This is a genomic window from Hyphococcus lacteus (assembly GCF_041058985.1).
GTDB lineage: Bacteria > Pseudomonadota > Alphaproteobacteria > Caulobacterales > Parvularculaceae > Hyphococcus > Hyphococcus lacteus.
In genome coordinates, this window is the sequence record NZ_JBEHZE010000001.1 from 1,880,110 (window position 1) to 1,995,452 (window position 115,343).

Consider the following 115,343-nt stretch of genomic DNA (forward strand, 5'->3'; position numbering starts at 1 on the left):
TTATGGCGGATCGTTCGACGCGCATGAGTTTTGCTGACAATCAAGTGTCTAAAGGGCGTTCAGGGGATGCCTTGGCAGATACAGGCGATGAAGGACGTGCCATGCAACGAAATGCCTCGGGGAGCTGCAAGGAAGCTTTGATCCGGGGGTGTCCGAATGGGGAAACCCACCTCTAAGCCTGAATTAACAAGTTCGCAGTCAAATGCGAATTTGGATTTCAGGCTTTATTACGAGGTATTTTAAGGCTGAATATATAGGCTTTAAAAAGCGAACCCGGGGAACTGAAACATCTCAGTACCCGGAGGAAAGGAAATCAATCGAGACTCCCAAAGTAGTGGCGAGCGAAATGGGACCAGGCGATCAGTGTGTACGAACGGGAACATTCTGGAAAGGATGGCCATAGCGGGTGACAGCCCCGTACCGGCAGGAAGCACTGACATATTAAGTAGGGCGGAACACGTGAAATTCTGTCTGAAGATGGGGGGAACACCCTCCAAGCCTAAGTACTCGTATCTGACCGATAGTGAACTAGTACCGTGAGGGAAAGGTGAAAAGCACCCCGACAAGGGGAGTGAAACAGACCTGAAACTGAACGCTTACAAGCAGTCGGAGGGCCTTTATGGCCTGACGGCGTACCTTTTGTATAATGGGTCAGCGACTTAGTCTCTCTAGCAAGCTTAAGCCGATAGGTGTATGCGCAGCGAAAGCGAGTCTGAATAGGGCGATTTAGTTAGAGGGATTAGACCCGAAACCCGGTGATCTAGATATGAGCAGGATGAAGGTAAGGTAACACTTACTGGAGGTCCGAACCCGTACTTGTTGAAAAAAGTTGGGATGACTTGTGTCTAGGGGTGAAAGGCCAATCAAACCGGGAGATAGCTGGTTCTCCGCGAAATCTATTTAGGTAGAGCGTCGAGTGAATACCTTCGGGGGTAGAGCACTGGATGGGCTATGGGGGCTTACCGCCTTACTGATCCTAACCAAACTCCGAATACCGAAGAGTACTACTCGGCAGACACACCACGGGTGCTAAGGTCCGTGGTGGAAAGGGAAACAGCCCTGACCGACAGCTAAGGTCCCAAAGTCATAGTTAAGTGGGAAAGGATGTAGGAATCCCAAAACAACCAGGATGTTGGCTTAGAAGCAGCCATCATTTAAAGAAAGCGTAACAGCTCACTGGTCTAAATAAGGGTTCCCGCGCCGAAAATGTAACGGGGCTTAAACTATGCACCGAAGCTTCGGGCTTGCGTAAGCAAGCGGTAGCGGAGCGTTCTCTATGCGGATGAAGCCGTACTCGTGAGAGGCGGTGGACGTATGAGAAGTGAGAATGCTGACACGAGTAGCGATAAAGAGTGTGAGAGACACTCTCGCCGAAAGTCCAAGGGTTCCTGCGCAATGCTAATCAGCGCAGGGTTAGCCGGCCCCTAAGGCAAGGCCGAAAGGCGTAGTCGATGGGAAACAGGTGAATATTCCTGTGCCAGAAGATGTGTGACGGATTGAGTAAGTTGTTCAACCTTATTGGATTGGTTGGGCCGCGAATCAGTCCCTGGAAATAGCCTCTTCAATAGACCGTACCCTAAACCGACACAGGTGGACTGGTAGAGCATACCAAGGCGCTTGAGAGAACTGCATTGAAGGAACTCTGCAAATTACTCCCGTAAGTTCGCGAGAAGGGAGCCCATCTTGGAGGCAACTCTGGGGTGGGGGCACAAACCAGGTGGTATCGACTGTTTACTAAAAACACAGGGCTCTGCGAAGTCGTAAGACGACGTATAGGGTCTGACGCCTGCCCGGTGCCGGAAGGTTAAGAGGAGGGGTGAGAGCTCCGAATTGAAGCCCCGGTAAACGGCGGCCGTAACTATAACGGTCCTAAGGTAGCGAAATTCCTTGTCGGGTAAGTTCCGACCTGCACGAATGGCGTAACGAATTCCACACTGTCTCCAATGCAGACTCAGCGAAACTGAATTCTCCGTGAAGATGCGGAGTTCCCGCGGTTAGACGGAAAGACCCCGTGCACCTTTACTACAACTTTGCAGTGGTATTAGCGTCAACATGTGTAGAATAGGCGGGAGGCTTTGAAGTGATTGCGCCAGCAGTCATGGAGCCACAATGTGAAATACCGCCCTTGTTGTCGCTGATATCTAACCGCGGTCCATGAACCTGGATCCGGGACCCTGCATGGTGGGTAGTTTGACTGGGGCGGTCGCCTCCTAAATGGTAACGGAGGCGCGCGATAGGTGGGCTCAGACCGGTCGGAAATCGGTCGTCGAGTGCAATGGCATAAGCCCGCTAGACTGCGAGACTGACAAGTCGAGCAGAGACGAAAGTCGGCCATAGTGATCCGGTGGTTCCTCGTGTGAGGGCCATCGCTCAACGGATAAAAGGTACGCCGGGGATAACAGGCTGATGATGCCCAAGAGTCCATATCGACGGCATTGTTTGGCACCTCGATGTCGGCTCATCGCATCCTGGGGCTGGAGCAGGTCCCAAGGGTTTGGCTGTTCGCCAATTAAAGCGGTACGTGAGCTGGGTTTAGAACGTCGTGAGACAGTTCGGTCCCTATCTGCCGTGGGTGTAGGAATATTGAGAGGAGCTGTCCTTAGTACGAGAGGACCGGGATGGACATACCTCTGGTGGACCAGTCGTCATGCCAATGGCGCAGCTGGGTAGCTATGTATTGAACAGATAACCGCTGAAGGCATCTAAGCGGGAAGCTGGCCTCAAAACAAATATTCCCTTGAGAACCGTGGAAGACCACCACGTTGATAGGCCGGGTGTGGAAGCACAGTAATGTGTGGAGCTTACCGGTACTAATTGTTCGATTGTCTTGATTGTCCTCATGCTATTATTTTCGAATGATAGGCATGAAGCTTTAACTCATGCGTGGCGAACGATCCGTATAAGGATTGTTCTCGCAAATAGTCGTTTTGAATTGATTGGGTATAATAATCCCAATCTGCACTCTCGCATTTAAATCATTTTTGCCGGCCCGGTGGTTATAGCGGGGAGCCTCCACCCGATCCCATCTCGAACTCGGTCGTTAAAGTCCCCAGCGCTGATGGTACTACGTCTCAAGGCGTGGGAGAGTAAGTCGTCGCCGGGCCTGCTGAAATGATTTGCCCTTTATATCACATACAGAATCAAAACCGCGTATAGGCTTGTCCTTGCGCGGTTTTTTTGTGTCTGAATGTTGAGTTGCTCATAGTATGCGAATGGCGTATCGGACGGTACGCATTGAGTTGCGTGCCGTTTGAATTTTTTCTTTATCAAAGTCCAATTGAGAGAAGTTATGGGGAACAGTTTGGTCTTGGCAAAAGTTATCATTGCGATTGGAAGCGCGTTGATGTTTGTCAGTGGGTGTAATCAATCAGCTATCAACCCTGAAGATCAGGACTCTGCTATTCTCGATGAGTCCAACGCAGACGGAAATGTGGATGTTTGGTTAGAGCAGCTTGAAGTTGGAAGCCGTGAATTGTTTAGTGCGCGCGAAGCGGTTGTCGCTGCCCTTAACCTAAAGACGGGGGATGTCGTTGCGGATATTGGAAGCGGAACCGGTCTCTATTCTTTGATGTTTGCCGAAGAAGTGGGGCCGTCGGGCCGGGTTTATGCCGAGGATATTGAGCCGCTCTTCCTTGATCTCGTTAATCAGAGGGCTGATGATGCCGGGGTTGATAATATAACTGCGGTGCTTGGGCGGGAAAATAATATCTCGTTACCGATGGGCGTTGCGGATGTCGTGTTTATTGCTGATACCTATCATTATTTTCGTGATCGCCAAGCCGTAATGAAATCGGTCTATAATTCGCTTCGGCCCGGCGGGGCGCTCGTCATTGTGGATTATGACTTGGAGGAAGGTGAATCGCGTGCGGCCGATAAGGCGCATGTTCGGTTTGGAAAAGCCGGTGTGGTGTCGGAAATTGAATATATTGGTTTTGAGTTTGTCAAAGACGTCAAAGTCCGTGGACTTGATGAAAACTATTTTGTCTTGTTCCAAAAGCCGGAATAGTAAGCGCATTGATCGACAACATGCTAATTGCCGGTTTGTAATCCGACATAATTGCGAATCATTGTGACGGAAAAAACAATCCAGAAAAACTAAAGGTGCTGGTGTCCCCGACAGGATTCGAACCTGTGGCCCCCAGATTAGGAATCTGGTGCTCTATCCTACTGAGCTACGGGGACACCGCGCAGGGACTTTAACGGTTTTCGCGGCGCACCAACACTCTGAATGCTTGTTCGTCATCATTTTTCTCGAAAACGTCGCAGAATTGTTTTCCTTCGGCTGGTTAAACGCCATAATTGCCCGGTATGCTTTTTTTGCATCACGATAATAGGGTGGAGAGAATTCGATATGGCGCGAAAAAACGGAGCTTTAATAGCGGCAGGTATTTTAGCGGCATTTGCTGTGGGTTTATTGTTAGGTCGCTTCGTTTCGCCGAATAGGCCGGGGGAGGACCCAAATAGCCAACAAGTCGTAACGACTGATCCTAGGAGCCAGGCACAACGCCGGCCATTTCAAGAGCGCCGGTCGGATGATGCCGAACGGCCAGAAACAGAATTGGTAGAGGGTTTCGCATATCGGCGATTGCGCCTCGATACAGCGACCGAAACACCCCAAGCCTGCTTACAATTCACCCAACAGCTAAACGACACCGGCGATGTCAACTATGCTGATTTCGTCCGTGTAAAGCCGGATGCAGGAACGGCAATCACGGTAGATGGACAGTCACTCTGCATCACTGGCTTGGAATTTGATAAAGATTACCGCGTAACGCTGCGTAAGGGCTTGCCAAACAACAAAGGTGACAGATTAGAACGTGCCGATGAGGTGGTCGTGGCCTTTGGAGACAAGCCGGCATATGTCGGTTTTGCTGGCGACGGGGTCATTCTTCCGCGCCTCGAAGCCGATGGCGTTGGTATTGAAACGGTCAATGTAGAGAAAGTCGAAATTGCGGTTTACCGCGTCTCGGACCGGTCGTTAGCGCGCAAAAACATTGTTGCTGGCGAGGCAACTGGCGCAGACCGTTACTCTTACGTATGGGATCGCGAAGACGGTAAAGATGTAGGCGTCGAGGTTTGGAAGGGTGAAATAGAAACGCCCGGTGATACCAACGAATCTACAACAACGGTTTTTGCGCTTGGTGCTGCGTTGGGGGATTTGCGTCCCGGGGCGTATTTTCTGAATATCAAAGATGTTTCTCCTGGTGCCGATGAACATAGAACCGCCGACGCTTGGCGATGGATCGTCTTCACCGATATGGCGCTTACGACTTATTCTAGCGCGGACGGCATGGATGTTTTTGTACGTTCGATTTCATCTGCACGTGCGATGGACGGGGTCGAGCTTTCATTGATTGCATCCAACAATGAAATTTTGGCCAAAGCTGTCACCAATTCCGATGGCCGTGCTCGATTTGGTGGTGCCGCCGTCAATGGAGATCATCCGCTAACACCGCGAATGCTTATGGCCTATGGACCGCAAGATGATTTTGCGGCACTTGACCTTCAACGGGCACCCCTTGATCTTTCTGATCGTGATGTTGGAGGGCGCTCAGCGCCGCCGAAAATCGATGCCTTTGTTTATCTCGACCGCGGTATATACCGTCCCGGTGAAACTGTTCATATTACAGGCTTATTGCGAAATGACGCTGGCCGAGCGATCGACGATCGTCCGTTAACCGTGACGATAAATCGGCCAAACGGGACCGAGGCTGAGAAACAACGGATTGAAGCACTTGCAGTCGGCGGGTTTAGTTTTGATTTTGATGTTCCATCTTCTGCGCCAAGAGGTGTTTGGCGCATCAGTGTCACTGCCGACGGTCTGAAAAATTCGGTTGGTTCAGAGAGTTTTTCCGTTGAGGATTTTGTACCCCAACGACTTGAAGTCAAAATTGAAGGCGATGAGAAATCGCCAATCCGCCCCGGTGATGTTCGTGAATTAAATGTCTCAAGCCGTTACCTATATGGCGCGCCCGCGAGTGCCCTCGCGGTTGAGGCAGAAGCGCGTTTGCGTCTCGATCCAAATCCGTTTCCCGATTTCTCGAAATATCGGTTCGGGCCGGTTAATGGACGTTTTGACGAGCGTTTTTTGACGTTACCAAACACAACAACCGACGCTGACGGTAAGGCAACGGTGGCGATTAATGTTGATACGGCACCGAAAAATTACGGCGCGCCGCTTCGGGCTGATCTTGTGGTCGGGGTCGTCGAACCGGGTGGCCGCGTTGTGCGCGAAAGTGCGCGAATTCCTGTGCGACCGGATGACAATTACATTGGGCTGAAGCTTGCCAATGATGAGCAAAGCTTTGGGCAAGGTGAGGAAGTTGCGGTCAATGCGGTTCTTTTAGATTGGAACGGGCAACCGGTTGAAGGCGATTTAGAATGGCGCCTTGTCGAAGAAGATTATTGGTTCGACTGGTATCGTGAAAATGGTAAATGGCGCTGGCGTCGTTCATTCCGTGATGTCCTTATTGCGGAAGGGCGCGGAAAATCGACACCAGAACAAATCGCAAAACTGATTAATCAACGGATCGATCCTGGTACGTATCGTCTAACCGTTTCTCAGGCGGGTGCGAAAACCAAAAGCGACATTCGATTTTATGTTGGGTGGCGGTCATATGCGTCAGGTGCGGAAACACCGGATCAAGCATCAATGACCTTGCAAACTGATAAAGTGGTACCAGGCGCACGTGCGCGGCTTTACCTCAACCCGCCTTATGCAGGCGAAGCGATCATCGCCATTGCTACAGACAAGGTCCACCTTGTTCAGCGTATGAAGGTCGAAGAAAGTGGCCGCGAGATCATCATTGATACCGACCCGAGTTGGGGTGCTGGTTTCTATGTGATGGCAACGGTGGTTACGCCGCGTGATCCGGGCACATTGCCGGTGCCACGCCGTGCGATGGCCGTAAGTTATGTTCCGTTTGATATGTCTGCGCGGAAGCTAGCCGTAACTCTCGATGAGCCCGAGGTATTTCGCCCACGCCAACAGCTCGACCTGCCTGTGTCGATTGATGGGGCCGCACCGGGATCGAATGTGATGCTCACGCTTTCTGCTGTGGATGAGGGCATATTACGTCTCACGAAATTCTCGTCACCTGACCCGGTTGATTATTTCTATGGGAAAAAACGCCTTGGGGTTGATATTCGCGACGATTACGGACGAATTCTGGATGCCAATTTAGGTGCTGCGGCACGCTTTGGGGGTGACCAATTAGGTGGTGAGGGGCTGACTGTTGTACCAACGAAATCCGTTGCGCTGTTCTCTGGCGTTGTGACCGTTGACCAAGGCGGAAAAGTAACGGTGCCGATTGAAGTACCGGACTTTAACGGAGAGCTGCGACTAATGGCCGTTGCTTGGTCGAAGAACAAGTTGGGATCGGCATCGGAGCCATTGACGGTGCGAGATGCGGTACCGGCAGAGTTGGCGTTACCGCGATTTCTAGCGCCGGGGGACAATGCCTCGGCAACGCTATTGATCGATAATGTTGATGGAGATGCTGGTGACTATAACGTATCGCTCACGGGCGAAGGACCAGTTGAACTTTCGACAAATGAAAAATTCACCTTAGCAAAAGGCGAAAAACAGACGAAGGTATTCTCGTTTACCACAGGTGAGGTCGGGATCGGTGCCGTGAATCTGGATGTCGAGGGTCCGGGCGGTTTCAAAGTTTCGCGGTCCTATGCTATTCAGTCGAGAACACCCTATTTCCCAGTGACCGATGTACGTACTGCGGCGCTTGAGCCGGGAGAGCGTTTTGAGATCGACAAATCCATTATTGATCAGTTCGTACCCGGATCGGCTGAGGTTGCAGTTTCATTCTCTCGTCTACGTGGAGTGGAGCCGGGACCATTGCTCGATGCCTTATATCGATACCCATATGGTTGTACGGAACAACTAACCAGTTCCGCCATGCCGCTATTGTTTGTTGATGTCCTTGGCGGTGAAGTCGGGCGCGGGCCGGAACGGGCCGTTAGGCCGCGCGTTCAAGACGCAATCAATAAGCTATTAAATCGGCAAAGCCCGGATGGCGCATTTGGGTTATGGCGTGTGAATGATCGTTGGGCTTCACCTTGGCTCGGGGCTTATGTCACTGATTTCCTCTATCGCGCAAAAAACGAAGGGTATGCCGTCCCCGCGGAAGCGTTGGACAGAGCCTATGATTCATTGGCGAGTATCGCTCGGGTCGATCGTTGGTATTTAGCTAGTTACCAAACAGAAATCGCGAAGTTTTCTAATAATAACGACACGCGTGATTTTCTACGGCGCCGGTCTGCCGCCTATTCACTTTATGTTTTAGCGCGTGCGGGAAGGGCCGATTTGTCCGACCTTCGTTATTTTCACGATACACTATTAGCCGAGACGCCAAGCCCATTGGCCCGTGCCCATATCGGAGCCGCACTCGCAATGATGGGTGACCGTGCTAGAGCGAATAGCGCCTTTACCAAAGCGGTTGAGGCAGTCGGTTGGCAGAATCGCGGCGATTATTATCAGACTAATCTGCGTGATGTTGCGGGCTTGCTCGCGCTCGCGGTTGAGGCAGGTCAGACAGACAAAACCGAAGCCATTGCTGAACAGTTTGTTGGTTTGATGAAAGAACCGAATGCAATGCATACGCAAGAAAAAGCGTTCACGTTGTTAGCGGCACAAGCCTTGTTGCGGGAAGGGGGGCCGGTTCTGTTGTCTTTAGACGGTGAGAGCTTGACTGATTTACCGCCAGCACCGTCATTTACACCGACTGTTGCGTCACTGGACGAGGGTGTGACCTATAGAAACGATGGCGACGGACAGATATTCCGTTCCCTAACGGTTTCAGGTTCGCCAATCACAGCACCGGCGGCGGCCTATCAAGGCTTTACGATCACAAAGCGTGTTGCAACGCGCGATGGCCGCCCGGCCGATTTGAATTCGGTCCAACAAAATGATCGTCTTGTGGTTGTCCTAAGTGGCACAGCTAATGACCAACGCCTGCATCCCGCGGTGATTGCGGATCTATTGCCGGCCGGGTTTGAAATAGAAACGATATTGAACCCAAGTGATGCAGGCGGTCGCGAGAACAATGGCCCATATAAGTGGATTGGAGAGCTGACTTATCCTCGTATCGCCGAAGCGCGTGATGACCGTTTTGTCGCCGCCGTCGATGTTCGCGGGAAACAAAAGTTCACTGTTGCTTACGTTGTTCGCGCCATTACGCCGGGTAAATTTGTTATGCCCGGTGTCGTGATTGAAGATATGTACCGGCCTGGCGTGTATGCCCGCACACCGGTGGCACAGGTGGCTATAGCTGGAGCGGAATGAAACTAAAGCCAGAGATTGTGAGAACGCGCTGGTTCCGAATTGTTTATTCGGTACTGGCGCTTTTTTGCGTTATCGCTGCATTGGATATTTTGTTTCCACCACCATTGAAACGCGCAGAGAACTTGTCGCCACTCGTTCTCGACGAAAATGGTGAATGGTTGCATGCGTTTGCTGCGGATGATGGACGATGGCGTTTTAAAGCTGACTTGAGTCAGATTGATCCGGTATTCATTGAACGACTTTTGTTGATTGAAGATAAGAGGTTTTACACTCATATCGGCGTCGACTTCCAAGCCGTTCTACGGGCGGCCACATCATCAGCCAAAGCTGGGCGGGTTGTTTCCGGCGCGTCTACTATCACGATGCAAACCGCGCGTTTGCTCGAACCGCGTTCACGAAACATTGGGTCAAAAGCAATTGAAATGATCCGGGCACTGCAAATTGAACGGCGTTTATCAAAGGACGAAATTCTTGAATTATACCTTACGCATGCGCCGTATGGCGGAAACATAGAGGGTGTGAGGGCCGCAAGCCGATTCTATTTTGACAAAGATCCGACACGACTGACCAATGCAGAGCAGGCGCTTTTAATTGCGTTGCCGCAAGCCCCGGAGGCGCGTCGGCCGGACCGACGGGCGGAAGCGGCGAAGAATGCAAGAGCGGTAATTCTTGATAAGCTCGTTGTCGCGGGCGGCCTTAGTCAAGCGCTTAGCGACGAGGGAAAGGACGCTACCTTACCCACCAAGCGTCATGCGCTACCGCGATACGCTTATCATGCAGCATATCGACTTTCATCGGCTCAAAAACCGGGCGTTGTTCAATCAACGCTCAATGCCCGCTTACAAAAGCGCGCCGAAAAAATGCTAGCGACCTATGTCGAGCAATTTGATGATGATGCGACGGCTTCGTTGATCCTTGTGGACAATAAAAACAGAACTGTTCGTGCGTTGGTTGGCTCGTCGGGCTTGGATGCGAAAGGCGGATGGATTGACCTGACAGCCGCCACTCGGTCGCCCGGCTCTGCGCTAAAGCCATTTATCTATGGGTTGGCATTTGAAAACGGGTTAGCGTCGGCTGACACCGTGATCGAAGATATGCCGCGCGCGTTTGGTGACTATTCACCGGAAAATTTTGACCATAGTTTTCGAGGCGAGGTGCATGTCCGCGAAGCGTTACAACACTCGTTGAATGTCCCTGCGGTTCGCACATTAGACCGAATTGGGGCGGGGCGGTTTGCGGCATTATTACGAGCATCGGGTATTTCACTGAGAACACCGGAAAGCGCGGATAAATCAACGGGATTGGCATTGGCCCTCGGTGGAGCGGGGCTGACGGCGCAAGACCTGGCGATGCTTTATGCTGGGTTGGGGACAGACGGGACCGTCTTGCCGTTACGTTGGATCAAGGGTACTGGCGATACCAAGGGACATAAGCCGTATCGCCTGTTTTCTGAGCAGACGGCCGAAAAAATCAGTACTATTCTCGCCGACGCTCCTGCATTAGAGGGGCGTGCACCTGCGGCTTTGTCGCGGAAAGCGCTGCGGGTCGCTTTTAAGACGGGTACGTCATATGGCTATCGTGACGCGTGGGCTGCGGGGCATGGCGGTGGTTATACAGTGGTTGTGTGGGTCGGGCGAGCCGATGGTGCTCCACGTCCCGGTGCAACCGGGCGGAATACTGCCGCACCGTTGCTGTTCGATGTATTTGACATGATCGAGGCGGAGGGCGTTCGAAAAGGAATTGAAGAAACTGAAAACAGGCCATTAGTCATGTCTCAGTTTGACCGGCCTGCTAGCATCTCTCCGCCACAAATTATTTTTCCGCGCAGTGGTGTAGAGGTCTTTTTAGGAAGTGCTGATAGAGGCTTTGCATTGGCTGCCCGCGGTGGCGGTGGTGATTATCGCTGGTACGTGAACGGTGATCTCGTTGAGATCGATGGGTCGAATGGGCGGCATGTATGGCACCCAAGCGTACCAGGGTTTTATGATGTTACTGTCGTCGATAAGGTTGGAAACAAAGCGCAATCTAAGGTTCGTGTGATTTCGGGATGAAACGGCGTAGGTTTATAGCTGGTGCTGTTGCTCTTTCAGTGACCAGAACCCATGCGAATGAAAAAGCAGCCCTGTCTGGTAGCCGTTTTACTATTGGGGGCGATGAGTTTCTCCTCGCTGATGTTGCCGCGCCGCCGTTATATCATTTAAGAAATCAACAACCTGCATATTTTGAAAATGCTCGAAAGGACCTTTCTCGATTGCTGCGTGAACGGATTGAGATTTCGGAAATGTTGCCGCGCAATCGATGGGGTGTTCAGCAGGTAAAAGTGACCACGGGCGCAACAACTTTCCAAGAAAAACTTGTCTCACGCGGTTCTTGCCGCGTTTTGCCGCAAAGTGATGACCATGAATTTATCCGCGTGCTCTTGGCGCTAGAAGCACAGGCTCGGACGGCAAAACGGGGGCTTTGGGCATTTCCCGAATACAAACTGATTAGTGCTGATAACGCCTACCCGGCGATTGGCGATTATGCTCTTGTTGAAGGTACGCCGCAACGTGCGGCTAAATATGGTAGCCGGTTCTTTTTGAATTTTGATGAGGATTTTAGAAGCGACTTTACGGCGACAGCCACCAGCGCACGGCAAAGAAAATGGGCAAAAGCTGGTATCGACCTCACAGAATATGAAGGTCGAAAAATTAGAGTTCGAGGCTGGGTAGAGGCAATTAACGGCCCGTCAATCGATCTGCAGCATCCGCTGCAGATCGAAGTACTTGATGGATAGGATTGTTATGCAGCGGTAGCCGCCGCGGCGGCAGCGGCGGCAGTTTTCTTCTTGAGAACGCCTTCGATTTCTTCAATTGCTTTTCCCAAATCAACTTTACGTACCGCAGCGACTTCGCGTGCCATGCGATCTAGGGCTGCTTCAAATAACTGACGCTCCGAATAGCTTTGTTCTGGCTGGTCGTCGCCGCGATAGAGATCCCGAACGACCTCAGCAACAAGCTTCATATCACCAGAGTTGATTTTGGCGTCATATTCCTGTGCACGGCGGCTCCACATTGTACGTTTAATGCGTGCACGGCCTTTGAGGAGTACGATTGAATCTTTGACAGTTTTTTCTTCGGAAAGCGGACGCATCCCCGCGGCTTTCGCTTTGCCGGTTGGGACGCGTAGTTTCATTTTTTCTTGGTCAAAATCGATGACAAAAAGCTCAATAGCGATGCCCGCTACCTGTTGTTTTTCGAGGCTCATGATCCGTCCAACCCCGTGAGCAGGGTAGACGATCTTATCGTTGACCTTGAAGTCTTGTTTGGCGGTCTGCGATGCAGAAGCATTTTCAGATGCACCGGCATCCGCCTGCGGTGCATCTTTGGGCGGGATTGCTGTCGGCACGGGAATAGATGCGGCCAACTGAGTTTTCCGTGGAGCCTGACCAACATTGACCGGACGTGGACGCGCCGGTGCGGCTTTCTTGGCTTTAGTTTTTGTAGTTTTGGTCGTCGCGGTTTTTTTAGCGGTGGTCTTTTTCACGGTTGCTTTTTTTGCTGCTGTCTTCTTGGCGACGGGTTTTGCCGCTGCTTTTTTTGTTGCGGGTTTGGCGGCGGTCTTTTTGGTCGCCGTTTTTTTGGCGGGGGCTGCTGCTTTTGTTGCCGTCTTCTTGGCCGTAACTTTTTTTGCGGCAGTTTTTTTCGTCGCCGTTGATTTTACGGCCGCTTTTACTGTGGCTTTCGGTGCGGCTTTGCTAACAGCCTTCTTCTTAGCTGGTTTCGCCGGCGCTGTTTTTGCGGCTGATTTTTTCACTGTCGTTTTCTTTGTGGCGGCTTTCTTTGCCGTCGTTTTTTTCTTAACAGCTTTTTTCGCTGTGCTCTTTGTTTTTGTCGCCATGACTAACCTTGTGCTCGATTGGCCGGCTTGGGCCGGCGTCTGTGATTTCAGGGTCGCATTGCAGCTGTTGCCGAAAATACATCTCGGCGATCCGTCAGCTTGTCATACCGTAGTGCAACAGATGTCCGTTCGGGCAACAACGAATGGCCGAATAGACGTGCAATTACAATACGATGACAAGCTTTCCGAATGTTTCAGCTTAGCGGTAAAAGCCGCAATGCTACCCATAATTCAGCTAGGATATTAGCACAAAATTTCAACAGATGCTATGGGGACATTAGAAACGGATACGAAACCGCTAGTTATGATCCCTGGCCGGGTTTTTCACTGAAATATTTTTCTAGTTTCCCTTCTTCCTCGGCCTTTGCATCGGCCTCCGGAAGGGCATCTATTTTCTCGGTGATATTTGGCCATGCGTTCGCATACTTCGTGTTCATCTCCACCCATTTATCAGCGCCCGGCTCCGTGTCGGGAATGATCGCTTCGGCTGGGCATTCAGGCTCGCACACGCCGCAATCGATGCACTCATCAGGGTGGATGACGAGCATATTCTCGCCCTCATAGAAGCAGTCCACAGGACAGACTTCGACACAATCGGTATATTTGCACATGATGCAGGCTTCAGTGACCACATAAGTCATAGTGCGGGCGCTCCTTAATTCGCACGATTTTGCCTTTCTTACCTGCTATAGCGTCAGACGCAAGCGGTCGGAATGGCGCGGTGGCTCATTTTTGCGCGAGACGCGCGGCGACGCGGGCCCGAGCTGAGCCACTATCTTGATCATCAACGTAAATAAGACCGCAGATCTTGCGGATCAGCGTGTCTTCATACGAATCACGCACCCCATCAGAAAGAACGATTTCCCATAGTTCTTCAACGAAGGTGATTTTATCTTCTTGCGGCATGGATTTTGTTATTTTCGTGAAGCGTTGAATGTCCGTGGCGTTATCTTGTGCGGCTTCAGCTTTTGCACGTATTGCTGCGGCTTCCGCATCGCTCAGACTGAATTTTGTCTTCAGTGCCTGATCGATAATGTTCGCTTCATCGCTTCCATAGTTTTGATCTATGCGCGCAGCCTCGACCAAAAGTGCGGCGAATGCCACGCTTAAGCCATCCTCTGCGTTGATCTCAGGCATTTCTGTCGCGGTCATTTTTTTGAAGAGTTTATCGAACATCAGGCATCCTTTAATTTATTCGCCGGTCTTCAATGCGGAGATTGCACGGCGTTCTTTCTTTGTTGGTCGTCCCGCGCCCTTTTCGCGCTCAAAGGGGCGAGGAGAAGTTCCAGTCTTTATGACTGGCGGAGAATTATCTTCATATAATTGCCGCGCCTCACTGGCAGGTCCTCGGCGGCTTCCGCAATTCAGTACAGTAATGATGCGTGGGTGATCATTACGTGTAAAGACGATCACATCTCCTGAGCGAACCGGTGTAGCGGGTTTGTCGGCTCTTTGGACTGCGTCACCACGAGTTAGGCGAACATTTCCATCGCTTACGAATTTCGCGGCCAATGTGCGCGTTTTAAAGAAACGCGCAAACCATAACCAGCGATCCAAACGCTGAGTTGCGGTATCGGTTTCGGTCGAGCTCGCGCTCATTAGGCTTTCTCGGACTCTTTCGATTTTGTTTTCTTGTCCGAATCCGAGAGTTCAGCTTTTAACCCGGCAAGGACTGCAAATGGCGAATTCGGATCAGCCTTTTTCTCGCGCGGTGGGCGGTTGTTGCCACCTTTGCCCTGTTGCGGACGACCACCTGTGTTGCGATTGCCGCTTTTGGGCCCACGCCCCTTATTCCTATTTTGGTTCGGGCCACGCCCCCGAGTGTCGTTCTGATCGCCTTTAGCATTGCTGTCAGCTTTCCGCCGCCCAGCAGATTTCGGCGTTGGTTTTGGCCGTCTCATTGCGGGACGCCAAAGGGTCAGCTCGACTTCTTCCTCAATATTGGCCGCATCTGTAATGGCTGTATCGATTTTAGCAGGCATTTCCCGTTCAACGGATGCCGCCATAGCCGGATCTGCGGCGACTTCTTGCTCCGCTGCCGGGCTCGGGGTTTCGGTTGTTTCAATTTTAGCTGTGGGCGTTTCGGCCGCCGCTTCAGGTGTCGTGGGTGTATTCGTATCGGTTTGAGGTTCCGCAGGGGCCGGTGATATGGGGTCCGCCACAATTTTGCGTTTTACCACATTTTTTCGGAAACCGAGTGATCGTAAAATAGCTTCGAAATCTTCACCTGAACATCCCACCAATGACATCATCTGCGCAGTGGTTTCAAAACCTTCACGGGTTGTGCTTTCATTTCGCGCTGTGCGGATCAATCCTGCTAAGCGCTCGAGCATGTCTATACGAACAGCGCGTGTGCCTGATGGACGGTATCCCCCAGCATAATAATATGCATGCGGAAGACTCTCGTTTAACTCAATCGAAACGCGGCCCGCTGCGGGTGGAGGCACGTCGCCTGGACGACGGTCTGACCACAATGCCCATAGCATCGTTAACAACGCTGCCGGTGCTGGTTTTAGCAATGCCGGCATATAAAGCGTAAACTCACCGAAGCGCATGCCGAGCTTGCGAAGTTTTGCGCGTTCTTCTTGGTCAATTTGCTTGAGATCGTCACCAATTTGGGTCCGAGAGGTCGCGCCAAAATTTTCAACGAGCCGGTAGGCAACACCCTTAGTAAGACCTTTAAGCCCGTTATTACCTTCGTTATTCGCGGCGACCTGGAGCGATACTAACGGTCCAAGCAGCCCTTCAATTTTGTTGGACACAAATGCTTTCAGTCGGTCTTCGACACGACCTCGCAAATTTGGAGTGATGTCGGCAATGCCAGTAACAACAATTTCAGGGCGGAGTGGCGCGGGGCCTTTTTGAATCCGCGCAACCGGACCTGATCGCCAAGAGATCGTGCCGTCATCGTCGAGGCGTAGCTCTTTGCTATCGGCATTGGCGATCGCTGCTGCGCGCGCAGCCAATACTGGTGTGAGTGCTTTTTCACCTGCAGCACGCAGTGATTTTGCCTCCGCGCCACTGGCGCGCGGGTCTACAATAAATTCGAACCCTAAAAGGCGGCCGATGAATTGGCCTTCCACAATAACTTCTCCGTCTTCGGTAACACCCGCTAATAGGGGCGCATTATCTTTCAGGCGCTTTAACAATGTCGAAGTGCGCCGGTCGACAAATCGTTGCGTCAGTTTTTCATGCAGCGCATCCGAGAGATTGTCTTCTATCGTGCGCGCACGCTCTTGCCAATAAGGCGCGCGATCAATCCATCCCCCGCGATGGGAGAGGTATGTCCATGTTCGCACATGCGCTAATCGGGCTGATAGCGCATCTATATCTCCGTCGGTTCGGTCGAGCCGCATGATGCGTGGTTCAAGCCAATCACTAGAGATGCGGCCGTCATTCATTAAAATCGTGTATATTTCCGCCAGCATACGCGCATGTTGGTCACCGCCCACCTTGCGAAAATCCGGGATCTGACAAATGTCCCAAAGGGTTGCGAGCGCAGCACCACCTTTGGCCATATCGCGAATTTCAGCGCGTGCGCATAATCGATGTAAAGCATCTTCGTCGTCTTCGCGCCGCGAGCGAATAAAAAAGTCACGCGGTGGCGGCTGATCGAGTGAGCGGATAAGAGCTGGCAGGGACCCAAAATCTATCTTTTCCGCCCGCCACATCAACTTGGCGACTGGTTCAAATTCGTGAGCTTCGATTGAGTGCACTAATTCATCTTCAAGCGGTGGGCAGTCACCGGTGACACCAAAGGTGCCGTCGCGGATGTGTCGGCCAGCGCGCCCTGCGATCTGAGCAATTTCTGTGGGAAATAAGTTTCGCGGTTTATGACCGTCGAATTTGCGCGTTGCCGAAAACGCTACATGGTCGATGTCCATGTTTAGGCCCATGCCGATAGCGTCGGTCGCAATAAGGAAATCTACTTCGCCTGATTGATATAGCTCCGCCTGAGCATTGCGGGTTCGCGGCGAAAGTGCGCCAAGGACAACTGCTGCGCCGCCACGTTGGCGGCGGATAAGCTCTGCGAGCGAATAAACTGTATCCGATGAGAAACCGATAATGGCAGAGCGTCTAGGGAGACGCGTGGCTTTTTTTGGCCCTGTGTAAGCCAGATTGGAGAAGCGTTCGCGCGAGATAAATTGAATGTTGCCAAACATCCGCTGAAGAAGCGGACGCATGGTATGTGAGCCAAGCAATAGCGTTTCCGATAGTCCGCGCGCGTGTAAAAGCCGAGATGTAAATATTCGGCCACGCTCTGGGTCAGCGGCAAGTTGGATTTCATCAATCGCCATGAATTCGACTGATCGCTCCAAGGGCATAGCCTCGACGGTGGCAACCCAATAGCGCGGGTTTGGCGGAATGATTTTTTCCTCGCCGGTGACTAGGGCGACTTCGCGCGGATTTTTGATCTTGAGGATTCGATCATAAATTTCGCGCGCTAATAGCCGTAGTGGCAGGCCGATCATGCCTGACTTATGGGCCAGCATTCGCTCTAGGGCATAATGGGTCTTGCCCGTGTTTGTGGGCCCCAAAACGGCGCAAATGCGACCGCCACCGGTGGGCGTGAACTGTTCAAAAGGAGTGGGGGAAGACACTGCGTTACAAATCTTTGGGTGCTAGGGGCGTGTACTTTTGTGATTTATATAATGGGCGTTGATGACAAGTCTCGATCTTGGGGCTTTATCTGGGGCAAAAGTTGGCCAAAATGCTTGACGGGCCTTCTTCGCTCGGTTACAAGGACGCGGCTTGTTTTAAAGGTTTCACTAGAGGGCTGTTCCCGCCAGATTAAGGCGTTAGGCCCCAAAAATACAAGGCTAGATCCATGGCGCGGCGGTGTGAATTGACAGGTATTGGTCCCCGGAGTGGTAACAATGTCTCCCACGCGAAAAACCGGACGAAACGTCGTTTCTTACCGAATCTATGCAGAGTAACGCTGCGTTCTGACAAGCTCGACGAAGGCTTTAAGTTCCGCATTGCGGCTTCTGCACTACGGACCGTTGACCACATGGGCGGGCTCGACGTTTTCCTTACCAAGGCAAAAGACGAGCAATTGTCAGCAACGGCCTTGAAAGTTAAGCGCAAACTGGCGAAAGCTTCCTAACGAGGTCGCGCAACCAGCTTTTGCGTCCGGCCAAAACGGTAGGGCATAATGGAAGCGGTTGTCGAAAAGCATCAATCCCGTGAAACTGCGATGCAACGCATGGCGCGCCACTCCGGCGCGCTTTTTGCTGCTTTGGTGCAGCTTGCTGCGCTAGCCGCCATTATGCTTCCCGTTTTGCTGGCTTCGATGCTGACCGTTGATATTCCCGTTTACGTTTTTGACCGTTTTGTTGGTGATGCAATTGCTTCGCGACCATCAAATTGGTTGTCACAGGGCAGCTTTATCATGGCATTTGTGCCGCTGATCGTGATTCTCTTTGCGCGGCGGTATGGTGGTGATGAAGCCTCACGCGCGGTCACTGCCGCTTGGGGATTGGCTGCGGTGGCCGTATTTGCCGAACTTTCCTATTTGGCACCGGTCCTTGAATCGAGTGATTTCCCGAGTGTCCGTTATACGGTTTCGTTCACCGCGAGTGCTATGGCGGCGCAATATGTTGCGGCTAGCGTTTATGATATTGCGCGGGGCGGTGGTTTTTGGTGGCGTGCGCCGCTTTACGGTGCGCTTGCTGGCTATGCAATCTATGGGGTGATCTATTTCCCGGCGGTTTACTGGGGAACGGGCGCACCGTGGTTTAATTGGATGGTTGGTGGATTTGCCATCAACACGGTCTTGGCATTTGCATTTCTAGGTGTTTACCGCGTGTTGCGAACGCCATTGCGTCCACGCGGCGGATTCGGTGGACGCTGAGGTTTTGCGAAACGTTATTTATGAATGGCTCGCGCTGCATCCGCAGCGAAATAGGTGATAATGCCGTCCGCGCCGGCGCGTTTGAACGCTAAAAGTGATTCGAGCATCGCGCGCTCACCATCAATCCAGCCATTTTGGGCAGCTGCCTTTATCATCGCGTATTCTCCGGATACCTGAAAGGCGAAAGTCGGTGCGCCGAACTCGTCTTTGACCCGCCGAACGATATCAAGATATGGCAAACCCGGTTTTACCATTACGCTATCGGCCCCCTCGGCAAGGTCAAGCGCCACTTCGCGCATGGCTTCGTCGGAATTCGCCGGATTCATCTGATAGGTACGTTTGTCGCCCTGAAGTACGCCAGCAGAGCCAATGGCTTCGCGATAGGGCCCGTAGAATGCTGATGCGTATTTCGCCGCATAGGCCATGATCTGAACGTGTGAGAAGCCAGCGGTATCAAGCCCGCTGCGAATGGCGGCGACGCGGCCATCCATCATGTCTGATGGGGCAATAACATCGAACCCAGCTTGGGCTTGAACGACAGATTGTTTGATGAGGATTTCAACAGTTTCGTCATTGAGAATTTCACCGTCGCGCATTAGTCCGTCATGGCCGTGATCGGTGTAGGGGTCGAGCGCGACATCGGCCATAAGCCCGACCTCGGGTACTTCTTTCTTTATGATGCGCGCAGCACGGCACATAAGGTTATCTGGGTTTGTTGCTTCTTCGCCATGTTCGGTACGGCCATCAGCATCTGTGTACGGAAATAGTGCCAAAGCGGGAATTCCAAGCTCACGCGCTTGAATTGCGGCCTTTACTGCCTCATCAGGGGACAGGCGGTGAACACCCGGCATCGCGGCAATAGGCTCGCGAACATTTTTTCCGTCTTTTAATATTACCGCCCAAATTAAATCATTGGCCGACAAATTGTTCTCTTCATAAAGCCGTCGGGACCAATCGGTCTGGCGGGGACGCCGTAAACGTAGGGCTGGGAAGCGGGCGAGGGGTTTCTTGTTCATGTTCTGTTATGAATTTCCGGTTTGCTAACCACAGCTATTACTGCCCTCATTAGAATTTGATTTCAAATTGAACAGTCGAGCTTAACGGCGCTTTTAGACCTCGTATGTATAAGATGCCTTCAAGTTTGGTTGAGTGAGATAAAAAGATGGCAGTAAATGGGGCTATAAGAGAAGTAATCGGTGAAAGTGTTAACGCGGTCAGTCAAGACCCGGAAGCGCTTGAAACTGGATATCTTCAACTTTTGCATTTGGTGGAGCGGCTTCATCGTCAGCTTCTTGATGTTATTAAAGATGAATTGGAACGCCTAGGGCAAACGGATATCAATTCCGTTCAGGCCTTGTTGTTATACAACATTGGCGACGCCGAGCTAACACCGGGTGAGCTACGTTCTCGTGGGCACTATCTTGGCTCAAACGTATCCTACAACCTCAAGCAACTGGTTGAAAAAGGGTACATTCGGGACGAGCGCTCTAATACTGATCGCCGGTCAAAACGCGTTTCCCTAACTGAAATCGGCCTTGAAGTACGCGACGCAATTACTGGCCTGTTTCAGCGCCAGTTATCGTCTGTTGAACATGTTGGCGGTGTGAACAATCAACTGATCGAAGACACAAACAAAACCCTTCAACGCTTAGAGCGTTTCTGGGCTGATCAGGTTCGCTACCGCTTATAATTTTCGTTTCTGATAATCATTCTCAACGAAGATCAATCTTATTGCCAACGCGCCTCTTCCGGGGGGCGCGTTTCCTTTTGTTCCGTGCGTCGTTCGGTCCGTCTATTTGATAGCGCTTTGCACTAGTCATTGGTGCCCTGAGTTGATTATGTGTAACCTGATTTGAGGAAAAGCGTGGGCGCAAGGCCCCGGCGAGTGTGATGGTCGATTACAACGAAGCATTTCGAGCAGCCGTAGAAGCTGTGCGAGCAGAGGGGCGCTATCGGGTTTTCGCTGATATTGAGCGGATCCGTGGCAAGTTTCCAACCGCATTATATCATGGCGGCGCGACACCTCGTGAGATTACGGTTTGGTGCTCGAATGATTATCTCGGTATGGGGCAGCATCCGGCTGTAGTCGGCGCGATGCAAGAGGCGGCTGATCGGGTTGGCGCTGGTGCAGGCGGAACGCGCAACATTGCCGGGACAACGCATTACCATGTTCGCCTAGAGCGTGCGCTGGCTGATCTTCACGGTAAAGAAGCTGCGCTTCTATTTACATCCGGCTACGTATCAAACGAAGCTACGCTTTCTACAATTTCACGAATTTTGCCCGACTGCGTGATCCTTTCTGATGAATTGAATCATGCCTCTATGATCGAGGGTATTCGTGCTGGTCGTTCTATTAAACGAATTTGGCGTCATAATGATATGGCGCATCTCGAAGAGATGCTCGCGGAATTGCCAATCGAACGGCCGAAAGTGATCGCGTTTGAATCGGTCTATTCGATGGATGGTGATATTGCGCCACTTAAAGAAATTTGTGACCTCGCGGAACGTTACAACGCATTTACCTATCTCGACGAAGTCCATGCGGTGGGCCTTTATGGCAAGCGCGGTGGTGGTGTTGCGGAGCGGGAAAACCTTTCGCATAGGATTGACATCATCGAAGGTACGCTTGGTAAAGCCTTTGGTGTGATGGGCGGTTACATTACCGCAAACGCATCTATAATTGATGCGGTTCGTTCGTATGCGTCCGGATTTATTTTCACAACGGCGCTGTCACCAGTTTTGGTGGCAGGTGCATTGGCGAGTGTTGAGACTTTGAAAGAGTCCAATCACTTGCGTGAACAGCATCAGGAGCGTGCGGCGCATCTTAAAGCGTTGTTAGCCGAGGCTGGTTTGCCAGTTATGGAATCGGTTAGCCATATTGTGCCAATAAAAGTAGGCGATCCCGTTCAATGTAAGCGGGTGACGGACTACCTATTGGACGAACACGGCATTTATGTGCAGCCGATCAATTATCCGACCGTGCCGAAAGGGACTGAACGCCTGCGTTTGACCCCGACTCCGCTTCATGGCGACGACCTTATGGGCCGGCTAATCGAAGCGCTTGATGACGCTTGGAATGTCTTGAAATTACGGCGCGCTGCGTAATGTGACTGGCCTTAGGGCCCCGTTAGCGCATTGGCAGGTGATAAGGGACTGGTGCTTGGCCTTTCCAATCCCTATGTTCCGGAAAATGACCACGATTACTGACATATCCACTATCGACGCACCGCGCATAGATCTCGGGGTGCCCGCTGGCTCGCGCGTGATCGTCGCGATGTCGGGCGGTGTGGATTCGTCAGTGACCGCCGCTCTTTGCAAGCTTTCTGGTTATGATGTGGTGGGCGTGACGTTGCAGCTCTATGATCATGGGGTCGCGATCCAGAAAAAAGGTGCTTGCTGCGCGGGGCAGGATATCCATGATGCGCGGCGTGTGGCCGAAGCAATGGGATTTCCGCATTATGTGCTGGATTACGAAAATCGCTTTGGCGAAGCCGTCATGGAAGACTTCGCTGATACCTATTTAGCAGGCGCTACACCAATCCCTTGTGTACGGTGTAATGAGCGTGTGAAGTTCAAAGACCTTTTGGAAACAGCACGTGACCTCGGCGGTGTAGCGATGGCGACCGGGCATTACATTCGCCGCGTCGAAGGCCCGAATGGCGCGGAGATGCGTCGCGCTGTCGATGCGTCCAAAGATCAAAGCTATTTCCTGTTTTCGACCACCAAAGAGCAGCTTGATTTTCTCAGATTTCCTTTGGGCGAGATGCCGAAGGCAGAGGTCCGTAGAATTGCCTCTGAATTAGGCCTGGTCGTCGCTGATAAGCCGGATAGCCAAGACATTTGTTTCGTCCCCGAAGGCAAATATGCCTCGGTTGTTGAACGTATTCGTCCGGGCGCGGTTGAACCCGGCGAGATTATCCATGTGGACGGAACGGTAATGGCGCGTCATCAGGGTGTAATTCACTACACGGTTGGTCAGCGCCGCGGGCTTGGTGTCGCGACTGGTGACCCGCTTTATGTGGTTCGGTTGGACGCGGCGAAGCGCCAAGTCATTGTTGGGCCGCGAGAGGCGCTGATGATTTCACGTGTGCACCTCAAGGAAGTCACTTGGCTCGGCGACGGCGAGGGTGAGGCAACAGCGCGTGCTGGTGCTAATGTGGCGGTGAAAGTGCGATCAACGCGACCGCCGGCACCAGCAAAGCTTATCTGGGATGCGGAAAGCCCCACAGGGTGGGCCGTGGATCTAGTGGCCGCAGAAGAAGGTGTCGCACCGGGGCAGGCATGTGTCTTTTATTCGCCGGATGCCGCTAATGACCGTGTGCTCGGCGGGGGGTGGATCGCAGGAACGACAGCCGCAGCGCACTGATCAAGGTTGTTAATTGGACCATAAACCGAAACTCTGTTGTGTTTATTGGAAAGGTTGGCAACCAATTAGCGACGGTGAATTGACTATGATGATCTTGCAACGCACACCGGTTTCGTTCACTACCGAGGCGAGCTTTAGTTGATGCGCGGGAATATCCATGGCCAAGAACCTGTATGATTGTTTGAAATGTTCAGCCTATTGCTGTTCCTATACCCATATTCCGACCACAAAGACGGATATCAAGCGGTTGGCAAAACACTTCGAAGTAACGCCTGAGCAGGCGGAAAAGAAGTTCACGAAAAAGGGTGATAAAACTAACCCGCGTGTTATTCGCCATACCGAAGACGAGCATTTTGTGACGTCGTGCATGTTCCTCGACAAAGACACGCGCAACTGCACAATCTATGATGCGCGGCCTAAAATTTGCCGAGAATTTCCTACGCAAAAACGCTGCGGCTATTATGAATTCTTGAAATGGGAGCGCGAGGTTCAGGACGATCCATCATGGGTAGCGACGACCGACTAAATTCCGATGTCTGAGCAAGTCGATGTCATCGTCATCGGTGCCGGAGTAATTGGACTGGCTACCGCACGGGCGCTAGCGCGTGCAGGTCGCGATGTCATTGTCGTTGAGAAAAACGAGGCATTTGGCGAAGAGACATCTTCACGAAATTCGGAAGTTATCCATGCAGGTATTCAATACAAACCTGACGGAGTCCGTGCGCAGTTGGCGGTAAAAGGGCGAGATGCACTCTACGCGTTCTGTAAAAGCCACCACGTAAATCACCGACGCTGCGGAAAGTTGCTCGTTGCGATCGGTGACACAGAAGTGGCTGGGCTTGAGCCTTTGAAGAAAAAAGCTGAAAGCAATGGCGTTGATGATCTTGAGATCATTGATGGCGCTACTGCGCGCCGATTAGAGCCGGGATTGTATTGTGATGCCGCCATTCGGTCGCCATCATCAGGTATAATCGACAGTCACGGACTAATGCTCGCGCTTCTCGGTGAAATAGAAGACGCAGGCGGGGTCTTGGCGTTGTCGTCGCCGGTGGTGTCTGGTCGTGTGCTGAGTAATGGAATTGAGCTGACGGTAGGGCGCGATGACCGAATGACGTTAAAGGCCAGCTTGGTTGTTAATTGTGGTGGCCTTTGGTCCGATCAGGTGGCGCGGTCAATCATCGGTATTCCAGATGAATCAATACCCACGTTGAAATACGGCAAGGGACAGTATTTTACCTATTCCGGCGCGGCACCATTCTCGCGGTTGATTTACCCGTTGCCTTCGCCCGATAGCCAGGGGGTACATTATACCTGCGATCTCGGTGGGCAGGGAAAACTAGGCCCTGACATTACTTTTGTAGACTCTAATACGAATTACGATGTCGATGCGAGCCGCCGCGCGGCATTCGCGGCGTCAGCACGCCGATTCTGGCCAGACATAGACGAGAACAAATTGGTGCCGGGTTATGCCGGTATCAGACCCAAGCTAAAGGGACCGGGCGAGGAGGGGGATTTCATGTTCTCTGATCCGTCCCATCACGGCGTTCCGAATTATCTTGGGCTATACGGCATCGAATCACCGGGCCTTACCACCTGTCTGGCAGTGGCTGAGCGTGCGTTGTCGATCATCAAGAAAATGTAAACACCAGCAAACGTTGCTGCCCCAGTTGTGGCGTTGCGATTAAGTCAAAAATTCCTTCAGATTAAGCGCCTTCGCGGCCATTTCGGCCCTTGCGGGCGCGCACAGGTGACGCTATAGACCACGGCTCCCGGCGCGATGCGAAGGTTCGTGCTGGCCCTAATTGGGGCGGGGTAGCTCAGTTGGTGAGAGCGCAGGATTCATAACCCTGAGGTCGGTAGTTCAAATCTACCTCCCGCTACCATTTATTTAATTCACGCAGGATTGTTTCCGGAATTAGGGAAGGTTTCCCTAGTTTGGCCTAGGCGTGACGCCATTGCGGGCGATTAGATGATGTCTCTCTGATTAGACGCAGGTTGTATTCATATTGGTCTGGTCGATATAGGCTTATATGATACATGAACGGGACATTGTCTTTGTCATACACGGTGCGCCGTAGTTGAATTAAGGCAGAGCCAATCGGTACATTTAATGCTTCGGCAGTTGCGCCTTGGGCCAACACAGCACTTAACAACTGATCAGCCGCCACAGCGATAAAACCAGTACGTTCGATCTGAAAAAGTAAAGGCTCATCACTAATGTTGTTTTCATCAAGATTGCGCGCCGCGTAAGGGGCAACAAAGAGCCGCGTTAATGAAAAAGGTTCTTCCGTGCTAAATCGAAGGCGGCTGAGGTGAAAACACTCGATCTTTGCATTCAGCCGTAGAGCTTCGGTTACGTCGGAGGGTGGTACCTGCCAACCAATGGATAGATTTTTGACAATAGAGGCAATTCCACGAGTGAGCAGGTTTTCGACCGGGCCTTCAAAAAGAGGTGGATTTTTAGAGGTGTTGTGACCAATCACGACAGTGCGTGCCCCGCGACGACGGCGTACCATTCCCTCTTGCTCAAGTTGGTGTAGCGCGTTCCGAACGGTGATGCGTGAAACACTAAATTGCGCCGTCATTTCATTTTCAGACGGTAGCACTTCCCCAGCTCGAAAATTCCCATCGCGAATCTGCTGCGCTAAAAGAACATATAGTTGATAGTAGGCCGGCACACCGCCACGCTTACTGGGCGCGTTCGTTTTTGTGTTGTTGTCGTGTTTCGCTAATTGCGCGTTTGCCTTTTTCACTATTGTCTCTGGTGTTTCACGCTTTTTCTTTTGAGGGGATCCCAAGAGAATGTTGTAAGTATTGGTTTTGTCGAAACAGTTAAGCAGATATCAGTATCGAATATGATACTAATACTTAATATTGATGCTTATGTAAAACACCAAGTTAGTTTGGTTATGCTTATGTTAAACTGCTTGATTTGTTGATCCGGGAGCCAGAACAGTAATTAGAATTCGGAATTATGCACTTAACAAAGGCTCATAAGAGCCTGTAAGCATTAGCGCGATTTGCTATTTTAAGCACCCGGATCACACTTTTTGCGTCTGGCGCCGTATAGATGATGCGATAGTCACCAAACCGGAGCCGCCAAAGGCCGTCATGGCCCTTGAGTTTTTTCGCCCCGACAGGGCTGGCGTCAGTCTCCAAAATATCGATCTTGGCTGCCACGCGCTTAGCGTCCCTGCCATTTAACGCATCAAGCTGCTTAATGGCGGATGGCTTCAAGATCACCTGATAAGCCAAGGATCAAAGCCTGCGGGCTGCTTTTATATCGACCCACGTAGCGCCGTCGGGCTCGGCTAAGGCAGCCTTAGCGTCGGCAATGTCTTCGGCGTCATCCTCACCGTCCGCCGCTTCACGCGCCGCTATTGCCTCCGGAGAAACCTGCATGAATGCCCGGATGGCCTCCACCGGATCGACGCCTTCCATGGAGAGCGGGTCGCTATCGCGTCCCTTTTTTACTTCCTTTGGACTCTTGGCAGTTTCAACCGGCAAGTACGGCCGCAAACTGGCAGATATGACCTGCTTGGTAATAGTCACCTTATTGGCAACCCATGCAATCAACGCTTTTGATTTTGGCAGTTTGAAATCGGCGATGCGTTGAGGGGTGAGTTTCCGGCCATAGCTGAAACGCCACTTCTCTGCATGGAGGGTCGCCGCAGCCAGCACGAGGGTTGTTTCGTCAACGCCGTCTCTCGGCAAAAGGACAAGGCAATCATCATTTACGGCGCAAGGCTCCAACTGGACAAACGCCTCTCCGATACTTCCTGTCTGCGCGACGGTCACAAAGGGCGGCTCAATTAACTGCGAAAAATCAAGCCAGCCATAGCAGCCATTGTATCCTTCAGTCGGCGAAATAATGAGCGCGGAGCCAGGGACCATGCCGTCTCGGCTATGCAGCTCTTTCATGCCGTAGAAAATCTCAAATGCGCCGCCGACGGTCCCCTTTTTCCTTGGGAGGTCAGCCGCATTTTTAAGCCTCTGACCCTTTAACAAATCACGATAGGGATCAATGCGAAGCTCTCCACTAGCGATCGCCTCGCGTTGTTGAATGACTTCGCGGGCATAGCGCGTATAGAAAGACGCAAGGCGGCGAAGCAATACGTCAACGCCCTCGCGGACTTCATTCTCATCGGGCGCAGCAGACTCAATATATGCACCAGCCGCCCATTCATCATCACCGGACACACTGGCTAGCCCGGAAAACCCCGGCTTTTCAGTCCGATTTAGAACGGCGTCGATGGCATCTGCGCGTTGGTCCGGTTCACTATCTCTTGGAACACGGGCGCTCTTGCGAAGTACGAGTCCGTCGTGATTCAAGCGAACAAACATTGTTTTCTTCTTCGGATCGTGCGCGCGCCCTTTTTCGAGAAGCACAACGGATGTTGTTGCCGATGCAAACGGCTGAAATAACTCATCTGGTAACTGGCAGACTGCCGTTAGCTGGTTCTTCTTCAAGATGCTCTTACGCCACGCGCCCGTAGCCCTCTTAACCAGAATACTCGTCGGCAAAATTACTGCGAGCCGCCCCTTTAGCGCTAGGCCATCAAGGGCTCGATTGACGAAATCTTCGGCGGGCGTATCAGTCTTCTTGTGCGGGAACGGCGGATTCATCAAGACGACGGTCGCTTCGTCTTTTGGAAATTGCGTAGAGGTAAATGCGTCAGCCTGATGTATGCCGGTCGATCCATCACCGCGCAAAATCATGTTGGCAACACTCAGCGCCGCCGTCACCGGCTCGCTCTCAAATCCGATAAGGTGTTCGGCGACAACCCCGACAACTTCGTCGCGTTTCATTTTGTGCTGGCGAAGCATCTTATCCATTGCGGCAATCAAAAACCCGCCCGACCCACATGCAGGATCAAGTACAACGTCATCGATTCCAATATCAGTTACATCAGCCATGAATTGCGCAACGTGGCGCGGCGTAAAATACTGGCCGATGGTGTTCCCGCCGGTGTAGCGAAAAAACGTTTCGTAAAGCTGGCCAAGATAATCATGCTCGGCGGTAAGAACCGACACGTTGAGCCGCTCCAATATGGAGGCGATCCGTCTGGCGTTTTCAGCGAGCTTCACATTCGACTGATCAACGCGAATGCTATTGGCTAATGACGCCTTTCCGGCGCGAACAAACGCCTCTTTACACGCAGAATTTATGTCTTTGAGTATGCTAGCCTTGTCGCGCCGAATTTCAGTGCCTGCAATACCGGCTTGCCATAGCGCAAGCATGATTGCCGCGACAGCGGCAGGCCGTAATTCATCCTTGATGCTCGATTCGCGTAGCAGACGATTGATTTCATCCGCCCGCATAGCCAGCACTTCGGGCGCAGGTACTGAAGGTCTGATTTCCGCCGACTGACTCGGCGCTGAAATTCGGTGAATGTCTTCGCGGTTTGGAATCCAGCCAATAGGCTCTTTATCGTAAGTGACGGGAACCCAGCGCTCACCTTTACGCTTTGCGACACGCAACTCAAATTCATCATTGTCACCCGCCAGCCCAATCGCAAGAGGGTGGTGACCGTCTTTCAAAAAAACGCTAGCGTAATGGATTGCTTCTTTGAGGGCTAACTCAATATCGGCAACGTCGGCTTTGGCCTCAATGATCGCCAAAGGCGCGCGCGAAGATCGATCAACAATCAACGCCTCGGGAATCCCGTAGCCTTTGCCTGTCTTGCTTCCGCCGCGTAGCGATAGCTCAAGCTGCGGATGGCTTCTAAATTCGCTTTGAAACAAAACGTCGCCAATCGGCGGGCGGCGCCGATCCCAACCTTGCGTATCAAGGAGATCGTTTAGGAGATGCTCCGCGCGGCGTTCCGATGACCGTTTTGCGCCCGACCTGGCCACGCATTCCCTCCCTAAACCGAATCGTGATTGAAACTGCCAGACGGACTCTTATAGAGCAACCGTTTTCCTTCGGCCCCCTTAATCGCGAGCCTAGCAGCCTCAAAATCGTTAATTTTTCGCACGTTCCACCGAAAGCTGAACTCATCACAATAACGATGAAGGTGCTGCTTTGAGACGTGGTGAAAGCTGCCTACTACGCCGCGCTTCAAAAGTGCAAAGTATGACTCTGCGGTGTTCGTATGGGCGCCGCCGCGAGCATATTCGCCTTGGCCGTGATTTACGGTGAAGTGTCCCCAACGGAAGTCTTTTCCGATGCCAGAGTATGCTTTCCATTCATCCGTAAGGATCATGGAATCGTGATCAACGTTTTCTCTGATTGCTGTCTTTAAAGTCTTCGCATCAACGCGATCAATCGGTTTGGAGCGCGCGCGACCGTCACGCTCGACCAATACCATTACGGGCGCCTTTTTTGTGCCGCGTCCCTTCTTGGATTTGACGGCGCCAGAACCGCCTTTGGGTCCGCCTTTGCGAGGCTTGCCGCCGACGTAGGTTTCATCAACTTCGACGTGCCCGCTGAGAAGTCCGGCCATCGGCTCTTCTTTCATTGCCAAACGAATCCGGTGCGCCATGTGCCAAGCGGTGCGGTAGGAGCCAAGGCCGAGATCGCGCTGCAACTGACGTGCGGAAATTCCCTTCTTGCTGGAGCAAATCAGATAGAAGGCCATGATCCACTTTGAGAGAGGAATTTTCGACTTGTGCATTACCGTTCCAACGGTGACGGTGAATTGATCTCCACAGCCGCCGCATTCATAAACGCCTGCGCGGGCCTTGCCTTCCTTAATGGGGTAGATGCGGTCAACTGACCCGCAATGCGGACAAATCGGCCCCTCCGGCCAGCGGATGCTTTCCAGCATGGCACGGGCATCATCTTCGCTGAGGCGGGCTACATCTTGTAGGTTCATGGCAGACCCCTATTCCTTTGTTAAAGGATATAGGCATCAAATCTACCTTTGACAAGTGCATAATTCCGTTAGAATTTAACTGAAATGCTTACCGCACCAAATTCTTGTGCATTTTCTTGTTGGGTGAATTCTTTGGTTCGCACAACATAAGTATATGCAATCTGCGCGCGCCGAACTTGCATTGCTATTCCAACCTGAAAATCGCCAAAAAATGTATTGCTGTCTACTGATGGATCACCGTCGCGGAATAGACTGCCGTCAAGAAATATGTTTTGCGCAACTGCAGTGCCGTTTGCACCCGCGAATAAATACCAACTGAATTTCTTTTTGGGTGCGAAGAAACCACTGCCCGCTAATGACGGGCGAACGCGCGGAGGCCCGTAGTCATTCGTAAGATCGGTTCCTAATCGAAACGTAACCCCGACTCGGGCGTTTGTGTGAATGTTACCCACTGACCAGCCAAAACTAGGTGTGGCGTCTGCGCCAAAAGAAGAATCGCCGATAGAAAGTAGCGCTCTCATTTTTCGGTCATAAGAAAGAACCATCCCGAATTCGTTTTTAATCTGATTATCCCAGCCATTTGCAGGATCACCATTGATCAGTTTGTGCCAGTTGTTCTGGACGAATTCGCCTTGAGCACTGGGGCCGACCATTCCGGTTTGGAGCGTAAATTGATCGACGACATTTCGCTGTTCGACGACCACAGTGTATTCGCCATATAGCCAACCTGCATATGGGTGTTGATCAGGTAAAGGTGTTGCGGTGGTGATATCTTGGGGCGTAAAAATAGAATGCCCGATTGCAAAACCGCGCCGAATGCCAGCTTCATCATCTGCGCCAAGAATATTCTCAGCTACAAATTTTGATACGCCGTTGGGTTTCTTAAATCCTGAAATATAAGACATGCGAACGCCATTCGTATAATTGCGATCGGTGTTGGCGAAATAATCATTCTCCCAAACGAATGTCCACGTGCCGCTATTATCATAGGGCGACAGAAACTCTCTCTTAGACTCGTTGTTTTCAGCAAAAACGGAGGTCGTAACGGCGAGGTTTAAAACACACAAAAGCGAAACAAAAAGGCGGGTACGCATCATTTTTCCTAAATATACAAAGCGAATGTTTTGCGGTGATAGCTTGCACGCAGGTAAGCGCAACAGTAATCGCTGCACTATTACCAGTTTGTGAGGAAATTACGGCACAACCGCGGTATCAGCCGTAGAGAATGCTTGGCAACCATGTAGCGAGCTGTGGATATAAAGCGAGAACAGCGAGCGCCAATAGCTGTATAAATATATACGGGATTGCCCCGCGATATATTTGCGAGGTTCTGATCTCGGGTGGTGCAACCCCCCTAAGGTAAAATAACGCAAAGCCAAATGGTGGGGTTAAGAAAGACGTTTGTAGATTGATAGCCATCATGACACCTAGCCAGATCGGGTCGAGGCCAAGCGCTAAAAGAGGTGGACCAACGAGCGGAACGACCACCAGTGTGATTTCAATAAAGTCGAGGAAAAAGCCAAGTAAAAACATCACCAGCATGACAGCGATAACCGCGCCAATGACACCGCCGGGCGTAGCGGCTAGGGCCTCGCGCACTGTGTCATCACCACCCAACCCGCGGAAGACGAGCGAGAAAAGCGCCGCTCCGATTAAGATCGTGAATACCATCGTGGTTACGCGGGCGGTTTGGTCCAGGATCGGGGTTAGTGCCTGTGCTCTAAAGAGTTGAAATAAACTCGCGAAAATCCCCCATGGGGTAAGACCAAACAGAAACAGCGCTACAATGATGCCTGCCGTTTCAATGACGGGCAGATTCTCGCGACCCAATCGTAGATCAAGAAACACCGTTAGCGCTATGAGTCCAAAGATGGCGAGCGTGCACGTTAGGACGGCTGGCTTACCAGCGAGCAAAGCACCACTGGGGGCCAGGCGAGCGCCAGCAATTAAGAGTGCGCCGATTGCGCCGACGCTGGCTGCTTCGGTAGGTGTAGCAACGCCGCCAAGGATGGAACCAAGAACCGCAACAATTAATATGAGTGGCGGCGGGAGGACCTTGAGAGCATCAATGAAGACTTCGCGGCGTGTCCCCATTTCATGAGCCGGAATCGGAGGTGCTTTTTTCGGATGGGTGATTGCGACAAAGACTTGCCACAGTAGATACATTCCCACCAGCAACAGACCGGGTATGAGCGCACCAGCAAAAAGGTCGCCGACGGAAACAGTTTCCGGGGCATAAATTCCCATATCAAGTTGCGCTTTTTGGTAAGCATTGGAAATTACGTCGCCCAATAAGATTAGCACGATTGATGGTGGAATAATTTGACCAAGGGTACCAGCCGCAGCAATTGAGCCAGAGGCGAAGGCGGGGTCATATCCGCGACGCAACATTGTGGGTAGGCTGAGCAACCCCATCGTTACGACAGTCGCGCCAACTATTCCGGTCGAAGCAGCAAGAAGCGCGCCCACAATAGTCACAGATAACCCTAAACCACCGCGAAGGCTGCCAAATAGCTTGGCCATAGCCTCTAATAGCTCTTCGGCAATTTTCGCCTTTTCAAGTATGACGCCCATTAAAACGAACATCGGCACGGCGATTAGCGTAGTATTGGTGACGGAGCCAAATATGCGTGGTGGGAGCGGGCGTAAATAGCTGAGATCAAAGACGCCGAACGTTAAGCCAATCACGGCAAAAATCAGCGCTGTTCCGGCGAGGCTGAACGCGACGGGATAGCCTGCCATCAGCAATCCGCAAAGTAACACCACCATGGCGATATCCAGCCAACCGGCCGCCGCGCAGAAACAGAAACTCACATCACCGAGGACAAAATCCATTATTCTCGCCCCCGCAAAACATTCGCTGCGCGGGTTGCTATCGTAAAGCCGGCCATGATCATTAGAAGAGCAAACATGGGGATTAGGCTTTTAAGAAGGTAAATACCCTGAATGCCAGAACTCTGTGGTGAGCCTTCATTTACCGCCCAAGAATTCCCAACATATGGAGATGCAGTCCACAATAACAGAAGGCATACAGGGAATAGAAGGAAATATGTGCCGAGAAAGTCAATCAGCGCTTTTCGCTTTTCGGAGGCTTCTCCATAGAAGATGTCTACTCGCACATGGTCGTTCGTCAAAAGTGCGTACCCGCCTGCCAACAAGAAAACAGTACCATGCATGTATGTAATGGATTCTTGCATGTATATTTTGTTGATACCAAAAACATAGCGCAGCACCACAATGCCAAATTGAATTAAGGCCATGATGATCAGTAACCACATCACAGTGTGGCCGGTTTTTCGAACGAATTTTTCAATTAGAGGCGTTAATCTGCCTACGAAATCAATGACGCCGCCCATCAAGATCATCACAATCGCTAACAGGGCGAGGCAACCGAAAAAAATAAGGAGCTGTCTCACGTTTGCGGTTAGCGATAAAATAGGAACAAGATAGGCGAACAGCAATCCTGACGCCACAACCCCAAAAACGACAACTACCCATAACGCAGTTGCATGTTTTTCGGACTGTTTGAGAAGTGCCAAGGGCGCCAACAGAATAGGAAACATGATCCCTGCGACTGCCCAATTTAAAATGTCACCGATAAAATTGAGCATCTTAAAGCGAAAACACGTTGCGGCGGATATTCATATACGCTTCGTCAGAGATGCGGCTCCATGCTTGTGATTTTTCTAACGACGTTTTGTAACTCTCAAAAATGCGTTTTGCGATGTCGCTAATTTCTGCGGTTTCTTCAAGGACAATTTTGCTCTCGCGCGCCAATGCAGCCATCACATCATCGGGCATTTGTCGTAATTGCACCCCATGATCATTGACCAACTGATCAAGGGCGGTGGCGTTGTGGTGAATATATTCAGCAATCGATAGATGATTTGCGCGATGGCACGCGCCCTCAATGATCGATTTTTCTTGCAGGTTAAGCTCGTCCCAAACACCTAAATTTACACCAACTGAAAGCTGCGCACCGGGTTCGTGAAATCCAGGCCAGTAATAATACTTAGCTTCGCGGTAGAAACCGAAAGCAAGATCATTCCAAGGGCCTACCCATTCAGTCCCGTCGATGGCACCCGATTGGAGCGCTTGGTAAATCTCTCCACCAGAAAGTGAGACCGCGGCCGCGCCAACCCGTTGAAGTACATCACCGCCAAGGCCGGGCATTCTGATTTTCATGCCTCTAAGGTCCTCGATCGAATTGATTTCGCGCTTATACCAACCGGCCATTTGGTGACCGGTGTTCCCGGCGGCAAATGGCTTAATATTGAATGGCGCGGCCAACTCGTCCCAAAGTTCTTGGCCGCCGCCAAATTCCGTCCAGGCCATAATTTCGTTCGCAGTCATGCCGAATGGAACTGCAGTAAAGAATGCAAAGGCCGGGGATTTGCCGACCCAGTAATATTCGGCTCCATGGTATAGATCGGCGGCACCATTGGATACTGCGTCGAAGCTCTCGAACGCACCGACCAGTTCACCGGCGGAAAATATTCGCACGGTCAAAGCGCCGCCGGACATTTCTGTAATGAATTGGGCTGTGCGCTCTGCCATTGTGCCTAAACCGGGGAAGTCTTTTGGCCAGGTCGTCACCATTTTTAACTCGCGCGACCGGATTGAGCCGGGAATAGCGGCACCACTTGACGGCACGCCGCATTCACACCCGGCAACCAATCCAGCGCTTCCTAATGCGCCAGCCGTGAGTAGCTGTCTTCGTTTTATCATCAGTCGCGGCATCCCCTCCGGCGTGGCGTTATTTTCGCCACTAGTCTTTTTTAGTTTGATGTTTCTTCAGCGCGTTCGCGCATTTTTTCTGTGCGCCAGCGCTCGTAATCGGCTTCTTTTTCCGCGCGGCTTTTGCTTGCACCAATCGCGTCGTCAATCGCCATAGACGAGCCGTTTCCGTTATAGCCCGTAGTTGAGCAAGTGTTTTCAGTGTTGTAGCAGCGCTGAATACATGCTGATCGCGCGGGGCCATCGTTCAAGCCTGTGCAGTCGGCTTGGCATTGGTTTTGTTGGCCTGTGCAGCGATTTTCTGCATATCCAAATGGCGCACTCGTGCATGCACTTAGGAATATGGCGAAAATGCCGAAAGGAATGCTGTTTTTTGGGTCCATCGAGCGGCCTCTCAATCAAGCGAAGCTGCGCAGTTGCAGCGGAGCGTAACCGTACTAGACGCCGCACCCGCCGCAAAGGCCCCAGCAAGTTCCAAATCCAAGAAATAGAGAGATTACCGCGCGCTCGTGCGGTCCATGCGCGTCCAGCCCGTCGCGGTCAGCATTTCAAGTGGCTGGAAGTCCTTTTTGTAGTCCATTTTTGGTGAGCCGTTGACCCAATATCCAAGATAAACATAGGGCAACGCTAGTTCACGCGCTAAGGCAACATGGTCCATAACCATGAACTTGCCCAATCCACGTGCACTCTCGTCAGGCTCGTAAAAGCTATAGACCATGGACAAGCCGTCGGTCAGACGATCGCTAAGGGCAGCCCCAACCAAGCGTTCTTCACCGGTTTCTTTATCGAGCAACCGATACTCTATGATCATTGTATCGACTGTTGTCTCTTCGACCATCGACGCATAGTCGAGCACAGTCATTTCTGCCATGCCGCCGTCGCTGTGACGCGTATCAAGATATCCGCGTAGCATGGAAAATTGTTCGCTCGTCGCGCGAGGGGCGCGGATACTGCGGATGAGGTCCGCATTTTTTGAAAGAGTTCTACGGCGAGATTTTGAAAGCTCGAAATCATCCGCGACAACCCGAACGGGCACGCAAGCGTTACAGCTTTCGCACGCGGGCAAATAAATCAGGTTCTGTGACCGTCTAAATCCGCGCCGTGTCAGCAATGCATTTGTGGATGGAGCGCCTTCTCCTGATAGGTAGGAGAAAATTTTCCGTTCTTTGTGGCCCTTTAGATAAGGGCAGGGTGCCGGCGCGGTGATATAAAACTCACCACCGTCAATTCCGAACCGTCGCGCGAAATCTTCATTACTCATGACATCCAACTTAAGGGATAAACCTTAGCGGTCGATTAGCGTATTCGCAATGAATCGGTTCTTTCTAGGTGTCAATTCAACCCATAATAGAATGGCGCAACCGCTGTGTAGACAATCCAGAGTAAAATAATGAGGGGTCCACCAACGACGAGGAAGTCCTTGAATTTGTAATGGCCCGGCGTCATGACCAACAAATTTGTTTGATACGCAATCGGCGTCGCGAACGAGCAGTTTGAACCAAATATTACGGTTAACACCAAAATATGCTCGTTCATCCCTAATTGTTGGGCGGCCGCAACAGCAACCGGAGTAAAGAGGACCGCAGTCGCATTGTTTGATAAAACATTTGTGAGCGCTGCGCACATGATGAAAAACGCGGAAATCAGCACCGTTGGCCCAAATGACCCGGCGCTCATCGCAAGCGCTTCACCGATAAATGCCGCGCCGCCAGTTCGTTCAAGCGCAACACCCATTGCGAGCGAAGCACCAATCAACAAATAAATACGCCGATCGATGGCGCGTGCGGCCTGTCGGACGTTCAAACAGCCAGCTGCGACCATGGCTGTCGCCCCGGCAATCGCAGAAACCGCAATGGGGGCTAGGCCACTCGCGGTAAAGGCAATGACAGCCGCAAAAATGAGCGCGGCGACACGAGCGTTTCTTTGATCGGGCAAACCTTGCATCGACCATTCCAGCAGTAGAATGTCGCGATCTGCGCGCAGCGCACGAATGTCTTTGATGTCGCCAAGAATGAGGAGAACGTCCCCGGCCTCCAATCGAATGGTGTTCATTTGCGTTCGGATCATACGGCTGCGCCGCTCAATTCCGAGTATCACGCAATTGGTTTGTGCATGAAAACTGATTTGGGCCACTGAACGGCCGATTAGTCGCGAGCCGGGGGCAACAATGGCCTCAACCATCGTGAGTTGCGTAGAGCGCTGAACGGAACCGTCTTCTTCATCGGCGATTGATGTTTCGGCCATCAGCCCTTCAAGCATTTCCGGGTTTGATTTTAACAAAGCAGTGAGGGCAGACCGTGTGGCGGCAACAATCACAACATCACCAGACCGGAACGTGAAGTCTTCGAACGGCGGTAAGATCGCGCGTTCGCGCCGTTGGATCATACGCACAGTAATGTCTGGCAGGTCCACAAAAAGCCCGGCAACGGGGCCAATACCGATCAGCGGGTGGCCGCGATTGATTTCAATTTGAGCGATGAAATGCTTGCCTTCGCGTTCGCTTGCTCCCGTTTGATTGGGGTTCTCGCGCGCAGGCAACAGCCAACGTCCGGCCGTCAACATATATAAAATGCCTGCGCCAGCCAGAATAAGCCCCATCGGGGTTAGCTCGAAAAAGCCAATTTCTCCGCCGGTTGTTGCGCGATAGGATTGCGCTGCCAGCAAGTTTGTGGATGAACCGATCAGCGTCGTCATGCCGCCAAGAATGGAGAGGTATGACAACGGCATCATGAAACGAGAGACGCGAATTTTACTCTGTTGCGCGATCGCTGCCATGATCGGAATGAACATCACCACCACAGGTGTATTATTCAAGAAGGCGCTAACCACCATGATGAAGAGGAAAACGAGACCGGTTACAAGAACAGGGCGCTTGTCAAAGGCACGCAACAAATATTCCGTGGGGTGTTCAAGCGCTCCCGCCTGAAACATCCCTTGACCGATGATCAGCAAACCTAAAATGGCGAATAGAGCAGGGCTTGCAAAACCGGCCAGCAATGTCTCGGTCGAGAGGATGTTCGCCCCTCGGGATTCCATCGGCGCAATTAGGAATAGAATTAATAGTCCAACGATCGCGCCAGCAGAAATCAATTCAAGCGGAAAGCGATCGAGTGTGTATAACACAATCGTAACGGCGATAATCGCCATAGTGGCCCACATCTGCCATGGGGCTGAAAGGAAAATTTCCATCATATTAGAGTGTCGTGCCCCGGCACGTTTGTGAAGAGTGCTGCCCCAGAGAGTATCGTCATGTGTTTGTATTTTCGCGTTTTGATGCTAACGCCACAAGTCCTAATTGCTTGGTTTTGGCGTGACGGTGCCAAAGCGGGCGGAAAGACTAGTATATGACCGACAAATACAGGCCGCTGAAAGACGCATTCGGACGTTTCGCAACCGGAATTGCTGTGGCTACATGTCAAAATGACGATGGCCGGATGACGGCGATTACTGTAAATTCCTTTACGTCCGTTTCGCTCGAACCCCCATTAGTTTTGTGGTGTCTCGATAATCGAGCATCGACCTATAGCGCGTTTATGTCTTCTGACAGCTATGGTGTGAGTATTTTGAGAGCCGACCAGCGTACCGAATCTGATCGCTTTGCCCATTTTGCAGGACCGGATATAACTGAAGAAGAGATTGAGCGTTGGGATACTGGCGCACCGATATTAAAAGAACGTCTCGCCGGATTTGATTGCAAACTCGTGGCTCGGCATGATGCTGGTGATCACGTGATTTTAATCGGCGAAGTTGTTAAATTTGATAGTGTGGTGGGTGAACCACTCGTTTATTTTTCAAGCAATTATATTCCGGATTCTGAATGATGACACAAAAAGTTGCATTTTTAGGCTTGGGCGTAATGGGGTATCCGATGGCGGGGCATTTAGCCCGGTGCGGATATGATGTGACGGTATACAACCGCACTAACACCAAAAGCGAAGCATGGGCGAAAGAACACATAGGTAGGGCCGTTGCCTCTCCCGCTGACGCGGTGGTTGGCGCGGATTTAGTGTTTGCATGTTTGGGCGATGACAATGACGTAAGAGAAGTCATTGGTCAGGCACAGGACCAGCTAAAACCCGGCGCTATCATGGTTGACCATACAACTGCGTCCCCAACGTTAGCGCGTGAGCTTCACGAACAATTGCGCGCTCAAGATATAGGGTTTGTTGACGCGCCGGTATCTGGCGGTCAAGCGGGTGCCGAAAACGGCAAGCTTTCCGTCATGTGCGGTGGCGCGGAAGAGCATGTTGAAGCCGCGCGTCTAGCGATTGAGTCTTTTGCTGCACGTATTGTGCACATTGGACCAGCGGGCCACGGTCAGCTTTGTAAAGCGGTCAATCAGATTTGTATCGCAGGTTTGGTGCAAGGGCTTTCTGAAGGCGTCCATTTTGCTGAGCAAACAGGCATTGATATCAACAAAGTGCTGGAAGCAATCTCTGGTGGCGCAGCACAAAGTTGGCAAATGGAAAACCGTGCAAAAACTATGGCCGCTGATGAATTTGAGTTCGGCTTTGCGGTTGATTGGATGCGTAAGGATTTACGAATTGCCCTTAATGAAGGTCGCAAAAGCGACGCGCGATTGCCCGTGACTGCTCTGGTTGATCAGTTCTATGCTGACGTTCAGGCAATGGGCGGTGGGCGTTGGGATACGTCCAGCCTTGTTCGCCGTTTAAAAGCACGCGACTAAAATCGAGCTGATTCGCTAATTTAATCGTTAATAATTTCTTGCAAGCCTTTGTTACAGCGGCTCATTTTTCTTGACCCGTATTCATGCTATTTAAATGTAGTTGCGTGAGTTTGCCGACAAAATTCGGCAGGCCGATTGAGGGTCTGTCGCTTGAGCACACACGGTAAAAAGGCTTTTCAATATGTATAAGAATGTCGCGACGGGCGTGATGTCTTTTGGCGCAGCACTGTTGTTAACATCAACTTCCGCTATGGCATCTGCATTCGCGTTGAATACGCAAAGCGCAGAAGCGCTTGGTGCTGCCACGGCGGGCGCGAGCGCAACACAAGCGACGCCGGGGAACGCTTATTTCAATCCCGCAGCAATCGTTGGTGTTGACGGGGCAGAAAGCTCGTTCAGCGTAATCGGTGTGTTCAATGATACTTCGTATGAGAATGCTGAGGGCCTTCTATTCGGCACCGTTCCTGTCGCAGGCGATACGAGTGGCGAGGCGGTTATTGGTGACGGCGTTTTTCCGACTGGTGCGTTTTCGACAAAGTTGAGTGATCGTGTATTCGCGGGCGTCGCTATCTATGCGCCATTTGGTTTTAATACGTCGTATGATGATACGTCCGTCATGCGTTATCATGGGACCTTTTCGCAAGTTGTTTCTGGCTCGATCTCGCCAATCCTCGGTATTCAAATTGCTGAAGGGTGGTCATTGGCTGGTGGCCCGCGTCTCCAATATCTTAACATGGACATTGAGGGCGCAACCGACGCGGCAGGGGCTGCGGCTGCACTTTTGATGGATGGATCAGTTCCGGGAACGGATGATTCATTCTTTGATATTTCTGCGGACGATTGGGGTTTTGGCTATAGCTTTGGCCTTCAGGGAACATTGTTTAACGGCATTCAATTCGGGGTGAGTTTTACATCTAAAATCGAGCACGATTTAAATGGTGATGTTGATTTCGATATTAGTCAGTCTACGGCGGCACAAAACTTGGCGCTAGCCGCCGGGCTATTTCAAGATGGGCCGATTTCCATCGGACTTACGACGCCAGCGAATATTCAAATCGGTGCGGTGGTGCCGGTGTCAAATCGGGCTCGTGTACTTGCGTCCGCCGTTCAAACGCGCTGGTCGAGCTTCGATCAGTTGATGACTGATTTTGAAAGCCCACTTCAACCGGATGAAATCATCACCCAAAACTGGAAAAATTCCTGGTCTGGTGCGTTGGGATTAGAATCCGATTTGACGGGTCGAGATACAGTGCGTTTCGGTGCGATGTATGAGGATGATCCGGCGAACCCCGCATTCTCCTCGCCCCGGGTGCCGGGCGCAAAGCGCGTATGGCTAGCGGCAGGGTATTCCCGCGACCTGTCCGAACGCGCTAAGTTGAATTTGGCATTGTCCTACGTGTTGAGTGACGAATTGCCGATTGATCAATCTGGTGCCTATCCGGAAAACCTTTTTCGCGGCTCCACACAAGCAGATGTAAATATCAACGCGCTCCTTATTGGTGTTGGTATTGATTGGCGCTTTTAAACTCTGAACAATCCTAACCGCTAGCTGCGCGAAACCGTTGCCGCTAGCGGCGCGCTGTGCGAATTTCCAGCAAAGTCACAATGCTGGAGTGAAGCCATGGCCGTATTACAAACCGAAACACCCTCTTGGAAAACTGATGATCTTGTCCTGTTTGAGGACGAAATCGCCAAATTCTTTACGCGTGAACTCGCGCCCCATGTAGAGGATTGGCGCGACAAAGGCTGCGTGGATCGTTGGGCATGGAACAAGGCCGGCGAAGCTGGATTGCTGTGTATGTCCATGCCCGAGGAGTATGGTGGCGCAGGTGGTCATTTTGGCCACGAACAGGTTTTTATTGAACAGCAATGTATGGCCGGTGTCGAAGGGTTTGGTGCGGCGCTTCATAATTGTATCGTCGCTCCGTACATCCTGCATTATGGAACAGAGGAACAAAAAAAGCGTTGGTTGCCGCGTATGGCATCGGGCGAGTTGGTCGGTGCGATCGCCATGAGCGAGCCCGGCACAGGCTCGGACCTTCAAGCGGTACGAACAACGGCGCTGAAAGAAGGCAATCAATATGTTTTGAATGGTCAAAAAACGTTCATTACAAATGGTCAGACTGCGAACATTATTATTGTGGTTTGCAAAACAGACCCCAAAGAAGGCGCAAAAGGCGTCTCGTTGATGATTGTCGAGACAGATGAGGTTGACGGATTTGAACGCGGTCGCAATTTGAAAAAACTCGGCAACAAAGCCCAAGACACATCCGAGCTATTCTTTACCGATGTAAAAGTTCCAACCGAGAACCTTCTTGGCACAGAAGAGGGGCAGGGCTTTATTCAGCTCATGCAACAGCTTCCCCAAGAGCGCCACCAAATCGCAGTGCAGGGAATGGCCGGAATTGAACGTGCGCTTCAGTTGACAATCGAATATACAAAAGAACGTCAAGCCTTTGGTCGACCGGTAATGTCTTTCCAGAATACCCAATTCAAACTGGCGGAGTGTAAAGCACGGGCGACGATGGCGCGGGTGTTTGTTGATTATTGCACGGGCCAGTTGATCGAAGGCAAGCTCGATGCGGTTACTGCGTCGATGTCAAAAATGCTGATCTCTGACCTTGAGAACGAAATCATCGACGAATGTCTCCAGCTGTTCGGTGGCTATGGTTATATGGATGAATACCCGATCAGCCGTATGTATGCCGATGCACGGGTTCAGCGGATTTATGGCGGCACCAACGAAATCATGAAGTTGCTGATCGCGCGGTCGCTCTAGGGCGCTTGTCGGAACCTATTGAATCGGCGCAAGGCTGAACCATGGACACGGTTCAGCTTTTCAGTGCGCTTACAACAATCGGCCTGTTTGTGTTCGCCATTTCTGGCGCACTTACGGCCCTGCGCAACGACATGGATATTTTCGGCGTGGCGATGATTGCGTTCGTCACGGGCGTCGGTGGCGGCACGATCCGCGATGTCATGCTCGGGTCGTTCCCGGTGTGGTGGATCGCCAGCCCCTCTGCCGTGTTCATTTGTCTAGCGGGTGCGGCGGTCGCCATTTTGGCGCAACCCCTGATCGATTCGCGGTTAAAGGCACTGATCTGGGCCGATGCCGCTGGTTTGGCTGTGTTCTCTGTCCTTGGGGCACAGGCGGCTTTGGCTGTCGATGCGCCGGCGGTGATTGCGATTTTCATGGGCGCTGTGACGGCCACGTTTGGCGGTGTCGTTCGTGATGTGTTGTTGAATGAACCACCCCTGATCCTGAAGCAGGATATTTATGCGACAGCCGCGCTTATTGGGGCGGCGGTCTATGTCGGGCTGTTGGCGCTGGGCGTGGGGACAAATTTTGCGGTGGTCACGGCGTCAATCGCGACCTTTGCCATTCGGGGTGCGGCCATAATCTTTGATATTCCGTCGCCAAAATACGCACGACCGCGAAAATCAGAACAATAGGCAGTCATTCTGGCCTTGCACGACCCGGGATTTTTGCTATCTAAGGCGGCTCTTGGATAACGCGGGTATAGCACAATGGTAGTGCAGCAGCCTTCCAAGCTGAATATGCGGGTTCGATTCCCGCTACCCGCTCCAGAACACTATTCTATAGCGTTCGACAATGACCGGTAAAGACCGGAATAATCTAATAATATCAACGCATTTGCCGTTCGATTCAGTTCGGGAGAGAGCGATAGAGACCGGTGGCAACCCGACCCTCAACGGCGCACGATACACAAATGGCAAATGTCGTTCACAACCAACTGTCGATTGCAAAAATTCGAGCGCTCAATCGCATTCAGTTAACAACGGATGGTCATGCGGCCTATTTATAAGCTGTCGAAGGGGCGTTCGACGGCGATGTTGATTATGCGACGCTGGTTAAGCTGTACGGCGAGCCAAAAGATGCAAGTCAGGAACGCCGTTACAGCCTCGGCGAATGCTGCGGTATCTGTATGGACGTTTTTGAAGGCGAGCCTGATAAGAAGACCTTAACTTCATAAGATTGAGTAGTATCTCAGTTTGAATTTTGGCGAGCTGGCTTCTGTCAAAACTTACCCTCGGCCGCCAAACGTCGATAGGCAAATACTCGCCAAAGACGGACATTCGTCATTTTCTTAAAAATTGACGCAACTTTTGGATAATTAGGCATGACCCAAAGGAACCAACTCACTAAAGGCCTCAAGCAAAGAGTGATGTGCGTTGAAAATAAAAACGGCGACATCGACGGCATGGCCGCGCGAATTGGATGGGTGACATTCTCAAAAACGGGCAAGTCTGTGTACTACAGGGGGCGGACGCTCGCCAAAGCCAATGGTGTTGCCGGTAATTTCATGGATGTTGATAGCCGTGAAGAGTACTGGATTTCGGGCGTCAAGAAACGCGGTTCCAATGTCCATTGGGCGGAGAGCGTCGAGGTTTTGATAGATGACGATGCCCATGAAGAATACAAAAGGCTTAAGTCCGCTTAGGGCCAATAGGTGACGTTTCTTTCGGCGGCGCAGTTGGCTAGCTTCAGCCCAAACGCAGACATACCAAATTCAAACTGAGACACTGCCGCAGATTGGCCGCCCTTGACTCTTTAAATTGATTTGGAACAAAATAAGAACATTATGTCACCGCATGTCTGCATAAATGGCGCTAAGTTAAGTGCGTTTGAGAGTATTACGCCCAAAAAACATGGGGTTGTGAGTATTGGCTCCAATCTCTCGTTGGCTTGCGGGCGCGTCCATGAGGCGATGGGCGATGCGGCGGACATGTTCGCAGTGGCTCTCGCGGCCCATGCCAAGGGCCCTGTAGTCTGGATCGGCCGGTCTGTCGATGTGGGTTCCTTGGCACCCACTGGCTTTCAGGAGTTTTTCGACCCAACGCGCGTTGTTACGGTGACTTGCGTCTCGCGCCAGGAAACGCTTTGGGCGACGGAACAAGCCCTCCGCTTGCCGGGTACCGCCTGCGTCGTCGCCGAGCTTGGGGACGGGCCTGACCTTCAAACAAGCAGGCGGTTGCAAATCGCAGCGGAAGAAGGCGGTGCCCTTGGCGTCATTTTGATTTCAGGGCGCGCCCAGACCTCCGCCGCGCAAACGCGATGGCAATGTGATCCGATTACGGATGAAGACGCCTTCTGGGGTTGGCGTCTTGTCAAAAACAAAAACGGGAAGGTGGGTTTCTGGCGCGTCGGGTGGGCGCCGGATGACGGGAGAAACGATCATGCGCAGGGTTTTGTCCTTGTGGCTGCCGCAGCTGCCGCTTGACCGGCGCGTGCGCATCGGTGACCTGCGCACAGAAGGGCCGTTCGCGATTATCGCAGAGATGAAGAACGCCTGGCGGCTAACGCACGTCAACAGACCTGCTCGCCGCGCCGGCATAGCGGAGGGGCTTTCGCTGCCGGACGCTCGCGCCATCTGTCCTGACTTGTTTGTCGAACCCGCTGACGAAATCCGTGATGCTGCACTCCTTCGGGCGCTTTGGCGGTGGGCGGATTGTTTATCTCCACGCGTTTCGATTGATCCGCCGGACGGATTGCTGCTCGACATCTCCGGCTGCGCCCATCTCTTTGGCGGCGAAGGGGCTATGGGGCGGCATACGCGCCAGCGACTTGGCGATATGCAGATTCACACACGGATCGGCATTGCAGACACCAAAGGCGCGGCCCGGGCGCTCTCGCGATTTGGCAAAACGGGGGTGGCCATCGCGGCACCTGGTAAAACCAATGAAGCCCTCAAAGACCTGCCTATCGCAGCACTTGATGCTGAAGGCGATATTGCAAGTGAACTCGCGCGCACCGGTCTGAAAACCATCGGGCAACTCTATTCTGTGAAATCGAGCGAACTGGCGCGGCGATTTGGGCTCGATTTGACCCGCGCGCTCGGTTGCACGCTTGGACAGGAACCCGACCCGTTAACGCCGGCGGCGGCTGATCCTATTTACGCTGCGCGCATGACGCTACCGGAACCGATTGGATTAAAATCCCAAATTGAAGACGTGTTAAAGCGTCTCGCCGCTTCAGTTTGCGGCCGGTTGGAAGCAGAACAAAAAGGCGCCCGGCGCTATCTCTTGACGGTGCGGTGCGTTGACACCGGCGATCATGTCTTGTCCGTCGGCTTCGCCCGGCCTTGCGCTGAGCCCGCATCGGTCTTGCAACAGTTTTCCCATTCGCTTGATCAGTTGAAGATCGAATTTGGTGCCGACTGGTTTCGCCTTGTCGCCGAGCATGTGGAACCGATTCATCCGAAACAGTCGACGCTTGGAAAAGAAGCGCAAGAGGAAGATAACACTGCAAGGATTATTTCAATGCTCGGCAACCGCCTTGGCTTCGATCATGTACGCAAATTCCAGCCATGCGATGCGCATTTGCCGGAACGCGAATTTGAAAGCATGGAGGCGGTCGACAAGGAGTTCGATCCCGTTTGGAAGCAGGCACCGCGCAAGCGTCCGCTCAGACTCTATAAAACGCCGGAGCGATTACGCGCATTGGAGCCCGGCCGCCCACCCAAACAGTTTGAGTGGCGGCGAAAGTCCTACGCGACGAAATCGGCAAAGGGTCCCGAACGCCTGACGGCGGAATGGTGGCGCGAGGGGGATATGAAGACGCGGGACTATTGGGCGGTGCAAACTGCGAATGGTGCGCGCCTCTGGCTTCTTACCTATCCCGGTGAGGCCGAACCCAACTGGTATGTGGCGGGGAAGTTCCCATGAGCTATGCGGAGCTTTTCGTCACCAGCAATTTTACGTTTTTAACCGGTGCTTCCCATGCTGAAGAACTGGTTGCGCGCGCAGCAGAACTGGACTTAAGCGCCATCGCTATCACCGACAAAAACACCTTGAGCGGTATCGTTCGTGGGCATGGCGCGGCGAAGGAACTTGGCGTTCGTTATATTGTGGGCGTGCGCCTTGTCTTGACGGATGGCGCGGAGATTCTTGCCTACCCGAAAAACCGAAATGCATTCGGCCGCTTGTCGCGTCTTTTAACTCTCGGGAAATGCCGAACCGTAAAGGGTGAATGTGAACTTGAACTCGCCGATCTTTTGGAGTGGGGCGAGGGATCGATCCTGATTGCGCTTAAAGCACCGGATTTTAGCAGCATTGTGACAGCACTCACCGCGGCCTTTTCAGAAAACGTGTTTGTCGGTCTCGTCCCCCGATATGACGGCGAAGACGAAGCCCGATTCGCAGCGCGCGCTATGCAGGCCGAACAGTTCGGCGTCTGTATCGTCGCGCTGGGTGATGTCCTGATGCATGAGAGCGCCCGCATTCGCCTCGCCGACATTCTTTCCTGCATTCGCGAAAAAACCACCATCGATAAATTGGGACGTCTTGCGCAGCCCAACGCCGAGCGTCGTCTCAAATCCGAATTTGAAATGCGGCGTCTGTTTAACCCGTATCCAAACGCCATCGCGAATACCGCCGCCATTGCGGAACAATGCAAATTTTCACTTGATGAACTGCAATATGAGTATCCGGACGAAGTGACTGATGGCGTTGAGCCGAACGCCCGGCTGCGCAATCTCACAGAAGAAGGTCTCGAACGGCGCTATCCTGATGGAACGCCGCTCAAAGTCCGGGCGATGGTGGAAAAAGAACTGAAACTCATCGCCGAGCTTGACTATGCGCGCTATTTTTTAACAGTCCACGACGTTGTCGCCTTCGCCCGCTCAAAAAATATTTTCTGTCAGGGGCGGGGGTCGGCGGCGAACTCCGTCGTTTGTTACGCCCTTGGCGTCACGGAAGCCTCGCCCGAAACCATCACCATGGTATTCGAACGGTTTATTTCCGAAGCGCGCAATGAACCGCCGGATATTGATGTCGATTTCGAGCATGAACGGCGTGAAGAAGTCATCCAACACATCTATGAAAAATATGGTCGTGAACGCGCTGGCATCTGTTCAACTGTCAGTCACTTCCGGTCGCGGCGCGCCATCCGCGAAGTCGGAAAAGCGATGGGATTATCGGTTGACGCCGTCGCCGCCCTTTCAAGTCAGGTTTGGGGTATTTCAAATGTGGGAATTGGTGATGAACGCGCCAAGGCGGCGGGCCTCGATATAAAAGACCGCCGGTTACGCCAGACCCTCGAGCTCACCAAGGAGATCATCGGCTTCCCCCGGCATTTGTCGCAACATGTCGGCGGCTTCGTCATCACCTGCGGACGCCTGGACGAACTTTGTCCAATTGAAAATGCGGCCATGGAGGACCGCACGGTTATTGAATGGGACAAGGACGATATTGATGCTCTCGGCATACTGAAAGTCGATCTCCTCGGCCTCGGCATGCTGACTTGCATCCGCAAGAGCTTTGATCTTTTGAAAACCTGGAAAGGAGAGCGTTATACGCTGGCGACATTGCCTCAGGAAGACGCGCGCGTTTACGATATGCTCTGCGAGGCTGACACCATCGGCGTCTTTCAGGTTGAGTCCCGCGCCCAGATGAATTTTTTGCCGCGCATGCGGCCACGCACCTTTCAAGATTTAATCGCAGAAGTGGCGATCATCCGGCCGGGGCCTATTCAGGGCGACATGGTGCATCCCTATATTCGCCGCCGCCGCGGAGAAGAGCCTGTAGTGTTTCCATCGGAGGAGCTGAGAGAAGTTTTAGAACGCACTTACGGTGTACCGCTTTTTCAAGAGCAGGCGATGCAGATCGCCATTGTTGCTGCCGGTTTCACGCCGACCGAAGCAGATGCATTGCGACGTGCGCTTAATGGGTTTCGGCGGCAGGGTGCTGTTGAAGATTTCAAAACCCGATTTATCGAGGGTTGTCTAGCGCGCGGGTACGAACAGACCTTTGCGGAAAACTGCTTCAAACAGCTTGAAGGTTTTTCAAGTTACGGGTTTCCAGAAAGTCATGCGGCGAGTTTTGCGCTTCTTGTTTACGCATCCGCCTGGATCAAGTGCCATCATCCTGAAGTTTTTTGTTGTGCACTTTTGAATTCGCAACCCATGGGGTTTTACGCGCCGGCGCAAATCGTTCGCGATGCGCGGCAGCATGGCGTCAAGGTCTATCCAGTCTGCATTGAGCGCAGCTATTGGGATAGCGTCCTTGAGATCGACGGTGATGGATCGCTCGCAGTTCGGCTTGGGTTCAGGCAGATCAAAGGGTTCAATGAAGAAGACGGGCATTGGCTTGCGGCCGCACGCGGTAATGGCTATCGCTCCATTGATGCTGTATGGCGGCGCGCGGGATTGGGACGCCGCGCCCTGGCAAAGCTCGCCGGTGCCGACGCTTTTGCCGAATATGGCGTTTCCCGCCGGGAAGGACTGTGGACAGTCAAAGGTCTCGGCGGCGACAAGCCTCTGCCGCTGTTCGAACAGGACGGCGAGGGGCTGCCGGCGGTTGAAACCAAACTGCCTGTTATGAGCCGCAAGGAAGAAGTTTTTGAAGATTATGTCGCGACGCGATTGACGCTCCGCGAGCATCCAGTAGCGCTTTTGCGGCAGGATATGCGCGCATTCAAAAGCGCTGATAAATTGCGTGAAACGCCCGACGGCGAATGGGTCAATGTCGCCGGGCTCGTCATTACGCGTCAACGGCCAGGGACGGCGAGTGGCGTTATCTTCATTACGCTCGAAGACGAAACGGCAGTTTCCAATATTGTTGTTTGGCCAAAAGTCTTTGAAAAATTCCGCAAGGAAGTAATGGCGGGCAGGTTGTTGCGCATTAGCGGCAGGCTGCAACGAGAAGGCATTGTCACTCATGTGATCGCAACGAGGATTGATGATTACTCATATTTGCTCGACACGCTGGGTGATCACATCGATCCGACCTACGACAATGCCGACGAAGCAAAACGTCCAAACCCGGAACATCGTACAGGGCCGCAGAGCCGCCCCCGAACGCCGCTGTCGGAAACGATTACGGTTGAGTTGCAACGCGCCAGTCACGCCCGCTACGGTGCCGGCGCGCGCCATCCGCGCGAGCAGGCCAAGAAGCTGTTTTATAGCCGCGATTTTCATTGACATTTTGTCCCTGAAATTGTGATCCTTCGGCTCTCGCTACCCGCTCCAATTCTCCCTTTCATTCAGGCGATAACATGAAACGCGGATTCTGGTTTTCGATTGGGCTATTGGCACTCGCGGCTGCTGTCGTTGGTGTGGTGTTGCCGCTATTGCCGACGACGCCGTTTTTGCTCGTCGCGGCGTTTGCATTTGCGCGGTCATCGCCGCGTATGCACAAATGGTTGGTTGAACACGCAGTATTTGGGCCGTTCATCAATGACTGGCGCGATCACGGGGCAATTAGCGTGGGTGCGAAAATATGGGCCGTTGTTTCGATGGTGGCGGTATTTGGTATTTCGATTTTGCTAGGTGCACCGATAATTGCCTTATCGGTGCAAGTAATTGTTCTTTCGGTTGTTGCGCTGTTTATCTTGTCGCGGCCATCTGGCCCAGCGGGTTAGTCTTTGGTTGCGCTTACAATCCATGCGGCACCACCAAGATCGACCGTACCCTGATCATTGATTTTGGATGCTAGAACCTCTCTGACAATGCCATCCACGATTGCCGGGTCCGCCTCTAGCAATTCGGCGAGCTTGCGCGCCGGGCCGTTTCGAGAAACGAATTCAGCCGCTTTTTCGACATTATCACCGGGGATCGCCAGCTGGTCGCGCCATGGTGTGATTTCTATGTTGTGCCAGCCAGCCTCGGTCAGAATGTTTTTAACGCGGTCTTTGTCAGCAAAGGCGAACGGGCCGGGGGCGTTGGGGTCCGTCGGGGGTGGCATTTTTTGAAGTTTCGCAATAATCGCAGCGACCGGCCCGGCAAGCCATTCATTTTCACTAAGTGATTGCCAGCAAGCGAAGCTCAATCGGCCTTTTGGTTTGGTCGCCGCGCTGATGTTTCGAAATGCGCTGGTCGGATCGTCAAAGAACATAACGCCAAAACGCGATGCGATTGCGTCAGCGGGGTTTTCTGGTAGCCAGCTTGAAGCATCTGTGGTCACGAAGTGTGTTTGCTGTTGGCTTTCCGCCCTTGATTTTGCAAGGTCGATGAGGGGGTGCGAGATGTCAACACCGATGACAGAACCTGTGGCACCAACACGCTCCGCCAGATCAAGGCTGAGGTCACCCGCACCACAACCAATATCAATGACGGTTTCCCCGCTGCTTAATTCTAGTCGATCAATGACCAGTTTTTTGAACGGTGCAAGTAACGTGTCGAGTTCTTGATTATCGGCAACCCAACGATTGCCGCCGTCATTGTTCCAATAGTCACTTTGTTCTGTGTTCGACATTTAACTCTCTTTTGGTTGGGGGATCTATCAATCAACGATATTGTGTCGTCATCAGCGCAAATCAAAGGCGTGAATGTAAATTATATCCGGGCCGATAACGTAGCGTCATCGTAGTAATATAGACATTATCTAACCAGGTAGTTCGATCGATTGTGAACAGTGCTGACCCAATTTTTGTTTCAAATGCTTCGGCCTCGCGCGCGGCGGCGGCGCTCGCAGAAAAAATTACATCGCCGCTAGAATACGGAACCTTGCGGATCAACCATTCGTTTGCACTAATCTCATTTAATGGTGCGTTGACGATGTCGGGCGCAGCCGCAAGGTTTACCCAGCGATCTTCGACCGCATGAACGCGCCCATCGCCTAGATGTGCGGTGACAAGATGAAAAAGCTTTGCGCCCTTCTTTAAATGGAGACGTGCCGCGATATGATTTGGTGCCTTGATCGTTTTGCGTTCAAGAATGTGTGGCCGATAACGCGCGCCTGATGCTTCTATTTCGTGTCGAACAATCGGGATTTTGAACGTCGTTTGTCGTGTCGGGATTTCTTTGACCCGCGTACCCGCACGCCGTTTGCGTTCGATCAACCCGTCATCGGCAAGGTTTTGCATCGCCCGGTTCACGGTTGTTCTGGAGCATCCATATTCAGCAGCAAGGTCAACCTCGCCGGGAATGATCGCACCGGGAAGCCATTCGCCGGATTCGATGCGCTCGCGGATGGCTTTGCGAATTGTCTGATGGTTTAGGGTGCTCATAGGGATGATCTTAAGTTTTTCATAACAGAGAGAAATCGCGGTGTAATTTTATCGCGGTGAATATGCGTGCCACCCTTTACAACATGTCGGCCTGCGGACCAGACATCGTCGATATAGCGGTCGTCGCCAGCAAATATCCAGCTATCAAGCAACTGGTCGCCATTTAAACCGTCTAATGCTGTGTCCCGAACATTTAGTGCAACCATATCGGCCAGCGCACCTTCGCGCATTTCACCAGCGTCACGGCCTATCGCTATTGCGCCCACGCGCGCTGTTTCTCCAAGCAGGAACCGACCGCAAGAGCCGATTTCGCCGGTGAGTATATTTCTTCGCCGAGTATTCAGGCGTTGGCTATATTCCAACATGCGCAATTCTTCGGTCAAAGAAATACGAATGTTGGAATCTGATCCAACGCACATTCTTCCGCCTGCATCAACGAACTCAGGGGCGTTGAATATACCGTCGCCTAAATTGGCTTCTGTTACGGGGCAGAGTCCCACCGACGCACCGTTGGCCGCGACGGCACTCGCCTCGCTATTATTCATATGCGTTGCGTGGATGAGGCACCAGTTTTCATTCACGGGTGCGTTATTAATCAACCATTCAACGGGCCTTGCCCCCAATACTGCCTTAGCGGCATCAACTTCTGCGGTTTGTTCGGCAATGTGAATATGGATAGGGCTATCGGGGGAAAGCGTTGTGGCAAGAGCTAGGCTTTCTTTGTCCACAGCTCTAAGTGAGTGAGGCGCGACGCCAAGACGAAAATCGGGCGGGGAGTGCTCAATAATCTTTCTTGCTTTTCCAAACAACTCGGTAAACTGATTAATGTCGCATCTAAAACGGCGCTGACTATCGGATAGCGGACTATTATCAAAGCCACCGCGCATATAGAGTACCGGTAGATGTGTGTACCCAATCCCAGTTTCCTGTGCGGCTTCTACTAAACGTGATGACAGCTCAGCGATTTGGACGTATGGAGCGCCTTTCGGCTGGTGGTGTATGTAATGAAACTCACCAATCGACGTGAACCCAGCTTCAAGCGATTCGAGTTGGACCTGCGCGGCGATGGTATGAATGTCATCAGGGGTTAGGCGATCCAGAAATTTGTACATTAACGCGCGCCAACTCCAAAAGTCGTCGTTATCTTTTTTGCTTCGACATTCCGCGAGGCCCGCCATAGCGCGTTGAAAAGAATGGTTATGAACATTCGCGACGCCGGGCAGCAATATGTCGACGGAATGGGCGTGTTCGTTGGGTGTGTTTGCCTTTAATGTGGCGATGGTTCCGTCCTTACCGATTTCGATCGATGCGTTTTTCATCCATCCAGTTGCGGTGAGGGCCTGTCGAGCGTGAATTGTCTGTTTCACTTGTACCTGCATTTAATATGTGCATACATAATAGATAATAGACCGGACATATCAAGCGCGTATTCTTATTCGGAGGGTAAATGACGACCGAACTCAAACCCGGCAAAGCGACGTTATTGCTTCTTGAGATGCTTTATCGTGATTGTTCTTCGTTTCGATTAGACCGGGCCGCGAAACCGCAGATTGTGAGCGCGTCGGACCGCGTTGCCGTTGCCGCGCAAGGGGATGCACCAATTTATGGCGTTAATACTGGGTTCGGTAAGCTGGCGTCCGTTCGTATCGCGACAAACGACATCGAAACGCTACAGAGAAACTTGATTTTATCCCATAGCGCGGGAACGGGCGCGCCGATTTCGCGGCGTGTTACGCGTTTGATCATGGCGCTGAAATTGTTGTCGCTCGGGCGAGGGGCTTCTGGAATACGGTGGGACGTAATAGAGCAAATCGAAGCCTTCATCGAGGCCGATATTACGCCGGTCATTCCGGCGCAGGGATCAGTAGGGGCGTCGGGCGATCTCGCGCCGCTTGCGCATCTGACGGCGGCTCTGATCGGTGAGGGGGATGTTTTCTTTCGTGACGAACGAATGAACGCAAGCAAAGCCATCAAAGCGGCTGGGCTGCGGCCTGTTGTGCTGACTGCCAAAGAAGGTCTCGCGATGATAAATGGCACCCAAGTATCAACCGCATTGGCACTTGCTGGCTTGTTCGATGCTTGGCGCATTGTAACCGGATCGATTACCTCCAGTGCATTGTCTATTGAAGCCGCAATGGGCACTGCCGCTCCGTTTCATGATGAAATTCATCAACTGCGCGGACATCGTGGCCAAATAGAAGTGGCCGCCATGTTGCGATCACTATTGGATGGGTCTGAAATTATCACTAGCCATTCCGAAGGTGATGAACGGGTTCAAGACCCATATTGTTTACGATGTCAGCCACAGGTCGTCGGTGCGTGCATCGATATCCTGCGCCAGGCCGGAAAGACCCTAGAGATAGAAGCCAATGCCGTCACTGATAATCCGCTAGTTCTTGCCGACGGCGCAATTGTGTCGGGCGGTAACTTTCATGCTGAACCCGTGGCATTTGCTGCGGATCAAATTGCGATTGCCGTTTCCGAAGCCGGTTCGATATCGCAACGTCGAATTGCACTTTTGGTTGACCCAAGCGTGAGTTATGGCCTGCCGGCATTCTTGACGCCGACGCCAGGATTAAACTCCGGTTTGATGATTGCAGAAGTCACCTCCGCGGCATTAATGAGTGAGAATAAAGCACTTTCGAATCCGCGTTCTGTGGATTCGACCCCGACGTCGGCAAATCAAGAAGATCATGTCTCAATGGCGTGCCATGCGGCACGCAGGTTGGGCGAGATGACACAGAATCTCGCGGGTATTGTTGCGATAGAAGCAATGGCCGGCGCTCAGGGAATTGAACTTCGTTCACCGCTAAAAACGAGCCCAAAATTAAATCATGTGGTCACGCAAATACGTGAGCGATGCCCACGCTTGGACCAAGACCGTATGTTGACGAATGATATAGAAGCGTTGCGGTCACTTGCGCTGGAAAGCAAAATTCTGAGCTGTCCAGAAGATGCATACGCGATACAATTATGAACCCCGTAATTATTCAAAAAGGTGATGGTCCAGTTATTTTGGGGCAACCTCATTGCGGTACGTATATTCCTGACGAAATTGCAGACCGATTAAATGATCGCGGACGTCAGTTAATGGATACAGATTGGCACGTGGATTTTCTTTATGATGGTATTTTAGAGGGCGCGAGCATCGTTTGTGCAAATTTTCATCGATATGTGATTGATGCTAATCGCGACCCATCAGGAAAAAGCCTTTATCCCGGTAAAAACACTACCGGTCTTGTACCGCTAGTTGATTTTGAAAATAGACCGATTTGGAAAACAGATCCTGACACCGACGAAGTTGAGCGCCGACGAAAAATGTTTCACGCTGCTTACCATAAGGCTCTCTCCGACGAGATTGATCGCGTTAAGTCAACTCATGGCATTGCCATCATTTTTGATTGTCATTCTATAAGGTCTGAACTGCCCTTTTTGTTCGATGGTAAGTTACCGGATTTGAACATTGGGACAAATGACGGTGCGACGTGCTCGGCGGAGATCGAAGACATGGTTTCAAAAACCTGCGCTGACGCAGCGAAATATTCTTATGTTGTGAATGGTCGATTTAAAGGTGGATGGACAACAAGGAACTATGGCCAACCGGACGCCGGCGTTCATGCCATCCAAATGGAAATCGCACAGAGATGCTATCTCGCTAGCGAGACACCACCATTTTTATTTGATGAAAAAAAGGCTGAACATTTACGTGGCTTATTGGGGCAAATTCTTCGCCTCCTTGACGGCGTTGCGCGAAGCGGAAATTTGAATGGAGTAAGGCATGTCTGATCGATTAGCGAACAAGCGAGAGGTGAAAAGTCCGACGGGGCCAGAGTTGACATGCCGAAGCTGGACAACAGAAGCGCCATTTCGAATGCTGCATAATAATCTGGATCGGGAAGTCGCAGAAAACCCGGATGCGCTTGTTGTATATGGTGGTATTGGGCGGGCGGCTCGTACCTGGAAAGATTTCGATGCAATCGCTGAGACCCTAAAGGCGCTAGGCGAAGAAGAAACATTGTTGGTTCAGTCCGGAAAGCCGGTTGGCGTCTTTCAAACTCATAAAGATGCGCCGCGGGTTCTGATCGCCAATTCAAACCTTGTTCCGCATTGGGCTAATTGGAATAAATTCAACGAGCTCGATAAAAAAGGTCTGATGATGTACGGCCAGATGACGGCAGGGTCTTGGATATATATCGGTACCCAGGGAATTGTTCAGGGTACTTATGAAACATTTGTTGAGGCCGGACGTCAGCATTATAGTGGGAACCTCACTGATCGTTGGGTGCTTACGGGCGGGCTTGGTGGCATGGGTGGTGCCCAGCCATTGGCGGCGGTTATGGCGGGTGCCAGTTGTCTCGCGGTTGAATGTAACCCAGACAGTATCGAGTTTCGATTGCGCACGCGCTATCTTGATGAGCGTGCTGACACACTGGACGAAGCGCTAGCGCTGATTGAAAAATGGAAAAAAGCGGGTGAGGCAAAATCAGTTGGCCTATGCGCAAATGCGGCGGATGTCTTTCCTGAGCTTGTTCGGCGAGGCGTGCGACCTGATATGGTGACGGATCAAACATCTGCGCATGATCCAATCAATGGTTATCTACCACTTGGATGGACCATGAGTGAGTGGCGTGAAAAACGCGAGAATGATCCAACGGTTGTAGAGAAGGCGGCGCGGCGTTCAATGCGCCAACAGGTCGAGGCGATGTTGGCATTCCACAAAATGGGTGTACCGACATTTGACTACGGAAATAACATTCGTCAAATGGCACTAGAGGAAGGACTAGAAGATGCGTTCGATTTTCCGGGGTTTGTTCCGGCCTATATTCGCCCGCAATTTTGTAAAGGTGTAGGCCCATTTCGTTGGGCGGCGCTTTCAGGTGATCCCGAAGATATTTACCGTACGGACGAAAAAGTAAAAGAACTACTGCCAGATAATAAACACCTTCATAAATGGCTTGATATGGCTAAGGAGCGTATAGCATTTCAGGGCCTACCTGCGCGCATCTGTTGGGTGGGGCTTGGCGATCGTGACCGTCTTGGTTTGGCGTTTAATGAAATGGTTGCCAACGGTGAGCTAAGGGCACCGGTTGTTATTGGGCGTGACCATTTGGATAGCGGATCGGTTGCGAGCCCCAATCGCGAGACAGAAGTAATGAAAGACGGTTCCGACGCTGTTTCTGATTGGCCGCTTTTAAATGCGTTGCTGAACACTGCCTCGGGCGCTACGTGGGTTTCACTACACCATGGGGGCGGTGTCGGAATGGGCTTTTCGCAACATGCCGGCATGGTAATTGTCGCTGACGGCACGGAAGACGCTGCCCGGCGAATAAAGCGTGTTTTGTGGAATGATCCCGCGACGGGTGTTATGCGCCATGCGGATGCGGGCTATGACGATGCCATAGCGTGCGCGCGTGAAAAGGCCCTGAATTTACCCGGAATTTTATAGAGACTTTGCCAAAAATACCCGATTGATTGTTGAGGCGAGCCAAAATTGTTCTTGGCGCTTGCCGACGCAAAGGTGTTTATCTATGCCATTGGCATACATCATCTCTTTGTTTGCGAACTATACGGGTAAAATAAATGTCTGATATGCTTGAGCCTTCTTCGCGCGTTATGATTATCGGTGCGGGACATGCCGGCGGATCTGTCGCTGCATTCTTGCGACAGTTTGGTTTTGCGGGTCCTATTACTTTGATCGGTGAAGAAAGCGCAGCCCCTTATCAGCGGCCACCATTATCGAAGGCTTGGTTGTCCGGCGACACCGACCTTGAGACACTGTTTCTGCGTCCAAATGATTGGTATGCCGATAATGATGTTAATCTACGTTTAGACACCGTTGTGCGGTCGATTGATCGCGAAAAAAACACGATCGAAATTGATGATGGCGATGGTTTGGCTTATGATGTTCTTATCATTGCAACGGGCGCTTCGCCGCGATGGACGGGCGTTGAGGGTGAGCAACTTGATAATATATTCAGTTTACGAACGGTAAAAGATGCTGAGCTACTCAAGAGCGCGATTAATCCCGGTAGTCAGGCAGTTTTGATTGGTGCAGGCTATATCGGATTGGAAGTTGCCGCCTCTTTGCGTAAGGCAGGGGTCGATGCTTTGGTGATAGAACGGGAAGCGCGTTCGCTCGCTCGGGTCGCCAGCGCGCCAATAGCAACGTTCCTTGAGCAATATCATAAAGACCATGGTGTTGAATTTCTGCTCGAGCATGAAATCGCGAAATTTCAAGGAAACGGCAAAGTCGAAAAACTGCACTTAAAGAATGGCTCGGTCATCGATTGCGATATTGCTGTGGTCGGTATCGGCGTTCTTCCAAATGACGGACTGGCGCGAGAATCAGGCTTGGCATGTGAAAATGGTATAATTGTCGATGAGAACGCACGCACTTCTGACCCATCTATTTACGCGATTGGCGATGTTTCATTCCGACCATTGCCACATTATGATTGTGCATTCCGTCTTGAGAGCGTGCCAAACGCCCTTGAGCAAGCGCGCGGCGTCGCCGCTATACTTTGTGGTCGTCCGGCACCTGCGATTGAAATTCCGTGGTTCTGGTCCGACCAGTATGACCTCAAAATTCAAATTGCTGGGCTTACCCTTGAATGTGATGAAACAGTTCTGAGAGGGGACCCCGCGAGCCACAAATTTGCGGTATTCCACCTTCGTAAAGGCGTGATTCGTGCCGTGGAGGCGATCAATGCTGCCCCAGAATTCATGATGGGGAAAAAGCTAATTGGTAAAGAGGCTTCGATCGACCCAGAAAAACTTGCGGATGTATCGCTTTCGATGAAAGAAATCGCTGGGTAAGCAAGAAGGGCGTGCATTTTTTGTTGCCATCTACGGTAGGCCTATGTTTATTGGCGCGAACGCGGACGTGGTGGAATTGGTATACACAACAGACTTAAAATCTGTCGAGCTACGCTCATGCGGGTTCAAGTCCCGCCGTCCGCACCAATCACTGACAATTCAATGAGATTTCCTTAGTTAGTTCAGCGCGTTTATTGGTATTTTTGATGTTTGGGCCGCATTAAAATAAGCTACGCGAAGAATAAGAGACACGAGCTCGGAAATTCCTCCATAAAATTTTTAAAGAAATTTCAAAAACGTCATTTATGTTGGGCGAGTGTTGCCAGCTTACGTCTTTGTAGATTTTAGCCGATCAGATAACCTGTTCCGGTTATGGGGCAAGAAAATAGCAATTCTAACCGGCTAGCGATGGCTTTTCTCAATTCCCAAAAAGGGCTTGAGCGCTATGTACGTCGATTGGTCGGTAATCGCGAGGGAGCAGAAGACATAGTGCATGAAGCATTTGTCAATGCTTATGCTGCCTCAGAACAGACTGAGATTGAACACCCAACAAGCTATCTTTTTACTACAGCAAAACGGTTAGTGATTAGAGATAGGTCTCGACTATCCACTATTTTGACCGATTATATAGAGGATTATTCGGGTCCGGCGCTCAGTAGTAATGAAGGCGATGGGTTTGAAAAAATTGCGGCTCGGGAAGAGTTGAATGAACTTGGTGCCGCTATGGAAGCAATGCCAGCGCAATGCCGCAAGGTGATGTTGCTGCGTATGTTCTATGGTATGAGCCAGCGAGAAATCGCAAAGACGCTCGGAATATCTGAAAGTACGACGGAAAAACACATTGCGAAGGGATTCTCTATCTGTGAGACACGTTTTCGGCGCAAGGGTATTGATCGATCTCGAAAGAGAAAACGGAACGTAAGTTAAAGCGATGATTTGTGTAAAATGGCTGACGAAGAAGTCGGTGATGTAATGAATGAAGTGATTAAGTTCCCTGCGGAAACGCCCGAGACGCGCGCGGCTATTAAATGGGCTGCGCGGTTGGATCGCGGGAATCTTAAAAAGGCCGAGAAAGCCGAGCTGGAAAATTGGCTTGCTGGCAACAAGGCTCGCCAAGAGGAGCTAATTCGTGTTGTAGAAATGTGGGACGAGTGGCGGGCGCGGCTGGCGAATAGCGAGATTGATGCAGGCGACTATTTTGCGTCTGAATTATCGGAACTTTCGGAAAGTCGCTTGAAGCACGAACGTCGATCAAAATTTCGGCGTGTCGCGGCGATAGCGGCATCGTTTGGATTGGTTTTTGCCACTGCCTCAATAGGTGTGAAGCAGTATCAATATACTCAGTACACATCTAAAAATACAACATATGCAACGCTGATAGGTGAGCAGCGTACAATCATGTTGCCGGACAATTCAACTGTGGTTCTCAATACGTCAAGTAAGTTAACGGTCAACTACAGAAAAGGTGCTCGTGAAATTTCGCTATTGAAAGGGGAGGCGCATTTTGAAGTTGCACACGATAAGACGCGCCCATTTCTTGTTCAGGCCGGCGGGGGTGTCGTCAGGGCTGTCGGGACAGCATTTTCCGTTAAATTTGAGCAAAGCGAAATTGAGGTTTTAGTCTCGGATGGTGAAGTTCTGGTCGGGTTATTAGCTTCTAATGAAGAAAAAAATACCGAGATACGTGAGGTTGCTCTTCCGCAGGAGGGGACAGCCAAAGCATCCGTCGGTGAACGCGTCACATTTGGAGATACGATAAATACCGTGACCCGTGTCGAGCCGACGCGTTTGGAAAATGAATTGTTCTGGCGGAATGGCGTTCTGGCGTTTGACGATGAGCCACTTCACCAGGTCATCGCAGAAATTTCACGATATACAGACCTTGAAATTGATATAGTCGACGCTGATGTTCGCGATTTGCGTGTGGGGGGGTATTTCCCAATAGCGCGGTTGGATTCTATTTTTGATTCTTTGCGTGATGGGTTTGGATTGTCAGTTCAGGAGGTGGACGATGGTGTTTTTCATATCAGCCGCCATCAAGGATAGCACCCATAGACCATAATTCCCTCGTTCGTCAGGGGCAGAGCTTACGCCTAAAAAATAGTTTAAAATATAATGGAGGATATTTGCTTGTCGCTGCTCTTTCTAAATAAGGCTGTCAAACCAATCTCGGGCATATGTAATGACTGAGGGAATTTTGTGCAGCTGACATTTACGAGAGGGGCGACGGTATACGTAAGAAATTTCTGTGCCTTCATTATCATAGTGCTGACTATGTCGAACGTTGCGCAGGCGCAGGAAGCAGAAATCAGTTTCAAAATTGAACGGCAACGGGCATCGGACGGCATTTTAGAATATGCCGAACAAGCTCAGGTTAGTGTGCTGTTTAAGCAAAAATTGGTTGGCCCATTTTTTACTAATGAAGTAAACGGCAGTTATTCCGCAAAGGAAGCGTTGCTAACTTTATTGGCTGAAACCGGGTTGGAAGGGCGACTTACGGAGACCGGTACTCTCATAATTGGACGTTGCGAAAAGCGCGCCAAAATAAACAGACGCTGTGAAAATGGTGTCAAGATTGAGGGACATGGTTCAATGAAAGATTCCAAAAAAAGATATGGTCTGAGAGGGGCGCTGTTATCCGGTGCGGCAGCATTTGCGGGCTTCCTTCCGTCTGGGGCAGCGGCCCAAGAGGGAAGTGATGTTATTGCGACACAGGACGTTTTGGTTGTTACCGGAACGCGCGGCAAAGCCCGATCAGTGGCCGATAGTCCTATTCCGATTGATGTCTTCACGGGCGATCAGTTAGAGCAAGCGCCCCAAACGGGTATTTTTGAATCGTTGCGCTATCTGGTTCCTTCACTGAATTTACCACAGCGCGCGGGTGGTGGCACAGCTACCTTCATCGCATCAGCCGGATTACGTGGGTTGAACCCTGACCAAACGCTAGTCCTCGTCAATGGCAAGCGTCGCCATAAAACGGCGCTGATCAACACTGCTACTGGTTTATTCAGCGGCTCAGCAGGGGTGGATCTAAATCTTATTCCAGCCGGATCAATTCAGCGAATTGAGGTATTACGCGATGGTGCGGCCGCTCAGTATGGATCGGATGCGATCGCTGGCGTAATCAACGTTATCTTGAAAGAAGATTCAGAGGGCGGGCGGATCACCATCAACCGCGGGCAAAACTTTGATCGCGCCGATGGTGAATTTATCAATATTGGTTTTAATAACGGTTTTGCCCTGGGAGATGCAGGGTTCTTAAATTTCTCATTTGAGTTCCGTGATAAAGAAGCGTCAAACCGGGCGCGCCCTGTTCCAATTCCTGATCCGGCAAATCCTGGTGGGCTGAATTTATTCCCAATTTTGCCTGGGCCGGCGCTTGATCCGCGCGAATTGTCGATTGACCGTCTTGTAACGAGCAATTTTGGTAACTTTCCCCAGCGGACATATTCTGGCGGTATCAATGCGGGGTATGATTTGGGGGATGTCGAACTTTATATGTTCGCGACATATGCCAATCGTTCGTCCAGCCTCGATTTTACATTCAGACGCCCACGAGACTCGCGTGCAGTGCCGGAAATCTATCCGCAAGGGTTCCGCCCGACAGAAGTCATCGAAGAGGATGATTATGAGGTCGTAGCGGGCGTCCGAGGTGTTACAGCAGGATTTGATTGGGATCTGTCTGCGGGCATTGGGCGCGATCATACAGAATGGAAAAATACTGTTGGGCTTAATGCGAGTTTGGGCGCAAATAGTCCGACGTCATTCTTCCTCGGCAATTTGATTGCCCGTGAAATCACGACATCGTTTGATGCAACACGCGCATATATGACTGGCGCGGGTGAGCTTCAGGTTTCGTTTGGTCTTCAGTATCGGAACGAGGCGTTCGAAATTCGTAAAGGTGAGCCGTTGAGCTATGCAGACGGTAACAATGGCCTTGCGCCGGGTGCACAGGGTTTCCCTGGTTTCGCGCCGGAAGCTGAAAATGATATCTCTCGAGACAACGTTAATGGATATGTCGAACTTGGTTGGCAACCAACGGACCGGTTCTTTATTGGCGCTGCGGGACGTTATGAAAACTTTAGTGACTCGGCTGGTGATACTGCGATCGGAAAAGTAAATGCCCGCTACGACCTAACGGATTCAATTGGTTTCCGTGCGTCCTTTAACACCGGATTTAGAGCACCTAGCATTCAACAGCTTGGGTTCAAAGGTAGTCGTGGCCAGTTCATTGATTTGGATAATGATGGAATCGCAGAAACTATTGTTCTGCGCCAAACATTGCCATCCACCGATACCGCGGCTCAAGCGTTGGGTGCCGAACCACTGACACCAGAAAAGTCCACAAACATCAGTGCTGGCTTCACGTTTACGCCGGGGCGGGGGCTTTCTTTGACGATTGATGCATATCAGATCGACATTGATGACAGGATTGCCTTGTCGACGCAGTTCAATCGTGGTGACGCTCGCGCGGCCCAGGGTGGCGGGACTATCGGCGATCAAATTTCGTTATTGCTGGACGGTGCAGGGTTTGATGCCTCGCTTGGCGGTGTGAATTACTTTACGAATGCTATTGATACGCGCAGTCGTGGATTCGATATCGTTGGTCTTTGGTCTGCTGATTTGGGGGCTGGGTCACTCAATTTAAGCGCAGCTTTCAATTATAATGAAGTCACTATTGAAGGGGTCGACCCTAACCCGACAGAATTGGCAGGACTGATTCTTGCTGATGGATCGCCCATTGTTCAATTCGATCGATCTCGTTTAGGTTCTTATACTGATGAAATTCCGTCTACAAAAGGAAGCATCAGTGCGGCCTATGAAAATGGTGGCTTTCAGGTGAATTTACGCGGCACTCGATTTGGTGCATTCACAGAAGTTTCAACCTCAGCACCTAATGACCGCTTCAATCAAGCAAAATGGATCTTTGATGCCGAGTTAGGATATGAATTTGATAACGGGTTCGGTATTTATGGCGGAGCCAACAACGTTTTCAATACATATCCAGATGAAACACGCCAGGCAAATTCCCTAGGTACCAACTTCTACGACACAATCTCGCCTTACGGCTTTACAGGCGGTAGTTGGTACATCAGAGGCGCTTACAACTGGTAATACCTTGAGTTTGGGGGCGGTTAATTAATTTAACCGCCACCAGCTTGTATTTTTCTATGCTGTGACCTGCGGATTTCTGCAGCAACGTAATCATAATAAGAAGACAGGAGGGCTGCATGTTAAGCCGAAAGCGAAAATCGAAACTGAAATATGTGGGTGCGGGCGTATTGATGGGGTATTCGTGTGTTCAGCCACTGCATGCTGCCGACCCGGTATTTAGTCACGTCCAAAAGAATGATTTCGCCATAGCGGGATCGCTATCAAATGCGTGGGCAGATTACGACAATGATGGTGACCTCGATTTTGCAGTTTCGATAAAAGGTGGTGAAGTTCGTCTGTATAAAAATAATAATGGGAAATTTGTAAATGTCGGCCCAAAAATGGGATTGCCGACGAGTGGTGATGAAATTCGAGGCTTATCTTGGGGGGATTTTGACGGCGACGGTGATGTCGATCTTTTAGGTGGGTCGAATGTTTCCCCTATCCCAAGCCGCAGCTATGTTTATCGAAATGATAATGGGTCTGGCTTTGTCGAAATCGCGGCTGAGATAGGTCTAGAAATTCCAGGAAGATATAGCCGCCAGTCGAATTGGGTTGATTACGACAATGATGGCGATCTTGATTTATACGCCGCAAACCGTGCGGGGGCGAACCGGCTTTACCAAAATGATGGCGGAAAATTTTCTAGCCTAGGTTATGATTCCGGCACCGTCGACAGTCGCCGCACTGTTGGGGTCTGCTGGTTTGATTATGATGGTGACGGTGACCTTGACTATTTTCTTGCGAACCAGTCGGGCGATAGTGACGCTCTAATGCGGAATGACGGAGGTCGGTTTACCGACGTTGCGCCGGAATTAGGTATGGATGAGACTTTGCGCCCCCAATCGCAAGGGGGAGTGGGGTGCGCCGTTGGCGACTATGACAATGACGGCGATTTCGATCTTTATGTTGCTGTGTATGGCCCGAACCTGCTCTATAAAAATAACGGCGACGGAACCTTTGAAGAGGTCGGTGCGGCGCTAGGGGTTACTGAACCAGACCATACGGTTGGTGCCGCGTGGGGTGATTATGATAATGATGGCTGGCTAGACCTAATGGTCATCGGCTATCATCGTGTTGATGGTGTTCAAGTCCCATTAAACAAACTTTACCGGAATACTGGCGACGGATTTTCTGATGTTACATCCCATAGTCCGCTCATTAATGCGGGGGACCATGGCGTTGAGTGGATTGATTTCGATAATGATGGTGATGTCGATTTATCCTTAACTGATGGGTATGGCGAAAAAGGCGGACATTTTCTATTTCAAAATGATTTGAAACGCGGAAAGTCGACGGGCGTGTTAGCTGTATTGCCACTGGGAAAGGGTAGAACTTTTACCAAAAGTGGTACTGAAGTCCGTTTGTTAGATCGGAATGATGAGGTTGTTGCATCAAGAATCGTTTCAACGGGCGGGGGGTATAATACCCAAAGCGCAACGCCGGTATATTTTGGCCTTCCCTCCAATGACGACGTCACAGTCGAAGTACGATTTATGGGTGATGACGGGGGCAGCATAAAACGGATTGAGAATGTTAGCGTTAAAGGAAAGGCGTCGATATTGGAAGTTATCGAGCCATGATATTGACCTGTATTCGTCCGTATTCGCTCAAGAAAAACTGAGATTTGTATGGCAATTTCCGATGCTGTGCCGCAACCTCGGACAACAATTCAGACAGGTGGATTATTAATTGGTGGTGCCGCATTTCTTTTAATGCGCATGACCGCGCCGCCCGAAACGCTTTCTTTTGATGCATGGGTTGTCGCCGCGTTAGCTGTGTTAATGATAATTTGGTGGGTGACTGAGGCCGTGCCCATCGCGGCGACGGCGTTGGCACCAATGGCAATTTTACCGTTTTTTGGTGTGCTTCCGCTAAAGGTAGCGTCTGCTCAGTATATGAGCCCGGTAATTGTGCTTTTGATGGCTGGGTTTATCATCGCGCGTGCAATCGAACGTTGGGGGTTGCATGAACGCATTGCCCTGTTTGTTGTAGATAATGTCGGCACGAGGCCGCCTGCATTGATTGCGGGTTTTATGTTGTCGGCTGCAATTCTTTCTATGTGGATATCGAATACAGCGACTGCATTAATGATGACACCTATCGCATTATCGGTTGCTAGCGCAGTATTGGGCGGACGCTCTCTTGGCGCTCCATTTACGACAGCGCTTCTTTTATCCGTTGCATATGCATGTTCTATCGGTGGGTTGGCAACGCCGGTGGGATCTCCAACCAACTTGATCGTAATTGGGTATTTGGCCGAACAAGGTGTTGAGGTTAGCTTCGCGCAATGGATGCTATATGGGTTACCGGTGGTGTTGATTTTACTACCGCTCGCATGGTTCGTATTGACAGCCTACGGAACATTTAATTCAAAACGCGATGACGCGCCTGATCCCAGTTTAGTAAAAACAACCGTCAAAAATGCCCGTGCGGAACTCGGAAAAATGACAGCACCCGAAAAGCGAACGCTGATCGTATTTGCTCTTGTCGCGTTTTCCTGGATTTTCCGTTCTCAGCTACAGAAGATTGGTGCACTTCAAGGCTTAAACGATCAGATCATTGCCGTTATGGGTGCCATTCTTTTATTCGTAGTTCCTTCAGGGCATAGTGAAAGCCGCTCTGCGCCACTTTTAGATTGGCAAACAGCTGAACGTATTCCATGGGGAGTTGTTCTGTTATTTGGGGGTGGGTTAAGTTTGGCAGCGGCCATTTCAGCATCGGGATTGGCGGCTTTTTTGGCAGGGTTTTTCACTGGGCTTTCGGGAATTCCAGTTTTTCTTGCGTTACTTGCCGTCACGATATTGGTACTAACCTTGACTGAGTTCACAAGCAACGTCGCAACTGTTTCTGCACTTTTGCCGATGGTCGGAGCTATGGCTATAGCAACGGGAATGGATCTCTATGTTTTGGCGTTACCGTTGGGGCTGGCTGCTAGCTGTGCCTTTATGTTGCCGATGGCAACGGGACCTAATGCAGTCGCCTATGGCTCTGGAAGAGTCAGTATACCGCGTATGGCGAGTATTGGGATATGGGTGAATATTTGTAGTGCCTTGGTTATTGCCGGGGTTGTATATTTCTTGCGGTAGAGATGTTGAAACAAAAAGAGCGCAACAAAGCAATTGTTGGGTGGAAATTGATAGGATTGGAGCGAAAAGAATGAAGTTTTGGATTTTTGCACGAGTTGCTGTTGCGGTATTAGTCTCCGCTTTTATTTCTGCTTCGACGGGTGCCTTCGCGCAGTCGTTTAGCAATTATGACGGTGACTTCCCCGAATCAGTTTCGATCAGTTACCATCAAAAAGTCGAGATGCGTGACGGCGTGGTGTTGGCCACAGATGTATATCTTCCAAATAAAAAGGGAAAATTTCCGACGCTCCTCGTGCGTGATATCTACTCAAACGGTTCATCTAAAATTCGTCAGCGTTATGCAAAATTTGCGACTAATAACGGATACGCATTTGTATTCCAATCTGTGCGTGGGCGGTATGATTCCGAAGGTGAGTGGTATCCATATTTTCAAGAAATTGAAGATGGTGATGATACATTGACCTGGATTGCTGAACAGTCTTGGTCCGATGGGCAAGTGGGTATGTTCGGTTCCTCTTACCTCGCTTCAGTGCAGTGGTTAGCCGCTCTTAACAAAAACCCTGCGCTCGTTGCGATAGCGCCAGCGATGAGCCCGGGAAACTATTATCGCGATGTGGCGTATCCGGGTGGTGCATTTTCGCTACTCTCTCGCGCACGCTGGGGGATTGGGCTTGTCGGTAGTCGGACGAACATGTCGTTTCCGGTAGATTGGATTGGCGGTATTGATCATTTGCCGCTTTATACGCTAGCTGAAAGCGTTGGGTTTAACGTCAAACATTTTCAGGATTGGTTGGATCACCCATCCTATGATGATTATTGGGCGCCATTAAACCTCGAAGCACGCGCGCCAGAAATGGCCGTGCCGGCGTTGAACATCGGCGGCTGGTATGATGTATTTTTGCGGAGTACAATCGGTAGCTACCAAACGATGAAACGGGAAGCTGCAAGCGAGACCGCCCGGAATGGTCAGCGCATGATCATCGGCCCGTGGCCGCACGGTTGGAACGTTTCTTCAAAAACAGGGGACACAGACTTTGGCCCCAACGCGCTCATCAATGCTGAGGAAATTTTTCTTGAGTGGTTTGATTATTGGATGAAAGATGGCCCGGCACCGAGTGGCAGCCCGATTAAAATTTTTGTTATGGGCGAAAATGTTTGGCGAGAAGAAGAAGTTTGGCCGCTAGCAAATACTCAATTCACACCATTTTATTTACACGCGGATCAGACACTTTCCCCTGACGTGCCTACCCAAAAAGATAGTACGTTGAAGTATCGATATGACCCTTCAGATCCGGTTCCAACTTTGGGCGGAAACATAATGGAGACAACATTACGCGGCCCATATGATCAAGCGCCATTAGATGCACGTAAAGATGTACTTCGGTTCGAATCTGCACCGTTTGAAAAACCGACTGAAATTACAGGGCCGATTAGTGCTGAGATCTATGCGGCAAGTAGCGCTAAAGACACAGACTTTATGGCGAAACTCGTTGTGGTTCGGCCTGATGGTACGTCGTCAAACCTTGTGGATGGCGTAATTCGCGCGCGCTATCGGGACGGTTTTGATGAACCACATTTGATAGATCCCGGTACGGTGTATAAATATACCATCGATATGTGGGCGACGAGCTACTTACTTGCCCCGGGTGAAAAACTACGTCTTGATGTCACTAGTAGTAATTATCCGCGTCTCGCACGTAACCTGAACACTGGTGGCGAATTTGCGAAAACTTCGAAAATGAAAATCGCGCGCCAGACCATTCATATGAGCGAAGCCAGCCCGTCGAAGGTAATATTACCAATCATTCCGCGCTAGTCGTGTGCTGAAAATTGAGGTGCGAAATGAACAATCGTTTGTTAGTGTCGCACCTCAAGATATGTCGCGGTGGTCTTTCGCGGTTTTTACCGTTTAGCCTCAATGCGGAGGGCATGCCTAGCCGCATATTCGGCAATCATGGAAGCTATATAGCACAACTGCAGAAAATTCCCCAAAAACGCTGATCTGCGTTAAACTCCCTTAAAAATATAAGCTGGGGAGTGAAGATGAAGAACATAATCTTGTTCGTCGCTGCATTGGCAGTGTCAGCTTTTCTGGGGTGGAAAACCTATTCACATTTTGTGGTAAGCGGTAAGTTGGGCCATGAGCGCAGCGGCGGTGAGGTCGTTGGCGATGCTGTGCCGGACGCCGTTATTTTCGCGAGGCAAATGGCTGATCAATCGGCCACTGAACCAGGAAGCACCGAGCAGGTTTTGTTTGGTGATCTGCATGTACATTCAACATATTCTACCGACGCTTTTTTATGGGCACTCCCTCTTAATCATGGAAAGGGCGTGCACCCGGTCGCTGATGCGTGCGATTACGCGCGCTATTGTTCGGCCATCGACTTTTGGGCGATCACCGACCATGCCGAAGCATTGACGCCGGCGCGTTGGGCCGAAACGAAAGACGCTGTTCGTCAGTGTCAGGCGAAATCAGTTGATCAGCAAAATCCGGATCTAGTATCTATGATCGGATTTGAATGGACCCAAGTCGGGCCGACACCCGCTGAACATTTTGGCCATAAGAACGTTATATTTCTCGGATTGGATGATAATCAGGTCGCGGCACGTCCTATCGCGGCACAGGGCGCGGCCACAGATGCTTTGCGTACGAACGCAGCCGGAATGCCTGCGCTAGTGTCCGTTGCGGATTTCAAAAACCGTCAGATATATTATGACCTTAATACGTTTTTGAAAAACACCAGAGACGTCCCGGCTTGTGATGAGGCTTTACCGTCGAGTGAGTTGCCGAGTGATTGTTACGAGTCAGCTCCTTTGCCGGGAGAGTTGATTGATCGAATTGCTGACCAAGGGCTTGATCCGTTGATTATCCCGCATGGTTCGTCATGGGGGTTTTATACACCGCCGACCACGAGTTGGGACAAACAGCTCGCACCAATTCACCAACCAGAGAAATTTAGCCTGATTGAGATATACTCAGGCCATGGCAATTCAGAAGAATATCGCGAATATAAAAATATTCTCGACCTTCAACCGGATTTTTCTGCGACTTGCCCGCCGAAACAAGATGGCTTTACACCGCCCTGTGTTCGCGCCGGTGAAATTATTGAAGAGCGTTGTTTAAACGAAGGGGGCGGCGCTGATTTGTGCTCAATTAAAGCAAAAGAAGCGCGCGATGTTACGGCGGGAATGGGCATCGCTTATCATCTGGCAATAGCAGGAGAGAGCCCAGAAGATTGGCTGGATTCAGGTCAGTGTACTGATTGTTATCTACCGCCATTTCATCACCGACCATTGACCAGTGTTCAATATGGATTAGCAATTTCAAACTTTGATGATGTACAACCGGGTGAAGAGCCTATTCGGTTTAATTGGGGCTTTATTGCATCATCTGATAATCATAGAGCGCGACCCGGTACTGGGTATAAAGAAGTTGCCCGGCGGCTAAATACGGAGACGGGTGGCGTTGTTGATCCAAAGTATCGTAAAATCTTCATCGCGGAAGAGGAGGTGGCAAATTCAGATGTACACCGAAAGACACGGGAAGAACTTGCTGCGCTTGCAGGGTTTCAACTTACCGAGTTAGAGCGGCAATCAAGTTTTTGGCAAACTGGCGGTCTTGCCGCTGTCCATACCGAAGGGCGCTCTCGCGAACAAATTTGGGATGCTTTGCAGCGTCGTGAGACTTACGCGACATCTGGACCGCGAATGTTGATGTGGTTTGATCGGGTTGATCCGCAAGGTCAGCAGGTTCCTATGGGGGCGACCGTAGAGGCATCTGCTTCTGGTGAATTCCACGTTAAAGCCGTCGGATCTTTTAAACAAAAACCGGGATGTCCGGAATTTGCTGTCAATGCGCTGGGCGAAGAACGAATTGAGAGCCTTTGCGCAGGGGAGTGTTATAACCCGACCGATGAGCGTAATCTCATCGAGCGAATAGAGATTGTACGTATCCGCCCACAGGTCGTTCCAAACGAAGATGTCGGTAATTTGATTGATGATCCATTTCTCGTTCACAAATGCGAACCAAGCCAAAATGGCTGCTCGTTTAACTTTACGGACGCTACGTTTACTGAAGATGGCAGAGATGCCCTTTATTATGCGCGAGCAATTCAAGAAGCACGTCCAACGATAAACGCCGAACCCGTACGTTGTGAACGGGATGAAGAAGGTAATTGCGTTAAGGCAAAGCTTTGCTTTGGGGATTGGCGGACCGGTGACGAAGATTGTACAGCAATGAAAGATGTTCGGGCTTGGTCTTCGCCAATTTATCTTAGTTACCGCCAAGAAAATGTAAGCACTGATGGAGAATAAAAGCAGCCGTCCTACCGCATTGCTGTTTCTAGTTGCCAGTTTTCTAGGGCTTGCTGGAGCGGTGATAACAGCGCTCGGCGAACCGGCTATAGAAAGCAGTAATAGCGCCGTCGCATTCGTGAATGGAAAGCCAATTCCCGAGATGGAGTATGCTCGCGCAGTTGATGCTATGCAGGCTGGTTTAGATCGGGGATTGAAACAAGAGGATAAAATTCGTGCACTGCAAATTTTGATCGACGAAGAGTTGATTGTGCAAGAAGCCTTAACCTTGGATCTCGCGAGTGACGATCGATTAGTCCGTAAGAACTTGGTTCAGGCCATGATACGATCTGCCATTAGCCTTAGGGCGGTCGATCAACCAACCGAAGACGACCTAAAGGCGTTATATACTGCGGAGCTTAATCTTTTCGTGTCGCCGCGCCGGGTTACGGTGAAGGCCTATCGTGCGGAGGACGTGCAATCATCGAAACGCTTTTCAAGCGCAATTGAAGATGGGGCATCGTTTTCATCTGCTGGGATTGACAATGGGTTGGAGGAGCTAACGGTTCCGTCCGGTTTGCCTCTCGCAAAACTATCGGATTATCTCGGCGGTTCCGTTAGAAATGTGGTCGTGAATATGAGCAATGGAGATATTGCTGGTCCAATTAACACTATAAATGGTGATGTTTTTTTGTGGCTCATGGATGGAACGAACCCCATTCATGACTTTGCGTTAGTTCGCGACAGTGTTGAAGCGGAATGGTTGAAACGTCGAGACGAGGCGGCGTTACAATCATATATCGATCAACTTCGAAAAAAAGCACGAATCAAAAAAATCATTGAATTGGGTGCAGATACCTAATGCGTATACTGATTTCTGTTGTTGTGGTGTTTACATTCCTGTTGTTCGATGTCGCCGCAGCACACACCCGAAGCCAATCATTTTCAACATGGACAATCACTGAAAATACGACGTCGTTTGTTTTTGCGGTTGATGCTCGGCGCGCCACTCAACTTTCCCCACTGAATCCTGATCAAAGTGATCTGTCGATCCTACTTCTTGGTCATTTAAAGGCTACGCTAGCCGCGCGGCAGGGTAGAAAAAACTGTGAACTCACGCAGTTGGTATCGCTTGGTCAAGCTTACGACATTTTGCGAATTTCGGGACGGTTTGAATGCCCTGCGGATGTGTCAAAAGAAGCGGTGACGGTTTCTGTGAGTGCCTTCCAATTTGTCTCCGCGACACATATCCATATTGCTCGCGTTGAGCATGGTGAGCGCTCGTCAGATTTTGTTCTGCGCGAGGGACGGGATCAATTTGACCTCGATCTGAAACATAGCCCGAACACGGTTGGTGAGTTTCTTTGGGTCGGGTTTAATCATGTTCTGTCGGGGCTTGATCATGTGGTGTTCTTGATTGTTTTGGCATTCGTAGCAGCGACACCGAAGCAGGCTTTATTGGCGATTTCTGGATTCACCTTGGGACACACTGCATCTTTGGCTCTGGTCTCGCTTGGTGTGTTGTCACCGGATACAAAACTTGTGGAAGCAATGATTGGCTTTACGATTGCGGTCGCAGCGCTGGAGGCAGGTGCTAAATTTGGCTTAGATAGGCGACGGGCGTTGACTGCATTTGCATTAGCAACGCTTTTAATCGTTCTTTTCTCGTTTGGGGCTGGTCTGTCGATTGTTTGGGCCGGGCTAATGCTCACGATATTTGCGTATTCCCTGGGCCAATTAACGGATGATGTTAGCCATAAAATCTTTCTGATTATCACGGCAGCATTTGGACTGGTGCATGGTGCTGGATTTGCCGGTGGACTAACAGAATTGAGCCTTCAGCAGACAGATTTATTGATGCCATTATTAGGGTTTAATCTTGGTGTTGAATTAGCCCAAATTTCTGCACTTGGTATCGTTTATGTAACGATTCTCACCGTACAACGCGTTCCAATTTTTTCCGACGGCATGGCCGAAAAAACTGTGAGTGCAGTTATATTTGCATTGGGATGCTTTTGGTTTGCTTCTAGAATTTGGCTTTAAAGGTAGTCGATGCCGGATGATCTTTGAAAAAGGGTAGACAAATTACCGTTGCCGAGTGCAAAAACGAATAAATTCTGACCTTTATTTGAAAATATCGTGAAAAATCAAAGCTATACATTTTGTGTTGCTCCGTTGATGGATGGAACAGATCGGCATTGCCGGTATTTTCACCGCTTATTGTCTAAGCGTGCGCGGTTATATTCGGAGATGATCACGGCGGATGCAGTAATAAACGGTAATCGCGAGTATCTTTTGGGTTTTGACCCGAGTGAGCATCCGGTAGCGCTTCAGCTTGGCGGGAGTGATCCGAAGAAGCTGCGCAAGGCATCGATGATAGGTGCTGAATGTGGCTATGACGAAATAAATTTGAATGTTGGCTGTCCATCTGACCGGGTACAAGCGGGGGCCTTTGGCGCTTGCCTAATGAAAACCCCTGAACTTGTCGCAGATTGTGTAAGCGAGATGATCGACGCCGTTGATATTCCGGTGACCGTAAAATGTCGTATCGGCGTTGATGATCAGGATCCGGAACAAAGCCTTTTCGATTTCGTGGAAAAAGTATCGAATTCGGGGTGTAAAGTATTCATTGTTCATGCGCGAAAAGCTTGGCTTAAGGGCTTATCACCTAAAGAGAATAGAACCGTTCCGCCGTTGGATTATGATCTTGTGCGTAAGCTGAGAAGGGAGCGCACGGATTTACAAATAATTCTGAACGGTGGGATTGAAACAATCGCCGATGCGGCGGCCCTTTCGACTGAATTTGATGGCGTGATGCTTGGTCGTGCTCCTTATGGCTCTCCATATTTTCTTGCTTCTGTTGACGAGTTACTTTTTGGCGAAGAGTGTGATGCGCCGACACGTGAAGAAGTTGTTCTGTTGATGTCTGAATACCTAAAGCGCCAATTTGTAAATGGTGTGAAACCGAATTCGATTACGCGCCACATGCTGGGGCTTTATCGTGGTGCGCCTGGTGCTCGTGTTTGGCGCAGATACATTTCACAAAATGTCAGTGCAGGGCGAGACGATATTCTCGATAAGGCGCTAGCAGCGGTCACGGCTGAGAGGGCTGCGGCATAACCGATGGATTTTGTCCTGCAACATTGGGTGTTGGTGCTTTCGCTATCGGGTGCGGGTTTTGCGGCTGGGTTTTCCGGAGGCCTTTTTGGTGTTGGTGGCGGGATCATCACTACGCCGGTGCTTTATGCGTTGTTTAAAGCGCTCGGTCACGGTGATAGCGAAAGTTTAAAAACAGCTATCGGGACGTCACTTGCGATTATTATAGTTACGTCCATCCGCTCGCTTTCCACCCATCACCGTGCGGGCCATGTTGATGGCTCTATCCTAAGGGCGTGGATACCATGGATTGCGCTCGGTGCAGGGTTGGGCGGGATCCTCTCGCGTTGGGCACCGGTTGAGCTATTGGCAATTATATTTGCGGCCGGAGCTTTCTGGGTGGCTTACCGTCGACTTTTCAAAAGCGAAACGAAGGCTGGATCGGCGACAGACTTGAATAGAAAGCGAATGAAAGTTCCGCTTGGTATCGGCACTGGTTTGTTCTCAAGCCTAATAGGTCTCGGTGGAGGGGCGCTTGGTGTCATGATTATGACGGTTGCTGGCCGACCGATGCATCAAGCGATAGGGACATCGGCGGGGTTTGGTGTCGCTGTCGCTGTTCCGGGCGTTTTTGGTTTTATTTATTCCGGACTTAACGTCGCAAATTTGCCACCTGTGTCCTTCGGGTATTTCAACTTTCCAGCCTTTGTGATTACGGCTGTGATGGCTGCGGTTGCTGCGCCAATCGGTGCCAAAGCGGCGCACCGCCTCAATGGTGCCTTCCTCTCCAAGGTTTTTGGTGGATATGTATTGATCGCGGCATGTGCGTTGGCAGCGGATGTTTTTTGGGGCTGACGATTATTTTTCGCAGGTGCGGTAATTATGTAGTCGATCATCTCCCCCGAACTGCTTAGGCTGCGAAGACTGTTTGTGGGTAATTGCGGAGCGGATCGTGGCAGAAATTGAAACTATTATAGCGGGTGTTGGCTCTCATTTGCCTGAGAATGTTGTGACAAACGACGATTTGGCGAAGCGGGTTGATACTTCTGATGAGTGGATCCGGTCGCGCAGTGGCATCGGACAACGACATTATGCTGCCGATGATGAAAGTACTTCGGACCTTGCAACCAAAGCGGCATGGAACGCGCTCGATCAAGCTGGGTTAAAGCCGCGTGATATTGGGCTTATTATTGTTGCGACCGTGACGCCTGATCGGACATTTCCATCGACAGCGGTTTATGTGCAGCAAAAGCTTGGTGTGCCGCCGGGGATCGCTTTTGACGTTTCGGCGGCCTGTGCAGGTTTTTTGTACGCAATGAATATAGCGCATGATTTCGTTCGAACAGGCCAAACCAAGCATGCGCTCATCATCGGTGCGGAAAAGCTTTCTTGTTTTTTAGACTGGGATGATCGCAGTACTTGCGTATTGTTTGGTGATGGTGCCGGGGCCGTGGTGCTAAGCGGAGAGGCCCCGTTAACGGCGCGGCGCCCGCGAGGTGTGTTGGCGACTTATTTGTCAGCGGATGGCCGATTGGCCGATCATCTTTATGCGGATGGTGGACCTTCGACAACCGCGACGGTTGGCAAGGTGCGCATGAACGGCAAAGAGGTTTTCCGGAATGCTGTTGAACAGATTTCCAACGCAGTTTTTGAGGTCACTGAGCGCGCTAAGGTAAACCGCTCTGAGATCGATTGGTTCGTTCCGCATCAAGCCAATATCCGTATCATACAGTCATGCTCTAAGAAGCTGGATCTCGATGAGAGCAATATCATTATGACGATCGATAAACATGCGAACACATCATCGGCTTCGATCCCTCTCGCGCTCGATGTTGCTATCCGCGATGGTCGCGTGAAACGCGGCGAATTGCTTGTCTTCGCCGCGCTTGGTGGTGGTTTAGCTTGGGGGTCAGCCTTAGTTCGATATTAAAACCATTACTCCGCGGGGGCTAGTTTTTCTGTCTTTTTTGCGCGAATTAATGGCCATAGTAGTTGTTCACTTGCTGGCGTGTAGGGAAGGTTTTCAACCCCCATGCGTTCCGGGTACTGCCGCGTTATTTTCGCTGTGCCGAAGAGAACATCCCAAAAGAACAAGAGATTGCCGAAATTCCCTTTGTAGTTGGTGATGCCGTCCGCGGCGAACTTTCCGTGATGTGCGCTATGGGTGGCGGGTGTGGAGATTGTGCGTTCAACGACCCACATAACCGGTGAAAGCCATTTCAATTTGTATAGAGGTGCATCCCAGCGAACGTCCGAATGCGCACCGTAAATTACAATAGCTTTTACGACAATGTAGCCAGCGTAAACATAGCCCAATCCTAGATAAATCAATGCACCAGAGAACCACAGGCCTGGCATGAGCAGGTAATAAAATATGTTGTTGCGATAGACGACGCGGATGGACAAATATTCTGCGTTATGGTGGGGGCGGTGCAATTTGTAGAGCCATGGTACGCTATGTGATGTACGGTGCCACCAATATTGCATCATATCGTCAAATATCAGGAACAGAGCAATTGCGGCAACTAACGGAATAGTCGCAAGCGACCCAGCGGCTTCCGGAGCGATTAAACTTGCTAAGAAGCCACCGGCAAATAGCGCCATTGGCTGTGTCACTAAGGTGAGTGACAAAGTGCTGACAATTTCGACGATAATGTCTTCGCGGGTTTGTCCGGGTTTGCGAAAGAAATTGGTTCGAAATATTTCCAACAACGCGAAAAGACACAAGATTCCGAGAATTAAGATAAGTTCCGGCTTCATTGGGTGCTCCCTGAAAATGCACCTTCTTTGGGTGCGGTATATCTTTTCATAGCAGCTACGAAAGCGTATAAATGCTAAGAAGTTAGCATTTGAATGATTATGGTCGATTTGCTGGAATTTGGCGGGCAATCATTCTTGTCGTTATTGCCAGAAGTGATGGCAGAACGGTTAGTTTCTGCTGGCGTTGCCGTTCGCTTTGAGGACGGTGAGACGGTCCATTTAAGGGGCGATATCCGGCCCGGGCTATCTATCGTCAAGTCCGGTGCGGTTCGGTTTTCTATACCGGGTATCGATGGATCTAGCGTTACAAGTTCAATATTGGGGGGCGGGCATTCCTTTGGTGAGGCAACGCTTTTTGCTAAACTGCCGCGAACACATGATGCTATTGCGGTCGGTGCGACAACAATCAACCAAATTAGCAAGGCACGGTTTGACAAGATATTTGATGAAGAGCCCGGGCTTGCGCGAATAATGTTGGAAGCTACGACAACGCGCCTTTATAGCGTTTTAGAGTTCATGGATGATCTGCGGCGGCATCCATTAAATGTACGGGTTGCGAAAATCATATTTTCGATGGCGCAATCTTCTAAAGTTGAGAATGTCATTGAAATCAGTCAATCAGACTTCGCGTTCACCTTAGGCGTTTCACGGGTGTCTATCGGCAAAGCGCTCGCTGGTCTGCAGTCTGATGGTTTGATTAAATTGGGGTATGGGAAAATAAGCATAGCTAACTATGATCAATTAAATAATTGGATTACGGATCATTCTGTGTTAGCGCCACTGGCTAGGAATTAAGGTTTTGTGTATGGATATCGAAATATTATCAAAAAGACTTGAGCGGCTGGAAGAACGGTCAGCCCATCAAGAACAGTCAATTGAAGAGCTGTTAGACGTCGTCAATGAGCAACAAAAATCCATTGAGACGTTGCGACGTGAATCATCTCGCCTCAAAGAAGAGTTGAAACAGGTTGAAGATATTGCGGTGAATGGGGAGCAGCATGAACCGCCGCCACCCCATTATTGAGCAATTAGATTTTTTGGTTATATTCGCCGACTTCCGGATGTTCTCGCAGCACGGCGTCCATTTCAGCGAACATCTTTTTCATATTCTCTTCGGATGTTGGGCTTTCAATTACGACCACAAGCTCCGGTTTGTTTGATGACGCGCGGATAAGACCCCATGTGCCATCTTCTGCTGTGATGCGCACTCCGTTCACGGTAACCACATCCCGGATTGATTGGCCGATGATTGTTCCGCCGTCTTTGGCGCGTGCTTCCAAGGTGGCAACAACTTTTTTTACGACGTCATATTTGATTTCATCCGCGCAGTGAGGTGACATGGTTGGTGATTGCCATGTCTTGGGCAAAGATTTGCGCAAATCGGAAAGCTTTTTATCTGGATTGCGGTCGAGCATTTGTAAAAGCGCAATCGCAGCGACTAGTCCGTCATCATAGCCGCGTCCAATCGGAGCATTAAAAAAGAAGTGCCCAGATTTTTCGAAACCAGCAAGTGCATTCATTTCATGGCTTTTACGTTTAATATAAGAATGTCCGGTTTTCCAATATTCTGTCTTCGCTCCATTTTCGATGAGGATTGGGTCGGTTACGAATAGGCCGGTCGATTTTACATCAACAACAAATTGAGCATTTTCATGGAGTGCAGAAAGATCGCGCGCGATTAAAACCCCAATCTTATCTGCAAAAATCTCTTCGCCTTCGTCATCAACGACGCCACAGCGGTCGCCATCTCCGTCAAAGCCCAACGCTAGGTCCGCGCCGTGTTCGCTAATTGCATCACGCATAGCGTGAAGCATTTCCATATCTTCAGGGTTCGGATTATAGCGCGGGAAAGTGTGGTCAAGCTCTGCGTCCATGGGGATGACCTCAATTCCGAGGCGGGATAGGGCTTCGGGCGCGAAGGCCCCGGCAGTTCCATTGCCGCAAGCTGCGACGACTTTAAGGTTGCGTTGTATTTTGACGTCTTTGACCACATCGTCGATATATCGTTCGCGTAATCCTTCGACATATTTATATTCGCCGCCCGGAAATGACTTATACTCTGCATTCAGTACAATCTCTTTGAGCCTGCCCATTTCATCGGGACCAAATGTTAGTGGCATCTCAACGCCCATTTTTACGCCGGTCCAGCCATTTTCGTTGTGACTGGCCGTCACCATGGCGACGCAGGGAATTTCCAGGTCAAATTGGGCGAAATATGCGACCGGTGAGAGCGCAAGGCCAATATCATTCACTTCGATCCCAGCGCTCATAAGGCCGACGATCAACGCTTGTTTGATCGAAAGTGAGTATCCGCGGAAATCATGACCGACGACAATCCGTGGTTCTTTCCCCAACTCCCTGATCAGCGTACCCAACCCTTGCCCCAAGGCTTGGATCCCCAATAGGTTGATTTCCTTTTCAAATAGCCACCGGGCGTCATATTCACGGAAACCCGTGGCTTTGACGAGCGGTGCGACCTCATATGTGAGGGTATTTGGTTTCAGATCGGCGCTTGGCTTGGGCAGCATGAAAGGTTCCTTCGGAATATCATAAGTTAGGGCGCACTTTAGGGGGCTCGCCGTGAGGTGCAAGCATCAAAGAATATGTGCAGAATCAGTGACAATTGCTGAACGCTTGCGCATAGTCTGCCACTGTCACAAAAGGGTCGCGCATGAGTTGCGATCAGTTAAGTCGGGTTTGGGACGAGCGCGACGCGATTACCGGGTATTCACGAGGGGTTCATGGATCTACCATTTGAGTTGAGCGATATCGGCGTGCGTGGTCAGAGCGCTCTCGGACTAGTCGCATTTGTTTTCATCGCTTGGCTCTTTTCGAACGGGAAGGGGCGGTTTCCGTTTTTTTCGGCGGTTTGGACCGTTGGTGCGCAAATTCTGATTGCAGCGTTGTTGCTCTATCTGCCCCCAGCGCGCGAGGCATTAAAAAGTTTGCGTGCGGTAGTCGAGGCGCTACAGGCGGCAACCACTGTGGGAACCTCATTCGTGTTTGGCTATATGGGTGGGGCCGAACCCCCCTTTGAAGTCGTGAATCAAGGGGCGATGTTTAACTTTGCGTTTGGCGCGTTACCGCTGGTGATTTTTTTCTCTGGGCTTTCGGCGCTGTTGTGGCACTGGGGCATTTTGAAATTCTTCGTGCGTGGGTTTGCATTTTTGCTCGAAAAGATTTTCCGCGTTGGTGGGGCTGTCGCGCTCTCGTCGGCTGCAAATACTTTTTTGGGTCAGACCGAAGCGCCATTGATGATCCGTCCTTTTCTAAATCGCGTTTCAAGGTCGGAATTATTCATCATCATTACCGGCGGGTTCGCCACCGTTGCGGGCTCTGTCATGGCTATTTACGCGATTATTCTCGATAATATTGATCCCTCCGTACTTGGGCATATCATTGTCGCTTCAATCATTTCGGTGCCAGCCGCGATCCTAATGGCGCAAGTCATGATTCCGGCTGAAAAACATGAACTTCCGACTTCTGCTGATGCTGCCGATGACTTTAAATATGCAAGTTCGATGGATGCTTTCGTGCGCGGCGTAACCGATGGATTGGGGCTATATCTTAATATTATTGCGGCGCTAATCGCGTTCACGGCATTTGCCGCGTTGATCAATATTTTGCTTGCTGCGGGGCCAGATGTCGCGGGCGCACCACTTACGCTAGAGCGCATGCTTGGGGTGGTTTTTGCGCCGTTGATGTGGCTTGCGGGTGTGCCGTGGAACGAAGCGTTTGATGCTGGCTCACTCATGGGTGTCAAAACTGCGGTCAATGAATTGGTTGCTTATGTGCGATTGTCTGAAGTGCCGGAAGGTACATTCAGCGACCGGACCTTTCTAATACTTGTTTATTCGCTTTGTGGGTTTGCAAACTTTGCAAGTCTCGGCATCGTCATTGGCGGACTAACGGTTCTCGCGCCGGAACGTCGGCAAGACGTTATAAATCTCGCGCCTCGTGCACTCGTTGCCGGTACTTTGGCGACGTTGATGACAGGGGCGGTTATTGGATTAATCTGGGTCGGTTAGGAACCGCAGGTCGGCACTCGCGATTTTGTTAAAAGCCTAACGGGCCACTTGTGTTATCATGGTTCAATGGCCCCGTTAAAACCGCTACTTAAAGATATTCGGGCATGTCGCATTTGCATCGATGATCCGCGCGGTATGCCGCTGCCGCATGAACCTCGGCCAGTCGTCCGCGCGACAGCGACTGCCAAAATTGCCATCTACGGTCAGGCTCCCGGTATCCGCGTTCACAAAAGCGGCATGCCGTTTACAGACCCCTCCGGTGATCGGTTGCGCGAATGGATGGGTGTCAGCGAAGAAGAGTTTTACGACGAGACCAAAGTAGCGATTGTGCCTATGGGATTTTGTTTCCCCGGATACGATGCCAATGGAGCGGATAAGCCTCCGCGTAAAGAATGTGCGCCTGCCTGGCGGCAACAGCTGATTGATGCGATGCCGAATGTCAAAACTGCAATTCTTGTTGGTGGGTATGCGCAAAAATGGCACTTGGGGAAAAGTGCACGGTCGAATTTGACCGAGACAGTTGAGCACTGGCGCGAATACACGCCGCAATATTTCCCAACTCCACACCCATCCTGGCGCAATAACAGCTGGCTGAAAAAGAACTCGTGGTTTGAGGCAGAGTTGTTACCGGTTTTGCGGAAAAGGGTGCGCCGTTTAATTCAGGCGTAAGTTAGCGCCGATAGTTATTCCAATCGTCGAAACGGGCATAAAGCACATAAAGCACGGCCAATATGATCAGCACCAAGAGTGCGAATTGAATCTGTGCTTCGACCGCGTGCACTTCGTGTTTGGACGGACGTTCGTCAGAGGGAATTCCCACCGTTTCGGTGGTTTGCTCTTGCGTTTGATCGCCTGTTGCGCCGTCTAAGTTATTGTCAGTTTGCTCGTGGCCAAATTCGTCGTGAGTCGATGTGTCTGGCTGCGGCGTACCCAAATTTCCAGTTGCGGGCGCTGAGCCATCACCACCCATCGAATTAGGTACTTCGGTATACCCAGTACCATTTTCGATGTTGGTTTCAATGTTATTGAGTTCCTCGGCATCTTGGCGCCCCATAGACGATGAGGCGACACCAGCACCGCCAGCAATGGCTGCGCCCTGTACCGTACGGCTTTCTGCAACGTTACCTCGACGCGGTGAGTCCTCAATCGGGGTAACGCGTGAATTTTCATCAAGTTGTTTGGGGTCTCTGACTTGAACTGGGCTGGTCGGAGTGAGGAAGAGGGCGCGTTCTGCGGCGCGCCGCCGCGTCAGCCCTAATACAGGACGCAAAACCCCACTGACTGTTGCTTTATTCCACCAAGTAAGAGCATCTGCGGCACCGATGCGGTCGCCTTTGTTAAGGCGCTTCAAGGCGGTGGAGCTACGCAGGGCACCAGCGCCTACATTGTAAACGAAGCTCACAAGGGCGTCGAATTCGTTCTGATTAAGTTTAACTTTTGTAGCACTTTCAACGGCTTGCTCACGAGATTTCAGGTCTCGCCGAAGTAACTCTTCGGCTTCGCGCTCACTGATCCGCATGCCGGGTTGGACATCGGGGCCTGTATGGCCGTAGCCAATCGTCCAGATGTCCGCAATGTCCTGATAGGCTTCAAGTTCAAGCCCTTCAAATTGCTTTAGTAACTGAATTCCGCTTTCTGATGTCTTCATCGAAAAGCCCCCACACCCCTCTGCTTAAATTTACCATAACTGTAAAACACGGCAAAATGTAGGAGGTTACGTAAGGAATTTGAGAATTTCCAAAAACTGTGATGTTGCGTGATTAAAGTGCTCTAAAATCCGCGTAAATTCGCACGATTGGCATTCTGCCGAGCAAATAAGAAATAATAGCGGCTATGGATTGCGAGCTAGTTATCGGGCGTCGCTGGGCCGAAAGTGGTCAAATCAGGGCAGAAGCGCTCTTTGGTGTGACCTCTGTAGGTGTTTCGACTCGATTAAGGTCGTTCTCGATGTTGCCAATTTTCTCCAGAAGAAAACGCTGATGGGCTGCATGAGCCTCAAAGCATGCTGTGATCTCGCGTAGTTCTAAAAGGGCTTTCGGATCGACGGAACGGATCATGTTTCGGTCAGCAGCGACTGACCGAATAGACACCGCATAAGAAGCAGCCAATCTTGCTTTGTCGGCTTGGAATTGTTGGAGGTCACTGACTTTTTGCGCAATCAATGCCGCATTTTCTTGCTCAAAAATCTCATTGAGCGACTGTGTGATCTCGATCAGTCCTTGAACGCGGGTAGCGGCATCAGATTCAGCAAAAGTATAGGCGGTGGACATCAGGTCACTCCTTATCATCGGAACGAGCAATAATGACTAGCGGAAAAGAAACCGTTTCAGATTTCTTTGAAATTATTCCTATCGGTTAAGAGGTGGCGGTGTGTGTTTGTTGCAGCGCAGCGATGTTTCGTTTTCGTCGAACATCTTTTACATGCTATTTATCACCAATAACTGGTGCATATTTACGACAGGTTGGGAGCTTTCTAATGAAACCCAAAATCAATCTTTCAATTTTATGAAATTCTTGGGGAATGGCAGAGGATTTGCTAATCGCTGCTTGAGCCGAAGGCACCTCATGGCTATAGAGAGCCGCGACTCGGTCGTTGCATAGGCCCGGTCAATAGGTGTTAGTTGGGAGATGACCATGTCAGCATCTGAGATTGACGAGTATCGTCCGTCCGAAGACGAAACCTTTATGGATGATCGCCAAAAGGAGTATTTCAAAAGAAAACTCCTTGCTTGGAAAAACGATATTCTAAAGGAAAGTCAGGGTACCCTGACCAATCTTATGGAAGACAACAATCACTTGCCTGATGTGGCCGATAGGGCATCTAGCGAAACTGAGAAGGCGTTAGAGCTGCGTACCCGTGACCGTCAGCGAAAACTCATTTCAAAAATCGATTCGGCTTTGCGTCGTATTGAGACTGGCGAATATGGCTACTGTGAGGAAACAGGGGAGCCAATAGGCGTGCGTCGGCTTGATGCTCGGCCCATAGCTACCTTGTCTTTAGAGGCCCAGGAACGCCACGAGCGGGACGAAAAAGTTCACCGAGACGACTAAAGCTTCAGCGGAATTCATTTTATTCCCCTTGCGGTTCGGGTTTCTAAGCCTTATATCCCAAGCGCAATTTCTGTTTTGGGCCGCTGCCGAACGCGGCCGACTTACCTGTCTGCTAAGCTCTTCGACCTTTCCAAGACACGGGTTGCGACGCACCGGCTTTGTTCATTCGAACGAGGTCACTTCTACGCCATGCTGAATTTGTATGGCGCGCCTAATGTCAAGGAGACGAAAGATGGCGACTGGTACTGTTAAATGGTTCAACGGCCAAAAAGGCTACGGATTTATCCAACCTGACGATGGCGGCAAAGACGTGTTTGTTCACGCGACTGCCGTTGAAGCTTCAGGCATCGGCCAATTGGTTGAAGGTCAAAAAATTGGTTACGACCTAACTGATGATCGCGGCAAAACTGCTGCAGGCAACCTAAAAGCTGTCTAATTAATTCGTTCATTCGAATGAAAAACGGCACCCATTCGGGTGCCGTTTTTTTTGTCGGTTATTTTTGAATGACCTATACAAATTTATTTGCGTCCGAACAGCCCGCCCAAAAGCTTCTTCCCGGCGGCTTCCATCAGATCATCCTTGAAGTCGCCATCACCATCTTGGTCGAGGAAGTTCATTAGCCCACCTAATTCGGCGGGTGCGGACTTTTGGAAACGTACGCTTTCTTCGGTTACGAGACCTGCAAGGGCCGAAGCATCAAGACCTTGCTCGCGTTTTGCGCGCCCAAGTGAGGCCAAAACAGCGGGCGCAGCCATGGCCAATAATTGCGCGATTTGCGACTGATCAACGCCAGCAGATTTCGCAAGTGCCATTTCAGTTTGTTGTTGTTTGCCGCCCAGAATATGGCCCAGGATCTTTTGTCCATCGGCAATCACATTGTCGTTGCCAAGCCCGGATACGTTGTTGAGCAAACTGCCATCATGGTTGTCTAGCGCGTTCGCTAATGCTGCTGCGCCATCGGGGCTGGACGCATTTTTCTTTAGTCCGGCCATAATCGCCGCCATAGCCATTGGCATCATTTTATCGGCGATTCCCTCGTTCAAGCCGGTTTTGTTGGCGGCTTGTTGCGTCACCTGTTGGGTAACGACTTGGGTCAGTTGATCCATTAGCGACATGATGTTTCTACTCCTTTTGAGATACCCGCGTGGCCCTAGCGGGTTGTAGCCATTAAGTCCTGGAAGGCAAAGGGGACGGAAGTGATCGGCACTTTTCCACAAAAAGCGGTTGAAAGCCTCATAGACTCGGCTATGAAGGCCCATGGAGCGACGCAATAATTCATCGAAGCCACCTAGTGCTGCCGGGAAACGGCGCAAAAAGGTCAAAAAAACCAACATCGCGACGACCGCGCTTGGTGAAGAGCCTGAAAAACGCTCGCGCAAAAAAGATGCGCCCATGGCAGGCGAAGCCAAGCCCCGCGAATTTAATGTCCATGTGAAGACCGCAAAACGGCGTGACTATGCCTCGACCTTGTGGCTCAAGCGGCAATTGAACGACCCTTATGTGCGCAAAGCCAAAGCCGAAGGATTTCGGTCACGAGCGGCGTATAAGCTGATCGAATTAGACGAAAAATTCCAACTTCTCCGTCCCGGTGCGCGTGTTGTGGATCTTGGCTGCGCCCCTGGGGGCTGGTGTCAAGTTGCCGCCAAGGCGGTTGGGAAATCAGGACGCGTTGTCGGGATTGACTATCTTGGCATGCCGGCTGTTCCCGGCGCAGATGTTCTTGAGATGGACTTTTTAGATGAAGAAGCGCCTCAAAAATTACAAGAGCTGATGGATGGCAAGGCCGATTTGGTTCTTTCGGATATGGCGGCCCCGACGACCGGCCATCGGTCTACGGATCATTTGCGAATTGTGGGGCTTGCAGAGGCGGCGCTTGATTACGCAGAAGATGTTCTCGCACCCGGCGGTGCATTTGTCTGTAAGGTGTTTGCCGGTGGTGCCGAAGGTGATCTTTTGAATCGTCTAAAAATGAATTTTGAATCTGTAAAACACGCGAAGCCAAAAGCGAGTCGTTCTGGGTCCGCAGAGAAATATGTTGTCGCCACTGGCTTTCGTGGCGTGACAGACAATGAGATTAGTGAAGACTAGGGAACTATGGTTATGCAAATCCGTGATGCACTGACATTTGATGATGTTTTGTTGGAGCCGGGACCATCAGAGGTTATGCCATCGGGTGTCGATGTGCGGGCACGACTGACACGGGAAATCACGCTGAACATTCCAATACTTTCAGCCGCGATGGATACGGTGACCGAGGCCGAAATGGCAATCGCCATGGCCCAGAATGGTGGTATAGGCGTTTTGCACCGTAACCTCGGCCTCGAAGAACAGATTGAGCATGTCCGCCGCGTAAAGCGTTTTGAGAGCGGTATGGTGGTAAATCCGTTGACGCTTACGCCAGATGATACCCTACGTACCGCTCAAGCGATTATGACTGAACGGCAAATCTCTGGATTTCCTGTTGTTGAAAATCCAGATGCGAATGGCGTTGGCAAGCTGGTTGGTGTGCTGACAAACCGTGATATGCGCTTTGCGCGCAATCTGGACCAACCCGTCCGAGACTTGATGACGTCTGCTGACTTGGTGACTGTATCACCGGGTGTATGCCAAGATGACGTGCGAGAGCTTTGTCACCGGCGCAGGATTGAGCGCGTGGTCGTTGTTGATGAACAATACCGGTGCGTTGGTTTGATTACTGTGAAAGACATGGAAAAAGCCCGTGCTTATCCGCTAGCGAACAAAGATTCCCAAGGACGCCTGCGCGTTGCTGCGGCATCGAGCGTTGGTGATGATGGGTTCACCCGTATTGAGGCGCTGATCGACGCGGGTTGCGATGTGGTGGTGATTGATACGGCGCACGGACATTCCGCACGCGTGGCTGAGCAAGTCACTCGGGTTAAAAAACTGTCAAATGCGGTACAAGTCATTGCGGGGAATGTTGCCACCTATGATGCGACCAAATCGCTGATCGATGCCGGGGCCGATGCGATTAAAGTCGGTATTGGACCGGGCTCAATTTGTACGACACGGATTGTTGCCGGTGTTGGTGTGCCGCAACTAACGGCAGTTATGGATGCTGCGCGTGCAGGACGCGAATCCGGGGTTCCGATCATCGCGGATGGCGGCGTGAAGTATTCTGGCGATATGGCGAAGGCGCTAGCGGCGGGAGCGGACTGCGTTATGATTGGGTCGCTATTGGCGGGCACGGATGAAGCACCGGGCGAAGTATTCCTGTATCAGGGGCGGTCATATAAATCCTATCGGGGGATGGGATCAATTACGGCCATGTCGCGCGGGTCTGCAGACCGATATTTCCAAGCTGACGTAAAAGAGCAGATGAAATTGGTGCCCGAAGGGATCGAGGGACGCGTGCCGCACAAAGGGCCAATCGGTCCTATTTTGCACCAACTGGTTGGCGGAATTCGCGCCTCTATGGGCTATGTCGGGGCTCCGACGATTGAGGAAATGCAGAAGCGAGCAAAATTTGTTAAAATCACCAATGCGGGGCTTAAGGAAAGCCACGTTCATGATGTGGCGATCACCCGCGAGGCACCAAACTATCCGACGCCGAATTAATGAATTGGCGTTTTTGGTTTTGTGAATTAGCCTTTGGCCGACTGACATAAGCCTGTCAGCGACATTTTTGCAAAAAGGGGAACGCTATGAAGAAACTAATTATTATGGGAATTGTCGGGAGCGTGTTCGGGTTCTCAACGGCGGTTGCAGATGACTCTATGTCGGCTTGTTTGGAATTTGCGGACCGAAACAATGTGTCACCCGAACCATGCGCATGTATTGCAGCGGCGGTGGCAAATGATCCGGCGCTTAAAGCGGAGCAGATTGCATTGGTGACACTAGACGACTTTGTTACCGCATCGCCTGAACTGCAAAGTGCTCTTGATGATTGCGTTGACTAATTTAACGGCGGCGGCGCGCGACATAATTTGGGTGCCGCTGCTTATCGTATTTATGTTTGGAAGTAGTAATGCGGCTTAGTGGGCGGCTTTCGGCCGCGATAGAAGTTCTAACTGATTTCGAGACGCGCCGTGTCCCATTGAAAACAGCGTTGGCCGATTGGGCGAGGGGTGCCCGGTATGCCGGTGCGAAAGACCGGGCCTGGATATCAGGGCTATGTCTTGATGTGCTTCGTAAACGTCAATCGATCGCCGCGATGATGACCGACGATACACCGCGGGCTGCGGTAATTGGGTGTCTCTTCTTTGAATGGTTAACCGCGATTGACGAGCTTCGTTCAGCCCTAACCGAAGAACCCCATGGTGCGGGCGCATTAACAGAGGCTGAATTCGAGCGATTAGAAAAACCCGTTCCAAGCGAAAAATTTACACCGGCTGTTAGGGGCAATTTTCCCGAATGGATGGTGCCCAATATTGAACGTGTATTTGGTGAAAATACCGTCAGTGTCATGAATGGATATGCTGAACGGGCGGATATCGACCTTCGGCTAAATAGATTAAAGGTTGAATCTGAAAAAGCGCTGTCAGCACTCAAATCCGTCAAGGCAAATCCTATTTCCTTACTGAATAACGCGGCTCGAATTAGTGCGCCAAACCCGAGCGAGAAAGCGCCAGCGGTGACGGTGATCCCAGCATTCAATAAGGGGTGGGTCGAAGTTCAAGATTTAGGAAGCCAGATCGCTGCATTGGCGGCAGGTGAGGTGAAAAGCGCTCAGGTGCTCGATTTCTGCGCGGGTGGCGGCGGTAAGACTCTGGCCCTAGCAGCGATGATGGAAAACACTGGCCAGCTTTATGCCTATGATCGTGACCCGCACCGGCTAAAGCCGCTATTTCACCGCGCCAAACGCGCGGGTGTGCGAAATTTACAGATCCGATCACCGGCTGGCGATGAAGGGCTTGAAGACCTCACCAATAAAATGGATGTGGTGTTTGTCGATGCGCCTTGTACAGGGGCGGGGACGTGGCGACGTCATCCGGATACGAAATGGCGACTTACAGAACAGCAATTACAACGCCGGATGAAAGAGCAGGACATAGTGCTCAAGCAAGCGGCGGCATTTGTAAAACCTGGCGGACGGATGGTCTGGGTCACTTGCTCATTTCTAATGGAAGAAAACGAAGACCGTTTGGCATCGTTTCTTGAAGCCCATTCAGAGTTTTCACAACAGCCAGTCATTGAAGCGATGGCCTCGACTACTCTCCTGACTGCCAAAGGCCGGGAAGCGCTTTCCACATTGAGTACGCCGGAAGGTGCCGTTCGGCTATCGCCTGATAAAATACGAGCCGATGGATTTTTTATCGCGACACTGCGTCGAACCAACTAAGAGACCTTTATGACCCTTGACCCCCATGCAAAAGTGCACGACCGTGTACTGATTATTGATTTCGGCAGCCAAGTGACTCAGCTCATTGCGCGACGACTTCGTGAGTCTGGCGTTTATTGTGAAATCCACCCGTTTAACCGCGTCGATGCAGCGTTCCTCGGTGAATACGCACCTAAGGCCATCATACTTTCCGGCGGGCCGGCGAGCGTTAAAACAGCCACGAGCCCACGCGCAGCGCAGGAAGTGTTTGAGCTTGGCGTGCCGATCCTCGGTATTTGTTATGGCGAGCAAACAATTTGCGCGCAGCTGGGCGGTGACGTCGAAAGTTCTGATCATCGCGAATTTGGCCGCGCCAAAATTGAGGTTGTTAAGGCGAGCGCGCTTTTTGATGGCGTTTGGGAAATTGGCTCAAGCCATCAAGTTTGGATGAGCCATGGCGACCGGGTTAATGCGATCCCAGAAGGCTTTGAGATCATTGGTAAATCCGAAGGTGCACCCTTCGCGGCCATTGCGAATGAAGAACGGCGAATCTATGCGGTGCAGTTCCATCCAGAGGTGGTGCATACGCCAGACGGTGCAAAATTATTGTCGAATTTCGTCCGCAATATCGCGGGTCTGCAAGGCGACTGGACAATGGCGGCGTTTCGCGACGAAGCCATTGAAATGATCCGCAAGCAGGTCGGTGATGGGCGGGTCATTTGCGGTTTGTCGGGCGGCGTCGATAGTTCCGTGGCAGCAGTGCTCATCCACGAAGCCATTGGTGAGCAACTGACGTGCGTCTTTGTGGATACCGGTTTGATGCGGGCTGGTGAAAGTGAAGAAGTCGTTCGGCTTTTCCGCGATAGCTATAATATACCGCTTATTCACGTCGAAGCTGCGGATCTATTTCTGGGTAAGCTCGCGGGCGTTGATGACCCCGAGAAAAAAAGAAAAATCATTGGCGCGACATTCATTGATGTTTTTGACGCCGAGGCAAACAAAATTGAGAATGCGAAATTTCTCGCGCAGGGAACACTTTATCCTGATGTGATTGAAAGCGTTTCATTTGACGGCGGCCCGTCAGTTACGATCAAGTCGCACCATAATGTTGGCGGTTTACCTGAACGGATGAATTTGAAGCTTGTTGAGCCATTGCGCGAGCTATTTAAGGATGAAGTTCGCATATTGGGGCGGGAATTAGGGTTGCCGGAACATTTTGTCGGGCGGCATCCATTTCCGGGACCAGGTCTTGCCATCCGAATTCCGGGCGAAGTCACACAGGAAAAAGCCGAAATTCTCCGAAAGGCCGATACGATCTATCTTGATGAGATCCGTAAGGCTGGTCTTTATGATGAAATTTGGCAGGCATTTTCAGTGTTGTTACCAGTGCGCACAGTTGGTGTGATGGGTGATGAGCGGACCTATGATCATGTTCTTGCATTGCGCGCGGTCACGTCTACTGATGGAATGACCGCAGATTATTATCCGTTCACCCATGAGTTTTTGGGTGCCTGTGCGACGCGAATTATCAACGAAGTGCGCGGTGTAAATCGTGTGGTTTATGATGTGACGTCGAAACCGCCGGGAACAATTGAGTGGGAGTGACCGTAATTGACGGACAATGGTTGGCCCTGGCACCGGTTTAACAACCGCGGATCCATGTGTTTTATTGGCATTTTTGAATTCGCTTGCGCTGTGAGAGACAATATTCCCGATATCGCCTTGGAAGGACCATATGTGTGAGCGCTAAGGGTTATCTATCAAAATAATGATACAAAAATAGCGAGCCGAGGCTCGCTATTTTTTTTCGAAAATCGATGGAGACGATCTTAGTATGGTTTGTCGCCCTTGACCCACATGCGGTGGATGTGACGCTCATATTTTTCATCTTCAAAGAGCGACCCCGTATGCAGTGTGCAACGGTTGTCCCAGGTAAGGATGTCACCGGGTTGCCATTTATGTCTGTAGACGAATTGTTCTTGTGTTACGAACTCGACAAGTTCTTCAATTAATTTGGCCGCCGCTTCGTCTTCCATGCCGACAATGCCGCGCACGGTTCCGGTGCTGACCCACAGTGCTTTGCGGCCATCAGCCGGGTGGGTGCGAATTAGCGGGTGAAAAACGTCGGGGTTGTCGCGGATCATTTCTTCTGAAAGTTTCGCGCGACCAAATTCCCGTGTCTCCATGAAATATTTATAGCTGTGGTGTAGCACGAGATCATCAAGTTGGGCTTTGCGCTCGTCGCTCAATGCGTCATACGCAGCGACGCAATCGGCGAGCAGTGTGTCGCCACCGACGGGCGGCACTTCTAATGAATAAAGCATCGTGTTCATGACTGGCTTCTCTTTATAAGAGTAATCAGTATGCCAGCCGACGCCATCATTATGGGCACCAATTGGTTTGCCGTTTTCTTTTTTGTTGGAAAGCGTAAAAATGGCAGGATAACCGGGCAAGGTGAACTGTTTTTGGGTGTGGCCTTCTGGTTCGCCAAACGCACTGATAAATCGCATCAGGTCATCAGGAGCCATAGTTTGGCCGCGTATTAGCATCGCACCATGAGTGTGAAAGACATTCACGAGGTCCTTGTGAGTCTCGTCAGAAGCCTTTGCGACATCTACGCCCGATACTTCTGCACCGAAGCCGGGTTTCAATTCTTTGATCTGCAATCCATTGTGGTTGGTCATATTATCACGCGTTTTAATTGAATGTGTTCCTAGACAATACACGTCTCAGTGCACTGAGTTATTGAATAAATGCGCACCATTATTTGTCCCGCGTTTTTTCATGATTTCGCCTGTGTTTATGGGGCGTAGCGGTGATTTGGTGAATTTTTTGCGCAAGTTGTAGTGCGCAAATAGACAAAATGCGGAGGTAGGTAAGGCGCAAAAACGTGGTAACAGATAGAATGCGTTAATTCCGGTTTGTATAGCCGGGATGCGCAGCCGGTCTGGGAGGGCCGAGATGCATAATAGCTTTTGTAGGTTGATCGGCCAGATGCGGCCAAATCGCGTAACAGAAGCCGGACACACGAGGTGTGCGATCCGGTGACTGGCGATTCTCAAAAAGCTTGGCAATTCTCCACCAATTCGGTGCCTGAAGAGAAACGGGCCAATGCTTGGCGTCAGATGATGACGCGCCTTTCGCTACCGGTCGGCGAACTGGCGGATGATACCAAATTCAATGGTGAGATTACCTGCATTGTTTCGCCTATGGGGATTCGTTTTGCCGTCGTCGAAGCTGACGCACAAAAAATAAGCGGACAATACCCCGAGCAACCGAGCGAATTATGGGTTTCTGTTTTGCTTGCGGGTGAAGCGCATCTCCAGTTTCGTGAAAAGAAAGTTGATCTTCGGGTCGGCGACATGATCTATGGGGCGACTGGCAAAGCCGATGCTTCTTTGATCTTTGAAACTCGATTTAAGCAAATATTTATAAGCGCCCCAAGCGCCATTTTGAATGAGCGAATCGTGACTCCGATGTCGCGACGGCTGGGGTATATTCCCGCAGAGACGGGCATTCGTCGTATCTTTTCGCGAATGTTGATGAGTGTTGCAGACGAAATTAACGGTATCGAAGCTGATCAACTTCGTAGTTTTGACCAATCGTTTATGGAATATCTGATCGCATGTACGATCGGTGATGGTGAAGTTTCGATTGCTGGTGATCGCGATAATTCGCAGACTGATAACCTTTATAAAATCTGCCAAACAATAGAATTATTACTTGGTGATCCGGAGCTTACGTTGGCAAATGTTGCTGAGGCTCATGGTGTGAGCAATCGCTATGTTCAGGAAACCTTTTCACAAAATGGCCGGACGTTTTCCGACTATGTGAAGCGTCGTCGCCTTGAGCGGTGCCGAAGCGATTTGATTAGCCCGCTCTTTGCGCAGCTTTCGGTGGCGGAGATATGTTATCGGTGGGGCTTTAGTGCTCCGGCCCATTTCAGCAGGATTTTTAGGATGATGTATGGCGTTCCGCCCAGCGAATATCGCCGGTTGGGATCGTTGGGCCGTGTCGGTGCGTCAGACGCTGCATAAAAAGAAAGCGGCCATTGGGTCGCGTTTGTCGGTTCTTTTAGGCTGACAAATTATAATTTTGGAGGCGAGAAGTTGAGTAATAAAGAGTTAAACGAGGCCGTTGTTACCGGGCAAGTCGATTCAAAATCGGTGCTCAGTCTCGTTCGCAATTGGGCAGGGTTCCTGATTGTGAGTTTGTTCTTCTTTCACGTCACTGCCGGGACGTTTACATCACTTGGTGTGGTCCTGCCGCATATGCTTGGTGAGCTAGGTTGGAACTATTCGCAGGCCGGTGTTGGGTTTTCATTATTGGCGTTATTAGTTGGCCTGGCCGCGATGGTGCCGGCGTGGATAATCAAGCGCTGGGGCATCAAAACGACTTTTGCCGCTGGTGGCGCGTGTTTGGCGCTGGGGTTTGTTCTTTTGGCCACGGCCAGCAGTCTTCCTCAATACTTTCTAGGCGCAAGTTTGGCCGGATTCGGATATCCGCTTTGTGCGATTGTGCCCGCAGTTCATTATTTCACCTCGACCGTCGATAGTAAGCGCCGTGCTGCGATCATCGGTGCGTATTTTACGATTGGTGGATTGGGCGGTGTTGTTGGGCCAATGCTGGCAACTGGCGTCGTCGAGTTTTTAGGTGATTGGCGTTACCATTGGTGGGTGCTTGCTGTTGTGACCGCCGTTTTAACGGCACTTGCAGTGTTATTTGTTGACGATCGAAAATCTGCGGCCGTCGAAGCCGAAGAAAAAGCGGCGTTGAGCGAGCAAAAGACGGAGGATGCACTTCATAATTGGAGCTTCCGTGATGTCATCAGAACCAAAGAATATTACATCATCGTTTTTTCAATGACACTTACGCTAGTCTGTGGGCTGACGATGAATAGCTGGGCTGTGGCGCATATGGGCGCGCTGGGGGTGTCTGCAACAGTTGCTGCAGGCGCTTTGAGTGGTCACGCATTAGTCAATTCATTTTCGCGTGGTATTGGCGGCCTTCTGGCCAACCGCATTGACCCAAAGTGGTTACTTGTTTCAGCGCTTCTAGCCGAGATTGTCGGCATGGTTGCTTTATCAGTTGCGGACAATTCGTTCATGATCGGACTATTTGCGATTGCAGAAGGGTACGGGTTTGGAATGTGCCTATTCGCAACCACGTTATTGCTGGTGAACTATTTTGGAACGGCGAACAATCCGGAGGTGCTGGGGTCAATGCATTTCGTGACAACTCTTGCCATGATCGGTCCTGTGGGCGCTGGGTTTGTTGCCGATCGGACTGGTACCTTTTCCGTTGTATTTGTCGCTTACGCTGTGTTGTTGCTCGCGGTTTTGATTGCTGCAGTGACAATGCGAAAACCAAAACCACCGGCGAGTTCCGGTGTGGTTAATGCGCCTTTTATTGCGACTGATTTGCAGTCCGAGGGAGGGTAGAAGCGGGCCCCGATTTGGTTGTTATGCAGAGTGATTTGCGGTCGGTAACGCTATGCATAACCTAAAGTCTCGGGATTGGTGAATTTGTAAGAAAGCTGTGATTATATTGCGGCAGTTCTGTCAAAAACGTGGATGTAAATAGAAATTTCTATTGATCAAATAAGATCGACATTTCAGTATCGACAGTGAGGGAAGGGTGTAATTCTAAATAGGAAGAGTACGGATGGTTAGGTCAGTCTGTATTTGGGTTAGGGAATAGAAATCAAGTCCAGTTGGGATTGGTTCGTAAATGGTCTGGGAAAACCAACGTGCGGTGCTCGCGAAGGGTGACGAACGAAATAATGGAGGTTGAATTGTCAAATACTACAAATAAGAGGACTGATAGTCCCGAAATAATGCGGTTTAAGAAGTCTTTGCTCGGTAGCAGTGCCGTAATGAGTGCGATGATGTTTGCTGCGATGGCACCGGCTGTCGCCCAAGACGCTGATAGTGATTACGACGAAATCGTGGTCTATGGTGATCCGGTTGGTCTTTCTGAAGAAACCTCCACTGAATCCGTTTTTGGTGTTTCTCGGTCGCTTCTTGAAACGCCTCGTTCCGTTAGTATCGTTAGTGATACAACGATGGAACGTTATGGCATCGAAGATATCGATGACTTCATTACAACGACGCCGGGCACCTTTGGTGGTAGCTTCTTTGGTGTTCCGGGTGCGGTTTCTATTCGTGGGTCGGTTTCTGAAACTTATTACCGTGGTTTTAAGCGTGCGCTGAACCAAGGTCTGTTCCCTACGCCGATTGGTTCGAGTGATCGCGTAGAGATCGTTCGTGGTCCGGTTCCTGTGATTTATGGTGCTGGTCGTGTTGGCGGTCTTCTAAATTTCCATCCGAAAACAGTGGATGGAGAAGGCGTTACGACCGAAGATGGTATCCAGGGAAGCGTGAGCTTCACAGGTGGCAGCTACGGTAAGAAAAACGGCTCTATTGAATTAATCGTTCCATTTAAACTTGCGGGGCGTGAATCCGGACTTTCAGTTTACAGTGAAATCGAAGATTCGAAACATTTCTATAAAGGTCGTGAGCCTGAACATCAGCTAGTTCAATTTGCATTTACGCATGAACTACCTGCAGGTTTTAGTTTCGAAACAGGTGGGATGTACTATCACTCTGATGGTTACTATCAAACACCAGGTTGGAACCGGGTAACGCAAGACTTGATCGATAACGGGACCTATATCACGGGTCGTGATACCGATCTGACGGACCTCGATGGAAATGGATATCTAACGCCCAATGAAGTTGACGCAGCGGTCGGCACTTTCTTTGGTACATCAAATATCCGTACACTTGTCGATTATGGGGTGTTCGCAATTCCAGACGCGTACAAATTGGACACTGGCGTTGGTACAGGTCAGCTTGATCGGCGCACGGTCTTTCTGACCGAAGATCAAGAAGTGGCAGAGTCGGAATCCTTCACCGGTTATATCGATCTGAATAAGCACTTTGATGATGACTCTAAGTTGTCATTGCAGTTGTTCTACGATCAAATTGATGGTGATCTGTTTGTTACATACGGCTTTGCCGCCCAGCACAAAATGAAGGTTTTTGAAGCGCGTGCGTCTTATGACTTTGGTATTGAGCTAAGTGATTTTGCCAATCTGGATATGTATGTAACCGCTTCGCACCGTACTTATGATGCTGAGCTTCGGGAAAACTTCAACTCAGGTTACCTCGTTCTAGACCGTCGCGATCTTTTGGCGGGACCGCAGGGTAACGATATCTTCGATAGCCCGTTCACGGATGAGCCGGGCGGTATTGGTATTCCGTGGGATACGGATAATGATTCCAATTGGAGTGATACCGGTATTGCGGTTGTTGCTGATCTAAAAGTTGGCGACCTTGGTGTAGTTCTTGGTGGGCGTTATGATCACTATGATACGTCTGCAATTGATACGGGTGCGACTATTTTCAACCCAGCACTCGCTAATACCCGCTTTGATGGCAAAGAAGGTGATTTCTCCTATTCTGCCAGTGTGAACTACACAACGCCATTTGGGTTGGTTCCTTACTTTACCTATGCCCAAGGGTCCGAGCTTAACGATAGTGCCAATGGCGGTATTACACCCGGTGCTGTGCGCGATGAAATTCTGTTCGGTTCTGAGCTGTTTGAAGGCGGCGTTAAGTTTAGTCTGCTCGATGATAAGCTGTTTGGTTCTGCAATTGTTTATCAGCAAGAGCGCCAGAGGGTTGACCCGTTTGGTAACAAAAGCCGTGAAGAATCAAAAGGCTTTGAATTCGAGATGAGCTATATCATCACAGAAAATTGGTCGATGACTGGTGCTGCGACGGTACAGGATTTCAAAGTACCAGCGCCAGGTGCATGTGGCTCCGGCCAAGGCGAATATTTGGTGATCCCACCAAATCACCCTGCGGCTAATCTATTTGGCTCACCTGTTTCACTGCAGGATGGCTATGGTGCTTTGTTCGCGGCACTAAATGCTAGTTGCATTCCTGAGCTACAAAACGGATATTCTTTGACCAATATTCCGGACACCGTGTTCTCATCATTCCTGACCTACACATCCGATGAAACACGTTTTGGTACGTTTGGTGCGACATTCGGTGGTACACGGGTTGATGAAACAAGTGGCCGGATTGATGGCGGGATTGTCTTGCCTTCTTACACTGTCTTTCGTGCCGCGGCATTTGCGGACCTAGGCCGCGTTCAGATCACGGCGACTATCGATAACCTGTTCGACAAGACCTATTTCCAGCCGCTTCAAGGTGTTTACCAAGAGGTTGGTGCACTTCCTGGTGTTGGTCGAACCTTCCAAATCAAAGGCGTTGTTAACTTCTAACTCTTTGAATAAGTGAGCTAAATCGAATGCGTCCGGGGTTCTCTCCGGGCGCATTTTTTGGTTTAGTTTGTTGCCGGTTACGCGCATGTCGGCGTTCGGTTTCAATCAAGTCACTTCGCCAGAAATATGCGAAAAACCAACGATATAGAATCGTATGAAGTATGCCGTAGGGCCAACACAGCATTAGGAGCAATCGAATGTCTGAAGAAAAAGCGAACCACGAACTTCGCCCGAAGAAGCCATTCTGGACGCATATTGCCCTTCATGTGAACGATATCGACAAAACGATTGCATGGTACGAAGAGTTCACACATCTAAGTTTGCTCCATCGCGGCGAAGACGAAAACGGCTTTAACGCGTGGGTCGGTGATGCATCACAACCCGACTCGCCATTCGTTCTCGTGCTCGCACAGTTCTTGGATGGAAAAGACCCCTTCGCGCCGGCGAAGCATCCTGTGCTTGGACCGTTTGCGCATATTGGGATCGAAGTTCCGAGTAAAGAGATGGTTGATGATATCGCCGCCCGTGCGAAGGAAGCCGGTTGCCTTGCTTTAGGGCCAATGCAAATGCCCAAGCAAATTGGTTACATTTGTTTTCTGAAAGACCCGAATGGCAATATGGTCGAATTTTCTTACGATCAGGGGGTTTATGAAAAGGCCCGCGAAATTTGGGGCTCTGATAAGAGTTAGACTTTTTCGACTATAAATTTTTGTTCGGAATGCTTGCCGCCAGCCGTGGCAAATGAAACAGCGCCTTTGTGCGTTATCGGTGAATTGGTTAGAGGAAATCCATGAATACAACATCGACAGACGGTCAGCGTATGGTCGTGGATACGCTCATTAGCGGTGCAACCATTATCACAATGAATGAAACGCGTCAGATCATTCGTGACGGCGCGGTTGCGATCAATGACGGACTGATCACGGCGGTTGGTAAGGCATCGGACATTACCAAAAAATATCAGTCAGCTGATCAAGTTGATGGACGGAATTTTGTTATTACGCCTGGTTTTGTTGATGGGCATGTTCATATTACTGGTGACCCCTTGACCCAAGGGGTTCGGCGCGGCGCGCCGGGCGAAGATTTTACGGATGTACTCACTAAATGGGTTATTCCCATTTTTCATTCGCATGAACCGAAAGATGAGAAAATTTCGGCTCAGTGCTCAGCCATGCGGATGCTACACTCCGGCGTGACGACCTTTGTTGAAGCGGGAACGGTACGGCACCTCGATGCTGTGGCTGAAGGTATAGAATCTTCGGGTGTTCGTGGGCGAATTGGGGGCTGGGTTGAAGGACGGAATTTCGCCGCTAACGAAACCGATACCGCAACCATTGATGAAGCCATTGCCACGCTTGAGAGCCAATCCCAAAAATACAAACAAACAGATACATCGCGTGTCGCCGCATGGCCGCTTTTAATTGGACATACGGTAAACCCTGATGAAGTCTGGCTTGCTGCGAAGCGCTTAGCTGATGAAAACGGGCTTTGCATTTCAGCCCATATGAGCCCGCATCAGTCTGATCCGGATTGGTTTCTTGCGAATACCGGTAAGCGTCCGATTGAACATCTCGCAGACATCGGGGTGTTGGGCGAGAATGTCATGATCACTCATGCAGCTTATGTAAATGAACGCGAAGTCGAGATATTAGCAGATACAAAAACTAATGTAATATTTTGCCCGCACGCAGCGCTCAAAGGAGCGTTTGGTGTAACATCTATCGGTTTGTTCCCAGAGATGGCCGAGGCGGGCGTAAATATTATGCTGGGTACGGATGGTGTTTTGGTTGATATCCTGACTTCAGCACGATTGATGACTGGTCTCTTTAAAGATGCGCGTGTTGATGAGCATGTTTTCCCGGCGACAGAAGCGCTGGAAATGATTACGCTTAATGGTGCTCGCGGCGTCAATATGCAATCGAAATTGGGTGCGATTGAACCGGGGATGAAGGCTGATCTCGCTTGTTTTGATACAGATCGTCCAGAATGGTTCCCGGAATTTGATGTTGTAGAACAGATTCTTCAAGCACCGGCGGGTGTCGGGGCACATAGTGTTTGGGTCGAAGGAGAGCGCGTTATCGACGCTTATCGCTCGACGCGTATTGATGAAGAAAAACTGTTGGCTGATATCCGGAAGTCGAGCGCGGCTATTATAGAGCGCGCTGGCGTTAAAGTGCATAGTCCTTGGCCGGTTATTTAATTGTTGCGATTGTTGTATCGCCGATTTAGCGGTCGTTGGATTTAGTCCGCATCTACAGTCGCTTGCGCAATAAAAGAAGATTCACGTCATCTTACGATCGTGGATATATTTGGCGTGCACAATAGTTCATGCGGTGCCGCCCGTTGATCGAGAGTTTTATGGAAAAACCGAAAGTCGAAACAGTTTCTGATAATGCCAGTGATAAGGGGTCAGCACACTTTATTCCGGTCACGGCCTTTGATCTTGTTGTTTTCGGTGCGGCAGGTGATTTGTCACTTCGAAAATTAATCCCAGCACTTTTCCATCGGTGGCGCGATGATCAGATCCCAGCCGAGTCGCGCATCGTGGGCGTGTCGCGAAGCAACCATGACGATCAATCGTTCAGGGATTTAGCGTTGAAAAGTTTCCGCGAATTTCATCCGCAGGAAATTGTGAGCGATGACGAATGGGCGCGGTTTGCATCACAGCTCTATTATACTGAGTTGGATGTTGTTAGCGACCAAGCTAACTGGGAACCGTTGTGCGAAAAGCTGGGTGAGCCCGGCCAAAAACAGCGTGTGTTCTATTTAGCGCTCGCACCCGACCTTTATGGTGCTGTTAGCGCTAACATTAAACGCGCAGGCATAAAAACGACTGGCGCTAGAATTGTGCTTGAGAAACCCATCGGTCGCGACTTGAATTCGGCAAAACAAATTAATGATGCGGTTGGGGCTGTTTTTGATGAAGGTTCGATCTTTCGGATTGATCATTATCTTGGCAAAGAGACTGTCCAAAATTTGACAGTTCTGCGTTTTATGAATTCGCTTTTCGAACCGGTCTGGAATGCCAATGCCATCGACCACGTAGAGATTACGGTTTCTGAATCAATCGGTGCTGGCACGAGAGCGAGCTATTACGATAAATCGGGCGCTTTGCGCGACATGGTTCAAAATCATTTGTTGCAACTCTTGTGTCTCGTCGCGATGGAGCCGCCGCTAGATTTAGAACCCGATACTGTACGTGATGAAAAAATCAAAGTGATGCGGGCATTGCGCGCAATTACTGAAAAAAATGTGCGTGAAACAACCGTGCGCGGACAGTACCATCGTGGAGCGTCGAATGGCGAGGCTGTTCCTGGTTATGCGGAAGAACTGGGCGGAACAAGTAGTACTGAAACTTTTGTTGCTATCAAAGCCAATATTGACAATTGGCGTTGGAAAGGTACCCCGTTTTACCTCCGCACAGGCAAGCGGATGCGGCAGCGCTATTCAGAAATTATTGTTCACTTCAAAGAAATTGCACATTCTTTGGTTAAGAATGGGAAAGAGGGAATTCCTCCGACACGGATGGTTATCCGGCTTCAACCGGACGAGGGTGTGAAATTATTGCTGGTCACCAAAGATCCGGGGCCGGGCGGTATGCGTTTGCGATACGTGCCGCTAAACTTATCGTTCGCTGATACATTTGAGGCGCGGTACCCTGATGCGTATGAACGCCTTCTCATGGCTGTTGTACGAGGTGATTTAGGCTTATTCATGCGCCGTGATGAGGTCGAGGCGGCATGGAAGTGGGTCGATGGGATTTTGGCTGGTTGGCATAAGGATGAAACCCCTGCACATCCCTATGCGGCGGGTACGGATGGTCCAGTTCAGGCGGCAATGCTGCTCGATCGTGACGGGCGAGAGTGGTATCATGGGGCGTAAACCAGAAATCATAGCGTTCGAATCCCGGCAGCAAATGGCAGAACGCGTTGCTGACCTTGTTGAGGTGAATATTTGTGCTGCGCTACATGAAAAAGGAACAGCCAGCTTAGGGGCATCAGGTGGTTCGACTCCTGCCGATCTTTATAAGACGTTGTCTACCCGTGATATTGAATGGGATAGAGTGGCCGTGCCGCTCGTTGATGAGCGCTGGGTGGCACCGGATCTACCGGGGTCGAATGAGGCGTTTATAAAAGAAACGCTCCGGCAAAATACTGCGCATAACGCGAACATTATAGGGCTTTGGTCAGATGTAGAAACGCCAGCAAAGGGGTTGGATACCGCTTGCCAGCGTTATGGAAACGCTGGTGAGATGCTTGATGTTGTCGTGCTCGGCATGGGGAATGACGGTCATACGGCGTCATGGTTTCCGCATGCTGACGGACTGGCAGATGCCTTATCGGCTGAGACTGCGCCGTTCGCCGCAATTTCAGCGAAAAAGAGCGAAGTCACTGGCGCGTATGTCGACCGTTTAACGATGACGCTTAGCTTGATCAGCCGAGCAAAAATTATCTGCCTCCTGATTGCTGGAGATAAAAAACGTCAAACGCTTATGCGTGCTCTTGAAGATGGGCCTGTTGAAGAGATGCCAGTTCGCGCAATTTTAAGGTCGAGACCAGATTTATGGATATGCTGGGCACCGTAAGGAGGTTTATGTGGCGCAACTAAATGAGACTTTGACAAGTGTTACGGAACGCATCCGCGAGCGCAGCCGCAAGACACGTGACGCCTATATGCATCAGATGCGTGCAGCAGCGACAGAAGGGCCACACCGTTCAAGTGTATCATGCGGTAACCTCGCGCATGCTGCCGCTGCATGTAATACAGCAGACAAGAAGGCGTTGGCAAAGGGCGGAGGCCCGAATATTGGGATCGTTACGTCCTATAATGATATGCTTTCCGCACACCAACCATTAGGTGCGTATCCAGATATTATAAAACGCGTGCTTAGTGAAATCGGTTCAACAGCACAAATCGCAGGCGGTGTCCCCGCGATGTGTGACGGTGTCACTCAAGGGCAACCCGGTATGGACTTGTCACTTTTTTCGCGTGATGTGATCGCAATGGCGACAGCGGTTTCTTTGTCTCACAATGTTTTTGACGGCGCGTTGATGCTGGGTGTTTGCGATAAAATCGTACCGGGTCTGTTTATTGGTGCGGCTCGGTTTGGGCATTTGCCGATATTATTTCTACCAGCAGGACCGATGACCAGTGGTATTACGAATGATGAAAAAGCAAGAGTTCGTCAGCAATATGCTAAAGGTGAAATTAGCCGCGATGAATTGTTGGCGGCGGAGAGCGCCAGTTATCATTCACCAGGTACTTGTACTTTCTACGGCACTGCAAATTCAAACCAGATGATGATGGAAGTCATGGGGCTACACTTGCCGGGTTCGGCATTTGTCAATGCTGGCACGAAGCTGCGCGAAGCCATTGTCGAACAAACGGCGCTTCGCGCAGCGACGACCACGGCGCTTGGGGCTGAGTTTATTCCGTTCTATGAAGTGATTGATGAGCGGTCGATCGTGAACGCAATTATTGGATTACATGCGACCGGTGGGTCTACTAATCATCTTATCCATTTGGTCGCTATGGCGCGGGCAGCGGGGATCATCATCAACTGGGATGATTTTAGTGAACTTTCGAGTGTTGTTCCTCTATTGGCGAAGGTTTATCCAAATGGTGCTGCTGATGTAAACCAGTTTCATGAGGCTGGTGGGCTGTCCTATGTGATCGGTGAGCTGATTGATGCTGGGTTGTTGCATGGTGATGTCATGACGGTTATGGGCGCAGGATTAACACCATATACCAAGATTCCGGAACTTGTCGGCGAGACGATTTCTTGGCGTGGGGCAGCGACCGAGACGGGAAACAGTGAAATTCTAAGACCGGTTAAAGATCCATTTTCAGCGACGGGCGGGCTACAAGTTCTTGACGGTAATATCGGGCGTGCGGTGATTAAAGTCTCAGCCGTGAAGCCGGCGCATCGAATGATTGAAGCACCGGCTATCGTATTTTCGTCCCAGCAAGATGTTATTGATCGTTTCAAAGCCGGGAAGTTAAATCGCGACTTTGTGGCCGTTGTCCCGTTCCAAGGACCGAAGGCCAACGGAATGCCGGAGTTACATAAGCTCACACCGCCTTTGGGAGTCTTGCAGGATAAAGGGTTTAAGGTGGCGTTGGTGACTGATGGGCGTATGTCTGGCGCATCCGGAAAGGTACCTGCGGCGATCCATGTTATGCCTGAAGCACTTAATAATGGGGTGATTGGCAAGATTGCTGACGGCGATATTATTCGTCTTGATGCGGAACAGGGTATTCTGGAAATTGTGGGTAGCGATGACTTTGAGTCACGGCAATCAATCACACATGATTTGCGTGGTGATCGAAACGGATCGGGCAGAGAGTTATTTTCCGGTTTCCGGTCTCTAGTTGGCGGTGCTGAGGAGGGGGCAATGGCCTTTGGACTCGGTGATGAAGACGACAATTAAATTTCTTTCAAAAAAATGGAGAACTGAATGCTGCGGATAGGGGATGTTCTGGATGCTGCATCGGTAATCCCGGTGCTAGAGGTGCCCAATATCGATGTCGTAGAGCCGTTGGCGAATGCGCTTGCACGTGGAGGGCTTCGAGTTGTTGAGTTGACGTTGCGTACTGACTGTGCGCTTGAGGCGCTTTCAAGAATGAAAGATTGCGCACCTGAATTAATTGTCGGTATTGGGACGGTTAGAACAGCGCTGGACATAGAGAGGTCGCGCGCGGCAGGTGCAGATTTTTTGGTAAGCCCGGGGACAAGCAAAGCATTGATGGCAGCAATGCAGGGTGCCAAGATGCCTGCTCTGCCGGGGGTCGCAACAGCGTCTGAAGCGATGACGCTTTTTGAGGCTGGTTTCACGGCTTTGAAATTGTTCCCGGCGGAAACGTCAGGCGGTATAGCGCATCTTAAGGCACTCAATGCTGCGCTTTCCGATATTCTCTTTTGCCCGACGGGGGGGATCAACGCGGATAAGGCAGTAGATTATTTAGCTTTGCCTAATGTTGCTTGTGTTGGCGGGTCTTGGATCGCAACAAAAGCAATGATCGAGGATGGTGACTGGGTCACGATTGAAGAGAATGCGAAAATCGCAGCCAGTATCAAGTCGTAGCGCTCTGATCATTTGTAATAAAAAAAGCACCGAAATTTCTTTCGGTGCTTTTTTGAGTTGTCCGGCTGATTAGTTTGGTGAGCCGTAGCCACCACCACCCGGTGTTTTCATGAGGACTTCGTCGGTTGCCTCCATGGGCAGTTTTTGTGCCTTCATGCGGGCTTCGCCGTTGACCTCGAATGAACCTGCGTGTCCCGGTTCGCCACCATCGAGCCCTTCGGCGGCAATATTGAGACGGCTTGGAATAGCATTGAGCAACCACTCATTACCACTGCGCATTTTGAAGCCGATCGTTTGCCCATCGCCACCATGCTGCCTACCTGCGCCGCCGGTGCCAAGTGCGACCTCTTTGCGGGTAAACTCGATTGGAATTGATGCTTCAAGCACTTCGATGGGTACGGCTGCAACCCCGGTTGGATAGCATGTTGCGGAAAGACCATTCTTGCCAGCGCGTGCACCCATACCGCCGGAATAGTTGAACATCGAACTGATAAACGGCTCGCCTTTGGAATCGCGTCCTTGGATTTGAATGGTCCAAACGGCACCAGACCCTTCTGCCAACACACGATCAGGCAATATTTGGGCAAAGGCTTTTAGGATTGGAAACGGCACGTACATGCCGACGACATGACGAGCATTCACGGGCACCGGATACTCTGCGTTGATGATGCAGTTTTTCGGTGCTTTTACTTTGATCGGTCCGAGGCTACCTGCATTATTTGGAAGATCGGGGTTTAGAATACTGCGGATGGCAAATGTGGCATAGGCATGCGTATACGCCATAACCACGTTGATCCCGGCCTTCGACGGTGGAGAGCTTCCGTCGAAGTCTACAATAATTTCACCGGCTTCATTATCGACAGTGACTTTTGTTTTGAGGGTAATGACTTCGCCGCCAGGAACGTCAAAGCTTGTCTCACCAAAGTAATCACCGGGTGTGAGTTTACGAATTGCGGCGCGAGTCGCGGTGTCAGAGCGTTTGATGATTTCGTCGGAAAGTTCGACAATATCATCAAGGCCATAGCGATCACACATCATGTTGAGACGCTCGCCGCCCATTTTTCCACTAGAAACCTGTGCGGAAAGGTCACCAAAAATCGCATTTGGCGTGCGAACATTTTGGCGAATAATCCGATGAAGTGTTTCGTTCGGTTTGCCAGCCTCATAGAGCTTGAGGACAGGAATCCACAGGCCTTCTTCGTGAATATCACGTGCACCAGCACCAACACCATAACCACCGATGTCAGTATGGTGGATCGTTGAGCCACAATAGCCGAGAATCTTTCCCTTACGGAAAATTGGTGTCAACACTGTGATATCAAAGAAGTGCCCCGCAGACATCCATGGATCATTCGTGATCAGAACGTCACCTGGTTCTAGGTCTTCTGGTTTGATAATGGCCACCAGGTTTTTTGCTGCCGCACCAAGTGAGTTAATGTGGCCGGGTGTCCCCGTAATCGCTTGCGCCACCATATTGGCATCAGCGTCAAACAAAGCAGTAGCAAGATCCCCAGCTTCGCGAACGATTGGGCTAAAGGCAATTCGTTGTAAAGCTTTCGCCTGCTCGCTAACGATGCTGACGAGGTTGCCCCACATAATTTCTAATTCAATACCGTCCATTATATTAGCTCCTATTAATTTCTGTCCGCGATGAGGCTGCCGTCTTCGTGAACGGACAGCGTCCAATGAGGCAGAATAAATGCGGTTGTTTCGCGTTCCTCAATAATGACGGGGCCAGTAACCTTTTGACCTGCGGCTAGAGCGTGACGATCATAAACCGGCACAGAAGTATTTTTACCTTCGTAATAAACGTCACGATGCGCTTTAGGTTCAGCCACTTCACTAGGAAGGCTGTGGCGGGCTTCGCGGCCAGAATCGAGACTGCTTGCAGTGACACGAAGGTTGACAATTTCGATGCCAATATCGTCGAGTTGAACACCGTATAGTGTTTTATAACCCTCTTCGAAGCGTTGACGTAGGTCTTCGATGTTGCGGCTCTGCGCTGGGTTATCACTAAGCGTAACGGTGACTTCGTTTTGCTGGCCAAAGTAACGCATATCAATCGCATACTGATAGGTGATCGCGTCTTTCACGATACCGGCTTCAGCAAGTGCTGCTTCGCCCTCTGTCAGCATTTCAGAAATTCGTTCACTGATAATATCCCATTTGATCGAATCGAGTTGCGTAACCGCACTGCGTACAAGGTCGAGACGAACAGGCGTGATCAACGTGCCAAAAGCACTGAGAACACTTGCCATTGGGGGGTAAATAACTTGCGAGCTGTCCAGGCGTTCAGCCACATAACAAGCATGTACCGGCCCGGCACCACCAAAGGCTAAAAGCGGGAGGCCACGATAGTTAACGCCGCGGTCGGTCGCATGTGCCCGCGCAGCAGCGGCCATAGATTCGCCGACCACGCTGAAAATACCGAAGGCCGTATCTTCGATCGAGGTGCCTAATTTGTCGCCCAAACGTTTCAAGGCGGCGCGTGATGCATCGGCATCCAGTTTCATATCGCCGCCAAGGAAATTATCGGCATCAAGAATACCGAGTGCGACATCAGCATCCGTCACGCACGGGTTCTCGCCACCACGACCGTAACATGCAGGACCGGGGTTCGAGCCAGCGCTATCAGGGCCAACCTTTAGAAGGCCGAGATCGTCAACACGAGCAATAGAACCGCCGCCGGCGCCAATTTCGATCATATCGATTGAAGGGATCGTAATCGGCATGCCGCTGCCGGGTTTAAAGCGATAACGTCTATCGACTTCAAAATCGCCAATCACCAGTGGGTTCGCGTCCTGGATGAGGCAAGCTTTGGCCGTGGTGCCGCCCATGTCAAATGACATTAGGTTTTCAATACCGTGTTTGCCCGCGAAATAACTTGCGACCAGCGCACCTGCAGCAGGGCCGGATTCGATCATCCGAACCGGGAAGGAACCAGCGACATTCGCGCCAACCACACCACCGTTTGAAAGCATAATCAGCGGTTGTTGATCGACCTTACGATCACGGAGGTTTTGGATCAGTCCGTCGAGATAGGGTCGAGTAATCGGAACCGTATAAGCATTCAGCGCCGCGGTGCTCGTGCGAAGATATTCGCGCATTTGTGGCGCGACATCGCTTGATAGCGTAACGTAAATCTCGGGTGCGACTTCATTGATGATTTTGCGCAAAGCGCGTTCGTTATCGGGCACGAGATAGCTGTTCAAAAGACAAACAGCGACTGATTGGATGCCTTTGTCTTGAAGTGCTTTTGCGACTTTGCGGGCTTCATCTTCGTTGATCGTTTTGCCGACTGTGCCATCAGCGTAGGTCCGTTCGTCTACAGTCCACGTTGTATCGCGTTCGATCAAAGGCGTTGGGTATTCGATCTGAGGGTCGAACATATCATAACGGTGTTCGTCACGGATGTAGAGCACATCCCGGAAGCCCTCGGTTGTGATCAGTGCCGTCGGAAACCCTTTGCGCTCGATAAGTGCGTTGGTAACAACAGTGGTCGCGTGGGCAACAACGTCATTGACGTCTTCGAAAGAGATACCCGCTTTTTCAAAAACCAGGTCAGTTGCGCGGAAAAAACCTTGCAATAAATCTTCGTGTGTCGTCAGCGTTTTGTCGGTCCAGGCTTGGCCGTCATTACGAATGAGGACGACATCTGTGAATGTGCCGCCGATGTCGACTGCAATACCATATCTGGCAGTCATGCAACTCTCTCCTTAAATGTAAGTTCTGATGAAATTTTACGGCTCGCGCTTTGAATATCTTGAATCAAAGCATCCGATGGGGTTGGTGCAACATGTTCGATCGAGCCGAGAATTGATATTGTGCCGGCCAAATCGCCGACACCGTCAAAAATTGGAGCGGCGAGGGCATTAATGCCGGGGATGACTTCGCCGGGCGCGACAGCCCAACCGTGATCTTTGATGGCAACGAGTTCATTCAGTAGTTTGTCGAAGTCACAACCAGATTTTGCAAGCGCTGCGCGGCGGCGCGCGACATCCAGTAATTGTCCGGACTCGTCATGTGCAAGGGCTATCTTTCCCTGTGCGGATGAATAAAATTCAAAGAACGATCCTGGATTCGAGGTGATTTCTACCGCGCCACCACCACGAAGTATCTCGAGATTGCGTATGCCGTCAGCTTCGACTTCGCCGATTGTGACTGTTTGTCTTGTTTTATCGCGCAATTCAATCAGATGGGGGCGAGCGACAGTAAGTAATTCGACAATTCCATGGCTGGCTTGGCTGATATAGCGTATTTTTGATGTTAAAAAATACAAGCTAGATTGGTCTTGGCGAACATAACCCAATAAAACCAACGTTTTTAGATGGCGATGAATTCTTGGCTTGTTCGTGCCCATGGCGTTGGCAAGGAATGTGATAGACACAGGTCCGCCAGCTTCGGCCATAAACTCCACAATGTGGAATGATGCGACTACTGAGTTAATGGGAACGGAATTAGACATTTCTTCTCACTGATGAACTTTTTAATCGCTTATTTTGCGAAAAGTAGCACTGGTTTCGGTGACGGCCTTGCGCAATAGCGCCTGATCCGTTGAGACTGTGAAAAAACTAATGCCCTTATTAAGTTGGTCAGCGATATTTTCTGGATCGCTGACAAAAATTCCGAGGGCAGTTTTTGAATCGCGAAAACTATCGCAAATTTGATCAATCGCTTTTGTTACTTTTGGCCCGCCAAATTGTTTTTCGTTTAATGAATTTGCGAGGTCCGCCGGTCCGATTAGAATGCCGCTTAAACCATCCGAGGCGGCAATGCTGGCGGCATTTTCAACCCCTTTGGTATCCTCGATTTGACCAATAATTATAGTGCTTTCGTCGCTTCTTGCCGTATAGCTCCAAGCGTTTTGGGTACCATAACCAGCGGCACGTTGACTGGCGGAAAAGCCGCGCCCGGCGCCATCATAACGGGATGCGCTGACAATGTTATTTGCGTCATCGGCCGACTGAATATGCGGTACAATTATGCCTGATGCCCCTAGGTCTAAAACACGTAGAATTGAATCCGGTGTTTTATTTGGAATTCGAACCAACGCAGGAAGGTTAACCGAGCGAGCGGCGAGGATGCATTGATCAAGTGACGAAACATCAAATGGGGCATGTTCTGCATCAAGAACAATAAAATCTAATCCCGTGCCGCCGAGAATTTCAATAATATGCGGTGAGGGGGTTTTTACGAATGTCCCAATGACGGGATCGCCAGCTTCGATTTTGTGACGGAGCGATTTTGTAACGTCGAGATAATCACTCATCGCTCTCAAAGTCCTTTTCCTGATATTCGACAAGGTGCCGATAATCTTCGCGGATCGGAGAAAATACGTCGAGATTCATGACTGTCTCGTCGCCGATGGGGTGACCGTAATGCTCCACGTTCGGTGGAATACGGATCAGGCTACCGGGCCCACCTTCGACGACATCCTCGCCCACGTGAAAGCGCATTTGGCCCTGAACGATATAAACTACCTGTTCAAAAGGATGGCTGTGTGGGTTGGTTTCCATGCCGGGTTCAAGCCAATTCATGACCATGAGAACATTGTCGCCGCGAAAACCAGCGCGGGACACACCTTTTCTAACGACTTCGCGTTCCAATTCATCCCAATTGTAGATTGGTGTTTTCTTGGTCATTTTCGATCCTCGCCATCAAAAGAGTTATGCATAACATAATATATATATTCTCTAGCATAATCAGAGCAAGTTTGGTTATATTCGTCAAGTGCGATTCCGCTCCGGCGGTTAAAAGAATCAGTAGACGGAGAGAAGTCCGTGAATATTGCGATCCATTTGCAGCGTGCGGGGCGCGCGTTTCCTCAATCTGTGGCGATTGCTGTTGGCACGCGTTCAATCGTTGATTACGGCACTCTTTGTGGGCGGGTCGGCAAGATTGCTCATGCTTTACGTAATCGCTACAACCTTTCGGAAGGTGACTTTGTCGCTATAGCCGCCGACAATTGCCCTGAATATCTCGAAGCTCTTTATGCGTGTTGGTGGGCAGGTCTTGTGGCGGTGCCCATAAATGCCAAGCTTCATTCTAAAGAGTTTGAATATATTCTCTCCCATAGCGGGGCTAAGCTTTGTGTTGTGTCGTCACGTCTAAGCGCCGGTATCGGTGGGCTTGAACTCGATAGCTTAGAGAAAATTATTGAAATTGGTTCGGCCGAATATACTGGGATGTATGCCAGCCCAGAATTGGAATTGGTTCATCGTGATGCCAATGATGCCGCTTGGCTTTTCTATACTAGCGGTACAACAGGAAGACCCAAGGGCGCTGTTCTTACTCATCGAAATCTTCTTGCGATGTCATTTTGTTATTTTGCTGACGTCGATCAAGAAAGCCCATGGCGAACCATTGTTCATGCTGCACCACTAAGCCATGGTTCAGGCCTATATGCGTTGGCCCACGTTATGAAAGCGAGCTGTCACGCTATACCCGAGAGTGGCGGTTTTGACGTTGAAGAAATTTACAGCTTAATCCGTGATCATCATAATGTTGTTTTCTTTGCCGCTCCGACGATGGTCTCGCGTCTGTTGAAACACCCTAATGATGTAGATACATCGAATTTAAAAGCGATCATTTACGGCGGCGGACCGATGTATCTAGAGGATTGCCTCGCGGGATTGACCCGGTTTGGACCGAAAATGGCCCAGCTCTATGGGCAGGGCGAAACACCGATGACAATCACAGCATTGAGCAGCCTAGCGCATAGTGAGAATAACCACCCTGATCGTTATAATCGATTGAGTTCGGTTGGCATCGCGCAAAGCGCGGTTGATGTTCGAGTGGTTGATGAATGTGGTAATTTTCTCCTAGCTGGTGAAGTGGGCGAGGTGGTCGTGCGCGGTGCCACGGTTATGCACGAATATTGGAAAAACCCGGAAGCTACGAAAGATACAATTCGCGATGGTTGGCTTCATACGGGGGACTTTGGTGTTTTTGATAAGGGCGGTTATTTAACACTGAAAGATCGCGCTAAGGATCTGATCATTTCTGGCGGTACGAATATCTACCCGCGCGAAGTCGAAGAGGTTTTGCTCAAGCATGATGCCGTCATAGAGGCATCTGTCATCGGACGTGCGGATGATGATTGGGGCGAGATTGTTATTGCCTATGTTGTCTCACGTTCGGGTGCCCGGCCAGAACCGGCGGAATTAGATGCCTTGTGCCTTAGTGAAATAGCTCGGTTTAAACGGCCAAAACATTATGTTTTTGTCGAGGAGCTACCAAAAAATAATTACGGTAAGGTTCTGAAATCTGATTTACGTGAAATCGATAAGTTGAAAAAGTAATATGTACACGAAGAAAATAGAGGTATTATGAAAAATTGGTTGATTACTGGCGTTAGTAGCGGAATCGGTCTTGCCTTAGCAAAGGAAGTGCTGGCTTCAGGTGACAAAGTTGTCGGCACCGTGAGAAGCGAGAAAGACAAAGAGGCGTTTCAATCGCTCCATGCGGAAAACGCGTTTGGTATTCTTCTTGATGTCACAGATAGTGACAAAATTCCGGGTGCGATTCTCGAAGCCGAGGCCTGCACGGGCGGCTTGGATGTATTGGTCAATAATGCAGGTTTTGGCCTAATTGGCGCGGTCGAAGAGGTTTCGCTAGAGGAATTGCGCCGGGTTTTTGAGGTCAATTTTTTTGGTGCTTTCTCGGTTACGCAGGCTGTGTTGCCGAAAATGCGAGAGCGTCGTTCGGGACAGATCGTGAATGTTACATCCGTGAGCGGACTTGCGCCTTGGGCTGGCTCTGCGGCGTATGGTGCCAGTAAGTATGCGCTGGAATGCTTGGGACAGACATTGGCGCAGGAGGTCGCTGAATTTGGCATTAAAGTCACAAATATAGAACCCGGAGCCATAGAAACCGACTTTGGCAAGCGCTCTTTGGTGACAGCAGAACGCCAGGTCGACGCATATAAAGGCACGGTTACAGAGCTGCCGCGAAAAGTTCTGGCGGACACTAGCAGCTATGGTGGGGATGTGGCTAAAGCGGCTAAGGCAATCGTGAACGCTCTGGGGGATGAGACGCCACCGACACATCTTTTGCTGGGTGAGGACGCGGTTTATTACGCCGGAGAACAATTAAATACATTCATTCGTGATATGACGAAATGGATGCCTGTGACCATGAGTATTAAAAAATAGGCGGGCTAAAAATGTCAGAAGATAAATCAACAAAAGCGGTTGCTCTTCGCTATATGGCATCATTCGCAACTGGTGATCCCGATCAGGTCGCGGCCAATGTGACTGAAGATTTTGTCAACACTCAAACCGGTGCCTTGGGAAAAGGGTGCGAGACACGTGAGGTTTATCGTGGCCGCCTAAAAGGGTTCCTCGGAAGTTTTGTCGGGCTTAAATACGAGCCGGTTGATGTTATCGAAAATGGCGGAAAAGTAGCGATCACCTATCGGATGCGCGCTGAAAGCGACGGCCACCCAATCGACATACCGGGTGTCATGGTTGTTGAGGTTCGCGATGGTCTCGTGGCAGGGCGCCAAGACTATTGGGATGGGCTGACATTTCTGCAGCAGACTAAACAAGCATAAATTGTAAAGTATATACAAGGTAAGGATTCGTCATGACCCGGAACGTTCGTGTACTTGGTGGCTTTCAGACAGATTTTTCTAAAAATTGGGCGCGAGAAGAAAAAGACCTAACGGCGCTTTTTACTGAAACGTTACAAGGCGGTTTTGAGGCGGCTCATGTTTTGCCGGGTGAGGTTGAAAGTGCCCATGTTGGTAATTTCACCGCAGAGCTGTTTTGCGATCAGGGTCATTTGGGCGGTTTTTTCACAGCCGCCGCGCCGGAAATGGCGGGCACGCCCGCCATGCGTCACGAGGCAGCGTGCGCATCGGGAAGTATGGCGATGTTGTCAGCCATGGCCGAAATCGAAGCGGGGCGTTATGACCTTGTTGCGGTGCTTGGTATCGAAATGATGCGGAATGTACCCGGGACACAAGCGGCGGCCTATATTGGACCACCGGCAATGTGGGCTGGGCGTGAATGCGTCGGCGTAAAATACCCGTGGCCACACATGTTTGGAAAGCTCGGTGAAGAATATGAGCGCCGTTATGGCCTCAAGCGCGAACATCTTTCGGCGATTTCTAAGATCAACTTTGAGAACGCAAAACGAAACCCAAATTCGCAAACGCGTAAATGGGGGTTCGAAGACGCTAGTTTCACTGCTGATGATGACGTTAATCCGGTGATTGATGGAATGATCAGAAAGCATGATTGCAGCCAAATGACAGATGGTGGTGCTGTTGTATTTTTGGCAAGCGATGAAAAAGCTGCCGAAATAGTCGCTCGCGCGGGCAGAACATTAGATGACGCGCCACGTATTTCAGGGTGGGGGCACAAGACCGCCCACATTGGTCTCAATGAAAAATTGGCTGAAAGTCATGATGCAGAATATGTTTTCCCGCATGTTCGTTCAGCCATTCTCGATATGTATAAACGGGCAGGGATTACAACCACTGATGATTATGACGGTGTTGAAGTGCATGATTGCTTTACGCCGACCGAGTATATGGCGATTGACCACCTCGGCCTGACTGCACCGGGAGAGGGTTGGAAGGCGATCGAGCGAGGCGACATCGCATTGGGCGGGAAGTTACCGATTAATCCGTCTGGAGGATTAATCGGCTGCGGACATCCGGTTGGTGCCACGGGTGTTCGGATGATGCTAGATTGCTGGAAGCAAGTGACCGAACGGGCGGGCGACTATCAGGTCACCAATGCAAAACGCTTCGGTATGCTTAACCTTGGCGGTAGTGCGACCACTGCTGCTGCGTTCATGCTTGATCGCGATTAAATTATCGCGCCATCCGGCCCATGAATTCAATAACTTCGTCATGGGTCGGAAGATTGGTGCGTGCACCTGGTCGCGTAACAGCCAATGCCGCTGCCGCGCATGCATATTTTGCAGCTTTACCTAACTGTTCCCCACGGGATAACGCGGCGCCAAAAAAACCGTTAAACGTATCGCCAGCGCCGGTTGTATCAACTGCGTCCACTTTATAGGGATCAATAAACAGGCGTTCGTCGCGTGAGCGTACAAAACAACCGCGTGCGCCAAGCGTTATGATGACGTTTTCAACGCCGCGATCAAAAAAAGTATCGGTAATCGCATCAAGGCTGCGTTCGTTATCAGCAGCGATCCCCGAAAGTGATGCCGCTTCAACTTCGTTTGGCGTAAAATAAGTCACTGGCCCAAAATCTTCGCCAGGTGCTGGCGCGGGTGCCGGGTTAAATATAACTGACGTTCCGTGTTTTGCGGCAATTTTGATTGCATGTCGTACCGTATCAAGCGGTACCTCTAATTGGACGATAAGATGACTGGCATCAGCGATAGCCGCTTCCGCTGCGGTTATGTCTTGTGTCGTGAGTTGCCCGTTTGCGCCAGGGGCAACCGCGATTGCGTTGTCGCCATTATCATCAACAAGAATGGCAGCAAGCCCGGTCGAGCTGTTCGCGTCGCGTATGACATAAGAGCAATCAACGCCGCCATCAATCAGTCCCTTCATGGACTGTTCGCCAAAGGCGTCATCACCAACTTTGCTGATGAAATTTGCTTTTGCGCCCGCCGCAGCGACAGAAGCGGCTTGATTTGCACCTTTGCCGCCACCAAATATTTCGTAGCTTCCGGTGCCGATTACCGTTTCATTTTTCGCACAAATATGCGGTACGCGAATCGCTAGATCGATATTGGTGCTACCCACTACGGCAATGGTCATGGTGTTTCCTTATGATATTTGGGTCTCGGACGGCGACAGTAAGCT

Annotated in this window: 93 protein-coding genes, 4 tRNA genes, 2 rRNA genes and 1 pseudogene; 67 read left to right on the forward strand and 33 right to left on the reverse strand. The window is 50.8% G+C overall.

The genetic code is table 11. The features are described 5' to 3' along the window. Window positions 1–38: 38 nt before the first annotated feature. From ABFZ84_RS09020 to ABFZ84_RS09030, 3 genes are all read left to right on the forward strand, one after another. Window positions 39–2,835: ribosomal RNA gene (locus ABFZ84_RS09020) — 23S ribosomal RNA — on the forward strand. Between the two features lie 153 nt (window positions 2,836–2,988). Further along, window positions 2,989–3,103 (forward strand): 5S ribosomal RNA (rrf, locus tag ABFZ84_RS09025). A gap of 186 nt (window positions 3,104–3,289) precedes the next feature. Beyond that, window positions 3,290–4,006, forward strand: coding sequence for a class I SAM-dependent methyltransferase (locus tag ABFZ84_RS09030; RefSeq protein WP_369313670.1), 717 nt, complete (start codon window positions 3,290–3,292; stop codon window positions 4,004–4,006). Between the two features lie 99 nt (window positions 4,007–4,105). On the opposite strand, the gene ABFZ84_RS09035 is transcribed toward ABFZ84_RS09030, so the two are convergent. Further along, window positions 4,106–4,182, reverse strand: a tRNA-Arg gene (locus ABFZ84_RS09035). A gap of 169 nt (window positions 4,183–4,351) precedes the next feature. Between ABFZ84_RS09035 and ABFZ84_RS09040 the strand changes: the two genes are divergently transcribed. The 3 genes from ABFZ84_RS09040 to ABFZ84_RS09050 are packed head-to-tail and all read left to right on the forward strand — an operon-like array spanning window position 4,352 to window position 12,074. Further along, complete coding sequence (locus ABFZ84_RS09040) at window positions 4,352–9,298, forward strand: alpha-2-macroglobulin family protein (RefSeq protein WP_369313671.1); 4,947 nt, start codon at window positions 4,352–4,354, stop codon at window positions 9,296–9,298. Further along, window positions 9,295–11,349 (forward strand): penicillin-binding protein 1C, encoded by a 2,055-nt coding sequence (gene pbpC / locus ABFZ84_RS09045; protein ID WP_369313672.1) that lies wholly within the window; start codon window positions 9,295–9,297, stop codon window positions 11,347–11,349. The genes ABFZ84_RS09040 and pbpC overlap by 4 nt, the downstream gene beginning before the upstream one ends. After that, window positions 11,346–12,074, forward strand: a complete 729-nt coding sequence (locus tag ABFZ84_RS09050; protein WP_369313674.1) for a thermonuclease family protein — start codon at window positions 11,346–11,348, stop codon at window positions 12,072–12,074. The genes pbpC and ABFZ84_RS09050 overlap by 4 nt, the downstream gene beginning before the upstream one ends. 5 nt (window positions 12,075–12,079) lie before the next feature. Here the strand turns inward: ABFZ84_RS09050 and ABFZ84_RS09055 are convergent, their stop codons facing one another. The 5 genes from ABFZ84_RS09055 to ABFZ84_RS09075 form a co-directional block, all read right to left on the reverse strand. Further along, the gene (locus ABFZ84_RS09055; RefSeq protein WP_369313675.1) at window positions 12,080–13,177 is read right to left on the reverse strand and encodes a CarD family transcriptional regulator; all 1,098 of its coding nucleotides are present in this window, start codon (window positions 13,175–13,177) and stop codon (window positions 12,080–12,082) included. Window positions 13,178–13,479: 302 nt separating this feature from the next. Beyond that, the gene (fdxA, locus tag ABFZ84_RS09060) at window positions 13,480–13,818 is read right to left on the reverse strand and encodes a ferredoxin FdxA (RefSeq protein WP_369313676.1); all 339 of its coding nucleotides are present in this window, start codon (window positions 13,816–13,818) and stop codon (window positions 13,480–13,482) included. An 85-nt stretch (window positions 13,819–13,903) separates the two neighbouring features. Then, window positions 13,904–14,353 carry a tellurite resistance TerB family protein gene (locus tag ABFZ84_RS09065; RefSeq protein WP_369313677.1) on the reverse strand — a complete coding sequence of 150 codons (450 nt, stop codon included), beginning with the start codon at window positions 14,351–14,353 and terminating at the stop codon, window positions 13,904–13,906. Between the two features lie 15 nt (window positions 14,354–14,368). Beyond that, complete coding sequence (locus ABFZ84_RS09070) at window positions 14,369–14,776, reverse strand: RNA-binding S4 domain-containing protein (protein WP_369313678.1); 408 nt, start codon at window positions 14,774–14,776, stop codon at window positions 14,369–14,371. Next, the gene (locus ABFZ84_RS09075; protein WP_369313679.1) at window positions 14,776–17,778 is read right to left on the reverse strand and encodes a helicase-related protein; all 3,003 of its coding nucleotides are present in this window, start codon (window positions 17,776–17,778) and stop codon (window positions 14,776–14,778) included. The genes ABFZ84_RS09070 and ABFZ84_RS09075 overlap by 1 nt, the downstream gene beginning before the upstream one ends. A gap of 227 nt (window positions 17,779–18,005) precedes the next feature. Here ABFZ84_RS09075 and rpmB point away from each other — a divergent pair, with 227 nt between their 5' ends. After that, window positions 18,006–18,284: a 50S ribosomal protein L28 gene (gene rpmB / locus ABFZ84_RS09080; RefSeq protein ID WP_369313680.1), complete on the forward strand. Its 279-nt coding sequence runs from the start codon at window positions 18,006–18,008 to the stop codon at window positions 18,282–18,284. A 48-nt stretch (window positions 18,285–18,332) separates the two neighbouring features. After that, window positions 18,333–19,031, forward strand: a complete 699-nt coding sequence (locus tag ABFZ84_RS09085) for a hypothetical protein (RefSeq protein WP_369313681.1) — start codon at window positions 18,333–18,335, stop codon at window positions 19,029–19,031. Window positions 19,032–19,045: 14 nt separating this feature from the next. Here ABFZ84_RS09085 and hemB read toward each other — a convergent pair whose 3' ends face one another. After that, complete coding sequence (gene hemB / locus ABFZ84_RS09090; RefSeq protein ID WP_369313682.1) at window positions 19,046–20,047, reverse strand: porphobilinogen synthase; 1,002 nt, start codon at window positions 20,045–20,047, stop codon at window positions 19,046–19,048. Between the two features lie 146 nt (window positions 20,048–20,193). Between hemB and ABFZ84_RS09095 the strand changes: the two genes are divergently transcribed. From ABFZ84_RS09095 to ABFZ84_RS09120, 6 genes are all read left to right on the forward strand, one after another. Further along, entirely contained in the window at window positions 20,194–20,721 is a 528-nt protein-coding gene (locus tag ABFZ84_RS09095; protein ID WP_369313683.1) for a MarR family winged helix-turn-helix transcriptional regulator, read from the forward strand. A gap of 200 nt (window positions 20,722–20,921) precedes the next feature. Beyond that, window positions 20,922–22,136 (forward strand): 5-aminolevulinate synthase, encoded by a 1,215-nt coding sequence (gene hemA / locus ABFZ84_RS09100; protein WP_369313685.1) that lies wholly within the window; start codon window positions 20,922–20,924, stop codon window positions 22,134–22,136. An 85-nt stretch (window positions 22,137–22,221) separates the two neighbouring features. Further along, window positions 22,222–23,397, forward strand: coding sequence for a tRNA 2-thiouridine(34) synthase MnmA (gene mnmA / locus ABFZ84_RS09105; protein WP_369313687.1), 1,176 nt, complete (start codon window positions 22,222–22,224; stop codon window positions 23,395–23,397). A gap of 157 nt (window positions 23,398–23,554) precedes the next feature. Further along, window positions 23,555–23,923, forward strand: a complete 369-nt coding sequence (locus tag ABFZ84_RS09110) for a YkgJ family cysteine cluster protein (RefSeq protein WP_369313688.1) — start codon at window positions 23,555–23,557, stop codon at window positions 23,921–23,923. A 6-nt stretch (window positions 23,924–23,929) separates the two neighbouring features. After that, a complete protein-coding gene (locus ABFZ84_RS09115) occupies window positions 23,930–25,039 on the forward strand; it encodes an NAD(P)/FAD-dependent oxidoreductase (RefSeq protein WP_369313689.1) in 1,110 nt (369 codons plus the stop codon). 164 nt (window positions 25,040–25,203) lie between these two features. Beyond that, window positions 25,204–25,280: transfer RNA gene (locus ABFZ84_RS09120), tRNA-Met, on the forward strand. Window positions 25,281–25,337: 57 nt separating this feature from the next. Here ABFZ84_RS09120 and ABFZ84_RS09125 read toward each other — a convergent pair. The 11 genes from ABFZ84_RS09125 to ABFZ84_RS09175 all read right to left on the reverse strand — a co-directional run bounded on the left by ABFZ84_RS09125 (window position 25,338) and on the right by ABFZ84_RS09175 (window position 38,144). Beyond that, window positions 25,338–26,150: a GntR family transcriptional regulator gene (locus tag ABFZ84_RS09125; protein ID WP_369313690.1), complete on the reverse strand. Its 813-nt coding sequence runs from the start codon at window positions 26,148–26,150 to the stop codon at window positions 25,338–25,340. A gap of 238 nt (window positions 26,151–26,388) precedes the next feature. Further along, a complete protein-coding gene (locus ABFZ84_RS09130) occupies window positions 26,389–26,640 on the reverse strand; it encodes a type II toxin-antitoxin system RelE family toxin (RefSeq protein ID WP_369313691.1) in 252 nt (83 codons plus the stop codon). A gap of 15 nt (window positions 26,641–26,655) precedes the next feature. Beyond that, window positions 26,656–29,253 carry an N-6 DNA methylase gene (locus tag ABFZ84_RS09135; protein ID WP_369313692.1) on the reverse strand — a complete coding sequence of 866 codons (2,598 nt, stop codon included), beginning with the start codon at window positions 29,251–29,253 and terminating at the stop codon, window positions 26,656–26,658. A gap of 11 nt (window positions 29,254–29,264) precedes the next feature. After that, complete coding sequence (locus ABFZ84_RS09140; RefSeq protein WP_369313693.1) at window positions 29,265–30,215, reverse strand: IS1595 family transposase; 951 nt, start codon at window positions 30,213–30,215, stop codon at window positions 29,265–29,267. A gap of 68 nt (window positions 30,216–30,283) precedes the next feature. Beyond that, window positions 30,284–31,312, reverse strand: coding sequence for a lipid A deacylase LpxR family protein (locus ABFZ84_RS09145; protein WP_369313694.1), 1,029 nt, complete (start codon window positions 31,310–31,312; stop codon window positions 30,284–30,286). Between the two features lie 115 nt (window positions 31,313–31,427). Continuing rightward, window positions 31,428–33,050, reverse strand: coding sequence for a TRAP transporter large permease (locus ABFZ84_RS09150; protein WP_369313696.1), 1,623 nt, complete (start codon window positions 33,048–33,050; stop codon window positions 31,428–31,430). Continuing rightward, entirely contained in the window at window positions 33,050–33,580 is a 531-nt protein-coding gene (locus ABFZ84_RS09155; protein WP_369313697.1) for a TRAP transporter small permease subunit, read from the reverse strand. Before ABFZ84_RS09155 ends, ABFZ84_RS09150 begins: the two co-directional genes overlap by 1 nt. A 247-nt stretch (window positions 33,581–33,827) precedes the next feature. Beyond that, entirely contained in the window at window positions 33,828–34,943 is a 1,116-nt protein-coding gene (locus ABFZ84_RS09160; RefSeq protein WP_369313698.1) for a TRAP transporter substrate-binding protein, read from the reverse strand. Between the two features lie 50 nt (window positions 34,944–34,993). Then, window positions 34,994–35,335, reverse strand: coding sequence for a hypothetical protein (locus ABFZ84_RS09165; RefSeq protein ID WP_369313700.1), 342 nt, complete (start codon window positions 35,333–35,335; stop codon window positions 34,994–34,996). A 113-nt stretch (window positions 35,336–35,448) separates the two neighbouring features. Beyond that, window positions 35,449–36,213: an arginyltransferase gene (locus ABFZ84_RS09170; protein ID WP_369313701.1), complete on the reverse strand. Its 765-nt coding sequence runs from the start codon at window positions 36,211–36,213 to the stop codon at window positions 35,449–35,451. Between the two features lie 71 nt (window positions 36,214–36,284). Next, window positions 36,285–38,144, reverse strand: a complete 1,860-nt coding sequence (locus tag ABFZ84_RS09175) for an SLC13 family permease (RefSeq protein ID WP_369313702.1) — start codon at window positions 38,142–38,144, stop codon at window positions 36,285–36,287. Between the two features lie 152 nt (window positions 38,145–38,296). On the opposite strand from ABFZ84_RS09175, the gene ABFZ84_RS09180 reads away from it, so the two are divergent. The 12 genes and pseudogenes from ABFZ84_RS09180 (at window position 38,297) to ABFZ84_RS09235 (ending at window position 50,020) form a co-directional block, all read left to right on the forward strand. Next, complete coding sequence (locus ABFZ84_RS09180) at window positions 38,297–38,773, forward strand: flavin reductase family protein (protein WP_369313703.1); 477 nt, start codon at window positions 38,297–38,299, stop codon at window positions 38,771–38,773. Then, entirely contained in the window at window positions 38,770–39,639 is an 870-nt protein-coding gene (locus ABFZ84_RS09185) for an NAD(P)-dependent oxidoreductase (RefSeq protein WP_369313704.1), read from the forward strand. The genes ABFZ84_RS09180 and ABFZ84_RS09185 overlap by 4 nt, the downstream gene beginning before the upstream one ends. Before the next feature lie 181 nt (window positions 39,640–39,820). Next, window positions 39,821–41,164 carry an OmpP1/FadL family transporter gene (locus ABFZ84_RS09190; protein WP_369313705.1) on the forward strand — a complete coding sequence of 448 codons (1,344 nt, stop codon included), beginning with the start codon at window positions 39,821–39,823 and terminating at the stop codon, window positions 41,162–41,164. A 96-nt stretch (window positions 41,165–41,260) separates the two neighbouring features. Further along, window positions 41,261–42,418, forward strand: coding sequence for an acyl-CoA dehydrogenase family protein (locus tag ABFZ84_RS09195; RefSeq protein WP_369313706.1), 1,158 nt, complete (start codon window positions 41,261–41,263; stop codon window positions 42,416–42,418). A 41-nt stretch (window positions 42,419–42,459) separates the two neighbouring features. Beyond that, window positions 42,460–43,092: a trimeric intracellular cation channel family protein gene (locus ABFZ84_RS09200; RefSeq protein WP_369313707.1), complete on the forward strand. Its 633-nt coding sequence runs from the start codon at window positions 42,460–42,462 to the stop codon at window positions 43,090–43,092. Between the two features lie 61 nt (window positions 43,093–43,153). Then, window positions 43,154–43,227 (forward strand) — tRNA-Gly (locus tag ABFZ84_RS09205). A 185-nt stretch (window positions 43,228–43,412) separates the two neighbouring features. Then, window positions 43,413–43,613 (forward strand): annotated as a pseudogene (locus ABFZ84_RS14765) (IS1 family transposase); the annotation flags it as partial. Window positions 43,614–43,781: 168 nt separating this feature from the next. Beyond that, window positions 43,782–44,102 (forward strand): hypothetical protein, encoded by a 321-nt coding sequence (locus ABFZ84_RS09215; protein ID WP_369313708.1) that lies wholly within the window; start codon window positions 43,782–43,784, stop codon window positions 44,100–44,102. A gap of 141 nt (window positions 44,103–44,243) precedes the next feature. Continuing rightward, complete coding sequence (locus tag ABFZ84_RS09220; RefSeq protein ID WP_369313710.1) at window positions 44,244–44,882, forward strand: ImuA family protein; 639 nt, start codon at window positions 44,244–44,246, stop codon at window positions 44,880–44,882. Beyond that, the gene (locus tag ABFZ84_RS09225) at window positions 44,839–46,326 is read left to right on the forward strand and encodes a Y-family DNA polymerase (protein ID WP_369313712.1); all 1,488 of its coding nucleotides are present in this window, start codon (window positions 44,839–44,841) and stop codon (window positions 46,324–46,326) included. The genes ABFZ84_RS09220 and ABFZ84_RS09225 overlap by 44 nt, the downstream gene beginning before the upstream one ends. Next, on the forward strand, window positions 46,323–49,580 hold the full coding sequence (locus tag ABFZ84_RS09230; protein WP_369313713.1) for an error-prone DNA polymerase: 3,258 nt from the start codon (window positions 46,323–46,325) through the stop codon (window positions 49,578–49,580). Before ABFZ84_RS09225 ends, ABFZ84_RS09230 begins: the two co-directional genes overlap by 4 nt. 74 nt (window positions 49,581–49,654) lie before the next feature. Continuing rightward, window positions 49,655–50,020, forward strand: coding sequence for a YbaN family protein (locus ABFZ84_RS09235; protein ID WP_369313714.1), 366 nt, complete (start codon window positions 49,655–49,657; stop codon window positions 50,018–50,020). Here the strand turns inward: ABFZ84_RS09235 and ABFZ84_RS09240 are convergent. The 3 genes from ABFZ84_RS09240 to ABFZ84_RS09250 form a co-directional block, all read right to left on the reverse strand. Next, window positions 50,017–50,853, reverse strand: a complete 837-nt coding sequence (locus tag ABFZ84_RS09240; RefSeq protein WP_369313715.1) for a class I SAM-dependent methyltransferase — start codon at window positions 50,851–50,853, stop codon at window positions 50,017–50,019. The two genes, ABFZ84_RS09235 and ABFZ84_RS09240, sit on opposite strands and share 4 nt — an antisense overlap. A gap of 61 nt (window positions 50,854–50,914) precedes the next feature. Beyond that, complete coding sequence (locus ABFZ84_RS09245) at window positions 50,915–51,607, reverse strand: UTRA domain-containing protein (protein ID WP_369313717.1); 693 nt, start codon at window positions 51,605–51,607, stop codon at window positions 50,915–50,917. Next, window positions 51,604–52,974, reverse strand: a complete 1,371-nt coding sequence (locus ABFZ84_RS09250) for a formimidoylglutamate deiminase (RefSeq protein ID WP_369313718.1) — start codon at window positions 52,972–52,974, stop codon at window positions 51,604–51,606. Before ABFZ84_RS09250 ends, ABFZ84_RS09245 begins: the two co-directional genes overlap by 4 nt. Before the next feature lie 80 nt (window positions 52,975–53,054). On the opposite strand from ABFZ84_RS09250, the gene hutH reads away from it, so the two are divergent. The 17 genes from hutH (at window position 53,055) to ABFZ84_RS09335 (ending at window position 75,985) form a co-directional block, all read left to right on the forward strand. After that, entirely contained in the window at window positions 53,055–54,584 is a 1,530-nt protein-coding gene (gene hutH / locus ABFZ84_RS09255; RefSeq protein ID WP_369313719.1) for a histidine ammonia-lyase, read from the forward strand. Then, the gene (gene hutG / locus ABFZ84_RS09260; RefSeq protein ID WP_369313721.1) at window positions 54,581–55,393 is read left to right on the forward strand and encodes an N-formylglutamate deformylase; all 813 of its coding nucleotides are present in this window, start codon (window positions 54,581–54,583) and stop codon (window positions 55,391–55,393) included. Before hutH ends, hutG begins: the two co-directional genes overlap by 4 nt. Continuing rightward, window positions 55,386–57,053 carry a urocanate hydratase gene (hutU, locus tag ABFZ84_RS09265; RefSeq protein WP_369313722.1) on the forward strand — a complete coding sequence of 556 codons (1,668 nt, stop codon included), beginning with the start codon at window positions 55,386–55,388 and terminating at the stop codon, window positions 57,051–57,053. The genes hutG and hutU overlap by 8 nt, the downstream gene beginning before the upstream one ends. Before the next feature lie 134 nt (window positions 57,054–57,187). Continuing rightward, the gene (locus ABFZ84_RS09270) at window positions 57,188–58,423 is read left to right on the forward strand and encodes an NAD(P)/FAD-dependent oxidoreductase (RefSeq protein WP_369313723.1); all 1,236 of its coding nucleotides are present in this window, start codon (window positions 57,188–57,190) and stop codon (window positions 58,421–58,423) included. Between the two features lie 61 nt (window positions 58,424–58,484). Next, window positions 58,485–58,570: transfer RNA gene (locus ABFZ84_RS09275), tRNA-Leu, on the forward strand. A 225-nt stretch (window positions 58,571–58,795) separates the two neighbouring features. Then, a complete protein-coding gene (locus ABFZ84_RS09280) occupies window positions 58,796–59,350 on the forward strand; it encodes an RNA polymerase sigma factor (protein ID WP_369313724.1) in 555 nt (184 codons plus the stop codon). 18 nt (window positions 59,351–59,368) lie between these two features. Further along, complete coding sequence (locus ABFZ84_RS09285) at window positions 59,369–60,469, forward strand: FecR family protein (RefSeq protein WP_369313725.1); 1,101 nt, start codon at window positions 59,369–59,371, stop codon at window positions 60,467–60,469. 228 nt (window positions 60,470–60,697) lie between these two features. Next, a complete protein-coding gene (locus tag ABFZ84_RS09290; RefSeq protein ID WP_369313726.1) occupies window positions 60,698–63,538 on the forward strand; it encodes a TonB-dependent receptor plug domain-containing protein in 2,841 nt (946 codons plus the stop codon). A 116-nt stretch (window positions 63,539–63,654) separates the two neighbouring features. Further along, window positions 63,655–65,160 carry an FG-GAP repeat domain-containing protein gene (locus ABFZ84_RS09295; protein WP_369313727.1) on the forward strand — a complete coding sequence of 502 codons (1,506 nt, stop codon included), beginning with the start codon at window positions 63,655–63,657 and terminating at the stop codon, window positions 65,158–65,160. A 48-nt stretch (window positions 65,161–65,208) separates the two neighbouring features. Beyond that, the gene (locus ABFZ84_RS09300; RefSeq protein ID WP_369313728.1) at window positions 65,209–66,666 is read left to right on the forward strand and encodes an SLC13 family permease; all 1,458 of its coding nucleotides are present in this window, start codon (window positions 65,209–65,211) and stop codon (window positions 66,664–66,666) included. Window positions 66,667–66,736: 70 nt separating this feature from the next. Next, window positions 66,737–68,482 carry a CocE/NonD family hydrolase gene (locus tag ABFZ84_RS09305; protein WP_369313729.1) on the forward strand — a complete coding sequence of 582 codons (1,746 nt, stop codon included), beginning with the start codon at window positions 66,737–66,739 and terminating at the stop codon, window positions 68,480–68,482. Window positions 68,483–68,709: 227 nt separating this feature from the next. Next, a complete protein-coding gene (locus ABFZ84_RS09310) occupies window positions 68,710–70,980 on the forward strand; it encodes a DUF3604 domain-containing protein (protein ID WP_369313730.1) in 2,271 nt (756 codons plus the stop codon). Next, window positions 70,970–71,821: a SurA N-terminal domain-containing protein gene (locus tag ABFZ84_RS09315; RefSeq protein ID WP_369313732.1), complete on the forward strand. Its 852-nt coding sequence runs from the start codon at window positions 70,970–70,972 to the stop codon at window positions 71,819–71,821. The genes ABFZ84_RS09310 and ABFZ84_RS09315 overlap by 11 nt, the downstream gene beginning before the upstream one ends. Further along, on the forward strand, window positions 71,821–73,002 hold the full coding sequence (locus ABFZ84_RS09320; protein WP_369313734.1) for a HupE/UreJ family protein: 1,182 nt from the start codon (window positions 71,821–71,823) through the stop codon (window positions 73,000–73,002). The genes ABFZ84_RS09315 and ABFZ84_RS09320 overlap by 1 nt, the downstream gene beginning before the upstream one ends. Window positions 73,003–73,098: 96 nt before the next feature. Further along, window positions 73,099–74,079, forward strand: coding sequence for a tRNA dihydrouridine(20/20a) synthase DusA (gene dusA, locus ABFZ84_RS09325; RefSeq protein ID WP_369313735.1), 981 nt, complete (start codon window positions 73,099–73,101; stop codon window positions 74,077–74,079). 3 nt (window positions 74,080–74,082) lie between these two features. Continuing rightward, the gene (locus tag ABFZ84_RS09330) at window positions 74,083–74,910 is read left to right on the forward strand and encodes a sulfite exporter TauE/SafE family protein (RefSeq protein ID WP_369313736.1); all 828 of its coding nucleotides are present in this window, start codon (window positions 74,083–74,085) and stop codon (window positions 74,908–74,910) included. Between the two features lie 97 nt (window positions 74,911–75,007). After that, on the forward strand, window positions 75,008–75,985 hold the full coding sequence (locus ABFZ84_RS09335) for a beta-ketoacyl-ACP synthase III (protein ID WP_369313737.1): 978 nt from the start codon (window positions 75,008–75,010) through the stop codon (window positions 75,983–75,985). 5 nt (window positions 75,986–75,990) lie between these two features. Here ABFZ84_RS09335 and ABFZ84_RS09340 read toward each other — a convergent pair whose 3' ends face one another. Further along, window positions 75,991–76,815: a sterol desaturase family protein gene (locus ABFZ84_RS09340; RefSeq protein WP_369313738.1), complete on the reverse strand. Its 825-nt coding sequence runs from the start codon at window positions 76,813–76,815 to the stop codon at window positions 75,991–75,993. Window positions 76,816–76,908: 93 nt separating this feature from the next. Here ABFZ84_RS09340 and ABFZ84_RS09345 point away from each other — a divergent pair, with 93 nt between their 5' ends. Both ABFZ84_RS09345 and ABFZ84_RS09350 read left to right on the forward strand, forming a co-directional pair. Beyond that, a complete protein-coding gene (locus ABFZ84_RS09345; protein WP_369313739.1) occupies window positions 76,909–77,610 on the forward strand; it encodes a Crp/Fnr family transcriptional regulator in 702 nt (233 codons plus the stop codon). A gap of 10 nt (window positions 77,611–77,620) precedes the next feature. Beyond that, window positions 77,621–77,839: a SlyX family protein gene (locus ABFZ84_RS09350; RefSeq protein ID WP_369313740.1), complete on the forward strand. Its 219-nt coding sequence runs from the start codon at window positions 77,621–77,623 to the stop codon at window positions 77,837–77,839. Window positions 77,840–77,843: 4 nt separating this feature from the next. Here the strand turns inward: ABFZ84_RS09350 and ABFZ84_RS09355 are convergent, their stop codons facing one another. Next, the gene (locus tag ABFZ84_RS09355; RefSeq protein WP_369313741.1) at window positions 77,844–79,343 is read right to left on the reverse strand and encodes a phosphomannomutase/phosphoglucomutase; all 1,500 of its coding nucleotides are present in this window, start codon (window positions 79,341–79,343) and stop codon (window positions 77,844–77,846) included. A gap of 213 nt (window positions 79,344–79,556) precedes the next feature. On the opposite strand from ABFZ84_RS09355, the gene ABFZ84_RS09360 reads away from it, so the two are divergent. Both ABFZ84_RS09360 and ABFZ84_RS09365 read left to right on the forward strand, forming a co-directional pair. Then, entirely contained in the window at window positions 79,557–80,843 is a 1,287-nt protein-coding gene (locus ABFZ84_RS09360) for a NupC/NupG family nucleoside CNT transporter (RefSeq protein ID WP_369313742.1), read from the forward strand. Between the two features lie 66 nt (window positions 80,844–80,909). Continuing rightward, the gene (locus ABFZ84_RS09365) at window positions 80,910–81,512 is read left to right on the forward strand and encodes a uracil-DNA glycosylase family protein (RefSeq protein WP_369313743.1); all 603 of its coding nucleotides are present in this window, start codon (window positions 80,910–80,912) and stop codon (window positions 81,510–81,512) included. Between the two features lies 1 nt (window position 81,513). Here ABFZ84_RS09365 and ABFZ84_RS09370 read toward each other — a convergent pair whose 3' ends face one another. Together ABFZ84_RS09370 and ABFZ84_RS09375 are read right to left on the reverse strand one after the other, a co-directional pair. Continuing rightward, window positions 81,514–82,491, reverse strand: coding sequence for a lysozyme (locus ABFZ84_RS09370; protein WP_369313744.1), 978 nt, complete (start codon window positions 82,489–82,491; stop codon window positions 81,514–81,516). Between the two features lie 229 nt (window positions 82,492–82,720). Then, the gene (locus tag ABFZ84_RS09375; protein ID WP_369313745.1) at window positions 82,721–83,113 is read right to left on the reverse strand and encodes a hypothetical protein; all 393 of its coding nucleotides are present in this window, start codon (window positions 83,111–83,113) and stop codon (window positions 82,721–82,723) included. Between the two features lie 358 nt (window positions 83,114–83,471). Here ABFZ84_RS09375 and dksA point away from each other — a divergent pair, with 358 nt between their 5' ends. Together dksA and ABFZ84_RS09385 are read left to right on the forward strand one after the other, a co-directional pair. After that, window positions 83,472–83,894: an RNA polymerase-binding protein DksA gene (gene dksA / locus ABFZ84_RS09380; protein WP_369313746.1), complete on the forward strand. Its 423-nt coding sequence runs from the start codon at window positions 83,472–83,474 to the stop codon at window positions 83,892–83,894. A gap of 232 nt (window positions 83,895–84,126) precedes the next feature. After that, window positions 84,127–84,330: a cold-shock protein gene (locus ABFZ84_RS09385; RefSeq protein WP_369313747.1), complete on the forward strand. Its 204-nt coding sequence runs from the start codon at window positions 84,127–84,129 to the stop codon at window positions 84,328–84,330. A gap of 83 nt (window positions 84,331–84,413) precedes the next feature. Here the strand turns inward: ABFZ84_RS09385 and ABFZ84_RS09390 are convergent, their stop codons facing one another. Beyond that, window positions 84,414–85,010, reverse strand: coding sequence for a DUF937 domain-containing protein (locus tag ABFZ84_RS09390; RefSeq protein ID WP_369313748.1), 597 nt, complete (start codon window positions 85,008–85,010; stop codon window positions 84,414–84,416). Between the two features lie 277 nt (window positions 85,011–85,287). On the opposite strand from ABFZ84_RS09390, the gene ABFZ84_RS09395 reads away from it, so the two are divergent. The 5 genes from ABFZ84_RS09395 to guaA all read left to right on the forward strand — a co-directional run bounded on the left by ABFZ84_RS09395 (window position 85,288) and on the right by guaA (window position 90,778). Beyond that, a complete protein-coding gene (locus tag ABFZ84_RS09395; protein ID WP_369314560.1) occupies window positions 85,288–85,983 on the forward strand; it encodes an RlmE family RNA methyltransferase in 696 nt (231 codons plus the stop codon). Between the two features lie 12 nt (window positions 85,984–85,995). Continuing rightward, window positions 85,996–87,471, forward strand: coding sequence for an IMP dehydrogenase (gene guaB / locus ABFZ84_RS09400; protein WP_369313749.1), 1,476 nt, complete (start codon window positions 85,996–85,998; stop codon window positions 87,469–87,471). An 86-nt stretch (window positions 87,472–87,557) separates the two neighbouring features. Beyond that, entirely contained in the window at window positions 87,558–87,812 is a 255-nt protein-coding gene (locus ABFZ84_RS09405) for a hypothetical protein (RefSeq protein ID WP_369313750.1), read from the forward strand. 68 nt (window positions 87,813–87,880) lie between these two features. After that, entirely contained in the window at window positions 87,881–89,194 is a 1,314-nt protein-coding gene (locus ABFZ84_RS09410; RefSeq protein WP_369313752.1) for an RsmB/NOP family class I SAM-dependent RNA methyltransferase, read from the forward strand. Between the two features lie 9 nt (window positions 89,195–89,203). Next, window positions 89,204–90,778 carry a glutamine-hydrolyzing GMP synthase gene (gene guaA, locus ABFZ84_RS09415; protein ID WP_369313754.1) on the forward strand — a complete coding sequence of 525 codons (1,575 nt, stop codon included), beginning with the start codon at window positions 89,204–89,206 and terminating at the stop codon, window positions 90,776–90,778. Between the two features lie 224 nt (window positions 90,779–91,002). Here the strand turns inward: guaA and ABFZ84_RS09420 are convergent, their stop codons facing one another. After that, complete coding sequence (locus ABFZ84_RS09420) at window positions 91,003–91,857, reverse strand: TauD/TfdA dioxygenase family protein (protein ID WP_369313756.1); 855 nt, start codon at window positions 91,855–91,857, stop codon at window positions 91,003–91,005. Window positions 91,858–92,217: 360 nt separating this feature from the next. Here ABFZ84_RS09420 and ABFZ84_RS09425 point away from each other — a divergent pair, with 360 nt between their 5' ends. The 9 genes from ABFZ84_RS09425 (at window position 92,218) to eda (ending at window position 104,554) form a co-directional block, all read left to right on the forward strand. Then, entirely contained in the window at window positions 92,218–93,210 is a 993-nt protein-coding gene (locus ABFZ84_RS09425; RefSeq protein WP_369313758.1) for an AraC family transcriptional regulator, read from the forward strand. Window positions 93,211–93,282: 72 nt separating this feature from the next. Further along, window positions 93,283–94,614 (forward strand): MFS transporter, encoded by a 1,332-nt coding sequence (locus ABFZ84_RS09430; protein WP_369313759.1) that lies wholly within the window; start codon window positions 93,283–93,285, stop codon window positions 94,612–94,614. Between the two features lie 353 nt (window positions 94,615–94,967). Next, window positions 94,968–97,469 (forward strand): TonB-dependent siderophore receptor, encoded by a 2,502-nt coding sequence (locus ABFZ84_RS09435; protein ID WP_369313760.1) that lies wholly within the window; start codon window positions 94,968–94,970, stop codon window positions 97,467–97,469. A 197-nt stretch (window positions 97,470–97,666) separates the two neighbouring features. Next, window positions 97,667–98,158 carry a VOC family protein gene (locus ABFZ84_RS09440; protein WP_369313761.1) on the forward strand — a complete coding sequence of 164 codons (492 nt, stop codon included), beginning with the start codon at window positions 97,667–97,669 and terminating at the stop codon, window positions 98,156–98,158. A 101-nt stretch (window positions 98,159–98,259) separates the two neighbouring features. Continuing rightward, entirely contained in the window at window positions 98,260–99,669 is a 1,410-nt protein-coding gene (locus tag ABFZ84_RS09445; RefSeq protein WP_369313762.1) for an amidohydrolase family protein, read from the forward strand. Window positions 99,670–99,827: 158 nt separating this feature from the next. After that, window positions 99,828–101,351, forward strand: a complete 1,524-nt coding sequence (gene zwf / locus ABFZ84_RS09450) for a glucose-6-phosphate dehydrogenase (RefSeq protein WP_369313763.1) — start codon at window positions 99,828–99,830, stop codon at window positions 101,349–101,351. Continuing rightward, window positions 101,341–102,054 (forward strand): 6-phosphogluconolactonase, encoded by a 714-nt coding sequence (gene pgl / locus ABFZ84_RS09455; RefSeq protein WP_369313764.1) that lies wholly within the window; start codon window positions 101,341–101,343, stop codon window positions 102,052–102,054. Before zwf ends, pgl begins: the two co-directional genes overlap by 11 nt. A 10-nt stretch (window positions 102,055–102,064) precedes the next feature. Beyond that, window positions 102,065–103,900, forward strand: coding sequence for a phosphogluconate dehydratase (gene edd / locus ABFZ84_RS09460; RefSeq protein WP_369313765.1), 1,836 nt, complete (start codon window positions 102,065–102,067; stop codon window positions 103,898–103,900). A gap of 27 nt (window positions 103,901–103,927) precedes the next feature. After that, window positions 103,928–104,554 (forward strand): bifunctional 4-hydroxy-2-oxoglutarate aldolase/2-dehydro-3-deoxy-phosphogluconate aldolase, encoded by a 627-nt coding sequence (gene eda, locus ABFZ84_RS09465; RefSeq protein ID WP_369313766.1) that lies wholly within the window; start codon window positions 103,928–103,930, stop codon window positions 104,552–104,554. Window positions 104,555–104,623: 69 nt separating this feature from the next. Here eda and ABFZ84_RS09470 read toward each other — a convergent pair whose 3' ends face one another. The 5 genes from ABFZ84_RS09470 to ABFZ84_RS09490 are packed head-to-tail and all read right to left on the reverse strand — an operon-like array spanning window position 104,624 to window position 110,196. Next, entirely contained in the window at window positions 104,624–106,174 is a 1,551-nt protein-coding gene (locus ABFZ84_RS09470; RefSeq protein WP_369313768.1) for a hydantoinase B/oxoprolinase family protein, read from the reverse strand. A 14-nt stretch (window positions 106,175–106,188) separates the two neighbouring features. Next, window positions 106,189–108,258, reverse strand: a complete 2,070-nt coding sequence (locus tag ABFZ84_RS09475; protein WP_369313770.1) for a hydantoinase/oxoprolinase family protein — start codon at window positions 108,256–108,258, stop codon at window positions 106,189–106,191. Next, on the reverse strand, window positions 108,255–109,019 hold the full coding sequence (locus ABFZ84_RS09480) for an IclR family transcriptional regulator (RefSeq protein ID WP_369313771.1): 765 nt from the start codon (window positions 109,017–109,019) through the stop codon (window positions 108,255–108,257). Before ABFZ84_RS09480 ends, ABFZ84_RS09475 begins: the two co-directional genes overlap by 4 nt. A gap of 21 nt (window positions 109,020–109,040) precedes the next feature. Next, window positions 109,041–109,823: an HpcH/HpaI aldolase family protein gene (locus tag ABFZ84_RS09485; RefSeq protein ID WP_369313773.1), complete on the reverse strand. Its 783-nt coding sequence runs from the start codon at window positions 109,821–109,823 to the stop codon at window positions 109,041–109,043. Next, entirely contained in the window at window positions 109,816–110,196 is a 381-nt protein-coding gene (locus ABFZ84_RS09490) for a cupin domain-containing protein (RefSeq protein ID WP_369313774.1), read from the reverse strand. Before ABFZ84_RS09490 ends, ABFZ84_RS09485 begins: the two co-directional genes overlap by 8 nt. Window positions 110,197–110,334: 138 nt before the next feature. On the opposite strand from ABFZ84_RS09490, the gene ABFZ84_RS09495 reads away from it, so the two are divergent. From ABFZ84_RS09495 to ABFZ84_RS09510, 4 genes are read left to right on the forward strand one after another with little or no spacing between them, the layout of a single operon-like run. After that, window positions 110,335–111,855 carry an AMP-binding protein gene (locus ABFZ84_RS09495; protein WP_369313775.1) on the forward strand — a complete coding sequence of 507 codons (1,521 nt, stop codon included), beginning with the start codon at window positions 110,335–110,337 and terminating at the stop codon, window positions 111,853–111,855. A gap of 27 nt (window positions 111,856–111,882) precedes the next feature. Then, window positions 111,883–112,707 (forward strand): oxidoreductase, encoded by an 825-nt coding sequence (locus tag ABFZ84_RS09500; protein ID WP_369313776.1) that lies wholly within the window; start codon window positions 111,883–111,885, stop codon window positions 112,705–112,707. An 11-nt stretch (window positions 112,708–112,718) separates the two neighbouring features. Then, the gene (locus tag ABFZ84_RS09505; protein ID WP_369313777.1) at window positions 112,719–113,108 is read left to right on the forward strand and encodes a nuclear transport factor 2 family protein; all 390 of its coding nucleotides are present in this window, start codon (window positions 112,719–112,721) and stop codon (window positions 113,106–113,108) included. A gap of 32 nt (window positions 113,109–113,140) precedes the next feature. After that, entirely contained in the window at window positions 113,141–114,376 is a 1,236-nt protein-coding gene (locus ABFZ84_RS09510; RefSeq protein WP_369313778.1) for an acetyl-CoA acetyltransferase, read from the forward strand. A 1-nt stretch (window position 114,377) separates the two neighbouring features. Here ABFZ84_RS09510 and rbsK read toward each other — a convergent pair whose 3' ends face one another. After that, window positions 114,378–115,298 (reverse strand): ribokinase, encoded by a 921-nt coding sequence (rbsK, locus tag ABFZ84_RS09515; protein ID WP_369313779.1) that lies wholly within the window; start codon window positions 115,296–115,298, stop codon window positions 114,378–114,380. Between the last annotated feature and the right edge of the window lie 45 nt (window positions 115,299–115,343).

Coding starts and splice junctions, on each gene's coding strand:
- ABFZ84_RS09030 (WP_369313670.1), top strand. CDS start 3,290: ATGGGGAACAGTTTGGTCTTGGCAAAAGTTATCATTGCGATTGGAAGC.
- ABFZ84_RS09040 (WP_369313671.1), top strand. CDS start 4,352: ATGGCGCGAAAAAACGGAGCTTTAATAGCGGCAGGTATTTTAGCGGCA.
- pbpC (WP_369313672.1), top strand. CDS start 9,295: ATGAAACTAAAGCCAGAGATTGTGAGAACGCGCTGGTTCCGAATTGTT.
- ABFZ84_RS09050 (WP_369313674.1), top strand. CDS start 11,346: ATGAAACGGCGTAGGTTTATAGCTGGTGCTGTTGCTCTTTCAGTGACC.
- ABFZ84_RS09055 (WP_369313675.1), bottom strand. CDS start 13,177: ATGGCGACAAAAACAAAGAGCACAGCGAAAAAAGCTGTTAAGAAAAAA.
- fdxA (WP_369313676.1), bottom strand. CDS start 13,818: ATGACTTATGTGGTCACTGAAGCCTGCATCATGTGCAAATATACCGAT.
- ABFZ84_RS09065 (WP_369313677.1), bottom strand. CDS start 14,353: ATGTTCGATAAACTCTTCAAAAAAATGACCGCGACAGAAATGCCTGAG.
- ABFZ84_RS09070 (WP_369313678.1), bottom strand. CDS start 14,776: ATGAGCGCGAGCTCGACCGAAACCGATACCGCAACTCAGCGTTTGGAT.
- rpmB (WP_369313680.1), top strand. CDS start 18,006: ATGGCGCGGCGGTGTGAATTGACAGGTATTGGTCCCCGGAGTGGTAAC.
- ABFZ84_RS09085 (WP_369313681.1), top strand. CDS start 18,333: ATGGAAGCGGTTGTCGAAAAGCATCAATCCCGTGAAACTGCGATGCAA.
- hemB (WP_369313682.1), bottom strand. CDS start 20,047: ATGAACAAGAAACCCCTCGCCCGCTTCCCAGCCCTACGTTTACGGCGT.
- ABFZ84_RS09095 (WP_369313683.1), top strand. CDS start 20,194: ATGGCAGTAAATGGGGCTATAAGAGAAGTAATCGGTGAAAGTGTTAAC.
- hemA (WP_369313685.1), top strand. CDS start 20,922: ATGGTCGATTACAACGAAGCATTTCGAGCAGCCGTAGAAGCTGTGCGA.
- mnmA (WP_369313687.1), top strand. CDS start 22,222: ATGACCACGATTACTGACATATCCACTATCGACGCACCGCGCATAGAT.
- ABFZ84_RS09110 (WP_369313688.1), top strand. CDS start 23,555: ATGGCCAAGAACCTGTATGATTGTTTGAAATGTTCAGCCTATTGCTGT.
- ABFZ84_RS09115 (WP_369313689.1), top strand. CDS start 23,930: ATGTCTGAGCAAGTCGATGTCATCGTCATCGGTGCCGGAGTAATTGGA.
- ABFZ84_RS09140 (WP_369313693.1), bottom strand. CDS start 30,215: ATGAACCTACAAGATGTAGCCCGCCTCAGCGAAGATGATGCCCGTGCC.
- ABFZ84_RS09145 (WP_369313694.1), bottom strand. CDS start 31,312: ATGATGCGTACCCGCCTTTTTGTTTCGCTTTTGTGTGTTTTAAACCTC.
- ABFZ84_RS09150 (WP_369313696.1), bottom strand. CDS start 33,050: ATGGATTTTGTCCTCGGTGATGTGAGTTTCTGTTTCTGCGCGGCGGCC.
- ABFZ84_RS09155 (WP_369313697.1), bottom strand. CDS start 33,580: ATGATCTTGATGGGCGGCGTCATTGATTTCGTAGGCAGATTAACGCCT.
- ABFZ84_RS09160 (WP_369313698.1), bottom strand. CDS start 34,943: ATGATAAAACGAAGACAGCTACTCACGGCTGGCGCATTAGGAAGCGCT.
- ABFZ84_RS09165 (WP_369313700.1), bottom strand. CDS start 35,335: ATGGACCCAAAAAACAGCATTCCTTTCGGCATTTTCGCCATATTCCTA.
- ABFZ84_RS09170 (WP_369313701.1), bottom strand. CDS start 36,213: ATGAGTAATGAAGATTTCGCGCGACGGTTCGGAATTGACGGTGGTGAG.
- ABFZ84_RS09175 (WP_369313702.1), bottom strand. CDS start 38,144: ATGATGGAAATTTTCCTTTCAGCCCCATGGCAGATGTGGGCCACTATG.
- ABFZ84_RS09180 (WP_369313703.1), top strand. CDS start 38,297: ATGACCGACAAATACAGGCCGCTGAAAGACGCATTCGGACGTTTCGCA.
- ABFZ84_RS09185 (WP_369313704.1), top strand. CDS start 38,770: ATGATGACACAAAAAGTTGCATTTTTAGGCTTGGGCGTAATGGGGTAT.
- ABFZ84_RS09190 (WP_369313705.1), top strand. CDS start 39,821: ATGTATAAGAATGTCGCGACGGGCGTGATGTCTTTTGGCGCAGCACTG.
- ABFZ84_RS09195 (WP_369313706.1), top strand. CDS start 41,261: ATGGCCGTATTACAAACCGAAACACCCTCTTGGAAAACTGATGATCTT.
- ABFZ84_RS09200 (WP_369313707.1), top strand. CDS start 42,460: ATGGACACGGTTCAGCTTTTCAGTGCGCTTACAACAATCGGCCTGTTT.
- ABFZ84_RS09215 (WP_369313708.1), top strand. CDS start 43,782: ATGACCCAAAGGAACCAACTCACTAAAGGCCTCAAGCAAAGAGTGATG.
- ABFZ84_RS09220 (WP_369313710.1), top strand. CDS start 44,244: ATGTCACCGCATGTCTGCATAAATGGCGCTAAGTTAAGTGCGTTTGAG.
- ABFZ84_RS09225 (WP_369313712.1), top strand. CDS start 44,839: ATGCGCAGGGTTTTGTCCTTGTGGCTGCCGCAGCTGCCGCTTGACCGG.
- ABFZ84_RS09230 (WP_369313713.1), top strand. CDS start 46,323: ATGAGCTATGCGGAGCTTTTCGTCACCAGCAATTTTACGTTTTTAACC.
- ABFZ84_RS09235 (WP_369313714.1), top strand. CDS start 49,655: ATGAAACGCGGATTCTGGTTTTCGATTGGGCTATTGGCACTCGCGGCT.
- ABFZ84_RS09240 (WP_369313715.1), bottom strand. CDS start 50,853: ATGTCGAACACAGAACAAAGTGACTATTGGAACAATGACGGCGGCAAT.
- ABFZ84_RS09245 (WP_369313717.1), bottom strand. CDS start 51,607: ATGAGCACCCTAAACCATCAGACAATTCGCAAAGCCATCCGCGAGCGC.
- hutH (WP_369313719.1), top strand. CDS start 53,055: ATGACGACCGAACTCAAACCCGGCAAAGCGACGTTATTGCTTCTTGAG.
- hutG (WP_369313721.1), top strand. CDS start 54,581: ATGAACCCCGTAATTATTCAAAAAGGTGATGGTCCAGTTATTTTGGGG.
- hutU (WP_369313722.1), top strand. CDS start 55,386: ATGTCTGATCGATTAGCGAACAAGCGAGAGGTGAAAAGTCCGACGGGG.
- ABFZ84_RS09270 (WP_369313723.1), top strand. CDS start 57,188: ATGTCTGATATGCTTGAGCCTTCTTCGCGCGTTATGATTATCGGTGCG.
- ABFZ84_RS09280 (WP_369313724.1), top strand. CDS start 58,796: ATGGGGCAAGAAAATAGCAATTCTAACCGGCTAGCGATGGCTTTTCTC.
- ABFZ84_RS09285 (WP_369313725.1), top strand. CDS start 59,369: ATGGCTGACGAAGAAGTCGGTGATGTAATGAATGAAGTGATTAAGTTC.
- ABFZ84_RS09290 (WP_369313726.1), top strand. CDS start 60,698: ATGTCGAACGTTGCGCAGGCGCAGGAAGCAGAAATCAGTTTCAAAATT.
- ABFZ84_RS09295 (WP_369313727.1), top strand. CDS start 63,655: ATGTTAAGCCGAAAGCGAAAATCGAAACTGAAATATGTGGGTGCGGGC.
- ABFZ84_RS09300 (WP_369313728.1), top strand. CDS start 65,209: ATGGCAATTTCCGATGCTGTGCCGCAACCTCGGACAACAATTCAGACA.
- ABFZ84_RS09305 (WP_369313729.1), top strand. CDS start 66,737: ATGAAGTTTTGGATTTTTGCACGAGTTGCTGTTGCGGTATTAGTCTCC.
- ABFZ84_RS09310 (WP_369313730.1), top strand. CDS start 68,710: ATGAAGAACATAATCTTGTTCGTCGCTGCATTGGCAGTGTCAGCTTTT.
- ABFZ84_RS09315 (WP_369313732.1), top strand. CDS start 70,970: ATGGAGAATAAAAGCAGCCGTCCTACCGCATTGCTGTTTCTAGTTGCC.
- ABFZ84_RS09320 (WP_369313734.1), top strand. CDS start 71,821: ATGCGTATACTGATTTCTGTTGTTGTGGTGTTTACATTCCTGTTGTTC.
- ABFZ84_RS09330 (WP_369313736.1), top strand. CDS start 74,083: ATGGATTTTGTCCTGCAACATTGGGTGTTGGTGCTTTCGCTATCGGGT.
- ABFZ84_RS09340 (WP_369313738.1), bottom strand. CDS start 76,815: ATGAAGCCGGAACTTATCTTAATTCTCGGAATCTTGTGTCTTTTCGCG.
- ABFZ84_RS09345 (WP_369313739.1), top strand. CDS start 76,909: ATGATTATGGTCGATTTGCTGGAATTTGGCGGGCAATCATTCTTGTCG.
- ABFZ84_RS09350 (WP_369313740.1), top strand. CDS start 77,621: ATGGATATCGAAATATTATCAAAAAGACTTGAGCGGCTGGAAGAACGG.
- ABFZ84_RS09355 (WP_369313741.1), bottom strand. CDS start 79,343: ATGCTGCCCAAGCCAAGCGCCGATCTGAAACCAAATACCCTCACATAT.
- ABFZ84_RS09360 (WP_369313742.1), top strand. CDS start 79,557: ATGGATCTACCATTTGAGTTGAGCGATATCGGCGTGCGTGGTCAGAGC.
- ABFZ84_RS09365 (WP_369313743.1), top strand. CDS start 80,910: ATGGCCCCGTTAAAACCGCTACTTAAAGATATTCGGGCATGTCGCATT.
- ABFZ84_RS09370 (WP_369313744.1), bottom strand. CDS start 82,491: ATGAAGACATCAGAAAGCGGAATTCAGTTACTAAAGCAATTTGAAGGG.
- ABFZ84_RS09375 (WP_369313745.1), bottom strand. CDS start 83,113: ATGTCCACCGCCTATACTTTTGCTGAATCTGATGCCGCTACCCGCGTT.
- dksA (WP_369313746.1), top strand. CDS start 83,472: ATGACCATGTCAGCATCTGAGATTGACGAGTATCGTCCGTCCGAAGAC.
- ABFZ84_RS09385 (WP_369313747.1), top strand. CDS start 84,127: ATGGCGACTGGTACTGTTAAATGGTTCAACGGCCAAAAAGGCTACGGA.
- ABFZ84_RS09390 (WP_369313748.1), bottom strand. CDS start 85,010: ATGTCGCTAATGGATCAACTGACCCAAGTCGTTACCCAACAGGTGACG.
- ABFZ84_RS09395 (WP_369314560.1), top strand. CDS start 85,288: ATGGCAGGCGAAGCCAAGCCCCGCGAATTTAATGTCCATGTGAAGACC.
- guaB (WP_369313749.1), top strand. CDS start 85,996: ATGCAAATCCGTGATGCACTGACATTTGATGATGTTTTGTTGGAGCCG.
- ABFZ84_RS09405 (WP_369313750.1), top strand. CDS start 87,558: ATGAAGAAACTAATTATTATGGGAATTGTCGGGAGCGTGTTCGGGTTC.
- ABFZ84_RS09410 (WP_369313752.1), top strand. CDS start 87,881: ATGCGGCTTAGTGGGCGGCTTTCGGCCGCGATAGAAGTTCTAACTGAT.
- guaA (WP_369313754.1), top strand. CDS start 89,204: ATGACCCTTGACCCCCATGCAAAAGTGCACGACCGTGTACTGATTATT.
- ABFZ84_RS09420 (WP_369313756.1), bottom strand. CDS start 91,857: ATGACCAACCACAATGGATTGCAGATCAAAGAATTGAAACCCGGCTTC.
- ABFZ84_RS09440 (WP_369313761.1), top strand. CDS start 97,667: ATGTCTGAAGAAAAAGCGAACCACGAACTTCGCCCGAAGAAGCCATTC.
- ABFZ84_RS09445 (WP_369313762.1), top strand. CDS start 98,260: ATGAATACAACATCGACAGACGGTCAGCGTATGGTCGTGGATACGCTC.
- zwf (WP_369313763.1), top strand. CDS start 99,828: ATGGAAAAACCGAAAGTCGAAACAGTTTCTGATAATGCCAGTGATAAG.
- pgl (WP_369313764.1), top strand. CDS start 101,341: ATGGGGCGTAAACCAGAAATCATAGCGTTCGAATCCCGGCAGCAAATG.
- eda (WP_369313766.1), top strand. CDS start 103,928: ATGCTGCGGATAGGGGATGTTCTGGATGCTGCATCGGTAATCCCGGTG.
- ABFZ84_RS09470 (WP_369313768.1), bottom strand. CDS start 106,174: ATGGACGGTATTGAATTAGAAATTATGTGGGGCAACCTCGTCAGCATC.
- ABFZ84_RS09475 (WP_369313770.1), bottom strand. CDS start 108,258: ATGACTGCCAGATATGGTATTGCAGTCGACATCGGCGGCACATTCACA.
- ABFZ84_RS09480 (WP_369313771.1), bottom strand. CDS start 109,019: ATGTCTAATTCCGTTCCCATTAACTCAGTAGTCGCATCATTCCACATT.
- ABFZ84_RS09485 (WP_369313773.1), bottom strand. CDS start 109,823: ATGAGTGATTATCTCGACGTTACAAAATCGCTCCGTCACAAAATCGAA.
- ABFZ84_RS09490 (WP_369313774.1), bottom strand. CDS start 110,196: ATGACCAAGAAAACACCAATCTACAATTGGGATGAATTGGAACGCGAA.
- ABFZ84_RS09500 (WP_369313776.1), top strand. CDS start 111,883: ATGAAAAATTGGTTGATTACTGGCGTTAGTAGCGGAATCGGTCTTGCC.
- ABFZ84_RS09505 (WP_369313777.1), top strand. CDS start 112,719: ATGTCAGAAGATAAATCAACAAAAGCGGTTGCTCTTCGCTATATGGCA.
- ABFZ84_RS09510 (WP_369313778.1), top strand. CDS start 113,141: ATGACCCGGAACGTTCGTGTACTTGGTGGCTTTCAGACAGATTTTTCT.
- rbsK (WP_369313779.1), bottom strand. CDS start 115,298: ATGACCATTGCCGTAGTGGGTAGCACCAATATCGATCTAGCGATTCGC.